Genomic DNA, 110,361 nt, shown 5'->3' on the forward strand with positions numbered 1-110,361 from the left:
CCGGCTCCTGGTTCGCCTACATCGCCTACGACCTCGATCTGTTCGAGTCTGGCTCCATCGCCAATCTCTCGGCCTCGATCATTGGCAACGTCTTCGGCTTCAAGCCGCTGAAGGCGCTGCGGCTCGAGGACATGCGGCTGCCCGTCGCCTATGTGAAGACGTTCCAGGGGCCGGCCACCGGCATCGTCGTGGAGCGCGAGCGCCTCGACAAGTTCGGACGGCCGCTGCTCGGCGCGACCGTGAAGCCCAAGCTCGGCCTCTCCGGCCGCAACTACGGGCGCGTCGTCTACGAGGCGCTGAAGGGCGGGCTCGACTTCACCAAGGATGACGAGAACATCAACTCGCAGCCCTTCATGCATTGGCGCGAGCGCTTCCTCTACTGCATGGAGGCCGTCAACAAGGCTCAGGCCGCCACCGGCGAGGTGAAAGGCACCTACCTCAACGTCACCGCCGGGACGATGGAGGACATGTACGAGCGCGCCGAGTTCGCCAAGGAACTCGGCTCCTGCATCGTCATGATCGACCTCGTGATCGGCTACACGGCCATCCAGTCCATGGCCAAGTGGGCGCGCAGGAACGACATGATCCTGCACCTGCATCGCGCCGGCCACTCCACCTACACGCGGCAGAAGACGCATGGCGTCTCTTTCCGCGTCATCGCCAAGTGGATGCGGCTCGCCGGCGTCGACCACATCCATGCCGGCACGGTGGTCGGCAAGCTGGAGGGGGATCCCGCCACGACGCGCGGCTACTACGACATCTGCCGTGAGGACAGGAATCCGATGCGCCTCGAGCACGGGATCTTCTTCGACCAGAACTGGGCCAGCCTGAACCGGATGATGCCGGTCGCCTCAGGCGGCATCCATGCCGGCCAGATGCACCAGCTGCTCGACCTGCTCGGCGAGGACGTGGTGCTGCAGTTCGGCGGCGGCACCATCGGGCACCCGATGGGGATCCAGGCCGGCGCCATCGCCAACCGCGTCGCCCTGGAAGCGATGGTGCTGGCTCGCAACGAGGGCCGCGACATCGTCGAGGAGGGCCCGGAGATCCTCGAGGACGCCGCTCGCACCTGCCTGCCGCTGCGCCAGGCGCTGGAGACGTGGAAGGACGTGACCTTCAACTACGCCTCCACGGACACGCCCGACTTCGTCCCCACCGCCACCGCGAGCTTCTGAGGAGCATCACGCCATGCGCATCGCCCAGGGCGCCTTTTCATTCCTGCCAGACCTCACCGACGACCAGATCCGCCGGCAGGTGCAGTACTGCCTCGACCATGGCTGGGCCGTGAACATCGAGCACACCGACGACCCGCATCCCCGGAACACCTACTGGGAGCTGTGGGGCCTGCCGATGTTCGACCTCCAGGACGCGCAGGGCGTCATGATGGAGCTCGAAGCCTGCCGCAAGGCCCAGCCGCACGGCTACATCCGCCTGTCTGCCTTCGACAGCTCGCATGGCTGGGAGTCGGTGAAGCTCTCCTTCATCGTCCACCGCCCGGCCGACGAGGACGGCTTCGCCCTCGAGCGGCAGGAACTGTCCGGCCGCAACCTGCGCTACACGACCCGCGCCTATGCGACGAACAAGCCGGAAGGGCAGAGGTACCGGTAGACGCGGCCTCGTCCGTTCTGAGAGGGCACGGGAACCCCTCTCCCGTATGGGAGAGGGGCAGGGGTGAGGGACTGGTCCGCGCCCACTCTCGCAGCATGGTCCCTCACCCTCCATCCCTCTCCCGAACGGGAGAGGGGGACTTCGGCGGCTCGCCTTCTTCGGCCCTGTTTCAGCCGAGCACGACCCAAGCAAACGGAGCATCCATGTCCGAAGCGCATTCCATCGCGCCTGTCGTCGACTCCGTGGATCTGCGGGCGGAGTACGAGAAGGCCGGCATCGCCGAGGTGCTCGGCAAGCTCGATGCAGAGCTGGTCGGCCTCGCGCCGGTGAAGACGCGCATCCGCGAGATCGCCTCGCTGCTGCTCATCGAGAAGGTGCGCCAGCAGCTGGGTCTGTCGACCGAGGCGCCGACGCTGCACATGTCGTTCACCGGCAACCCCGGCACGGGCAAGACCACGGTCGCGCTGCGCATGTCGGAGATCCTGCATCGGCTGGGCTTCGTCCGCCGGGGCCATCTCGTCTCGGTCACGCGCGACGACCTCGTCGGCCAGTACATCGGCCACACCGCCCCCAAGACGAAGGAGATCCTCAAGAAGGCCATGGGCGGCGTGCTCTTCATCGACGAGGCGTACTACCTCTACCGGCCCGAGAACGAGCGCGACTACGGCCAGGAGGCGATCGAGATCCTGCTGCAGGTGATGGAGACGCAGCGCGAGGACCTGGTCGTGATCCTGGCCGGCTACGCGGACCGGATGGAGACTTTCTATACGGCCAACCCGGGCTTCCGCTCGCGCATCGCCCACCACATCGACTTCCCCGACTATTCCGACGACGAGCTGCTGAAGATCGCGGGCCTGATGCTGGACCGCCAGAGCTACCGTCTCAGCCCGGAGGCGGAAGAGGCCTTCCGACGCTATATCGCGGCCCGCCGGTCGCAGCCGCTGTTTTCCAACGCCCGCTCGATCCGCAACGCGCTGGACCGGGCCCGCCTGAGGCAGGCCAACCGTCTCGTCGCAGATCTCGACCGGAAACTCACGCGGGAAGACATCATGACGATCGGCGCGGAAGACATCCTGGCCAGCCGGGTGTTCAAGACGGCTGAGGCGGGCTGACGGCGCCGCGCCGTCACGTTCTGGCCGCGACACCATGCCAGAAGATGAGCGAGGCTCGGGGGATCAGGCATCCATCGGGCCCGCCATGCATTGTCGTCGTCGAGAATCGTACCGGGACCCCACCATGCCACGCACTGACCGCCGCACCTTCGTCCTTCAGGCCGCGGCCGGCCTCGCCGCCTTGGCGGCCGGAGCCTTTCCCGCGCGCGCGCAGATGCGGCTTCACCAGCAATTCGACGACGGCTCCGATGGCCTGTACCAGGATCCGCCCGCATGGCGAGACCCGCGCATGGAGCCGGGCGACCCGAGCCTCGACCCTTATCTGGAGGGGGGCTCGCGGCCCCGGCCCCTGCCCCCGGAGGCAGTCGAGCCGAGGCTCATGTATGCCGCCATCGAAACGGAGCCCTTCCCCGTTCCCGCCGTGAAGCTGTCCTCGATCAAGGCGGAGTTCATTCGCCGGACGGTCGACTACAACGGCCCGGAAGAGGCCGGGACGGTGGTCATCGACCCGCAGGCCCACCACCTTTACTTCGTGCAGGGCGACGGCACCGCCATTCGCTACGGCGTCGGCGTCGGCCGGCAGGGCTTCGGCTGGTCGGGCGAGGCGACCGTGCACGACAAGCAGCGCTGGCCTGACTGGTATCCGCCCAAGGAGATGCTGGACCGCCAGCCGGAACTCGCCGCCAAGATGCAGCAATTGCAGAGCGGCGTCGGCATGCCCGGCGGCCCCGGAAATCCGCTCGGTGCGCGCGCCATGTATCTCTGGCAGGGCAACAAGGACACGCTCTTTCGCATGCACGGCACAACCGAGCCGTGGACCATCGGACGCAGCGTGTCTTCGGGGTGCATCCGGATGATCAACCAGGACGCGATCGACCTTTACGACCGCGTCGGTGTCGGCGCCCGCGTCATCGTGCTCGGTTCCCGCAGCCGCCAGCGCCCTGGCGTGGCCCGCATGTGAGCGGGCTCAGCATCCGCCCTGAGGGCAGATGCGGCCCGGGACGGTATAGGGAGTGTTATTGGGCGGCAGGATCGGCGTGGGCGAGAGCTGCTGCTGGATCCGGCCCTGGTTGACGTTGAACTGGCGCTGCGAGCGCTCCGGATTCCAGGCGTCGCCATAGTCGTCGTTGGCCGGGATCCGCGTCCGCGGGCGCTCGCGGACGTAGGTGTCCGGCGTCAGGCTGGGCGGACGCTTCGATGCGGGTGCGGTCTTGTAGACCTTCTTCGGCTCCTTGCCGGCCTCCTGCTTGCGGAGATCCTCCAGTTTCGCCTCGACGCAGGAGCGATAGCCGGGCTGGCCCCAGGTGCAGTCCTCGGCCCGCGCAATACCCGGCGAGGCGAGCCAAATCCCGAGAAGCAGCGCCACGCCGACGCCCGCATCCGTTGCTGCCCACCGTATCGTCCGCACCATCCTCGCCTCCCGGCGCCCACCAGTCGTCAACGCGTGCAGCGCCTTGCCGTCGCTACCCGTGCGCGAAAGTCGCACGGCCGGTCGCAACCGCCAAGCTGGCGCCGAGGCGCGGCATCGGGAGAGAGCTCGCCGCCGTGAGGCACCGGAATGCGCCTCGTGTATTCTCGAAAGCCATCATCGCAGGAGTGCCCCGTGTCCGACGCCCTCGCCTTCGACCGTGCCTTCGAATCCCCGCCGGGCGCCTGCGTTCCCGTCAGCGGACTGGTACGCCGGATCGTGGCCGACAATGGCGGCCCTTTCACGTTCACGGGCACCTGCACCTATCTCGTCGGCCATGGTGAGGTCGCGGTGATCGACCCCGGCCCGGAAGACCCCGCCCACCTCGACGCCATCCTCGGTGCGACCTCCGGCGAAACGGTGTCGTCCATCCTCGTCACCCACACCCACCGGGACCATTCGCCCGGCGCCGTGGCTCTGGCGGGGGCCACCGGGGCGCCGATCGTGGGCTGTGGTCCGCACCGGCCCTCCCGGACCCTTGCCGAGGCGGAGGCGGCACGCCTCGACGCGAGCGGCGACCGTGACTACCGGCCCGACCGGGAACTCGCGGAGGGGGACGCCGTGACCGGGCGGGGCTTCACCCTGCGGGCTCTCGCCACGCCGGGTCACACCGCAAATCACCTCGCCTTCGCGCTGGAGGAGGAGGCTGCCCTGTTCTCAGGCGACCACGTGATGGCGTGGTCCACCTCCATCGTGGCACCGCCGGACGGGGCGATGTCCGACTACATGGCCTCGCTGCAGAAGCTCGTCGGCCGGGAAGACCGCGTCTTCTGGCCTGGCCATGGGGGGCCCGTGGCGGATCCCCAGCGCTGGGTGCGCGGTCTCCTCACCCATCGCCGCCAGCGCGAGGCCGCGATCCTCCAACGTCTCGAGGTGGGTGACGAACGCATCGCCGACATCGTGCCGAAGCTCTACCCGGAGATCGTCCCGGCGCTCAGGGGCGCGGCGGCGCTGTCCGTCTACGCGCATCTCGAGGACCTCGTCGGCCGTGGCCTCGCAAGTGCCGACGGGATGCCGTCGCTCGACTCCCGCTACCGCAGGGCGTGAGGCTCACTTCGCCTCGATCAGCGCTTCCAGCGCGTCGAGATAGCCCTGCACCCGGCGGGCGTTGGTGCCGAAATCGTGGGTTCCCCAGCGCGAGGCCGAGCGGACGTCGATGCGTGTGCCGTCCGACATGGGGCGGACGCGAACCGTCACATCGTCGGGAAAGCGCATCAGGATCGTGTGGTCTACGGCATCGATCCGGCCCACGCCGACGCGCCCGCCGGGCGGCACCACCTCGACGATGGACCAGCCCCGCTGGTTCGCCGCCTTGAGCGCGAGCGCGAAGGCTTCGGCCGGCCCGTCGTCCACGGTCACAGAAGCGATGCCTGGAAAGGCGAGCTGCTGGCGAGCCCGCGCCGCGGCCGGAGGGGGCGGCGGCGTGCGCCCGGCGCGCGCGGCCAGTGCAGTCCGGGAGCGGGAAAATTCCGGCAAATCCGCCGTGTCCGTGGTGATGTCGGTGAGCCGCGGCAGCCGCAAGGCCTGCACCGCGAAGAACAGCGGCCCCGCGAGCAGCAGGACGGCGAGCACCACGCCCGTCATGGCCGCACCGAAGCCTGGCCGGCCGTCGTCCCAGATGATGGCGAACGCGAAGGTCGCGAGCACGAGCGCGGCGATGGCCAGGATCAGCCCGGCCGCGAGCACGGACAATGCGGCCGGCGGCTCCACCTGCCCGAGCCGCGACAGGGCGACGGCGATGGCGACCACCGCCAGCGCGAAGGTCGCCACGCGCCGGCTCCAGAGCGCGGCGCTGGACGGCGGCAGTTCGACCACGAGTCGGCGCATGCTGCGCTATCTACAGCTGTTCGGTCCGTCCCGCCACGGCGAGGGTTGCCGGTCAGGCGGTGGGCAACCGGTAATCCCGGAACCTGTCGCGCAGCGCCGTCTTCTGGATCTTGCCGGTCGCGGTATGAGGGATCTCGTCAATCAGCACGACGTCGTCCGGCATCCACCAGCTCGCGATCCTCCCCCGCATCCACTCCAGGATCGACTCGCGCGTCGGCACGCTGCCCTGCCTGGCGACGATGACGAGCAGCGGCCGCTCGTCCCACTTGGGATGGCGCACGCCGATGACCGCCGCCTCCGCCACGTCGGGATGGCCCAGCGCGAGGTTCTCCAGCGCAATGGACGAGATCCATTCGCCGCCGGACTTGATGACGTCCTTGGCGCGGTCGGTGATCTCCATGTAGCCGTGCGGATCGATGGTGGCGACGTCGCCGGTGTCGAAGAACCCTTCGTCGTCGAGGATGTCCCCGCCCTCGCCCTTGAAGTAGCTCCGCGCCACGGCGATGCCCTTCACCTTGAGCCGGCCGAAGGCGACGCCGTCGTGGGGCAGCCGTTTGCCCTCGTCGTCGGTGATCTTCATCTCGACACCGAACAGCGGCCAACCCTGCTTGACCTTGATTGCGATCGTCTCCTCGGGAGAGAGGTCACAGAGTTCCGGCTTGATCGCGCCCGTGGTTCCGACCGGGCTCAGCTCGGTCATGCCCCAGGCATGGATGACGCTGACGCCGTGGCGGCGCTCGAATGCCTCGATCATGGCGGCGGGACACGCCGATCCCCCGATGGCGACCCGCTTCAGCGTGTCCAGCCTTCCTCCCGTCTGATCCAGATGGGCCAGCAGGCCCAGCCAGACCGTGGGCACGCCGGCGCTGAAGGAGACGCGCTCCTCGTTCAGGATCGCATGCACGGACGCACCGTCGAGCTTCGGGCCCGGCAGGATCAGCGACGAGCCGGCAAGCGGGGCCGAGAACGCGAGCGACCACGAGTTCGCGTGGAAGAGCGGCACCACGGCGAGCACGTTGTCGCGGGCCGACAGGCCGAAATTGTCGACCGGCAGCAGTTGCAGCGCGTGCATGACGTTGGAACGATGCGAATAAACGACGCCCTTGGGATTGCCCGTCGTGCCCGAGGTGTAGCAGAGCCCGGCGGCGGTGTTCTCGTCGAAGCTGCGCCAGGCGAAGTCGTCGTCCGCCTCCGCCAGCCAGTCCTCGTAGGCGACGGCACCGCGCAGCGTCGTCTCGGGCATGTGTGCGGCGTCGGTGAGGATGACGAAGCGCTCCACCAGCGGCAGCCGGTCCGCCATTGCCTCCACCAGCTTGACGAAGGTGAGGTCGAGGAACAGCAGCCGGTCCTCGCCGTGGTTGATGATCCAGCTGATCTGGTCGGGGAAGAGGCGCGGATTGACCGTGTGGTAGATCGCGCCGATGCCCGTGATGCCGTACCAGAGCTCCAGGTGCCGCCACGTGTTCCACGCCAGCGTGCCGACACGGTCTCCCGGGCCGATCCCCTGCGCGTCCAGCCGCTTGGCGGCCTGCAGGGCGCGCCGGCGCAGCGCCGCGTAGCCGATGCGGTGCATCGGCCCCTCGACCGTGCGCGAGACAACCTCGCGCGCGCCGTGCTGGCTGGCGGCGTGATCGATCACGGTGTGGATGAGCAGCGGCCAATCCTGCATGAGCCCGAGCATGCGGTATTCCTCCCCATCCCCGCAGGACGGGGCGGATCTCCGTCTGCCCGGTCCCTGCCAGTGCTTGCCTGCTGGTGCACCGCGCGCTTAGGTTGGCAAACTTGCCCCGAAAGGCAGCCGCTTGCCTTCTCAGTCTGCGCACGTCACCTCGGACCACGCAACAAGCTCGGCCGTGTTGCGGACATGGTTCCGCTTCCTGAGGCTGCACCACAGGATCACGGCGCGCGCAGCGCGCGAGTATCGCCGGATCGGACTGTCCATCCCGCAATTCGACCTGCTCTCGACGCTGTCGGAACGCGAGGGCGTGAGTCAGCAGGATCTTGCCGCGCGGCTCTACGTGACCAAGGGCAACGTGTCAGGCCTGCTGGACCGGCTGACGGTGCTGGGGCTCGTCGAGCGCCGGGCGCTGCCGTCCGACCGCCGCTCCTATGCGCTCTACCTCACGCCCGAAGGCCGTGACCGGGCCGAAGCGGGCCTCGCCCTGCAACGCCACCTCGTCACCGCCACGCTCGGGCGGATGCCGCCCGCCGACATCGCCGAACTCGAGCGGCTCCTCGTGGCGTGGCGCGACATCGTGCGGGAGTTGCCCGAGGCGGACGAGGCGTCGGAGGAGATCTCGTCTGCGTAGACGCAGGGCTAGCTTGCGAGCGCCCTGAGGTAGCCGGGAAGGTCGGCGATGGAATCCACGATGTGGTCGGCGTCGGCCTCCAGCTCGTCGCGTCCTGCAGGACCGGACAGGACGGCGATGGCGACTGCGCCCGCCGCCCGGGCCGCCACGAGGTCGTGCGTGCTGTCGCCGACCAGCGCCACCTCGGCGGGATCGAGTTCGAACTTCTGCGCGAAGGCGAGCACCATGCCGGGCTCCGGCTTGCCGCCATGGCCGGAGTCGTACCCGGCGATGAAATCGAGATGCGGGATGAGGCCCATCGCGTCGGCCTGCGCCAGCGCCGACGCCTCCGCGTCATTGGTGGCGATGCCGAGCCGGTAGCCGTCCGCGGCGAGGGCGGCCAGCACCGCCAGCGGGTCGCCGATGGGCGACAGGCTGCGCCGGCCCCATTCGCGGAAGCGCTGGTTCATCTCGCGGTGGAGCGTGGCGTCATTGGGACGGCCCAGCACCTCGGCCCAGAGATGACCATAGCTCGCCGATGAGCCGGCGATCATCGGCGAGGTCCGGCGCATCCGCTTGGCGGGCACGTCGTAGTGGTTCACCTCGGCGAGGCGCGCCAGGACCTCCGGATCGCCTCCCGTCATCTCGACCATGACCTGATAGGCCGCGGGCCCCCAGGTCCGGTCGAAATCGACCAGCGTTCCGTCCTTGTCGAAGAGTATGGCCTTGAGGGGCATCGTCCGCCTGGCTCCGTCGCTCTCCCTCCTCGCCCTCCCCCGCCGGCGGGGGAGGGTTCCCGCGCTCGCGTCGTCTGGTTCCCGCCCGGCCCCTCCGCCAACTCTCCCCCGCCTGCGGGGGAGATGTCGGAGAAGACGATAGAGGGGGATCTTTCGGCCTATACCGAGCTAATCCCCCCACCCTGCCCTCCCCCGCAGGCGGGGGAGGGTTTACGCGCTCGCGTCGTCTGGCTCCCGCCCGGCCCCTCCGCCAACTCTCCCCCGCCTGGGGGGAGATGTCGGCGAAGACGACAGAGGGAAGACTTTTCGGCCTGTTCCGAGCCAATCCCCCCACCCTACCCTCCCTACCCTCCCCCGCAGGCGGGGGAGGGTTTACGCGCTCGCGTCGTCTGGTTCCCGCCCGGCCCCTCCGCCAACTCTCCCCCGCATGCGGGGGAGATGTCGGCGAAGACGACAGAGGGGGGACTTTTCGGCCAAAGCCAATTCCCCCCACCCTGCCCTCCCCCGCAGGCGGGGGAGGGTTTACGCGCTCGCAGGCGAAGGAGGGTTCCCGAGCCCGCTGGGTCGCCGTCTCCTACCCTCCGATGCGCGAAAAATCTGCGACGGCGCGGGTGGCTTCGCGCAGGCCGGCGAGAAGGCGCAGGCGGTTGGCCCGCAGGGCGGGGTCGTCGGCATTGACCGTGACCTTGTCGAAGAAGGCGTCGACGGCGGGCCGGAGCCGGGCGAGCTCGCCCATGGCGCCCTCGAAGTCCTCCTTCGCCACATGCTCGCGAGCCTGCGCGGCGGCGGCCTGCAGCACCTCGGCCAGCACCTTCTCCTCCGGCAAACCCGTCTCCTTCAGGAGATGCGGATCGACCGGCTCGGCATAGGAACGGCCGTCCTTCTTCTCCTCGATGCGCAGGATGTTGGCGGCGCGGCGAAAGCCCGCCAGGAGGTTGGCGCCGTCGTCGGTGTCGAGAAAGCGCCCCAGCGCCTCGACGCGGCGCACGACGGAGAGCAGGTCGTCATTGGCCACCGTGTCATCCCCGGCGGCCTGCGCAGCAGGCCGGGAAGGGGATCCAGCTCCCTCGCCGCCGGCCCCTGGATCCCCTTCCCGGCCCTTCGGGCCGCCGGGGATGACAAGCGAGGCCGAGGCGAGGACGGCGTCGATAAGGTCGTGCCGGGCGCCCTGGTCGCGGAGATAGACCTTGAGACGGTCGTGGAAGAAGGCGAGCAGGTCCGGGCCGATGGTGCCGACGGCGGCGGCCTTGCCATGCTCGTTCATGCGCATCTGGAACAGCGCCCGTCCGAACACGTCGTCCAGTCCCAGCCGCACCCCGTTCTCGATGATGATGCGGATCACGCCCAGCGCCGCTCTCCTGAGCGCGTAGGGGTCCTTGCTGCCCGTCGGCTTCTCGTCAATGGCCCAAAAGCCGACCAGCGTGTCGAGCTTGTCGGCGAGCGCCACCGCGACGCTGACGGGGTCGGAGGGTACCCGGTCGGAGGGGCCCTGGGGCTTGTAGTGCTCCTCGATGGCAGCCGCCACCGAGGGGTGCTCGCCCTGCAGCTCCGCATAGCGGCGGCCCATGAGGCCCTGCACTTCGGGGAACTCGCCGACCATCTCGGTCACGAGGTCGGCCTTGGCCAGTTCGGCGGCGCGCACGGCGAGGGCGGGGTCGGCCTTCACGGCCGGCGCGAGCTCCTGCGCGAGGGTGGCGATGCGGTCGATCCGTTCGCCCTGGGTGCCCAGCTTCTCGTGGAAGACGATGCCCAGCTTGCGCAGCTTGGCGAGGCGCTGGTCGAGCGGCTTGCCCGCGGGTTCCGGGAAATCCGGCAACGGCCGCTGGTCCGTCTCCCAGAAGTGCCGGGCGTCGGAGAGGCGTGCCCGCACCACGCGCTCATTGCCGCCGACGATGGCCTTGCCGCCGTCCTTGGCCTCGATGTTGGACACGAGCACGAACTTGTTGGAGAGCGCCTCGCTCCCGGCGCGCCGCATCACGAAGCATTTCTGGTTGGCACGGATGGTAGCACGCACGACCTCGGCCGGGATCTCCAGGAAACGCTCGTCGAAGGAGCCAACGAGCACGACGGGCCACTCCACGAGGCCGGCGACCTCCTCCAGCAGGCCCTCGTCCTCGACGAGTTCGAGGCCCTGTGCGAAGGCGAGCGCGCGGGCCTCGTGCAGGATGATGTCCTTGCGGCGGTCTGCGTCGAGGACGACCTTGTGGCGCAGCAGCGCCATCTCGTAGTCGGCGAAGCGGCGGACCCGGAAGGTTTCGCCCGCCATGAAGCGGTGGCCGCTGGTCTCGTCGCCCGCCGCCACTCCGTCGACGGAAAACGCGACGATCTCGGGCGTCTCGGTCTCCGGCCCGAAGGTGCACAGGACGGACTGCAGCGGGCGCACCCAGCGCAGCGAGCCGGGCCTGGAAGAGGCCGCGCCCCAGCGCATCGACTTTGGCCAGGGAAAGCCCTTCACCACCTCCGGCATGATCTCGGCGATGACGTCTTCCGTGGCGCGTCCGGGCTTCTCGACAACGGCGACGTAGAACTCGCCCTTCTTGGGATCGGACTCGATCTTGGCCTGCGAAATGTCCGTCAGGCCGGCGCTCTTCAGGAATCCCTGCACGGCAGCGTCGGGCGCGCCCACGCGCGGGCCCTTCTTCTCCTCGCGCAGGTCCGGCTGGCGGGCCGGCAGGCCGGCGACGTGCAGCGTGAGGCGGCGTGGGGTGGCGAAAGCCTTGGCGCCTTCGTAGAGACAGCCCCGCTCGACCAGCGCGTCCGTGACGAGCTTGCGCAGGTCCTCCGCCGCTCGCCGCTGCATGCGCGCGGGAATTTCCTCGCTGAAGAGTTCCAGGAGCAGGTCGGGCATGGGTCGATCAGCCGGTGTGCGGAGCCGGGACGGCGTACGTCCCGGCTTTTATGGCTCCCCGGCCCGTGTGTCGAGCAAGGAAGACCTCGCCCATTTCGTCCGGCGCATCCGCGCCGCGTTTCCCGGAGGCGCCTGCGCTCACGGACACTCGCAGAGGATTTCCTAGAGCGTGTTGTGACTGCCGTCGCAGAGCGGAGCCTTGGCGGTCTGCTTGCACGTGCAGAAGAACACTTTGCGGTCCCGGTCGGCGGTCCATTCCTGCGGGATGAAGGCGGTTCCGTTGTGCGAACCATCGCAGAAGGGCTGGTTCCTGGACTGGCCGCAGGAGCACCACCAGTAGGTCTCGCCGGCCTTGACGTCGACGGGAATGGGGGCGCGGCCGCCAATGGCGGGTGTGGTCATGATGATCCCTCTCGCTCCGGCAATGGCCGGCACGGTGGAGGCTAAGCCGGATTCGTGAACGATCCTAGGAGGACGCGGCGCCCTTCGTCTCCTCCAGCGCACGACGGATGGCCTTGAAGTCGCGCCAGGCCAGGCGCTTGTGCAGCGGCTGGCGCAGGAGGTAGGCGGGATGCAGCGTGGCGATGGCGCGGATGGTGCGCGTGCCGGTGGCGTACTCGGTCCACCGCCCGCGCGACTTCATGATCCCCTCGGAGGTCGCCAGCAGGGCCTGCATCGACGGACCGCCGAGGCAGACGAGGATGTCGGGGTCGGCGAGCTCGATCTGCCGCTCGATGAAAGGCCGGCACACCGCGGCTTCCTGCGGCGTGGGGGTGCGGTTGCCCGGCGGGCGCCAGGGAATGACGTTGGCGATGTACACGCTCGAGCGGTCGAGCCCGATGGCGGCCAGCATCCGGTCGAGCAGCTGGCCGGAGCGTCCGACGAAGGGCAGGCCCGTGCGGTCCTCTTCCGCCCCCGGCGCCTCGCCGACGAACATGATTCGGGCCTTCGGGTTGCCGTCGGCGAACACCAGCGACTTTGCCGTGCGCTTCAGCGGGCAGCCCTCGTAGCCCTGCAGCAGGGTCCGCAGCGTGTCGAGGTCGGGCGCGGAGCGCGCCAGCATGCGGGCTTCGGCGGCCATGTCGTCGGGCGCGGACGGCACGACGGCCGGAGCCTTCGCCTCGGCCGGAGCGAGCTGCGCGCTGGCCTCCGCCAGGCGATCGTGCGGCTCCTCGTCGAGCATGGCGTCGGCCCCGGCGTCGACGTGCCAGAGGAGCAGGTCGAGCGCGGCCCGCCGGGGATCGGCCAGGTCGGAGGTGTCGTAAGCCGCCATGTCCGGCATCCTATAGCAGCCCGGCAGCGCTGCCACAGCCCGAGGGGCGCGGCGCTGCGTCCAAAGGTCGATTGCCGGACAGCGCGGCAGCGCTTGCGGGTGCAGAAACGCTCGTCCATAGGATCGAGGCCCGGCGCGTGCCGGCACGAAGGTGAAGGAGTGGCCGGGTATGGATCTGGCGGAGGCGCAGAGCGTGCCGCGCGAGGGCATGGACTACGACGTCGTGATCGTCGGGGCCGGGCCTGCCGGGCTTGCGGCAGCGATCAGGTTGAAGCAGGTCTCGCCCGATACCAGCGTCGTCGTCGTCGAGAAGGGCTCCGAGGTCGGCGCCCATATCCTCTCCGGCGCCGTCATCGACCCGATCGGTCTCGACAGCCTGCTGCCCGGCTGGCGCGAGGACGCCGACCGCCCCCTCACGACGCAGGTCACGGACGACCGCTTCTACCTGCTCGGCCCCGCCGGCTCGGTGAGGCTGCCCAACCTGCTGATGCCGGGGCTCATCGGCAACCACGGCAACTTCATCGGCTCGCTCGGCAACGTGGCGCGCTTCCTCGCGCAGCGGGCGGAGGCGCTCGGCGTCGAGATCTATCCGGGTTTCGCCGCGTCCGAGGTGCTCTTCGGGGAAAACGGCGAGGTCACCGGCGTCGCCACCGGCGACATGGGCATCTCCAAGGAGGGCGAGGCCAAGGACGGCTTCGCCCGTGGCATGGAGCTGCGCGGCCGCTACGTGCTCTTCGGCGAGGGCGCGCGAGGCTCGCTGTCCAAGCAGCTCATCCGGCATTTCGGACTGCATGACGGCCGCGAGCCGCAAAAATACGGAATCGGCCTGAAGGAGCTCTGGCAGGTCGCTCCCGACAAGCACCATCCCGGTCTCGTCCAGCACAGCTTCGGCTGGCCCCTCGACAATTCGACCGGCGGCGGCAGCTTTCTCTACCATTTCGAGGACGGGCTGGTGGCGGTGGGCTTCGTCGTCCACCTGAACTACCAGAACCCCACCCTCTCGCCCTTCGACGAGTTCCAGCGCTTCAAGACGCATCCGCTGGTCCGTGACACCTTCGTCGGCGGCAAGCGCATCAGCTACGGCGCGCGCGCGATCACGGAGGGGGGCTGGCAGTCCGTGCCCCGCCTCTGCTTCCCCGGCGGGGCGCTGATCGGCTGCTCGGCAGGCTTCGTCAACGTGCCCCGCATCAAAGGCAGCCACAACGCCGTACTGTCCGGCATGCTGGCCGCCGAGCACGTGGCCAGGGCCCTGGCGGACGGCCGGTCCAACGACGAGCTGGTCTCCTACGAGGAAGCCTGGCGCGGTTCGGAGATCGGCAAGGACCTGAAGCGCGTGCGCAACGTCAAGCCGCTCTGGTCGCGCTTCGGTACGGCGGTCGGCGTGGCGCTGGGCGGCATCGACATGTGGACCAACCAGTTGCTCGGCGCCTCCGTGTTCGGAACGCTGAAGCACGGCAAGCCCGACCATGCGACCCTGAAGCCGCTCTCGGCCGTGAAGCCGATCCAGTATCCCAAGCCGGACGGCGTCGTGTCCTTCGACAAGCTGTCTTCGGTGTTCCTGTCGGCCACGAACCACGAGGAGGACCAGCCGGTCCACCTGAAGCTGGCCGACCCGTCGATCCCCGTCGCGCGCAACCTGCCGATGTATGGCGAGCCCGCGCGGCTTTATTGCCCGGCCGGGGTCTACGAGGTGGTCTACGCCAACCCGGAGGCGCGCACTGATCCGCGCTTCGTGATCAACGCGCAGAACTGCGTGCACTGCAAGACCTGCGACATCAAGGATCCCGCCCAGAACATCACCTGGGTGACGCCGGAAGGCGGCGGCGGGCCCAACTACCCCAATATGTGAGCGCCGAACGGCCTCCGGGCCCGATCCTGCAGGGGTGCCGCGGCGGTCGGCGCCTTGCCGACCATCCGCAAAACCGCCATGTTGCGGTGCGACTCGGGCCTTCCATCGGCCCCTTGCGCCCTGAAGGATGCGGACCAGCGTGACACTCTCGATCCCGACCTCGCGCCCGACCTCGCGCCCCGGACGCATGCGCGCCATCCTGGCGGCGCTGCTGCTGGCCTGCGGAACCTACACCGCCTCCGCCCACGCCACCGAGGCCTACACGGAGACGATCGACGCCGGCGACTCGCTGGCCGGAAACTATCTCTCGGCCTTCGTCGCCGGGCAGGCGCGCGACACCAGCGCCGCCGCCTTCTTCTACCGGGAGGCGCTGCGCGACGATCCCAAGAGTGCGGACATCCTGGAGCGTGCCTTCATCGCTCTTCTCGTCGAGGGCTCCTACGACGAAGCCACCCGCCTCGCCGAGCAGATCGCGCGCCGCGACGCCAACAATGGGCTCGTGCAGCTCGCCCTGTCCGTGAAGGACATCAAGGAGAACCGCTTCGCGAAGGCGCGGGGCCGGCTCGAGCGGAGCACGAAGAACCAGGCGGCCGACGTCACCGCGACGCTGCTCACCGCATGGTCCTATGCCGGGTCCAAGAACCTGAAGCGGGCCCTGCAGACGGTCGACACGCTGAAGGGCGAGGACGCCATCGCCACCTTCCGTGATTTCCATGCCTGGCTGATCGCCGACGCGCTTGGTGACAAGCAGGAGGCCGCCAAGCGCTTCGAGTCCGCCTACAAGGCCGAGAATCGCACCCTGCGCATGGTCGACGTCTACAGCCGCTTCCTGGCCCGCACGGGCAAGACGGAAGAGGCGAAGAAGGTGCTCGCCGACTTCGACAAGCTGCTGCCCCGCCATCCCGTCATCCGGGACACGATGGACAGGCTCGAGAAGGGCCAGCCGATCGAAAGCGCGGTGCCCGACGCCGCCGCAGGCGCGGCCGAAGTGCTGTACGGCCTCGGCTCGGCCGGCAACCGCCAGGGCGACGAGCTCGCGGCCATGCTCTATCTGCGCATGAGCCTGTGGCTGGCGCCGCAGAACGGACTCGTCGCGATCACGCTCGCCGATCTCTACGACCGGCTGAAGCAGCCCGCGCGTGCCAACGACACCTATGACCTGGTGTCCCCCAGCTCGCCGCTGCGCCGCAGCGCAGAGATCCAGATCGGCATCAACCTCGAGCAGCTCGAGCGCAAGGACGAGGCCGTCGCCCATATCGAGAAGGCGATCGCCGCGGATCCGAAGGACGTCGAGTCCCTGATGGCGCTCGGCAACGTCTACCGCTCGCGCAAGGACTTCGCCAAGGCGGCGGAGGTCTATACGAAGGCGATCGACGCCATCCAGACGCCCGACAACGGCTACTGGGCGCTCTACCATTACCGCGGCATCGCCTACGAGCGCACCAAGGAGTGGCCCAAGGCCGAGGCCGACTTCCGCAAGGCGCTGGAGCTCTCGCCCGAGCAGCCGCTGGTGCTTAACTACCTCGGCTACTCCTGGGTCGACCAGAACATCAACCTGGACGAAGCGTTCAAGATGCTGCAGCGCGCGGTCGAGCAGCGGCCGACGGACGGCTACATCGTCGACAGCCTCGGCTGGGCGCACTTCCGGCTCGGCCACTACGACGAGGCGGTCAAGCTGCTGGAACGCGCGGTCGAGCTGAAGCCGGGCGATCCCGTCATCAACGACCATCTCGGCGATGCCTACTGGCGTGTCGGCCGCAAGCTGGAAGCGAGCTTCCAGTGGAACCACGCCCGCGACATGAAGCCGGAGGCGGACGAACTGCCGAAGATTCTCGACAAGATCGCCAATGGCATGCCCGACGAGCCCAAGCCGGCCGCGGCGGAGGTCGAGAAGAAGGCGAACGGCGGCTAGGAGCCGTGGCGAGCATGCAAGCGGGCACGGTTGAAGCGGCCGTGCGCGACCGCCTCGTCGAGAAGGCGCCTGCCAAGGTCAACCTGAGCCTCCATGTACTCGGCCGTCGCGCAGACGGATGGCATGCGCTCGAGAGCCTCGTCGCCTTCGCGGGAGCGGCCGACACGCTCGAACTTCTGCCGGGAGAGGAGCCAGGCATCGACGTAGACGGTCCCCGTGCCGTCGCGGCCGGCCCGGCCGAGGCCAACCTCGTGCTGCGGGCCGCCACCGCCCTCGCCGCCCGTCGGCCGGGGCTTCGGCAGGGCCGCTTCCGGCTCACCAAGCGGCTTCCGGTGGCGGCCGGCCTCGGTGGCGGCTCGTCGGACGCGGCTGCCGCCCTGCGGCTCCTGGCGCGCCTGAACGGCATCACGCTGGAGGATCCCGACCTGCACGCTGCGGCGGCCGAGACGGGGGCCGACGTGCCGGTCTGCCTCGCCGCGCGGGCCCGCATGATGCGGGGCCGTGGCGAGGAACTCGGGCTGCTCCTTCGGTTGCCACCGCTCTTCGCCATCCTGGTCAACCCGGGCGTGCCGGTGGAGACCGTCGCGGTGTTCCGGACGCTCGGTCTGTCGGCGGGGGAGGATCTCGGCTATGCCGCGCATCCCGCCGTTGCATCCGGCACGGACCGCGAGACGCTGCTGCCCCTGCTGCGCAGGGCGCGCAACGACCTCGAGGACCCCGCCGCGGTCATGGCGCCCATCATCGGGCATGTTCTCGCCGTGATCGCGGCGGCACGCGGGTGCCGCCTTGCCCGCATGTCGGGCTCGGGTGCCACCTGCTTCGGCCTGTTCGACGATTGCCGGGCCGCCCGGAAAGCAGCGCGCGGAATCCTGGCCGCGAATCCCGAATGGTGGGTGAAGCCGACGCTGCTTCGCTGACTGCCGGCAGTTCCCGCCGAAGTCAGCCGCCGCCGATCTCCTGCAGGATCACGCCGGTTCCGTCGCACTCAGGGCAGGGCTCGCCGTCGATTCGCCCGGTGCCCTTGCAGCGCCGACATGGAGCCTCGCCAGCGCCGGGAACGCCGGCGGGCGCCTCGTCTCCCGGCTTGGGCCGTGGTGTCGCGCCTGCCGCGTTGCCGTCGTCGTCTTGGGCCATGGCCTGTTCTCCGCTGCGCCCGATAACGTGCGGCGCGCCTGCGGGTTCGGACAAATGGGTCAGTGCGAGCGCTGGATGCAGAACTCGACGACTTCCAGCAAGGCGCTCTTCATCGGCCCCTCGGGAAAGAGGGCCAGCGCGTCGCGCGCCATGGCGCCGTAGTGGCGCGCCCGCTCGATCGTGTCCTCGATGGCGCGGTGGCGGCGCATGATGGCCACGGCTTCCTCGAGCGCGGCATCGGTCGCCTCCTCGCCGCTCTTCAGCGTGCGCGTCCAGAATTCGCGCTCGGCCGGCGTCCCGCGGCGGAAGGAGAGCACCACGGGCAGCGTGATCTTGCCCTCGCGGAAATCGTCGCCGACCTTCTTGCCCAGCTTGGCGCTGGTCCCGCCATAGTCGAGCGCATCGTCGACAAGCTGGAAGGCGATACCGAGATTGGCCCCGTAGCTGCGGCAGGCGGCCTGCTCGGCCTTGCCACGGCCTGCGATGATCGGACCCACTTCGCAGGCTGCGGCGAAGAGCGCGGCCGTCTTGGCGCGGATGACGGCGAGGTACTCGTCCTCCGTCGTCTCGGTGTTCTTGGCGGCGGAGAGCTGCATCACCTCGCCTTCGGCGATGACGGCCGCGGCGGTCGACAGCACGTCCAGCGCCTGAAGCGAGCCCACTTCCACCATCATGCGGAAGGCCTGGCCGAGCAGGAAGTCGCCGACGAGCACGCTCGCCTCGTTGCCCCACAGCATGCGCGCGGCAAGGCGGCCGCGGCGCAGTTCGCTGCCATCGACCACGTCGTCATGCAGCAGGGTCGCGGTGTGCATGAACTCGACGCTGGCGGCGAGCTTCACGTCGCCCTCGCCGCCATAGCCAAACAGGCCGGCGGTCGCGAGGGTGAGCATCGGGCGCAGACGCTTGCCGCCGGAATCGATGAGGTGCCGGGCGATCTCGGGAATCAGCGCCACGTCGGAGCCGACCCGCGACAGGATCAGCTGGTTCACCCGCCCCATTCCGTCGGCGGTGAGCTTGAGGAGGGGTTCGATACTCGGAGCGTCGGACGGCTTGCCGTCCATCGGAATGACGATACCCACCTGCAAGCCTTCCTGTACCCGGCTGGTTTCGGCGCGCAACCTGCCACGGGGAACTTGGCCTTTCAACTCAGCCCCGTTGCCGCATGCATCGAGCCGTCGCACAGTGGGTCGCGGCCGGTTCGGCGCCGCGTCCGGGAGAAGACATGGTCACCGTCGTCCGCACCAATGACATCGTGCTGATCTCGGTGCTCGAATCGCTGCTCGGCCAGGCCGGACTCTCCGTCTTCGTGGCGGACGCCCATGTCAGCGCGATGGAAGGCTCCATCGGCGCGTTCCCGCGCCGCGTCATGGTTCCTGAGGACGAGGTGCCACAGGCGCGACGGCTGATCCGCGATGCCGGCCTGGAGGCCGAGCTGATGCCGTGGACGCCCGGACGGAGCCATGGCTGAGGTCACCGCCGGGGTCACCTCGGACACCCTGCTGGATGGCCGGGTCCGTCTGCTTCAGCCGGCCGCGGGGCACAGGGCGGGCACGGACGCCGTCCTGCTCGCGGCTACGACGCCGCCCGGCTGTCCCGGCCCGATCGTCGACCTCGGCGCATCCACGGGCGCCGTGGGAATCATGGCCGGTCTGCGCGCACCGGAGGCGCGGCTGGTGCTGGTCGAGATCGATCCTGCCATGGCAGAACTCGCCCGCTCCAATGCCGCGGCGAACGGCGTGGGGGGTCGCACCACGGTCGTCGCGAGTGATGTGACGGCCGCACAGCGCGAGCGTGCCGCTGTAGGCCTCGCCAAAGGTGACGCGGCACTGGTGCTTTGCAATCCGCCCTGGTTGTCGCCGGGACGCTCCCGCGCATCGCCGCAGCCACAGCGCCGTATGGCGCACATGCTCGGCCCGGGTGAACTCGATCTGTGGGTCAGGGCTGCGTCGGACCTGCTGGCGTCCAAAGGAGCCTTGGTGCTGATCCATAGGGCCGAGGCGCTTGCCGAGTGCCTCTCGGCCTTGTCCGGCCGATTCGGAATGGTCCGGGTGCTTCCCGTTCATCCCCGGGCCGATGCGCCGGCGTCTCGCATCCTCGTCGGAGCCCTGAAGGGAAGCCGCGCGCCGCTGGCGCTGCTGCCGCCCCTCGTCCTGCACGCGGAAGCTGGGCAATTCTCTGCGCTCGCCGCCGCGGTCCACCGCGGCGAGGCGGGTCTCGATCTTCAGCTCCGCGGTGCAGCGCAACGGCCGCCGGCGGGCTCGCCATAGCCGGCCGCGACGACGCGAACCCGCCTGCAGGCATCAGTGGTGTCCTGCTGCTGGGTGACAGCGGCTGCTTTAGTCGCGGCGGGCACCGCCTGCTGCGCCGAGACAATCGTCGTCTGGGCGGTCGCCTGCGACTGCGAGGCGGGCATGGCCATCATCACCACCGGTGTCAGCGCCAGCGCCAGTCCCACCAGGGTTGCAATCGGCTTGATCTTCATCTCGTCCTCCCGTCGGCGACTGGCGCCGTATGTCCCTGGAACCGGACATTAACGATCCGGCAACCATGATCGGTGTGCTGGCGCACGCGCCTGAACGGCTTGCAGGATCTCCGGCCGCGGTTCCCCCGGCGGCGGAAATGCTCTATGCCTGCGCCGCGCTTGCAGGGATGTCGCCGCGATGACCGATCCGCTCGATCCGACCCGTTCGTTCCAGGGCCTGATCCTGACACTCCACCGATTCTGGGCTGAGCAGGGCTGCGTGATCCTTCAGCCCTACGACATGGAGGTCGGCGCCGGCACGTTCCACCCGGCCACGACGCTGCGGTCCCTGGGGCCGCTTCCGTGGAAGGCGGCGTACGTGCAGCCCTCGCGGCGGCCGAAGGACGGGCGCTACGGCGAGAATCCCAACCGCCTGCAGCACTATTACCAGTACCAGGTGATCCTGAAGCCCTCGCCCCCCAATCTGCAGGACCTCTATTTGCGCTCGCTCGCCGCCATCGGCGTCGACCCTCTCCTGCATGACGTGCGCTTCGTCGAGGACGACTGGGAGAGCCCGACCCTTGGCGCCTGGGGCCTCGGCTGGGAGTGCTGGTGCGACGGAATGGAGGTGAGCCAGTTCACCTATTTCCAGCAGGTCGCCGGCTTCGAGTGCTCGCCCGTCTCGGGCGAACTCACCTACGGGCTCGAGCGCCTCGCCATGTATGTGCAGGGCGTGGAGAACGTCTACGACCTCAACTTCAACGGCCTCGAGGGGACTGAGAAGGTCACCTATGGCGACGTCTTCCTGCAGGCCGAGCAGGAGTATTCACGGCACAATTTCGAGGCCGCCGACACCGACCGGCTGTTCCGCCACTTCCGCGATGCCGAAACGGAGTGCCGGGCGCTGCTCCAGAAGGGCGACCGGGGGGAGGGCGAGCGCCATGCCATGGCCCTGCCCGCCTACGACCAGTGCATCAAGGCCAGCCATGTCTTCAACCTGCTGGACGCGCGCGGGGTGATCTCCGTCACCGAGCGCCAGAGCTACATCCTCCGCGTCCGCGAACTCGCCCGCGCCTGCGGCGCCGCGTGGCTGAAGACCGAGGCGGGCGGCTTCGGGCGGCACTCCAGCTAAGGACAGCTGCGCTGCCGTTGCCGGCGAAGCGGAAGTAGCCCACGCCTGTTCGGCTTCGCCGATCGCGTGACCTGGTTGAACTCCCGGGCAGGGCAGTATACGCCGACAACGAAAAAAGCCGCCCAAAGGCGGCTTTCGTTTCGTCTGGCGACTGATGCCGCTCAGTTCAGCTTGGCGCGGACGTCCTGGAGACCCTGCGTGATCAGGCCTTCGGCCGTCGAGCCGGCGACTTCGCGGCGCAGGATCGTCTCGGAGGCGCGGACGGCAGCCTCGGCGGCGGCGGCGCGGACCTCGGCTGTGGCCTGGGCCTCCGCCTGGGCGATCTTCTGCTCGGCCATGCGCTGGCGGCTCGCGACGAAGTCGGAGAGCTTCTGCTGCGCCTCGGCGGCGAGGCGCTCTGCCTCGGCCCGGGCGTTGCGGACGATGTCCTCCGCTTCCTTTTCGGCCTCCTGCCGGCGGCGCTGGTAGTCCGCCAACACGCGCTGGGCCTCCTCCCGCAGGATGCGTGCATCCGCCAGTTCGGCCCGGATCCGGTCGGTGCGCTTGTCCAGCGACCCGAGGATCGTGCGGAAGGCGCCGAGATACCAGAGGATGCCGACGAAGACGACGAAGGCTGCGGCGACCCAGAATTCTGCTTCGAACATGGATCGCTCCTCAGCGCTTCAGGGCGCCGTCGACGGCGGCCTCGACCTCGCCCCGTGCCGGCGCCTTCGAGATCAGGCGTTCGACGATGAGCTCGGCCGCGTCCGTGGCGATACCGCGGACATTCGACATCGCCCTGTCGCGGCTCGCCGCGATGGAGGCCTCGGCGGCTCCGATCTTCTCGGAGAGCTCGGCTTCCAGCGCCTTGCGGCGGGCGTCCGTCTGGGCGGAGAGCTCGTCGCGCGTCTGGCTTGCGATGCCTTGCGCACGCGCCCTGGCGTCGGCGAGAGCCTTCTCATAGGCCGCGATCGCGTCGTCGGTCTGGCCCTTGAGACGGGCGGCGGCGTCGAGATCGTCGTCGATCGCCTTGCGCCGCTTCTCCAGGATTTCGCCCACGCGCGGCAGCGCGATGCGCGACATCAGGAGGTAAAGGGCGCCGAAGACGATCGCCAGCCAGATGAGCTGGGCGCCGAAGGTCGACGGGTCGAAGGGCGGGAACACCGCCCCCCCGCCATGCCCTTCGGCGTGGCCGACTTCGGTTCCTTGCTGTGCAGTCTCGGCCATCTCGTGTCTCGCGCTGGACCCGCGTGAAAACCCCGAATGCACGATCCCGCCGCTCGAAGCGGCGGGTCACGCAGTGCGGAGCAGCTTCGTCAGAGGACGAAGAGCAGAAGGATCGCGACGAGGAACGCGAAGATGCCCAGGCCTTCCGCGAGGGCCGCGCCGATGAACGCGCGACCGAACTGCGCGTCGGAGGCCGACGGGTTGCGCAGGGCGCCCGAGAGGAAGTTGCCGAAGATGATGCCGACGCCGATGGCGGCAGCGCCCATGCCGATGGCGGCAAGACCGGCGCCGAGGTACTTCGCAGCTACGGGATCCATGATGAACTCCTGTGGGATCGACTGGTGGGAGGCTTGCCGGCGACCGGTCAGTGGCCGGGATGGATGGCGTCGTTGAGATAGACGCAAGTCAGGATGGCGAAGACGTAGGCCTGCAGGACCGCGACCAGCAGTTCGAGCGCGGTCAGCGCCACGGTCATCGCGAAAGGAAGCGGTGCGAGGATGGCCCAGCCGCCGGCGGCGCCGAGCATGGTCACGAAGCCGCCGAACACCTTCAGCGTGATGTGGCCGGCCAGCATGTTGGCGAAGAGACGGACGGAAAGGCTGACGGGCCGGGAGATGAAGGAGATCACCTCGATCAGGACCAGCAGCGGCAGCAGGACCGGCGAGACGCCCGACGGGACGAAGAGGCCGAGGAAGTGCACGCCGTTCTTGTAGAAGCCGTAGATGATGACGGTCAGGATCACCAGCATCGCCAGCGCGAAGGTGATGATGATGTGGCTCGTCACCGTGAAGGTGTAGGGAATGATGCCGATCAGGTTCGCGGTGAGCACGAACATGAAGAGCGAAAAGACGAGCGGGAAGAACTTCATCCCCTCGTTGCCGGCGGAGCCGCGCACCGTCGAGGCCACGAACTCGTAGGCGAGCTCTCCGACCGACTGGAGCCTTCCCGGCACCAGCGCGCGCTGCGACGTGCCGACGATCATGACGAAGCTGACCACCGCCAGGATGATCAGCATGAACAGCGCCGAGTTGGTGACGGTCAGCGGCCCGAGATGGAGTACGGGCGAGATCACGAACTGATGGATCGGATCGATCCCGGTTCCGCCTTCTGCCGCCACGTCTCGCTCCTCGTTCTGCCGTCCGGACCTCCGGACGTTCACGCTTCACTGCTTGGGCGGCTCGTCCTGACGCGTCGCAGTCGTCGTCGCCCCGATCCGCATCATGTTCCAGAAGCCGGCCGTCGTGCCGAGCCCCAGGAAGACGAGCAGAAACAGCGGGCTCGTACCGACCCACTTGTCGAGCTGCCATCCGATGACGCAGCCGACAAGCACACCTGCAGCGAGTTCGGTGACGATGCGAAAGCCCTGAGCCATCGCCCGCCCGGTCTCGCCGCCGATGACGGCGTGATCCCCCACCCCTCCACCGTCGCGGGCATCGGCACGCTTCTTCTCGATCGCACTCGACAGTTTGTCGAGCCGGTCGCGCAAGTCGCGGTCCTCACCCTGACCGTGATTACCCTCGGACATCGGACGCTCTCCCCGCCCCGCTTGCGCGAGACGACTGCCGGAACCTGCGAACGCCGCTCCGGCCGCAACCGATGCGGGGCCGGGTGGCCCCGTGAAAGTCGCGCGCACCATAGTTTCCGGTCCCGCCAGTGTCAAGAATGGGTGATCACGATACAAGTCGCTGAAACTACAGGTTTTTCAGGGGAATCGACGAAGGTCGGACCCGCGTAGCGCGATTGCGGCGCACAATGATCCACGCCGGGCTTGCCCCGTCCTCCGGAGCAGGTCCTCAGGAGGCCTCGCGGAAGCGTTCAGCCGTGCCGAGATCGACCGAGACGACCTGGCTCACGCCGCGCTCGGCCATCGTCACCCCATAGAGCCGGTCCATGCGGGCCATGGTGACGGGGTTGTGCGTGATGACGAGAAAACGCGTCTCGGTAGACCCCGCCATGTCCCGCAGGAGATCGCAGTAGCGCTCGACATTGGCGTCGTCGAGAGGAGCGTCCACCTCGTCGAGGACGCAGATCGGCGACGGATTGGTCAGGAACACGGCGAAGATCAGCGCGATGGCGGTGAGCGCCTGTTCGCCGCCCGAGAGCAGCGTCATCGTCTGCGGCTTTTTTCCCGGCGGCCGCGCCACGATCTCGAGCCCGGCCTCGAGAGGGTCATCCGATTCGATGAGTTCGAGCTGCGCCATTCCGCCGCCGAAAAGCGTGGTGAAGAGGCGCTCGAAATGGCCCTGAACGATGGTGAACGCGGCCAGGAGCCTCTCCCGGCCTTCCCGGTTCAGGCTGCCGATGGCGCCACGCAGGCGCTTCACGGCCTCGTCGAGGTCGTCGCGCTCCGCAGCCAACCCTTCGCGCTGACCCTCGACCTCCGCCAGTTCCTCGTCCGCACGCAGGTTGACGGCGCCCAGACGCTCGCGATCCTGCCGCAAACCGTCCAGGCGCCGCTCCACCTCAGCGGAATCAGGCAGCGATTCGGAGTCGGACAGGCCGGCGATGCCGGGGAGATCTTCGGGGGCGGACCCAAGCCGCTCGGCGATATTGGAGACGACGTCGGCAAGCCGGGCCCGCTGCGCTTCCAGCCTGGCCTCCGACCGGGCCTGCTCCTCGCGGGATGCGGCGAGCAGGGCGAGGGCCTCTGAGGCCGCGCGATCTCCGGAGGCTGCTTCCCGCTCGGCCTCGGCAAGCCGGTCGGCCGTGGCCCGCTTCTTTTCCTCTGCCTCGGCAATGCCGTTCAGAATGCCGCGGCGGCGCTCGCGAAAGGCCTCGGGGGCCTCGGCCAGCGCGATGCGCTCTTCCTCGACCTCGCCCCGGCGCTCGGCGATCTCGGCGAGGTGGCTGTCGGCACGCGCGATGCGCTCACGCCATGCCGTTCGCTCGCTGGCGATGGTGGCGCGGCGGCGCTCGCGCATGGCGGCCTCGCGCGCGAGGCCCTGCGCGAAGGTGCGCGCCTCGGCCACCGCCTGCCTGTCGAGCGCAACCTGCGCCCGCATCGCCGCGAGCCTGGCTTCCAGCTCGGCTGCGTCGGAGAGCTCGTCGCGCCGGCCGATCGTGTCAGCGTGGCGGATGGCGCAATCCTCCCGCTCAGCTTCGAGACGCGCCTGCGCCTCCGCCAGCGCCGAACGTCGCAGGGCGATGTCGGCGCGGCGCCGGGCACCGGCGGCATGGCGCGCGCGAACATCCTCCAGCTTGCGCCGGGTCTCCCGGGCCAGGTCGAGCGCCCTGCCCTCTTCGGCGGAGGCCTGGCGCAGCGCGGCGCTGGCCGAATCGAGCATGGCGCGGGCCGCCTCCGCCCCGGCACGGGCGCGGGCTGCCTCGATCTCGAGATCCTCCAGCCGGTTGCGTTCCGCGAGGCGGCGCGCTGCGGCACCCGGCGCCTCGGCTGCCGCCGTGAACCCGTCCCACCGCCACAGGTCGCCCTCGCGGGACACCAGCCGCTGACCGGGCTTCAGCTGAGGCCGCAACCGCGTTCCGTCGGCGCGGGAGACGATGCCGGTCTGGCGCAGGCGCCGTGTCATCGCCGCCGGCGCAGTCACGTGCGCCGCGATGCTCTCGATGCCATCCGGCAAGGCGGGATCGCCGGTACCGGGCCCCGTATCCGCCCAGTGCATCGGCGCACCGGAATCCTGTGACGCGTCGAGGTCGTCGCCCAGCGCGGCGGCGAGCGCCGTCTCCCACCCCTTGCCCGCCGCAACCGCATCGATGATGCGAGGCCAACTGTCGTCGCCGGTTCCGGCGAGGAGCTTGGTGAGGGTCGCGACCTCGGTCTCCAGGCGCTGCGCCGCGCGATCCGCCTCCTGAGCCGGGCCGCGCAGCGCCGCCTCCCGCTCCCGGGCGGAACGGTGCGCCTCGCGCGCGGCCTCGGCACGATCCTCGGCCATGCCGACGGCTTCGGCAGCCGCCTCGATCTCGGCTTCCTCGTCCGCAGCTTTCGTGTCTGCCGCACTCGCCGCATCGATGCCAGAGAGTTCCCGCGCAACGCGGTCCTCCTCGGAGGAGAGGCGGGCGAGCCGGTCGGCGAGCTCGCGCAGGGACCGCTCCACCGCGGCCCGCCGGGCGGCGAGGTCGGAGAGGGCCGCCTGCGCGTTGTCTGCCGCGGATTCGGAGATGACGAGTGCTTCCTCCAGCGCTTCGAGGCGCTCCCGCGCCTCCTCGGCGGCGGCGGCCTGCTCGTCCGTTTCGCCGGCCAGAACCTCGTCCTCGGCGTCGAGGCGCGCCATGGCTCCGGCGGCATCCTCGTTCAGCGCCCGCTCGCGCTCCTCGTCGCGCGCCAGCTCATGGGCACGCCGGTCCAGCTCGGCGGCGCGCTGTTCCGCGCGCTTCTCTTCCGCTTCGAGGCTGTCCCTCGCCAGCAGAAGCCTCTGCAGGGCAGCTCCCGCCGCCGCGTCCGCCTCCCGCAGGCCGGGCAGTGCATCGGCGGCGACGGCCTGGTCACGGGCGGCCGCGGCTTGCAGGCGCGTGCGCTCGGCGACCTGCCGCAGGTCCGCCTCAGCCTTCGACTGCGCCTCCGCGACCGCGTCACGCGCCCCGCGCCAACCCAGGTAAAGGAGAAGCGCCTCGGCCTTGCGGATCTCGGCCGCGAGGGAACGATAGCGGGACGCCTGCCTCGCCTGGCGGCGCAGCCCGTCGATCTGCGAGTCGATCTGGCGAAGGACGTCCTCGATGCGCAGCAGGTTCTCTTCCGCGCCCTTGAGGCGGATTTCCGCCTCGTGCCGGCGGGCATGCAATCCGGCGATGCCGGCAGCGTCCTCCAGGATGCGGCGGCGGGCCTGCGGCTTGGCCGCGATGATCTCGCCGATCATGCCCTGCCGCACCATCGCGTGGGAGCGCGCGCCTGTTGCCGCGTCGGCGAAGAGCAGCTGAACGTCGCGGGCCCGCACCTCGCGCCCGTTGATGCGGTAGGTGGAGCCCTCCTCCCGCGCGATGCGGCGGGAGACGTCCAGCTGGTCGGCATCGTTGAAGACGGCGGGGGCGGTGCGCGCCCCGTTGTCGACGACCAGCGAGACTTCCGCGGTATTGCGGGCCGGACGGTTCGCCGAGCCGGCAAAAATCACGTCGTCCATGCCGGAGGCGCGCAGGCTCTTGTGCGAGCTCTCGCCCATCACCCAGCGAAGCGCTTCGACGAGGTTGGATTTGCCGCAGCCATTCGGCCCGACGACACCCGTCAAGCCCGGCTCGATCAGCACGTCGGTCGGCTCGACGAAAGACTTGAAGCCGACGAGGCGCAGGCGCGTGAGCTTCATCGCGCCGCCCCGGCCGGGGTCGCTGCGAGAGCGTCAGCCCCCGACGAGGGGGGTGAGGATCTTCTCCAGCTCCTCAACGGAAAGCTCCCCGCGCCGTACCTGGTCGCCGATGAAGAAGGTCGGCGTCGAGTCCACCTTGAACTCGCGGGCGCCCCGATCCTTGACCCAGTTCACGGCGTCATAGATCTCCTGGTTTTTCAAGCAGGCCATGAACGATTCCTGTGAGAATCCGGCCTGCTTCATCAGTCCCAGGAGGGCTTCAAGCGGCTTGTCCGTGAAAGCCCAGTTCTTCTGCTGGTCGAACAGGAGATCGATGACCGCGTAGTACTTGTCGTTCCCCGCGCAGCGGGCGAGCATGAAGCCAGCCGTGGCGAGCGGATCCAGCGGGAACTCGCGCAGGATGAAGCGCACCTTGCCGGTGTCGACGTATTTCGACTTCAGCGTCGGCCAGGTGCCCTTGTGGAAGGCGGCGCAGTGCGAGCACGTCATCGAGGCGTACTCGTAGATCGTGACCTTCGCGTCCTTGGAACCGAGCTCGACATCGCCCATCGGGCCGGCCACGGCGAGGTCGGCGGCGCTCGGCGCCTGGGCCATGGCCGCGCCCTGCAGCCCCGTCAGCGCGGCGGCGGCGAGGCCCGCGGCGGCGAGGGCGTTGAGGAAAATGCGGCGGCTCGGCATGGGTATCTCCTGGAAGGCGGCACGCCCCTCGGGGCGCGGCGCGACACTCTCCATCGGCCTGACGATTGTGGCAAGAGCGGGTTCCGAGTGCCCGGCGGCGGCGCGTCGCCTCAGCGCGACCCCTGCGGGCGGGCCGAAATGATGCCGGCCCCGAGCCTGACCAGCGCCTCGCGCAGTTCGTCATCGGCAACGCCGGCCACCTTTTCGCGCGCTTCGGCCAGCGCGGCCGGATCGAGGTCTCGGGTCGTCCCCGGCTTCTTTTTTCCTGTGCCGACGGGGCCCTGGCGGAGTGCGATCCGGCCGAGGCAGCGCCAGCCGAAATAGGCATTCACGCGCTCCAGCAGCACCGGAGCCATGTGCTGCACTTCCAGCCCGAAGGCACTCTCCACCCGCAGCACCAGCGTGCCCGGCTCGGCCGGCGTGTCCGGAGAGGCGCCGCGCGGGCGCTTCGGCCACTGGATCTTCACGGGCTCGCAGCGCCCTGCGAGGCGCGGACCGACGATCTCCGGCCAGGCCACGACGATGTCGGCAGCCGCGAATCCCTGCGACTTCAGGGCCGGCGCGAGGCAGGCCTCGATCAGTTCGGCGAGGGGCTTCGGCGTGCCGCGGCCGGCCATGCGTCACCTTCGAGCTTCACGGAATGCGGCGGATTCGCTAGGTCGGCTGTGCAACCCGAGACCGCGTCCACCATGGTATCCCGCACCCGTTCCGCCGCCAAGGCTGCCGATGCTTCATCGACCGGCGCCCTGCCGGCCGCCGATCCGGCGCTGCTCCTCGCCTGGTACGATCGCCACCGCAGAACCCTGCCCTGGCGGTCACGGCCGGGCGAGACGCCGGACCCCTATCGCGTCTGGCTGTCGGAGATCATGCTGCAACAGACGACGGTCAGGGCCGTGAAGCCTTACTTCGAGCGGTTCCTGACGCTGTTCCCGACGGTCGAGGCGCTGGCCGAGGCACCGTCGGAGGAGGTGATGAAGGCGTGGGCGGGGCTCGGCTACTATTCGCGCGCCCGCAACCTGCATGCCTGCGCGAAAGCCGTGGTGGAGCGGCATGGGGGCGATTTCCCGGACGAGGAGGAGACACTGCGTGCCCTGCCCGGCATCGGCGCCTACACGGCCGCCGCCGTCGCCGCGATCGCCTTCGATCGCCGGGCGGTGGTGGTGGACGGCAATGTCGAGCGGGTGGTGACGCGGCTCTTCACGGTGGAGGACCCACTGCCGGGCGCCAAGCCGGTCATCAGGTCGCTCGCTGACAGCCTGACCCCCGCCGCTCGCCCCGGCGACTTCGCACAGGCCATGATGGACCTCGGCGCCACGATCTGCACGCCGAAGTCGCCAGCCTGCGGACTGTGCCCCTGGCGGGAGCCCTGCCTGGCGCGGCGCGAGGGGACGCAGGAGACCTATCCGCGCAAGGAAAAGAAGGTATCCGGCGCCCTGCGCCGCGGCGCTGCGTTCGTCGCCCGCCGCGCCGACGGCGCCATCCTCGTGCGCACGCGGCCACCCAAGGGCCTGCTCGGGGGCATGACCGAGGTGCCGAACACGCCTTGGACGGCGGGTCATGATCACGCCGGCGATCTCGCTTTCGCTCCCGTCCCAGGACACTGGCGGAAGCTGACCGGCCCGGTGACGCACGTCTTCACGCACTTCCCGCTCGAGCTGGCGGTCTATGTCGCGGAGGTTCCTGCGGCGACCCCGGCACCAGGCGACTCCCGCTGGCTCCCGAGGCACGATATCGCAGGCGCTGCGTTTCCGACGGTCATGCGGAAGGTGGTGGAGCGTGGGCTGGGTGCGTAGATTTGTGCACGAGCAGTGGCGCGCGGACCAGACGCCCAGCTCGATTCCAACGCGATCCGAAAGAGGATCGTGAAGCGCTGTCCGAGAACGATAGAGCATAGAGCCGAGTAGAATGTTTTCAGTCGTGCCGGCTTGGCTCGGCGCCGATACTCTGTCCGATGCCGCTGGCGACGTCCCTGGCCCGTTGACTACAGACGCACTAACGCTCGCCTGCCTCCGCGCCTTTCCGAATCAACGGTCGACCCAGAATCATGCGGCTGCTGCGGCGGCTCCCATGCCCCGGAAGACCTTGCGGAGGTCGTCGATGGGCGCCAGGCGGCCGGCGGCCTCGTGGTGCCAGAACGTCCAACCGTTGCAGGCCGGCAGTCCCTGCGCGAGAGCTCCGATCTTGTGGATCGAGCCCACGACGCTCCCCAGGGCCAGCGCACCGTCGGCTCTCACGACAGCGGCATGGCGGCGGCGCTCGTCCGTCAGCGTCGTACCAGGGGCGATGAGGCCGGCTTCCACGACGGAGGAGAACGGCACGCGCGGCTCGTTTCGCTTGGCCGGAGCGGACGCAACGCAGGACGGATCGAGCGGGACCACCGCGTCGATCCGGGCGCGCGCAGCCTCGGCGTAGTTCTGGTCGCGCTCGATGCCGACGAAGTGGCGGCCGAGGCGGCGGGCCACGGCGCCCGTCGTGCCGCTGCCGAAGAAGGGGTCGAGGACCACGTCTCCGGGATTGGACGAAGCCAGCATGATCCGCTGGAGGAGCGCTTCCGGCTTCTGGGTGGGATGCAGCTTGCGGCCCTGCGCGTCTTTCAGGCGCTCGCCCCCGGTGCACAGGGGCATGAACCAGTCGGAGCGGACCTGCAGGTCCTCGTTGCCGGCCTTCAGTGCCTCATAGTGAAAGGTGTAGGACTTGGCCTGCGGCGACTTCGATGCCCAGATCATGGTCTCATGGGCATTGGTGAAGCGACGGCCGCGGAAGTTCGGCATGGGGTTGGCCTTGAGCCACACCACGTCGTTCAGGATCCAGAAGCCGAGGTCCTGGAGGATGGCGCCCACCCGGAAGATGTTGTGATAGGAGCCGATGACCCACAGCGTGGCGTCCGGCTTCATGGCGCGGCGGCAGGCCAGCAGCCAGGCGCGGGTGAACGCGTCATAGTCGGCGAAGCTCGAGAACTTGTCCCAGTCGTCGTCCACGGCATCGACCAGCGACTGGTCGGGCCGGAGCAACGTGCTTTCGAGCTGCAGATTGTAGGGGGGATCGGCGAAAACGAGGTCGATACTCGCCTCGGGAAGCCTGGACAGCTCCGCGATGCAGTCTCCGACCACGATCTGGTCCAGGGGAGGAGCGCGAAGCTCCCTCCGATGATCCACCGCGGGGCGTCCGGTACGCGATACAGGGTTCCGGGGCCCGGCGGCGGATGCATCGGTAAGCGGGGTACGCATGAACACACCACAAACGCAACCGAACGAGACACACGTTAGGGATAACGCGGTAAAAGCTGCGTTTACTTGGTGAAAAAACTCTGTGCGAAATAGAGACAATCCCCGGCAATGTTTGCCGCGGCTTTGTTTACCTTGCGTTAGGGAATTCTGGACTGCTCAGCCCGCGGAATCGTCTTCGACGCAGGAGCCGAAGGTCATACGGTGGAAGGGGCACGGCCCCAGGCGCAGGAGCGCCGCACGATGCGCCGACGTGGCGTAACCGGCGTGGCGCTCGAAACCGTAGCCGGGATAGTGCAGCCCGAGCCGCGCCATCATGCGATCGCGGGTGACCTTCGCCACGATGGAGGCTGCCGCGATGGAGGCGACCAGCCGGTCGCCCTTCACGACGGCCCGGCCGAGGCCCGGCCATGGCGGCAGGTCGCGGCCGTCCACCAGCGCGAAACCGGGCGTCACGCACAGGCCTGCCAGCGCCCGGCGCATCGCCTCGAGGCTGGCCTTCCGGATGTCCGTCGCATCGATCCGCAGCGCAGACACGCTGGCGACGGACACCTGCGCCGTGGCGACGATGATCTCGAACAGTTCCTCGCGCCTCGCCGGAGGCAGCAGCTTCGAATCGTCCAGGCCTTCCGGAACGCGGTCGGGATCGAGAATCACGGCCGCCGCAACGACGGGGCCGGCGAGCGGCCCGCGGCCAGCCTCGTCGACGCCTGCCACCGGGCGAACGCCGCTCGCCATCAGTTCGGCCTCCCGGCTGAAATCCGGGCCGGGCTGGACGGGCGCGCTGGCCTTGGCAGCGATTCGGCTCATATGGCCATGCTGCCGATCGTGCGGCGCCGGGCAAGCTTGGCCGCAAGCCCATCCCCGGCTTCCTCAGCGCCGTTTGCGAGCGGCCCGATGCGGATGTGCGGCGCGAGGCCGCGGGTTGGGCTCGGGTTCGCTGCGCGGCATCGCAGCCTCCGCGGCGCGGCGCAACTCGGCCCTCTCCTCCTCGCCGAGCGCCGTCCACGGGATGCCTCGCAGCGCGGCATGGAGAGCATAGAGAGCGTTCAGGCTCACCCGCCCTTGCGCGAAGCGGAGCCTGACGTAAGCCGCCACGGCGCCGATCTCGCGCAGGGCATCGGCGTCGTCCACTCCGACGTCGGCGAGCCAGCGCCGTGTCACGGGCCCGAGATTGGGCAGATCCTCGATGGGAGTGGTCATCGCGCCTACTCCGGCAGGATTGCCTGGCCGTTCTCGTCCAGCGGCCAGAACGGGTTGTGGGCGACCTCCCAGAGATGCCCGTCAAGGTCGGCGAAGTAGCCGGAGTAACCGCCCCAGAACACAGGTTGCGCCGCCTTGGTGATGCGTGCGCCCGCCGCTTCGGCCGCGGCCATGGCCGCGTCCACCTCGTCGCGGCTCGCCAGGTTGATCGCGAGAGCGATGCCGCCGAAGCCGGGCGGCGTGTCCTCGACCATGGCGTCGCCGGCCAGTTCCGCGCGTGACCACACTGCCAGCACGATCCCGTCCAGCGCGAAGAAGGACACCCTCTCGTTGCCCTCACTGGACAGCCTCCAGCCGAGGCGCTGGTAAAAGGCAGTCGCGGCGGCGACGTCCCTGACGCCGAGCGTGACGAGCGTGATCCGGGGCGGGACGGACATGACTGCCTCCTCGGGCTGTCCTCAGAACAGGTTCAGCTGCTGCCCCGCGCGCGCCGGCGGGGTGAACAGGTCGGTGCGGAGTTTCAGGCGCTTGCGATTGAGCCCCAGCTTTCGGGCGGCCACCTCGAAGCGGCGGCCGAGCATCCAGGCATAGGGGCCGTCTCCCGTCATGCGCTCCCCCCATTTGGCGTCGTAGTCCTTGCCGTTGCGGGTCGACCGGATGAGCGACAGCACGTGCCGGAGCTTGTCGGGGTGATGCTCCAGCAGCCATTCGCGCACGAGATCCCTCACCTCCAGCGGCAGGCGAAGCAGCACGTAACCGGCCTCGGACGCGCCCATCCCGGCCGCCGCTTCCAGAATGCGTTCCATCTCGGGATCGTTCACGGCCGGGATGACCGGAGCCACCATCACCGTCGTCGGGATGCCGTTGGCCGTGAGCTCGCGGATCGCGTCCAGCCGCTTGCTGGGAGTACTCGCGCGCGGCTCCATCTGCTGCGACAGCTTGGGGTCGAGCGTCGTCACCGAGAGAGCCACCTTTGCGAGACCCTTCTCGGCCATCGGCCCGAGGATATCGATGTCACGCGTCACGAGATGTGATTTCGTGACGATCCCGACCGGGTGGTTGGCGCGGGCCAGCACCTCGAGGATGGCGCGCATGCTGCGCACCTGCTTCTCGATCGGCTGGTAGGGATCGGTGTTGGTGCCGATGGCGATCGTGCGAGGGCTGTAGCCCGACGCCGAAAGCTCGCGTTCCAGAAGCTCGGCCGCACCCGTCTTCACGAAGAGCTTCGACTCGAAGTCCAGCCCCGGCGAAAGACCCATGAAGGCGTGGGTCGGTCTCGCAAAGCAGTAGACGCACCCGTGCTCACAGCCGCGATAGGGATTGATCGACCGGTCGAAGGATATGTCTGGCGATTCGTTGCGCGTGATGACGCTCTTCGCCTTTTCGAGAGTCACTTCGGTCTTGAAAGGGGGCAGTTCCGCTCCGCTCTCCCAGCCATCGTCGACCGTCTCGCGGCTTTCGCGTTCGAAGCGGCCGGTTCGGTTGGTGACGGCGCCACGACCCCTGCGCCGCTCGGCCTCGACGGGGGCCTCGCGCCCCTCCCCGATCACCAGATGTGCCGGCCCGTCCTTGGGGCGGACGAAGTCGGCCTTCTTGAAGGCGATGCCCATGGTTCTCGTCCGGTCTCATGTGAACAGAACAGGAACATTTCATTCCCCCGGACAAATTTCAAGTGCCTGCTCGTCAGACGCGGCACGCTCCGTGCTAGGACGCACCCCATGCTGTCGGTGCTCGTCAACGTCACCGGGGATGATCCGGCCCTGCTCGACACCCTCGCCGCCCTCGTGCCGGGCGTCGCGGAAGGGCTCGTGCGCGACGTCGCCCTGCTCACGGCGCCGGCGAACGCCTACGCGCAGCAGGTCGCCGATGCCGCCGGCTGCGCCGTGGTGGAGGCCGGACCGGAGCGGGACGAGCGCATCGCCGCCGGCGCCGGACGCCTGAGATCCGACTGGTTTCTCGTGCTGGAAAGCGGCCTGGTGCCGGGCGGCGACTGGATCGTCGAGGCGGAAGCGTTCCTCGCCGAGGGGCCGCGCACGGCGGCGGGCTTCACGCTGGTGCGCAGGCAGGCACCGCTGTCAGCATGGCGAGCCAATGCGGCGACTTCGATCTTCGGAACGCTGAACCCGCTGCAGGGTCTGGTCGTGGAGCGCCGCGCCCTGACGGCGCGGCGTCTGCCGCGCGCCGTCAGGCTCGCCGCCCCCGTCTTCGACAGGCGGGGACGAAGCCGGCTGCGCTAAGGCCTCAGAGCTGCGCGCCCTGCTGGAAGGTGTTGCAGGCCTTGACGTTGCCTGTCTTGAGGCCGGTCATCAGCCAGCGCACACGCTGCTCGGACGAGCCGTGGGTGAAGCTGTCTGGAACCACCCGGCCCTGCGACTGGCGCTGCAGATTGTCGTCGCCGATCGCCGTCGCCGAGCGAACAGCCTGGCGGACGTCGTTCTCGTCGATGTTGCTGTGGCGCTGGTTCATCTTATTGGCCCACACGCCGGCCAGGCAGTCTGCCATCAGTTCGACGCGGACAGACAATCCGTTGGCCTCGGCCTTGTCGGTCGCGCGGCGCTGTGCCTGCTGCACCTTCGGCAGAATGCCCAGCAGGTTCTCGACGTGGTGGCCGACCTCATGAGCGATCACATAGGCGTAGGCGAAGTCGCCGCCGCCGCCGAAGCGCCGCTGCATCTCCTGGAAGAAGCTGGTGTCGAGATAGACCTTCTGGTCCAGCGGGCAGTAGAACGGCCCCATTGCCGACTGCGCCCCGCCGCAAGCGGAGTTCGTCGCGCCGGAGAAAAGCACGAGCTTCGGCGCAACGTAGTCGATGTTCGCCTGTTGCGGCAGAACCTCCGACCACACGTCCTCTGTTTCGCCGAGCACGCGGGAGACGAAGTCGCCGGCCTGGTCGGTCGGCTTGCCCGTACGCGCCGGAGTGGTCTGCTGGGGCGGATTGCCGCCGCGGCCCGCGACCATCTCGGCCCCGCCGATCAGGATGGCGGGGTTGATGCCGAGCGCCCAGCCGAGCAGGCCGAGCACCACGATCGTGCCGAGCCCGAGCCGGCCCCCGCCGATTCCGAAGCCGGTTCCCCCGCCTCCGCTGAAGCCGCCGTCGCCGCGCCGGTCCTCGACATTGTCTGATGACCTCAGGTCGTCCAAGCGCATGGCCTGATCCCCGTTGCTCGCCCTGTGCGGCATATCCCCGACCCCGTGAACCTCGGGCGGGGCATCTTGGTTGCAGGATGCCGTTAACGACTGCAGGTTGCAATGCGGCGCGGGGCCCTGATGGGAGCCCGCGCCGCTTCACTCGCCTATTCCGCTGCTTCGGGAAGCGGCTCGGGAGGCGTCCAGCGCAGCACCGGCTGGCGCGCGGCCCGCGTCTCATCCAGGCGCCTGCGCGGGGCGAGCCTCGGCGCCTCCGTGAAGCGCTCCGTTTCACCCCGCCTGACGGCCATGGCGAGATCCCGCAGGGTTGCGACGAAGAGGTCGAGCGAAGCCTTGGACTCGCTCTCCGTCGGCTCGATCAGCATGGCGCCATGCACGACGAGGGGGAAATACACCGTCATGGGGTGGTAGCCCTCGTCGATCATCGCCTTGGCGAAATCGAGCGTGGTGACCCCGGTGTCGCGCAGCCAGTGGTCGTCGAACAGCACCTCGTGCATGCAGGGCCGGTCGCCGAAGGGCAGCGACATCAGGTCGGACAGGCCGGCCTTGATGTAGTTCGCCGACAGCACCGCATCCTCAGAGGCCTGCTTCAGCCCGTCGGCCCCGTGCGAGAGCATGTAGGAGAGTGCCCGCACGAACATGCCCATCTGGCCGTGGAACGCCGTCATGCGCCCGAACGGCATTGCATCCCCAGCCTCTGCAGCGTGTTCGACGAGCGCCCAGCGATCGCCGTCCTGCCGCAGGAACGGGAGTGGGGCGAAGGGCGCGAGGCGCGCCGACAGCACCACCGGCCCGGCGCCGGGGCCTCCCCCGCCATGCGGCGTCGAGAAGGTCTTGTGCAGGTTGATGTGCATGGCGTCGACGCCGAGGTCGCCCGGCCGGGCCTTGCCCATGATGGCGTTGAAGTTGGCGCCGTCGCAGTAGAAATAGGCACCGGCCGCATGTACCGCGTCGGCGATGGCGACGATGTCGCGCTCGAACAACCCACACGTGTTGGGGTTGGTGAGCATGATCGCCGCGACCTCGGGCCCCAGTGCCGCCTGCACGTCGGCCGGGTCAACCGTGCCGTCGTCGCGGGCCGGGATGGAGCGGACCGAGAAGCCGACCAGCGCCGCCGTCGCGGGGTTCGTGCCGTGGGCACTTTCGGGCACGAGCACGACGTCGCGCACATGCCCCTCGCCGGAGGCGGCGATGGCCGCCTTGATGGCCATCATGCCGCACAGTTCGCCATGCGCGCCCGCCTTGGGGGGCAGCGCCACGGCTGCCATGCCGGTGAGTTCGGCCAGCCAGTGCGCGACGCCGGCCATGACGTCCAGCGCACCCTGAACGGTCGAGACCGGCTGCAGCGGGTGCACGTCGGCAAAGCCCGGCAGGCGAGCCATGCGCTCGTTCAGCCGCGGGTTGTGCTTCATCGTGCAGGAGCCGAGCGGAAACAAGCCGGTGTCGATGCCGTAGTTCTTCTGCGAAAGCCGGACGTAGTGGCGCATCGTCTCGGGTTCGGAGAGCCCGGGCAAGCCGATCTCGCCCTTGCGCACGAGCCCGCCCAGGCGAGGCTCGAACGCCACGGGTTCGTCGAGGTCGACGCCGGTCGTCTCCGCGCGGCCGATCTCGAAGAGCAGCGGCTCCTGCTGCTGCAGGGCGCGGTTGCCGGTGAAAGTCGCGCCGCTCGTTTCGGCGGCGATGCCCATGGTGGGGCGTCCCTGGCGGTTCAGCATCACAGCACCTCCCGAAGCCCGTCCGCCAGCGCGGCGCGGTCCTCGTCCGTGTTGATTTCAGTCGATGCGACGAGAAGCAGATCGTCGAGACCTGCCCCTGGCAGCAGCCGCGAGACGGGCACCCCCGCCAGCACGCCACGAGCGGCCAGTTGCTCCACCACCGCCGCCGCCGGCCGCGTGAGCCGGAGCGTGAACTCGTTGAAAAAGTTGCGGTTCAGGACCTCGACGCCGGGCACCTGCTCGAGGAGGCCCGCCAGCCGCACCGCGTTGGCGTGGTTGATGCGCGCCAGCCGACGCAGCCCGGCCTCGCCGAGGAGAGTCATGTGAATTGTAAAGGCAAGGCTGCACAACCCTGAATTCGTGCAGATATTGGACGTCGCCTTCTCGCGCCGGATGTGCTGCTCGCGGGTGGACAGCGTCAGCACGAAGCCGCGCTCTCCGGCTGCATCCACCGTCTCCCCGCACAGGCGGCCGGGCATCTGCCGCACATACTTCGACCGCGTCGCGAAGAGCCCAACGTAAGGTCCTCCAAAGTTGAGCGAATTGCCGATCGACTGGCCCTCGCCCACGACGATGTCGGCCCCCATGGCTCCGGGCGACTCTACCAGCCCGAGCGAGACCGCCTCGGTGAACACGGCGATGAGCAATGCGCCCTTGGCGTGACACGCCTCGGCGATCGGCCGGAGGTCGCGGAGATTGCCGAACACGTCGGGCGACTGGACGACGACGCAGGACACGTCGTCGGCGATGGTGGCCAGGAGATCCTCCGACGCGGTGACGTCCGCGGGGAGGCGGGTGACGGTTTCGCCAGCCATGCCGGAGAGGGTCTGCACGACCTCGGCGTAATGAGGGTGTAGACCTCCGGAGAGCACCGCGCGGTTGCGCCGCGTGATCCGGTGGGCCATCAGCACCGCCTCGCCGCAGCCTGTGGAGCCGTCATACATGGAGGCATTGGCGACCTCCATGCCGGTCAGCGCCGCCACCTGGGTCTGGAACTCGAACAGGTACTGCAGCGTGCCCTGCGCGATTTCCGGCTGGTACGGGGTGTAGCTCGTCAGGAACTCCGAGCGCTGGATGAGGTGGTCCACCGTCGCCGGGACGTGGTGGCGATAGGCCCCCGCGCCGACGAAGAAGGCCACGGATCCGGCAGAGACGTTGCGCCCGGCCATGCGGCCGAGCAGGCGCTCGACCTCCAGTTCTCCCTTGCGGCGCGGCAGGTCCGGCAGGCCGGCCCGCCTCTTCTCGGCAGGGATGTCGGCGAACAGGTCGTCGATCGAGGCGGCGCCGATGCGCGCCAACATCTCGGAGCGGTCGGCTTCGGAAAGGGGCAGGTATCTCATGCGCTGGGTGTCCTTGCGTGCGCCGGCTCAGAGCGTCGCGACGTAGTCGTTGTACTGATCCTCGGTCATCAGGCCCTGCAGCTCCGACGCGTCCTTGATGCGCAGCTTGAGGAACCAGCCGCGGCCGCTCGGATCCTCGTTGACCGTGGCCGGAGCCGATTCGAGGTCGGGATTCACCTCGACGACCTCGCCAGAGACCGGTGCGTAGATCTCGCTGGCAGCCTTGACGCTCTCGACGACAGCGGCCTCCGCGCCCTTGGAAAGCGCCTTGCCGAGCGCAGGGAGCTCGACGAAGACCACGTCTCCGAGCTGGCCCTGGGCATAGTCGGTGATACCGACGATGCCGGTGTCGCCGTCGACGCGGATGTATTCGTGGTCCTTGGTGTAGCGGGTCTCGGCCATGGCTTCCTTCCGGGGCTGGGTTCAGCGGGCGTAGCGGTGGGGGACGAACGGCAGGGCGACGACCTTGGCGGGAAGCGCCTTGCCGCGGACCATGAGGTTGAGGACGGTGCCCTCGGTGGCCAGGGAAGCCTCGACGTAGCCCATGGCCACCGGCCCGTTGACGCTGGGGCCGAAACCGCCCGAGGTGACGGTGCCGACGGGACGCCCGTCCGGCGCCTGGATCTCGGTGCCCTCGCGGGCCGGCTGGCGCCCTTCCGGCAGCAACCCGACACGCAGCCGCGAGGGGCCGCCGGAGAGTTCCGAACGGATGCGGTCGAAGCCGGGGAAGCCGCCCTCTTCGCGCCGGCGCTTCTGCATGGACCAGACGAGGGCCGCTTCCACGGGCGAGGTGGTCGTGTCGATGTCGTGCCCGTAAAGGCAGAGCCCCGCTTCGAGGCGCAGAGAATCGCGCGCACCGAGCCCGATCGGCTTCACCTCGGGCTCGCGGAGCAGCAATTCTGCCAGGGCCACGAGGCGGCGGGCATGGACGGAGATCTCATAGCCGTCCTCGCCCGTGTAGCCGGAGCGGGTGACGGTGCACTCGATGCCGCCGATGGTGGCGGACCGGGCGTCCATGAAGCGCATGTCGGCGAGATCGGGAGCGTGCCGGGCGATGACAGCCGCTGCCTTCGGGCCCTGCAGGGCCAAAAGTCCGCGGTGGGGGGCCCGCATCAGGCGGACGGACGGCGGCAGCTTCGCTTCCAGATGGGCGAAGTCCTCCTCCTTGCGGCCGGCATTGACAATCAGCATCAGCGCGCCGTCTTCGCCCGCGTCGGGTGAGCGCGCGACCATGAGGTCGTCGAGGATGCCGCCGTCGTCCGCAAGGAACTGCGTGTAGCGCTGCCGCCCGGGAGCGAGGCCGACGATGTCGGCAGGGCAAAGCGCCTCGAGCGCGCGCGCCGTCACCTCGTGGCTGGGACCGACGAGGAAGCCCTGCCCCATGTGCGAGACGTCGAACAGGCCGGCATTGGACCGCGTCCACTCGTGCTCGGCCAGGATTCCGGTGGGGTATTGAACCGGCATGTCGTAGCCGGCGAACGGCACCATGCGCGCGCCGAGGCTGCGATGCAGCGCGTCGAGCGGGGTCCTCAGAAGGATCTGTGTGTCAGCCGGCGCGTCGCTGGACATGATGGGTCCCGGTCAAGAGCAGCACGGCCGGACAAATGTCCGGCGCTGCCCCCTCTGTCCCGAGACCTGAGAGATTTCCCCGGGCCGCGGCCCAGGTTACCCCCGTCGGTGGGCACGTCCGCGCGAGCGGGGTGCCGCTTTCCAGAGTGTCAGCTCGACGCGGTCCTTCGGCCTGAGCGTTTCCGGGGCGGTTGCGCCTTCGGCGCCGGCGACTGGTCCCCACTCGGGTTCCCGCCGGACTCTTCCGCGTCGATCATTGACGACGCGAACCTACGTGACACCCGAGGCCCGGTCAATCGACCGGAGCCGTTCAGGGTGAAGAAGTTTTCCGCAGGCGACGCCTCTTTTTGCGCCGCCGACGCGTCAGCTGCGCTTGCGCCGGGGTGTCGCCGCCGCTCCGCCGCGCTCGTCGAAGCCGACGAGAAGGGTGAGTTCGTCGCCGTCCTTGGGCACGACGATGTCGTTCTCGATGACGACGAAGGGCGCGTTGGCCGCCGCGCCGCCGGGCACGTTGATGCTCTGGCGGACGAAGCGCGACACGATCACCTTGTCGCCGCGCTTGGCGACGATGCGGATCGGGGCCGTGTAGGTGCCCGGCTTGCCGGCAGGCCCCAGCAAGGCGAGGCCCTCGACCCCGATCTTGATGACGATCTGGTTGCCGTTCAGCGTGCACTCGCGTGCCGTGTTGGTGATCGAAAGCTGCGAGCGAACCGATTCGGCCTCGGGACCGCCCTGGCGCAGTGCCGCCGCACCGTCGAGAATGTCGACGGAGGGGCACTCGAAATCTTCCTGGACCATCGGAGCGGCCGGCTCGGGCGGCGTCGCCTGGCCGAACTTGAAGTAGTTGGCGAGCGAACTGCCCGTGGACGGCGCGGTCGATGCCGCGGGGGTCGATTCGCCGAAGGTGGAGCAGCCGGCCAGAGCGGCGGACAAGGCCACGGCGAAGGCGAGGCCGAGAGGCCGGGCGAGCGTGGCGCGGGTCGGGCTATGCGGCATCCATCCACTCCGGGAACGCGGGCGCGCGGCGGCGCTGGCGGGGCTTTTTACACGAGGCAGGCGGACTGGAGAAGGCCGGGCCCGGATCAGGGCAGCTGGTCGAAGCCGGCACCGAATCCCTGCAGGGCGATGGGGATGCCGATGCCCTCCTCCGGGGTCTGGAAGACGATGAAGGTGGCGTTCTGCCCGCTCTTGAGCTTGCCGATGAGTTCGTCGTCCATCACCACCTCGGCGATGCAACCGGTGGGCGTGCAGCGCACGAATCCCGCGCGGCCCACATCGGTCTGGTCGATCTTGAGGCCGAGCCCGGAGGGCAGCAGCACGCCGAGCGGGGCGATGACGCGCAGGAGCCGGCTCTTCTTGTCGGCCGTCTTCAGCACGACGACGATGAGCGACATGTCCGGCTTGTCCTCGGCCTGGACGCTCTGGACGAGGGCGCACTGGTCCGCCTGCGCTCCGGCCGGCGTTTCGCAGCGCATCTGCCATTCGCCGAAGGTGGTCTTCACCTGGCCCTGGGCCGATGCCCCGGCCGTGGAGAGGGCGAAACCGCTTGCCGCGAGCCCGATGCCGAACGCCGCGCCCGCGAGCGCCCTGCCGCCAAACCTGAGGCCCATCGGCCGATGCTCCTGATGCCGTCCATCCGGCCGCGCCGCAGCCGAGCGGGACACGTCGCCTTCCGCTCCGTTCCGACCATGACGCCGTTGCCCTGTCAAGGCGGTGGGGAGCGGACGATGCAACCGGCCCGATCTCGTCAATGACCGAAGTCGACCCACCGCGGCGCTTACTGCTGATCCGGCCCAGTCCCGGAGCCACACCGCCACCGCAGGCTTCGCAAGGACGCTGGCGCGGGATCGCCGAAGGGGGCGTTCGCCACACGCCGGCATGCGTTGAGCAGGCCCGAGGGCAGTTGTATCTGCCGGACAGCGGCAATCCACGCAGGCACACGTTATCGGTTTCTTTGCTTGTTCCGGCTCACTCTCCCGTCAGAATTCATTGCAGTCTCATGTATTTGGTGAACTCTATGACATTTTCTACTTCAGGTTGCATGCTGGCCCCGCTCCTGTTTTCTTGCGTAACCGCTCGTTCGTTGGACGACGGCAACCCGCGGCAGCGCGGTGTGCGGCGATCGGGGGCCGTGGCCCCTGGCCTCGCCGGTCTCGCGATGCTGTTCGCCGCAACCACCACCGCCTCCGCCCAGACGCCGCCGAAGCAGGCTGTGAAGGGCGAGCAGATGCAGTCCGCGTCGGCGGCGTCCGGCGGCGGGGACAAGGCTTCGGTCGAGGAGGTCGCGCCCCCTCCCCCGCAGCCGGTGCGCACGGAGATCCTGGCCTTCGAAAACTGGACGGTGACCTGCCGGGAGTTCGCTGCCGGCGGACCGCCGCGCACCTGCCAGGCGGTGCTTCAGGTGGTGCAGCAGCAGCAGCAGGAGGGCGGGCCGCCGCAGGTGCTGCTCGCCTGGATCCTTTCCCGCGAAGGGCAGGGTGCCGTCACGAGCACGCTGCAGACGCCGACGGGCGTGGTCATCGCGCCCGGGGTCGAGCTGGCGCTGGGCAAGGCTGCTGCGCGAAAGCTTGCCTACACCGCCTGCGAGGCGCGCTGCGCCGCCGTGTTCGCTTTTGACGACGCCTTCGCCAAGGAGGCGGCGGCAGCCGAATCGGCGCAGGCCGCCATCGCCGCCACGAACGGCAAGACGATCCGTTTCACGTTTCCCGTCACCGGTTTCGATCGCGCCTGGGCAGCGTTGCGGAAATAGCGGAACTCGCCGCGAATGCCCGCTCGCGCGGACATGACGCACGGTTTTGGCCCATCGGACACGTTGCACTCGCCGTGTCTTTGTGGTCTTTGCGCTCTGTCAAAACGGTCCGGGGGCACCGGACCGGCGTGACCCGCGCGCCAATACGGCTCCCCCGGCCGGTGCGGCGCCCGGCAGGGGACAGGCCGGGGGGTGGGGCCAGCGGTCCCGCGCGAGGCAGCAGGGAGTTCACCGGATCATGACACGTCACTGGCACCGCTCGGCGCTGGCTCTTCCCGCGCTGGCTGGGTCGGCGCTGGCAGCGCTTCTCCTCGGGGCCGCTCCCGCGGCCGCCGGTCTCGGGCAGCCCTCGCCCTGGCAGATCGGTCTTCAGATCCCAGCCTCGCCCGTGGCGAGCGACGTGGCCTGGTTCCACACCATGCTGGTCTGGATCATCTCGCTGATCTCGCTCTTCGTCCTGGCGCTGCTCGCCATCATCATCTTCAGGTTCAACGAGCGGGCCAATCCGCAGGCCTCCCGCACCACTCACAACACCGGGCTCGAGGTGGCGTGGACGATCATCCCCGTCCTGATCCTCGTCGTCATCGCCATCCCCTCCTTCCGCATTCTGAAGGAGCAGGTGGTGATCCCGGCGGCCGACCTCACCATCAAGGTCTACGGCAACCAGTGGTACTGGAGCTACGAGTACCCGGCCGACCAGGGCGGCGGCTTCAAGTTCGACTCCAACATGCTGAGCCGCGAGGACGCCGCCAAGGCGAACCAGCCGGGGCTGCTGGCCGTCGACAACGAGGTCGTCGTGCCGATCGGCAAGACGGTGGCGCTGCAGGTCGTCGGCAACGACGTCATCCACTCCTTCTCCGTCCCCTCGCTCGCCTTCCGCATGGACGCAGTTCCCGGCCGGCTGAACCAGACCTGGTTCAAGGCCGAGAAGGAGGGGATCTTCTACGGCCAGTGCTCGCGCCTGTGCGGGCAGAACCACGCCTTCATGCCCATCGCCATCCGCGTGGTGAGCGAGGACGCCTACAAGACGTGGCTCGGCGAGGCGAAGCAGAAGTTCGCCTCCACCGGCGACGGCGTGAAGGTCGCCGCCGGCGAGCAGCAGGCGGCGCAGTGACGCCCGCGACGACAAAGACGCGCGAAATCGAGACCCGGGACTGAGCACCATGGCATACGCGGCAACGGCAGACGCGCATTCCGACCACCCGACCGGCTGGCGCCGGTGGGTGCTGTCGACGAACCACAAGGACATCGGAACGATGTACCTTATCTTCGCGCTGTGCGCGGGCCTCATCGGAGGCGCGCTGTCCATCGCGATGCGGCTCGAACTGCAAGAGCCTGGGCTGCAGTTCTTCACGAACCCGCAGACCTACAATGTGTTCGTGACCGGCCACGGCCTGATCATGGTGTTCTTCGTGGTCATGCCGGCGCTGATCGGTGGCTACGGCAACTGGTTCGTGCCGATCATGGTCGGAGCGCCGGACATGGCGTTCCCGCGCATGAACAACATCTCCTTCTGGCTGCTGCCCTCCTCCTTCGCGCTGCTGCTCATCTCGATGTTCGTCGAGGGCGCACCCGGCTCAAACGGCTTCGGCGGCGGCTGGACCGTGTATCCGCCGCTGTCAACGGCCGGACATCCCGGCCCGGCGCTCGACTTCGGCATCCTGGCGCTGCATCTGGCAGGCGCCTCGTCGATCCTCGGCGCCATCAACTTCATCACCACCATCCTCAACATGCGCGCCCCCGGCATGACGCTGCACAAGATGCCGCTGTTCGCCTGGGCGATGCTGGTGACGGCCTTCCTGCTGCTGCTGTCTCTGCCCGTGCTGGCCGGCGCCATCACCATGCTGCTGACGGACCGCAACTTCGGCACCACCTTCTTCGATCCCGCCGGCGGCGGCGACCCGATCCTCTACCAGCACCTGTTCTGGTTCTTCGGTCACCCCGAAGTCTACATCATGATCCTGCCGGCCTTCGGCATCGTCTCGCACATCGTGTCGACCTTCTCGAAGAAGCCGATTTTCGGCTATCTCGGCATGGCCTACGCCATGGTCGCCATCGGTGCGGTCGGCTTCGTCGTGTGGGCCCATCACATGTACACGGCCGGCCTGTCGCTCGACACGCAGCGCTACTTCGTCTTCGCGACGATGGTGATCGCAGTGCCGACAGGCGTGAAGATCTTCTCCTGGATCGCGACGATGTGGGGCGGTTCGATCCGCTTCACTGCGGCGATGACCTGGGCGGTGGGCTTCATCTTCCTGTTCACCGTGGGCGGCGTCACGGGCGTCGTTCTCGCCAATGCCGGCGTCGACCGCCAGTTGCACAACACCTACTACGTGGTGGCGCACTTCCACTACGTGCTGTCGCTGGGCGCCGTGTTCGGCATCTTCGCCGGCTGGTACTACTGGTTCCCGAAGATGACGGGATACATCATTCCCGACTGGATCGGCCGCCTGCACTTCTGGGTGGCGTTCATCGGCGCGAACATCCTGTTCTTCCCGATGCACTTCACCGGCCTGGCGGGCATGCCGCGTCACTACGTGGATTACCCCGACGCATTTGCGGGCTGGAACCGCATCTCCTCCTTCGGCTCGTACATCTTCGCCGTCAGCCTGCTCATCTTCTTCTACGGCGTGTACACGGCCTTCTCCCGCAAGGAGCGCGCCGCTGACAATCCGTGGGGCGAGGGCGCGACGACGCTGGAGTGGACCCTTCCGTCTCCCCCGCCGTTCCACCAGTTCGAGACGCTGCCGCGCATCACCGGCTCGAACCACTGAGCCGGCGCGACCAGGATGCGGGCCCGCTGCGGCGGGCCCGTTCCCCACGCCGGACCTCCGCTCTTCCCCGCGCCGCGGGGCAGCGCCGAAGCCCGGTCCCGCCAGGAGGCGGATGCCGATCACCCGCGTTGCCGCAAGGCGGCCTACAGGACCTGCTGACCCTCGATGACACTCGCCACGGAAAGCCTCGCCCCATCCGCCCCTGACGGCATAGGAATGGCGACAGCCGGCGACTATTTCACGCTGCTGAAGCCCCGGGTGATGTACCTCGTCGTCATCACCGCGATGACCGGCATGGCGCTTGCTCCCGGCATGAACCCCGTGCTCGGCTTCGCCGCGATCCTCGCCATCGCGGTCGGCGCCGGTGCGTCGGGTTGCCTGAACATGTGGTGGGATGCCGACATCGACGCCGAGATGTCGCGCACGGCGAAGCGGCCGATCCCCGCGGGCCGCGTGGCGCCGGGCGAGGCGCTCGCATTCGGACTGACGCTTTCGGTAGGCTCCGTCGTGCTGCTCGGCCTGGTGTCGAACCTGCTGGCCGCGTCCTTTCTCGCCTTCACCATCTTCTTCTACGTCGTCGTCTACTCGATGTGGCTGAAGCGCTGGACGCCGCAGAACATCGTCATTGGCGGCGCAGCCGGGGCGTTTCCGCCCATGATCGGCTATGCGGCAGCCACCGGCACCGTGAACCTGCCCTCCTTCGTGCTCTTCGCCATTATCTTCCTGTGGACGCCGCCGCACTTCTGGGCGCTGGCCCTCCTGAAGACGGCGGACTATCGCCGCGTCGGCGTTCCCATGCTCCCCGTCGTGGCGGGAGAGGACGCGACGCGCCGTCAGATCCTGCTCTACACGCTGCTGCTGGCGCCGGCCGGCGTTGCACCCGCGCTGATGGGCTTCGGCGGGATCGTCTACGCCGCCGTGTCCGTCATCACCGGCGCGATGATGGTGCTCTATGCGTGGCGGGTGTACCGGACGCGCGAGGGAGACGCCGCACGCAAGGCCTGCGTGAAGCTCTTCACCTTCTCGATCCTGTATCTCTTCCTGCTCTTCATCGTCCTGCTCGCGGAGCATGTCGCCGGTGTCTCGCAGACCGGCGTCGGGCCTGCCCTGGCAAACCTCGTGGGAGCGGTGGGTTGATGGCCGCAGAACCGGACAAGGGCATCGTGCTGACGCCCGAGGAGGAGAAGCGCCGGCGCTCCCGGAGCGTCGCGCTCGGGCTCGTCCTGGGCGGCCTCGCGATCCTGTTCTTCGTGATCACCCTCGCCAAGCTCGGCGGGAACGTGCTCAACAGGCCGCTCTGACATGGACGACCGTCGCGAGGCTTCGATCGGGAAGGATCCGGCCACCGCAGCCCGTGAGCGGGCGACACGACGCACCGCCGTGGCCTGCGTCGCGGGCATCGCGTTCATGGGCGCGGCGGCCTACGCGGCAGTTCCCCTCTATGATCTCTTCTGCAAGGCCACCGGCTTCGGCGGCACGCCGCGCATCGCCGCCGCGGCGCCTGCTGCAAGTGGCGAGGCCGCGGGCAAGCTCTACACGGTGCGCTTCGACTCCAACGTGGCTCCGGGCCTGACCTGGCGCTTCGAGCCGGAGCAGCCGGCCGTCAAGATGCATCTCGGCCAGACCATGACGGTGTTCTACAAGATCACCAACACCGGCCCGCGCCCGTCGACGGGCATCGCGTCCTTCAACGTGGTGCCGGAGCAGACGGGCGGGTACTTCAACAAGATCCAGTGCTTCTGCTTCAACGAGATCACCCTCGATCCCGGCGAGAGCATGGAAGCCCCCGTGGTGTTCTTCCTCGACCCGAAGATGGGGACCGAGAGGGACCTGAAGGGGATCGAAACGATCACGTTGTCCTATACCTTCTTCGCGCCGAAGGGCTCGCCAAAGCCTCTCGCCGAAGCTAAGGACGTCGGACGGCCGAAACTCTAGAGCGGGGCAGCCGCGGCAGCCGGGGGGCCGCCGGGGCGAGGGACAGGAACCGGAGACGACGATGGCGAGCGCCCATACAAAGAACCACGACTACCATCTCGTCGATCCGTCGCCGTGGCCTTTCGTCGGGTCGATCTCGGCCTTCGTCATGGCGGTCGGGCTCGTCATGTGGATGAAGGGCCTCGCGATCGGCGGCATGAAGGTCGGACCGCTGCTGCTGGGCGTCGGGTTTCTCGGCATCATCTACGTGATGATCTCCTGGTGGACGGACGTCGTCCGCGAGGCGGAAAAGGATGGCTTCCACACCCGTGTGGTCCAGATCAGCCACCGCTACGGCATGATCATGTTCATCGCCTCGGAGGTGATGTTCTTCGTCGCGTGGTTCTGGGCCTATTACGACTCGTTTCTCTTCGTCAGCGAGGTCAAGAATTTCGGCCGCTTCGACGCGACCGGCGGTGTGTGGCCGCCCAAGGGCATCGACGTCTTCGACCCCTTTCACCTGCCGCTCCTGAACACGCTGATCCTCCTGACCTCCGGCACCACCGTCACCTGGGCGCACCACGCGCTGCTCGAGGGCAACCGCCAGGGCCTGAAGTGGGGCCTGATCCTCACCATCATCCTTGGCGCGCTGTTCTCGCTCGTGCAGGCCTACGAGTACAGCCACGCCGCTTTCGCCTTCAGCGGCAACATCTATGGCGCCACCTTCTTCATGGCGACGGGGTTCCACGGCTTCCACGTGCTCATCGGCACGATCTTTCTGATCGTCTGCCTGATCCGGGCGCTGGCCGGCCAGTTCACGCCCAAGCAGCACCTCGGCTTCGAATTTGCCGCCTGGTACTGGCACTTCGTCGACGTGGTGTGGCTCTTCCTCTTCGTCTCGATCTATCTCTGGGGCTCCCAGTGGGGTGCCGCCGTCGGCGGCCACGGCTGACCGGCGGACTTGACGACACGCGCGGGGCGGCCATGGCCGCCCCTTCGCATTTCTGAGCCATCCTGACCGGACCCAAGAGCCAATGGCCGACGCCGCCGTCCCCGCCCCGCCAATGCGCCGCAGGAGCCTGGTCCTGCTCGGCCTGTTCACGCTGATCGGCGTGGCTATCCTGACCGGGCTCGGCTTCTGGCAGGTGGAACGGCTCGGGGCGAAGAAGCGGCTGATCGCGCGGGTCGAGAAGCATCTCGCCGCCCCGCCCACGCAACTGCCGCCGCCGCACGAATGGCCCTACATGAAGCCCAAGGCGTACGAGTATGTCCGCGTTCGCGTGAAGGGCACCTTCGAGCACGACAAGGAGGCGCATCTCTACGGGCTGCGGAGCAGCAGCGTGGCGGGCAGGGACGCGCAGGCCGGGTACTACATCCTGACGCCCTTCCGGCTCGCGGGGGAGGACCGGACGGTCCTGGTGAACCGCGGCTTCGTTCCCGCCGAACGAAAGGACCCGGCGACGCGGACCGAGGGCCAGGTGCAGGGCGAGCAGACGGTGGTGGGCCTGCTGCGCGCGCCCGAACCGCGCGGGTGGTTCTCGCCGGCGGACGATGCGGCCCGGAACATGTGGTTCACGCGCGATCCCCAGGCGATCGGCGCCGCCCTCGGCATCCCGGCCGTGGCACCCTTCGTCATCGAGGCGGACGAAACACCGGTGCCCGGGGGATTGCCGGTCGGTGGCAACACACGCGTCACCTTCCCCAACAACCACCTGCAATACGCGATCACCTGGTTCACGCTGGCCGTGGCGCTGATCATCGTGTTCGTCTTTTTCGTGCGCAGCCAAAGGCGGGCCGTCTGAGCGAGGGCAGCGATCTGACGGCACGGCCATCGAAGCGCGCGTCTTCGGACGCATGGTGCATGACCAGGCGGGTCTGAAGACCCGCGCTCCGGATCAGGCCCGCCTTGTCAGTGAGAGGCCGCGACAATAGGCTTCGCCTCCGGCCCACGGGGCTGAAAGGAACTCCACGTGCTGCATGTCTCGACCCGGGGCGAAGCTCCTGCCCTCGGTTTCACCGATGCTCTCCTCGCCGGGCTGGCGCGTGACGGTGGGCTCTACGTGCCCCAGTCCTGGCCTGCAATGGATCGGGACGCGATCGCCGGGCTCGCCGGGCTTCCCTACGCCGAAGCGGCGAAGCGCATGCTGTCCCCTTTCGTCGACGCTGAGATCGACGCGCGGGCCTTTGGCGCGATGGTGGACGCGGCCTACGCGTCGTTCCGCCATCCCGCGGTCTGCCCGCTCGTGCAGATCGGCGACAACCTCTTCGTGCTGGAGCTCTTCCACGGCCCGACGCTCGCCTTCAAGGATGTGGCGATGCAGCTGCTGGGGCGGCTGATGGACCATGTGCTGGAGCAGCGCGGCCAGCGCGCCACCATCGTCGGCGCTACGTCCGGCGACACGGGTGGGGCAGCGATCGAGGCGTTTGGGGGCCTGAAGCGCGTCGACATGGTGATCCTGTTCCCGCACGGCCGGGTCAGCGAGGTGCAGCGCCGCCAGATGACAACCGTCGAGGCGGACAACGTCCACGCCGTCGCGATCGAGGGTGACTTCGACGACTGCCAGGCGCTGGTCAAGGCGATGTTCAACCATCATGCCTTTCGCGACGAGCTGGGTCTCAGCGGTGTCAACTCGATCAACTGGGCGCGGATCGTGGCCCAGACGGTCTACTATTTCACCGCCGCGACGAGCCTGGGCGGGCCCCACCGCCCGGTGTCGTTCTCGGTGCCGACGGGGAACTTCGGCGATGTCCTCGCCGGCTGGGTCGCCAAGCGGATGGGGCTGCCCGTCGGGCTCCTCAACGTGGCGACGAACAGCAACGACATCCTCGCCCGCACGCTCGCGACAGGGCGGTACGAGGCCACGGGCGTCGTGCCGACGTCGTCGCCTTCGATGGACATCCAGGTCTCGTCGAACTTCGAGCGGCTGCTCTTCGAAGTGCATGGGCGGGATGCCGCGGCCGTGCGGCGGATGATGGCCGGCCTCGCGCAGGCCAAGGCCTTCGACGTCGCACCTGGCCCCCTCGAGACCATCCGGAGCGAGTTCTCGGCCAGCGCCGTCGGGGAAGACGCCGTCGCGGCCGAGATGCGCCGCACATGGTCGGACGCCGCCTATCTGCTCGATCCGCATACCGCCGTGGGCGTTTCGAGTGCGCGGCCACTCCTGCAGCGCGACCCGGCCACGCCCATGGTGGTGCTGGGAACCGCACACCCTGCCAAGTTCCCGGACGCCGTCGAAGCGGCGACTGGGCTTCGCCCGCCCCTCCACGCTCACTTGGCGGATCTGTATGAGCGCCCCGAGCGTTCCAGCGTGCTGCCCAACGATCAGGCCGCAGTGGAGCGTTTCGTCCGCTCCCGGGCCAGGGCCAGCAAGGGAGAAGCCGCATGAAGGGCCTGAATCTCCCTTCCGTGACAGCCCTGCACGCCGGGCGCGCGGAAGCGGTGCGGATCACGACGTTGGACAACGGTCTCCGCGTCGTGACCGAAGCCATGCCCCACCTCGCCACTGCGTCGCTGGGCGTCTGGACTGCCGCCGGGACGCGCCACGAGCATGAGGGCGAGCAGGGCTTGGCGCACCTGCTCGAGCACATGGCCTTCAAAGGGACGCGCCGGCGCTCGGCGCTCGCCATCGCGGAGGAGATCGAGGCTGTTGGCGGCGACCTGAACGCCGAGACCAGCGCGGAGCGCACGTCCTACTACGCCCGTGTCCTCGGCGAGGATGTGCCGCTGGCACTCGATATCCTCTCGGACATCCTCACCGAGCCGGCTTTCGACCGCGACGAGATGAAGCGCGAGAAGCACGTCGTGCTGCAGGAAATCGGGGCCTGCGAGGACACGCCGGACGACGTGGTCTTCGACATGTTCATGGAGACGGCCTTCGGCGGGGCGCCGCTGGGGCGGCGCATTCTTGGAACGCCCAAGACCGTGCGGGCGCAGACGGCCGCCTCCATGCGCGGCTTTCTCGACCGGCAGTATCGTGGCCCGGAGATGGTGGTCGCCGCGGCAGGGGCCGTGGAGCACGACCAGGTTGTCGAAGAGGTGGCGCGCAGCTTTGCCTCATTCGCCCCGGGCCATGCGTCGCCACCTGTCGAGGGACGTTATGCGGGAGGCGAGGAGCGGAAGATCCGCAAGCTGGAGCAGGCCCACCTCGTGCTGGGTTTCGAGGGGCGCTCCTTCCACGATCCCGACCACTACGCCCTCCATGTCTTCTCAAACCTGGCCGGCGGGGGGATGTCGTCGCGCCTGTTCCAGGAGATCCGGGAGAGGCGTGGCCTGTGCTACGAGATCTACTCGTTCCACCAGCCCTTCTCGGACACCGGGACCTTCGCGGTCTATGGCGGCACGGGCGAGGCCTCGCTGGACGAGTTCGTCCCGGTCCTGATCGACTGCCTGCGCGCCGCGGCCGAGGCCCCGACGGAAGCCGAGGTCGCGCGCGCCAAGGCGCAGATCAAGGTCTCGCTCCTCATGGGCCTGGAATCCTCGGCGCGGCGGGCCGAGCAGATGGCCCGCCACGTGCTCGCATTCGGTCGCGTCATCCCGCGCGAGGAGATCGTCGCCGTGATAGACTCCATCGGGATCGAGGATGTCCGCCGGGTCGGTTCGGCGATGCTGGCGAGCGCGCCGACGCTCGCGGCGGTGGGTCCCGTGCGCCGCCTGCCCTCAGCCGATGCGCTGGCGCGTCGCATCGGCTCAGTCTCGTCCTGACGAGCCGCGCCTCCGCCATGGCCTTCTTCCGCCTGACAACACCGGCCGAGGAGATCGCGGTGATCCGCGGCGAGGGCGTGCTGCTTCGCGCCCCGCGCATGGAGGACTATGAGGACTGGTCGGTGCTTCGCGAGACGAGCCGCGAGTTCCTGCGCCCGTGGGAACCGATCTGGCCGGCCGACGACCTCACCCGTGCGGCCTATCGCAGGCGCATGAAGCGCTATCAGCGCGAGGTCCAAGAGGACCAGGCCTACCCTTTCTTCATCTTCCGCGAGAGCGACTCACAGTTGCTGGGCGGCCTGACGCTCGGCATGGTTCGGCGGGGCGTCTCGCAGGCCGCCACGCTCGGATACTGGATGGGCGCGACGCACGCCGGGAAGGGCTACATGACCGCGGCCGTCCGGCTTGCCATGAGCTACTCCTTCGAGACGCTGAGGCTGCGCCGCATCGAGGCCGCCTGCGTCCCCACCAACGCCGCCTCCCGAATCGTTCTGGAGCGCATCGGTTTCCGGCGCGAGGGCTATGCCCGGCAGTACCTGTGCATCAACGGATCATGGCAGGACCATATCCTCTATGCCCTGCTCAGGAACGAGTTCAGGTTCGACACACGTTCGCCGTGATCCTTGGCGAGACCACGCGCGACGATGCAGCCGGGGATGGCAAGCGTCGCCGCCTTGCCCTCCTCTTCCGGCGCGGCTACCACTTGAAACCGCCCGGTGTCCGGTCGGCTCTTCCGCCGAGGTCGTTCTTCTTTGCGTCTCGCCAAGCTTCTCCTGATCCTCGCCATGGCCGCCGTAGGGCTCATCGCCCACGTCGGAACGGCCGCTGCGCTTGATCCGGTGTCGGTTAGGCCGGAGAGCCCGGCTGTCGATCTCCTGCCCTTCGTGGAGCGTTCGCGCTCCGACAGCGATCTTATCCAGATCTCGACCGCTCCCGGGGCGGATGGCATCGTCCGCCGCATCGCCATCAAGGCGAAGGAAGCGGGCACGCGGCCGGACTGGATCGTCTTCGCGCTGAAGAACGATTCGAACGAGCAGATCACGCGCTGGCTGGTCGCGCCTCACTTCCGGCTCGTCGGATCCGGCGTCATCTCGCCCGACCTGGGTGCGACACGCATCACCGCCGTCACGGCCAGCCAGGGCGAGAGCCCCGAGCGCCAGGACAGCGAGGATTCCGACATCTTCGAGATCGTCCTCGATCCCGGCGCGACGGTCACCTACATCGCCGAGCTCCCCGGCCGGAACCTGCCGCAGCTCTATCTGTGGGACCTCGACGCCTACAAGGAGAAGGTCAACGGGCTGACCCTCTACCGCGGCATCGTCATCGGCATCGCCGGGCTCCTGGCGCTGTTCCTGACCATCGTCTTCGTGGTCAAGGGTGCCGTCATATTCCCCGCCGCGGCGGCGCTGGCATGGGCGGTGCTGGCCTATATCTGCATCGATTTCGGCTTCTGGCAGAAGATCGTGCCGACCACGCCGGAGGGCGAGCGGGTCTACCGGGCCGCCGCGGAGGCTGTGCTGGCGGCCACGCTCCTCGTGTTCCTCTTCGCCTACCTCAACCTCAACCGCTGGCACGTCCGCTACAGCCACGTCACGGCGGCGTGGCTCGTCTTCCTCGGAGCGCTGATCGGGCTCGCCGTCTTCGACCCCGTCGTGGCCTCCGGCGTGGCGCGCATCTCCATCGCCGCGGTGGCCGGCATCGGCTTCATGCTGGTGATCTACCTCTCGACGCACGGCTATGACCGCGCCGTGATGGTGACGCCGACCTGGTTCCTGCTGCTGGTCTGGGTCATTGCCAGCGCCTTCGCGGTCAGCGGCGAGATGACGAGCGACGTGGTGTCGCCCGCCCTGCTCGGCGGCCTCGTCCTGATCGTCATGCTGATCGGCTTCACCGTAATGCAGCACGCCTTCGCGGGAGGTGCCATCGGCCAGGGGCTCGTGAGCGACGCCGAGCGCAAGGCGCTCGCCCTGGCTGGCTCGGGAGATGCCGTCTTTGACTGGGACGTGCCGGCCGACCGCGTCTATATCGGACAGGACGTGGAGAGCCATCTCGGCCTCAAGCGTGGCACGCTGGAGGGCGCGGCGGCGAACTGGCTCGACGTGATGCATCCCTTCGACCGCGACCGCTTCCGCGCCACGCTGGATGCGGTTCTGGAACAGCGGCGCGGCAGGGTGCGGCTGGACTTCCGCCTGAAAACATCCGACGGGCACTACTACTGGTACATGCTGAAGGCACGCCCCGTCGTCGGCACGGACGGCGAGGTGGTGCGCGTCGTCGGCACGCTGGAGGACGTCACGGACGTTAAGACGTCGGAGGAGCGCATCCTACACGACGCCATCCACGACAATCTGACGGGCCTGCCGAACCGGCGGCTGTTCCTCGACAGGCTCGACACGGGGCTGATGCTGTCGCGTACCGATGAATCCGTGCGCCCGACCGTGGTGGTGCTCGACTTCGACCGCTTCAAGCAGATCAACGACAGCGTCGGCCTGCCCGCAGGCGACAGCATCCTGCTCGCTATGGCTCGGCGCCTCGGCCGCCTGTTGAAGCCGCAGGATACCCTGGCGCGCGTCACCGGCGACCAGTTCGCGATGCTGCTGGTGTCGGAGCGCGACCCGGACCGCATCACCATCATCGCCGATGCCGTGCGCCGGGCTATCGCGGCGCCGGTGGTCTTCGGCGACCGCGAGATCTTCATCACGGCATCGCTCGGCATCGCCCTGCCCGACCCCAGCACGCAGAGCAGGGGCGAGGACGTGCTGCGCAATGCCGAGATCGCGATGATGCACGCCAAGCGGCTCGGCGGAGACCGCATCGAGGTGTTCCGGCCTGCGATGCGCGCGCAGCGCACGGACCGGCTGGCGCTGGAGATGGATCTGCGCCGCGCGCTGGAGCGCAACGAAATCCGCATGCTTTTCCAGCCCGTGGTGAGGCTGGAGGACCGGACCGTCGCCGGCTTCGAGGCGCTGATGCGCTGGGATCATCCCAAGCACGGGCGCCTCGGCCCGGCCGAGTTCATCGGCATTGCCGAGGAGAGCGGCCTGATCGCCGAGCTCGGCGTGTTCGCGCTGGAGCGCACCGCCCAGGAACTCGCGGCCTGGCAGCGCGCGCTCGACGTGGATCCGCCGATCTTCGCCAGCGTCAACATCTCCAGCCGCCAGCTCCTGCGCCACGACCTGCTGCAGGACGTGAAGATGGTGCTCTCCCGGTGGCCGCTGCAGCGCGGCACGCTGAAGCTGGAGCTGACCGAGGGTCTCGTGATGGAGAACCCGGAATACGCGGCGCAGATCCTCACCCGGATCGTCGACCTCGGGGCAGGACTCTCCCTCGACGATTTCGGCACGGGCTACTCGTCGCTGTCCTATCTCCAGCGCTTTCCCTTCGACACGATCAAGATCGACAAGTCCTTCGTGCGGCCGGACGGCAAGGGGCAGCGCCCCGTCATCCTGCGCTCGATTGTCTCGCTCGCGCACGACCTAGGCATGGAGGTGGTTGCGGAAGGCGCGGAGAGCGAGTCGGACGCCGTCGAGCTTCTCGGCCTCAAATGCGAGTACGCGCAGGGTTACGCCTTCGGCCCGCCGATGTCGGCGCTGGAAGCCCGCAAGCTGGTCGGGGCCGCGCCAGAGGCGGCGTGAGCATCGGCGTGGGAACCTGGGCCGCCGGTGCGAGGAGCGCGGCGACGGAGCAACCCAGAGGACGGTCCCGGAACAAGCGAACAGCGCTGGGTTGCTTCGCTGCGCTCGCAAGGACGGCCGGAGATCACCCGTTCCCGCCCTGCCCGCCTCCCTCCCTCGGGTCGCTGGCGCCCGCCTCTTCCGCCTTGGCCGCCATTCCCGAAAACAGCGCCTGCAGATTCTTCCAGTGTTGCTCCTGCACCTCGCGGCCGGTCTCGAAGAGCGTGTTCACGGCGTCGTAGCCGAGGTCGCTCGAGGTCGGCGGAGGCGGCTCGGGTTCCGGGGGCGCGACGCCCATCATCCGGCTCCAGGCGTCCATCATGGCCCCGGGATCGAAGGGGTTCGGCGTCGCTGCCGGCTTCGGGGCCGGCGCTTGGGGCTGAAAGGTTTTCATCCAGGCCAGGCCCTGCTCGGCCGCCGCGCGCGCCATGCCGCCGGCGATCATGCTGGCCATGGCCGGGATCATCTCCTGCATCGTCGACTGGCTGAGACCCGAAGCGGCGGCGGCCTGTGCAGCCACCTGGCGTCCGAACTCAGGCGATCCGAACAGAGAGGCCATCATCGCTGGCGCCTGCGCCATGGCGTCCGGAGTGAAGGCTTTCCCGAAGGCGGCCGCGGCCTGGGGCTGCCCCTGCTGCATCATACGCTGGAATCCGAGCATGAAGGCGGGCAACACAGCGTCCACGGCGCCTGACGCCTGCTGCTGCGACAGCCCGAACTGCCGGGCCAGCGCTTCGACGGCCTCGCCGTTTTGGCTCTGCTGCATCAGCTCGAAGAGGTTGAGCATCGTCGCATGTCCTCCCGCTGCCGCCCGTGCGCTGCCGGTTTCCGTCAGCCTATCACGCCTTGCGCCGTCCGGGGTTCCCGCTTCAGCGGGCCGCCTCGCGCTCCAGACGCCCGACGATTCCGTAGGCAACCCAGATTGCCACGATGCCGAACAGCACTGCCCCGGCGCCCTGCCCCAGCAGGGCGCCTTCCGGCCCCGCGAAACGGGCCCCGGCCCATGCGAACGGGATGGTGCCGAGCGTCGCCTTGCCCCAGTTGAACCCCGTCGCCGCCAGCGGCGCGCCGAGATTGTTGAACGCGGCGTTGGCCACGAAGAGCGCCCCGTGGAACAGCCAGGTTCCCGCCAGGACAGTGCAGAAGAACTTGACCAGCATCGCCGTCTCGCCCTCGGCGGCGAAGATGGCGACGATGCCATTCTGCGATACGGCCAGCACCAGCCAGGCCAGCAGGATCACCGCGCCGGAGAAGATGAGACTGTCGGTAAGGGTCCGCCGTACCCGCTCGTAGAGACGGGCGCCGAGGTTCTGGCCGAAGATCGGCCCGATCGCGCCGGTCAGCGCGAAGACCGCACCGAAGGCGACCGGCGCAAGCCGGCTCATGATGGCGTTCGCGGCCACCGCCGAGTCCCCGAAGGGCGACAGGACGGAGGTCATGTAGGCGTTGGCGACGGGGGTCGCGACGTTGGTGAGGATCGCGGGCCCTGCTACCCGGGCGACCGGGCGGATGTCCTCGACAGCTGCCTGAAGCGACGGCCGGGCGACAAGCCGATGGACCAGCACGGCGCCGCGGAAGCCCACCACCGCGAAAGTCAGGCGCGAGAGCACGATCGTCATTGCCGCGCCATCGGCCCCGAGCTTCAGCCCGAAGATCAGGATGGGGTCGACGATCGCGGTGATGATGGCGCCCGCGAGCGTGACGTACATCGAGCGCCTCGCGTCTCCGACGGCCCGCAGCACGGCGGAATAGGCCATGCCGAGGGCCATCAGCACGTTCGAGGGCATGCTGATCACGAGAAACCTGTGCGCCACCTCCCGTGCCTCGCCTTTCGCTCCCAGCAGGCTGAGCAGGTGGTCCAGCGAAACGAATATCACGGCCGTGACCACCGCTGACAGCACGACGGTGTGGGTGAGTGAAGAGGCGGCAAGGCGCCTGGCCTGCTCGACATCCCGCGCGCCGAGGGCCCGGGACACTGTTGCCCCCACCGCGATGGCGACGCCGATGTTGGTGGAGGTCGAGAAGAAGAACACTGCGGTGGCGTAGCCGACGCCCGCGGTGATGTTCACATCGCCGAGCCACGAGACATAAAGCAGCGACAGCAGGTCGACGACGAAGATGGCCATCAGGCCGATCGCGCCCGTCGCCGACATCACCGCGACGTGGCGCATCGTCGAGCCGCTGGTGAAGACGGCGTGCGCGGAACCCGCTGCCTGCGTCATCCGCACGCTCCGGCCGGACGGGACGGGTGGACGGGACAGGCCGGCAACGGGCGCAGGGTCATGCGAGGGAAACGTCCGGACGGCATCTTGGGATCACGTCTAGCATGACACCGTGACGCTCTCACCTGTCGCGGCGCATTGACACGGATGGCGCGGGGAGCGGGCTTGACCTGCCGCCGTGCTGCTCCCACAAACGCGGGACGCCTCACGACGCGCGCTCCGTCTGGACTGCGCGGTTTCCGGACCGGACATGACCGAAGCCCTCCCCTCCACCTCCGGAAAGCCCAGGCTCTCCGTGCTGCTCTGTGCCCCGCGCGGTTTCTGCGCCGGCGTGGTGCGCGCCATCGACGCGGTGGAACGGGCGCTCGCTTTCTATGGGCCGCCGGTCTATGTGCGTCACGAGATCGTGCACAACAAATACGTCGTCGACGGGCTGCGCCGGAAGGGCGCGGTGTTCGTGGACGAGCTGGAGCAGGTGCCGCCCACGGGCGCCCCGGTGATCTTCTCGGCACACGGCGTGCCGCGCTCGGTGCCGGAGGAGGCCGGGCAGCGCAACCTCTTCGCCATCGATGCGACCTGCCCGCTGGTGACCAAGGTCCACCGCGAGGCGGAGGTGCACCACCGGCGCGGACGCACCGTGATCCTGGTCGGGCATGCCGGGCATCCCGAGGTCGTCGGCACCATGGGCCAGCTGCCGGACGGGGCGGTCGTGCTCGTGGAGACGGTCGAGGACGTCGAGCGGCTCGCGCCTGCGGACCCGCAGAACCTCGCCTTCGTCACGCAGACCACTCTCTCGGTGGACGACACGCGCGAGATCGTCGACGCGCTCCGCCGCCGCTTCCCCGCCATCACGGCCCCGCACAAGGAAGACATCTGCTACGCCACGACGAACCGGCAGGACGCCGTCAAGGCGGTGGCGCCCCGCGTCGACGCCATGATCGTGGTGGGCTCGCCCAACTCCTCCAACAGCCAGCGGCTGAAGGAGGTGGCGGAACGGGCGGGCTGCGGGATCTCGCGCCTGATCCTGCGGGCGGACGACATCGACTGGTCGCTCTTCGGCAACATAACCTCGCTGGGCGTCACCGCGGGTGCCTCCGCGCCGGAGGTGCTGGTCGAGGAGATCATCGACGCCTTCGCCGAGCGATACGAGGTGGAGGTCGAGACCGTTTCGACGGCCGACGAGAGCGTGTTCTTCCCCCTGCCGCGCGATCTGCGCGAGATGTCGGACCCTCCGGCCCGGCGCGGCACGGCAGCGGAGTAGAACCTTGGCCGTCTACACCGAGGTTCCCGACGAGGAGCTTGCCAGTTTCGTCGCGCTTTACGACATCGGGCCGCTGCTCGCCGCCAAGGGCATCGCCGAAGGGGTGGAGAACTCCAACTACCTCATCCACACGGGCGCGGGCTATTTCATCCTGACGCTCTACGAAAAGCGGGTGAAGGAGGAGGATCTGCCCTTCTTCATCGGGCTGATGCAGCACCTCTCGGCCAAGGGGATCACCTGCCCCCTGCCGGTGCGGCAGCGTTCCGGAGAGGCGCTGGGGCGGCTGTGCGGCCGTCCGGCGGCCATCGTCACCTTCCTCGACGGCATGGGCGTGCGGCGCCCCGGCGTGGCGCATTGTGGAGCCGTGGGGGAGGCTCTCGCCGGACTTCACCTCGCCGGCAGCGACTATGCCGGCCGGCGACCCAACGCGCTGTCGGTCGGCGGCTGGCGGCCCCTCTTCGAGGCGGCCGAGGCTCGCGCAGACACCGTCACCCCCGGGCTCGCCACGGCGACGGCGGAAGCGTTGGCCGGTCTCGAGGCGGGGTGGCCGTCGGGGCTGCCGCAGGGCGTCATCCACGCGGACCTGTTTCCGGACAACGTCTTCTTCCTGGGCCAGAAGCTGTCCGGCCTGATCGATTTCTACTTTGCCTGCACGGACGCTCTCGCCTACGACCTCGCCGTGTGCCTCAACGCCTGGTGCTTCGAGGCCGACGGGTCGTTCAACAGCACGAAGGGCCGCGCCATGATCGCGGGTTACGAGCGGCTTCGCCCCCTTTCCGCTGACGAGGTCCATTGCCTGCCCGTGCTGGCCCGCGGCGCGGCGCTGCGCTTCATGCTGACGCGGCTCGTCGACTGGCTCAACGTGCCGCCGGGCGCCCTCGTGCGGCCCAAGGACCCGCTCGAGTACTACCGGAAGCTACGCTTCCACCAGCGCGCCACGGACGCCGCTGACTACGGCCGGTCCCTGTGACGGACGGCGCCGCGAAGCCGAAGGTTGTCATCTACACGGATGGTGCCTGCTCCGGAAATCCCGGTCCCGGCGGCTGGGGCGCAATCCTCCAGCATGGCGAGAAAAGCCGGGAGATGAAGGGCGGAGAGGCGCAGACCACCAACAACCGCATGGAACTGACCGCCGCCATCATGGCGCTGGAAGCGCTCAAGCGGCCCTGCGCGGTGGAGATGTGGACGGACAGCCAGTACGTACGCCAGGGCATCACCAGCTGGCTCTACGGGTGGAAGGCGAATGGCTGGCGCACCGCCGACAAGAAGCCGGTGAAGAATGCCGAGCTCTGGCAGAGGCTGGACGAGGCCCGCCTGCGCCACGAGGTGCAGTGGCACTGGGTGAAGGGTCATGCCGGGCACGACATGAACGAGCGCGCCGACGAGCTGGCGCGCGAAGGCATGGCGCCGTTCCTCCCTCCCAAGAAGAGGGCGGGAGGCGGGCCGGACTGAGCGCCGGCCCGCTGGTCCGGTTCAGAGGTCCTTGATCAGGTTGTCGGCGCCGGAGACATCCGCCTTGGAGGGAACGTCCTCGACGTTCAGCACCTTCACCACCCCGTCCTCGACGAGCATGGAATAGCGCTGCGAGCGGGTGCCGAGCCCGAAGCCCGTGCCGTCGAGCGCTAGCCCGAGCGCCTTAGCGAAATCACCGTTGCCGTCGGCAAGGTACTCGATCTTGCCCTTGCCGCCGGTGGATTCGGCCCAGGCGTTCATGACGAAGACGTCGTTCACGCCGGTGACGGCGATGGTGTCCACGCCCTTGGCCTTGATCTCGTCGAAGCGGGTCAGGTAGCCGGGCAGGTGATTCTTGTGGCAGGTCGGCGTGAAGGCGCCGGGCACCGCGAACAGAACCACCTTCTTTCCCGAGAACACCTCGGCCGTGGTCTTTGCCGCGGGGCCGTCCGCCGCCATCACGCGGAAAGTGACATCGGGGAGGCGGTCGCCGACTGCAATGGTCATGGAGATCTCCGTCAGGTGGCGCGGACTTTGGTCCGCGCGACGTTACGCACAGCGCTCGCCGCTGCCGCTCACGTTTCTAGAGCATTCCGGCGCGAATGGGAGTCCGCACTGCTCAGCCCGGACCGCCTGCCACAACCACCTGGGCAGGAACTTCGACAGCCGACTCGCCGGCGACGAGGGTCAGCACGACCGAAAGGCCGCCGAGCTTTGCCGCCTTGTCGGGCCGGGACAGCACCGGCACGCGCCAGCGCACCGTTCCATCCGGGCCCTGGCCATCGGCGGCCGCAGCGGATGCCGGAGCGCCGAACAGCCAGCCATCCGGGCCTTCGACGAAAAGGTCCGGGGTCGAGCCCGCGGGCACTGCCGCATCGACGAGCAGTGCCTCGCCGTCTCCGGCCGAAGCGACTGCGACGATGCCCGGCGGTGATGCGATGCCGGCCTTGCCCTGCTCCGGAACGCGGTCGCGAGCCGCCGCGATGCGCTGCGCCACGGGCGTCGACAGCGCCGGCGCCTCGAGCAGCAGGCGAACCTTGCCGTCCGCCGGAATGCAGATCTTGGAGCACACGGCGTAGGTGATGGACAGATCGAGGTCCACCGGCTTCGCGGGATCCTTGGCCTGCACCGTCACGGGCACAATCAGATCGGAGTCGTAGCCGATGGAGAAAAGCCCCGCCTCCTCGAACCTGACAGGCGCGGGCCATGACACGTCGACCGAGGCCACGTTGGACGATCCCGACCAGTCCAGGAGGGGCGGTACCCCCGCCTCCCCCGGCGTCCGCCAGTAGGTCTTGAAGCCAGCGTCGAGCCGGATCTCGACGCCTGCCTCCCTGACGCCCTTGCGGAAGCCCGGGCCGCCGTCGAGCAGCCGCACAGCCGAACTGCTCCCCTTCGCCCAGTCCGATGTTCCGGGCTCGCCGGCCAGCGCGGGGAGGGCAACGAAAAGGAGTGTCGCGGCCATCGCCGCTGTCGTGCGCTTGGTCATGGGGAGCCCTCATGCCCCATCGCGAGGGCGGAATAAAGCCACGACGTCGTGACGCGGCGTGGAACAGGGTTTGCCCTGCCCGCGTTGGCATCCTACCGGAATGGGACTACCATCATGCTGCACATGCCCCTGGAAACGATGTCCGAGATGGGATCGCGCGGTTTTCTCGACGGACAATTGCTCGTCGCCATGCCGAGCATGCCCGACGCACGCTTTTCGCGCTCGGTCATCTATGTGTGTGCGCATTCGCCGGAAGGCGCGATGGGGCTGGTGATCAACCAGCCGGCGCCGAACATCGAGTTTCCGCACCTGCTCGAACAGCTGGAGATCATTTCCAGCGCCAGCGAGATCCGCCTGCCGCAGCAGGTCGAGAAGGTGCGCGTGCTGAAGGGAGGCCCGGTGGAAACTGGCCGCGGCTTCGTCCTCCACTCGTCGGACTTCTTCATCGACCGCTCGACGCTGCCGATTGACGACGGCGTCTGCCTGACGGCCACCGTGGACATTCTCAAGGCGATGGCGACGGGCTCCGGCCCGCGGCAGGCAGTGCTGGCGCTCGGCTATGCGGGCTGGGGAGCCGGGCAGCTGGAGACGGAGATCCACGAGAATGGCTGGCTGCATTGCCAGCCCGATCCCGACCTGCTGTTCGACCAGCGCTTCGACACGAAGTATGACCGGGCGCTGCGCAAGATCGGCATCGATCCCGCCATGCTGTCGAGCGAGGCAGGCCACGCCTGAGGCGTGGCCCCTCGCAGCTCAGGTCAAGCGCGGTCAGACCGAGCTTGACCTCTCCTCACATCGAAAACGACACCTAGCGCTGCGAAAGCAGGCTGGCCGCATCCCGCGCCCAATCGGCCGCCCGGCGCCGCCTTGCCGTTTCGGCCAGCAGAGAAGTGGGGTCGGAGGCGGGGCTGCGCAGGGCGTCGTGCACGTCGCCGCGCGACAGGCCGATGTCCTTGAGCATGTGATCGTCGAGCCCGAGAAGATCGCGCGCCTGCCAGCGGCGGACCTGGGTTTCCCATGCCGCGGCCACGGCGTCGACCGCTCGTCCGACGACGCGAGCACCGGCTCCGGCGGACCGGGGTGTCACGAACAGGGCAAGGCGGAACATGGGGAGACCTCCGGTCGGCGGCTCCTCAGGGGACGGAGCCTTCGCCGCAGCCTCTGTCTACGCGGGAACGTCTCATAACAAAAACGAATGTTCGTGATGGACTGGATCACGAAAGGAGATCAGTATCCGGGGCGTGTGAATGCCTGGGATGCAAGCCATGGCCACCTTGCTCGACATCGACCAGCTCCGGACCTTCGTCGCCATCGCCGATACCGGGTCCTTCACCCGGGCCGCCGACATCGTCCACAAGACCCAGTCTGCCGTGTCGATGCAGATGAAAAGGCTCGAGGAAAGGCTGGGAAAGCCTGTCTTCGAGCGCGACGGCCGGTCGTCGAAGCTGACGGAGGACGGGGAGCGTCTGCTGGACTATGCGCGCAGGATCCTCAGGCTCAACTCCGAATGCGTCGCCAGCTTCGCCGACGCTGAGCTGGCCGGCCGCGTGCGGCTGGGCGTGCCGGACGACTATGCCGATCGCTACCTTCCCGAGATCCTGGCCCGGTTTTCACGCTCCAACCCCAAGGTCGAGGTGACGGTCGTCTGCGAACCGACGCCGATGCTGGTCGACCGGGTCCAGAACAACGACCTGGACCTCGCCATCATCACCCATGTCGAGACGCGCGGCCCGGCGGAGGTGGTGAGGCAGGAGCGCCTGCTCTGGGTCGCGTCCCTGCGCCATGCCGTGCACGAGGAGGCCGTCCTGCCGCTCGCGCTGGGACGGCCGACCTGCAACTGGCGCCAGGCAGCCACCGAGCGGCTGGAGCGCATGGGGCGAGCGTACCGGATCCTCTACGCGAGCTGGAATTCCAACGCCGTGGGGGCGGCCGTGCTGGCCGGCCTCGCGGTTGGCGTCCTCCCCGAAAGCGCGGTACGGCAGGGCATGCGCCTGCTCGGCCCGTCCGAAGGATTCCCGCCGCTTCCGTCCTGCAAGATCGGCCTGTTGAGGAGCCGCCACGAGACGTCGCAGCTCATCGATGCGCTGGCCGGGCACATCGTTTCGAGCCTGGATAATCTGAAGGGGACAGCCGTCGAGGGCGAAGTTGCCGCCGAGTAGATCAGGTGCTGCCCGCGACGTTGCCGACGGCGCCCGAGACCGTGTTGAAGGTCGTGCGCAGCGCCGAACGGATCGAGCCCGAGCCGCCGATGATCACGATCGAAATGATCGACGCGATCAGCGCATACTCGATCGCCGTCGCACCACTTTCGTCGCGGCCGAACCTGCGGATGAGTGAAGGCAAGGACAGTCTGATCGTCATGCCGACACGATGGCACCTCAGGTCTTAACGTTGCGTCAGCGCAATCTGCCGAATGACCTGAAGCAAGCTGAAAGTACGATTCGCAAACACGGCAATTATCAACATCATTAACGCGATGCTTCGTCCTTTCGGCTGCCGCGTGACAGGACGAGCACATTGCCGAGGAGAACCAGCACCAGCCCTGCCAAGGCTGACGCCGTCCACACATAGCCTTCCGCAACCGTCGAGATGGCCAGCGCAACCACGGGGAAAAGAACGGTGGTGTATCCGGCGCGCGCTGCTCCGATGGAATGGAGGAGCCGGAGATAGGCGGCGAAGGCCAGCACCGAAGCGACGATCGAAAGGTAGAGCAGCGAGGCGAGGTAGACCGGCGTGAGCTGGATGGCGAAGGACTGCCCTCGGATCAGGGCGATCGCCACCAGGAATCCGGTTCCATAGATCATGCCCCAGACCGTCGCCGATGCGATGGACACCCCCGCCCCGTAGACGCGGGTCGCGGCCATGTTGCCGAGGCAAAAGCACAGGGTTCCCAGGACGCAATAGGCGAGCCCGGCAAGGGCGGCGGCATCCAGCCCGTGCGCCTGGAGTTCCGGCGCGAACATGGCCGCCACCCCGAGCACGCCCAGCGCCCCGCCGGCCGCGACACGCGGCTCGACGCGCTGGCGGAAGATCACAGCGCCCAGGATGAGGTTGAAGACGGAGGCGAGCGAAAACACGACGGCCAGCAGGCCGGACGGCACGGTCAGCCCGCCATAGTAGAACAGCAGGAAATTGCTCGAGAACAGGAGTGCGCCGAGCAGGGCGAAGCGCAAATGGTCGGCAACCCCGAAGGCGAGCCTCTCGCCCCTCAGGACGGCATAGGCCAGCATCACGAGTGACGCGAGGCCGAAACGCCAGACGACCGACACCTCGGGGGAGACAGTCCCGAGCTGCAGGTGAAGGGCGATCCAACTCGTGCCCCAGATGAAGACGACCGCCGCGTAGAGCAGGAGCGCAGTGCGGTCCAGCGCCGGCACGGCGCCCCGGGATGTTTCTGCCGTGTCGGCCATGCGGGCTCCTCTGAAGCAATGTCAGGAGAGGCCACACCGCTCATTCCAGCAAGTGATCCCCCGGCATGGTTCCCCTGCGAGAACGTGATGAGTAGTTTCAGCCGTGCCCCTTGCACGGGCATGAGCCCCGTGTCATGCGGCGGCCATTCCGCGGAGGACTGATGTCCACACTGCCCGGTTCTCAGACGCCTCGCCGGGTCCGGATCGCCGGGCACGAGATCATCGTCACCGACGACAAGCCGACCTTTTGGGACAAGGCCGAGGCTGGCGCATGGGAAAGTGAAACCCTCGCCGCGATAGCCGGACTGTGCCGTCCTGGTGTTGCTTTTCTCGACATTGGCGCGTGGGTCGGCCCGACTGTCCTCTACGCCGCCGCCTGCGGGGCCACAGTCACGGCCGTGGAGGCCGATCCAAGGGCGCTGGAACTCCTGCGTGGCAATGTCGAAGCGAACCCCGGGCTCTCGGCCCGGATCACAATTCTGCCCGGCGCCGCGTCGTCCCGGCCCGGCTCAATACGGATCGCCGCTCCCCGCAAGCCCGGCGACAGCATGACGAGCGTGCTCGTCACGGATTCGCCCCACGTCTTCGAGGTGCCTGCCCTGCTGCCGGCGGACCTTCTCGCCGCGGTCACACCGGACAGGAGTGGCCTCGTCGTGAAAATCGACATCGAGGGTGCCGAGTACGACCTGGTACCGGCGCTTGTCCGGGCCCTTCCGGAAGACACCCGCGCTTTGCTGGTCGCCTTCCATCCCGGCTTGCTGGCCAAGGCGGGACAGAGTCTGGCCGAGATCGCTGCGGCGACGGACGCCTGCTTCGAGGCCCTGGCGGGATACGCGCCGGAAATCGTCGATGGCGGCGATGATGGTCAGGTGCCTGCCGAGACAGCCCGGAAACGCAACGTCACTGTCCGCTTTTTGAAGCGTCCGGCTTGACCTTCACCGCAACCGGCCGCCGATGACCCGATTACCTGATGCGGCCTTGCACGACCGGCGAGGTGGTTCGGCGGTCTCGCCCGCGGAAAGCGGAATTCGGCTTCCGAACGAATTTGCGATGGTCTATGGATTTGGGTCATGCGGCCGTGGCGCCCCGGTCTTGCGGCCGTCAATCGAGTGTCGTTTTCAGCTTCTACCGCTTGTTCCTCCGGCGGCAGGACCGATCGAGGCGCGCGCATGGGGGTCCGTGTGTGATGTTCTACGCTAAGCCGGATCCCTCCCCGGTGCCTATCCAGGGCGGCCCCCGGTCGCCCCGTATCCTGATTTACAGCCACGACACCTTCGGACTGGGTCATCTGCGGCGCTCACGGGCGATCGCCAATGCTCTCGTGCATGCCAACCCCGATGCGTCCGTCGTCATCATCTCGGGGTCGCCGATCATCGGCAGCTTCGATTTCGGCAATGGGGTCGACTTCGTTCGCGTGCCGGGCGTGGTTAAGCTTCCCGACGGCGACTACACGAGCCTGAACCTCAATCTCGGGCTCGACGAGGCCGTCGCGCTGCGCCAGAGCATCATAGCGTCGACCGCGGCGACGCTGGATCCCGACCTCATCATCGTCGACAAGGAGCCGACAGGCTTTCGCGGCGAGATCATCCCGACGCTGCGGTCGGCGAAGGCGCGCGGGGCGCGCCTCGTTCTCGGCATCCGCGACGTGATGGACGAGCCGGCCTTGCTCGTGCCGGAGTGGGAGCGCAAGGGCGCTGCCGAGGCGCTGACCGAGTTCTACGACGACATCTGGATCTACGGCCTGCCGGAGGTGTACCGGCCGCTGGAGGCGCTGGGACTGCCCAAGGCGGTCGAGGACCGCATCGTCTACACGGGCTATCTGCGCCGGGAACTGCCCGACGCGCCGCAACTGCCGCGTTATCCGAAGATCACGCGCGGCCCTTTCGTCCTCGTCACGACCGGCGGCGGCGGCGACGGTCACGACCTGCTCGACTGGGTCATCTCGGCCTATGAGGCCGATGCGAGCATCCCGCTCCCGGCACTGGTCGTGTTCGGCCCCTTCATCCCGCAGGAGATGCGGCGTCGCTTCCTCGACCGCATCTCCCGCCTCGACAAGGTCGACGCGATCAGCTTCGACGCGAAGATCGAGCATCTGATGCAGAAGGCGACCGCAATCGTCGCGATGGGCGGCTACAACACGTTCTGCGAGATCCTGTCGCTCGACAAGCCGGCGCTCATCGTGCCCCGGCGCTCGCCGCGGCTGGAGCAGGCCATCCGGGCGCAATGCGCGGAACGCCTCGGCCTCGTGCACCAGATCGACGGGCTCGACGCGCCTGCGGAGCGGCACGACCCTCGCGAGATGGCGCGGGCCATCGCCGCGTTGCGCGACCAGCCGCCGCCCTCGCACGCCTTCGTGCCGGGACTACTCGACGGCTTGTCACGCATCGTCGAGATGACCCGGCCTTGGCTTGAGCAGGCACGCCACGCGCGGCGGCCGGCCGCGGTGGACATCGCCGCCGAATGAGCGCTCCCGCCCGCGGCGGATCCCTGCGCATGGCCGTTGTGGTGAAGGGATATCCGCGCCTGTCGGAAACCTTCATCGCCCAGGAGATGCTCGCGCTGCAGGATGCCGGCGTCCCCTTCGAGATCTGGGCGCTGCGGCGGCCGACCGACAAGGCCGTGCACGCCATGAACCGTGCCATCACGGCCCCCGTCGCCTATCTCCCCGAATATCTCTACCAGGAGCCCCTGCGCGTTCTGCGCGGCGCTGCGTCGGCCCTGGCAAGGTCGGGGCTGGGCCGGCTCCTCCGGATCTTCTGGCGCGACCTCCTGCGCGATCCGACCCCGAACCGGATGCGGCGGCTCGGGCAGGCCTTCGTCTTTGCGCGGGAGCTCGACCCGGAGATCCGGCACGTCCATGTGCACTACCTGCACACGCCGTGCTCGGTGGTCCGCTATGCCTGCCTCCTCAGCGGCCGCAGCTTCAGCTTCTCGGCCCATGCGAAGGACATCTGGACCACGCCCGACTGGGAAAAGCGCGAGAAGATCGCCGATGCGTCCTGGGGCGTCACCTGCACGAAGGCCGGGTTGGCCGAACTGCGGCGCCTTTCGCCGCAGGACGACCCGGAGAGGGTGCGGCTCGTCTATCACGGCCTCGACCTGTCGCGCTTTCCCGCTGCGCCATCCGGCCGTCCGGCCCGGACCGGAACCGACGCGTCGGATCCCGTCGTGATCCTCTCCGTTGGCCGCATGGTGGCGAAAAAGGGCTATGGCGACCTCCTCGAGGCGCTCTCACGCCTTCCCGAGAGCCTCGCCTGGCGCTTTGTCCATATCGGCTCGGGCGAACTCGGGCGGACGCTGCGGGCGCAGGCCGAGCGGCTCGGGATCGCGGATCGCATCACCTGGCGCGGCGGGCAGGCGCAGGACGCGGTGCTCGCCGCCATGCGCGAGGCAGACCTATTCGTCCTGCCGTGCCGGGAAGGCGACAAGGGCGACCGCGACGGCCTGCCGAACGTCGTGATGGAAGCCTCAACGCAGGCGCTTCCCCTCCTCTCCACGCGCTTTGCCGGCGTTCCGGAGTTCGTGCGCGACGGGGTGGAAGGCCTTCTCGTTGCGCCCGGCGACCCGCAATCGCTCTCGGAGGCGCTGGCCCGGCTCGTCTCGGACGCAGCCCTGCGCGTTCGCCTGGGGGCAGCCGCAGAACGGCGGGTCAGGGAGGCTTTCTCCTTCGACTCCGGCATGGCGGTGCTGCTGGCCCTGTTCGCCGAGGAGGGCGTGGGACCCGGCACGCCCGGAATGCGCCCCGCCTCCCTCGCCGCAGAATGACCCGGGTCCTCTTTCACGCGCCGCTGAAGCCCGCGGACTATCCGGAGCCGTCGGGCGACCGGACGATGGCCCGGCTCCTCATAAGCGCGCTGAAACGGGCCGGCTTCGAGGTGGAGGTCGCCTCCACGCTGCGCATGTATGACCGCGCCGGGGATGCCGCGCTTGCGGCCGACCTGGAGGGGCGGGCCCTCAATGAGGCGGAGGCGCTGGCCCGGGACATCGCGGGCCGCCCTGCCGCGCGCAGGCCGGCGCTGATGTTCACCTACCACGTCTACTACAAGGCGCCCGACGTGCTCGGCCCGGCCATGGCAAGGCGCCTCGGCATTCCCTACTGCATCGTCGAGGGCTCGCGCTCACCCAAGCAGGCGTCAGGGCGCTGGGCTCGCGGCCATGCGCAGGCCGAGGCGGCGCTCGATGCGGCGGATCTCGTCTTCGTCGTCAACGGGCGTGACAGGCCGGCGCTGGAGGCGGCCCGGCCTCCCCGTCAGCGCCTCGTCGACCTGCCGCCCTTCATCGACGCTGCCTCGTGGCCACCGGCACCGGCGCGTTCCCCGCTGCGGCCCGGCGACACGGTGACGCTGCTCACCGCCGCCATGATGCGACCGGGCGACAAGCTGGCCTCCTACGGGCTTCTCGCGGAGGCTCTGGCCCACGTCAGCGACCTGGAGTGGCGGCTCGTGGTGGCAGGCGACGGAGCGTCACGCGGCGACGTCGAGGCGCTGTTCGCGCCGTTCGGCAACCGCGTCAGCTATCTCGGCCTGTGCACGCACGAGGACCTGGCCCGCGCCTATGGAGCGGCGGACCTTCTCGTCTGGCCCGCGGTGAACGAAGCGTTCGGAATGGTCTTTCTCGAAGCGGCGGCCTGCGGATGCCCCTCACTTGCCGGCCGCTTCGGCGGCGTTCCCGATGTCGTTCGGGACGGGCAGACCGGACGGATCGTCGAGGCGGGCAGTGCGAGGGCCTTCGCGGCGGCCCTGCGCGACCTTTTGTCTGATCCCGAGCGACTGCGGACGCTTGGACGGCAGGCTTCGGCCTTTGTGCGGGGCGAACGCGACGTCGACGGGGCAGCGGCGATCCTGTCGCGCGAACTCGGCGCTTTGCTCCGGCCCGCGGTGGAGGTTCTCAGGTGAGCGAGGGCCGCCTCACCATTCTCCTGGCAGTCACTCACCTGCTGGGTGTCGGCCATCTCTCCCGCATGGCGGCGCTCGGCCGCGGCCTCGTGGAGGCCGGCCACCGCGTGGTTCTCGTTTCGGGAGGGCGGCCGGCGCCGACGATTCCGCTCGGAGGCCTGGAACTCGTCCAGCTGCCGCCCGTGCACTGCATCGGCGTGGATTTCCGTACGCTGCTTGACGACACGGGAGAACGGGCGTCCGAAGCGATGATGGCGTCCCGTGTCGCGCATCTGATGTCGGCCTTCCGCGGCACGCGGCCGGACGCCGTCGTCGTCGAGCTCTTTCCCTTCGGCCGCCGGCAGCTGGCGACGGAGTTCTCGGCCCTCGTCGAGGAGGTACGGGCTGCTGTTCCGCGCCCGGCCCTGCTCGTCTCGATCCGCGACATTCTCAATCCCCCCTCAACGCCCGGGCGGGCCGAAGAGGCTCTCGAAAGGCTCGGCGCGTTCGACCGGGTTATGGTGCATGGCGACCCGAAGGTGGCACCGCTCGATGCCTCCTGGCCGGTCAACCCCGTTCTCGCGACACGGCTCGCCTACACGGGCTACATTGCCGAGGGACTTGAGGCAGAGGCCGCGGACGATGGCCGTGGCGACATCCTCGTCTCCGGCGGCGGCAGCCCGGCGAGCCTGCCGCTGTTCCGGGCCGCGCTGGGGGCAGCCGCGATCGACCCCGGCGGCCGGCGCTGGCGCATCCTCGTGGGGCATGGCGTGCCGGAGAACGAGTTCGAGAAGCTGCGCGCCGCCGCGCCGCCGTCTGCCGTGGTCGAGAGGGCGCGAAGTGATTTCCGCTCGCTCCTGGCGGCAGCAGCCTGCTCGGCCAGCCAGGCGGGCTACAACACCATCGTCGACGTGCTGAGGGCCCGCGTTCCCGCGGTCATCGTCCCGTTCGAGGCCGGCGACGAAAAGGAACAGCGCTGGCGGGCCGAGCGCTTCGCGGCGCGCGGGCTGGCCGCCGTCGTAACGGAAGGCGAGCTGAGTCCTCGGTCGCTTCTCTACGCGGTGTCGGACCGCCTGGCCGCCGGCGATTCCTCTCTGGGCGAAGTACCCGCGCTCGACGGCGTCGCGCGGTCGGTGGCCGTCATCGAGAAGGAGGCGTCTGCCGCGAGGCGCCGGCACTCGCTTCGGGCGCGGATCACTGCAGCCCTCGACCGACAGGCAGCGGCGGGAACCCGCTTTCCGTTCTGGTGGCGTGACGACGATGCCGTCGAGCCGACGCCTGCCCTCGACCGGCTCCTCGCTCTTTCGGAGCGCACGCGGGTTCCGGTTGCGCTCGCCGTCATTCCGGCGGCCCTGCGCCCCGGTCTGGCAGAGGTCGTGGCGGACCGGCGCGGGGTGATCGTTCTCCAGCACGGCTGGTCCCACGCCAACCACGCGCCGCCCGGCGCGAAGAAGGCCGAGCTGGCGGGACAGGACCCGGGCGCCAGGCTGGACGAGCTGGCGCGCGGGCGGGACCTGCTGGCGGCCGTGTTCGGCGAGGCGTTCCTCCCTGTCCTCGTCCCGCCATGGAACCGCATTGCCGGCGAGCTTGTCCCTGCCCTCCCGGGCCTCGGTTTTTGTGCCCTGTCCACCTTTGCAAGGGACGACAAGGCTTCGGCCACACCGGGCCTCGTGCAGATGAACACCCATCTCGATCCCGTCGCGTGGCACGAAGGCCGAGGCCTCGCCGCCGAGGAAGAGCTTCTGGCCAACCTTGCGGAGGCGATCGAAACGCGACCTCGGGAACCATTCGGAATTCTGACGCATCATCTGGTCCATGATTTCTGGACGTGGCGGTTCATCGGCGACGTCCTCGACCTCCTGGCGGGCCACGACGGTGCACAGGCCCTCGATGCCCGGGGGGCTCTCGCGGCAGCCGCGGGCGAAGACGTATTGGCGGATTGAGACGACCGGGTTGACGAACTTGCGCTAAGTCCTTTCCGCCGAGCCTCTGGTCGGGCTATCAGTGGAGAGAGGAAACGCGGAGACCGCCTTGAAGGAGCCGCTCGTCAGCATCCGTGACCTCGCCGTCACCTTCGATGGCGACACCGGACTAGTGGAAGCGGTCAAGGGCGTGTCCTTCGACATTGCCGCAGGCCGGACGCTCGCCGTCGTCGGCGAATCCGGTTCTGGCAAGTCCGTCACGGCGAACGCCATCCTGCGGCTGCTTCCCAAGCGCGGAAAGATCGCGCGAGGGTCCATCCTGTTCCGGGATCCCCGGTCGGGCGAAAAGACCGACATCGTCGGGCTCGACCCGATGAGCTCGCAGATGCGTGCCATCCGGGGCGGCCGCATCGCGATGATCTTCCAGGAGCCGATGACTTCCCTGTCGCCACTGCACACGGTCGGTGACCAGGTGACCGAGGCGCTGCTGGTCCATTCCGAGGTCACCCGCAAGGAGGCGGACGAGGCCGCCATGGCGGTGTTCCACCGCGTCGGCTTCCGCGATCCCAAGCGGATGCTCAGCACCTACCCGTTCGAGCTCTCCGGCGGCATGCGGCAGCGCGCGATGATCGCGATGGCGCTGATCTGCAAGCCCGCCATGCTGATCGCGGACGAGCCGACAACGGCCCTGGACGTGACGACGCAGGCGCAGATCCTCGCGCTCATCAAGGACCTGCAGGCCGAGACCGGCATGGGCGTCCTCCTCATCACGCACGACCTCGGCGTGGTCGCCAACATGGCCGACGAGGTCGTGGTGATGTACCGGGGCGAGGTGATGGAGCGGGGCGATCGCGAGGAAATCTTCCGACGGCCCCGCCATGCCTACCTGACCGCGCTGATGCGGGCCGTGCCCCGCTTCGACATGCCGCGCGGGGAGCGCCTGACGCCGCTGCGCGCCATCGCGATCGATCCCGCCGGTGCCGCCCGGGCCGCCAACTGCGAGCACCCGCCGGTCCCGGCCGGTCGCACCGTGCTCGAAATCGCAAACGTGTCGAAGACGTTCACGCTGCGCGCCGGCGCCTTCACGGGCGGGCCGGAGAAGGTGCACGCCCTCTCAGACGTCAGCCTCGCCATCCCGGCGGGCACGACCGTAGGCCTCGTCGGCGAATCCGGGTCCGGAAAGACGACCCTGTCCAAGATCATCATGCGCGCCATCGCACCGGATACGGGCCATGTGCGGTTCGACGACGGCTCCGGCCCCCGCGACGTGTTCGCGCAGAAGGGCAAGGACCTGTTCGCCTACCGCCGCGCCGTGCAGTTCGTGTTCCAGGACCCGTTTTCGAGCCTCGACCCGCGGATGACGGTGTTCGACATCCTCGCCGAGCCCCTGCGCATCCACTCCATCGGGGACGAGCGGGACCGGCTGCGGCGGGTGAAGGACCTGCTGTCGCTCGTCGGGCTCGACCAGCGCTCCATGCGCCGCTACCCGCATTCCTTCTCCGGAGGCCAACGCCAGCGCATCGGCCTGGCCCGGGCGCTCGCGCTCAACCCCGCCGTCATCCTCTGCGACGAGCCGACCTCGGCACTCGATGTCTCCGTCCAGGCGCAGATCCTGAACCTGCTGAAGGACCTGCAGTCGGCGCTGGGGCTCTCCTTCTTGTTCGTCTCCCACAACCTCGCCGTGGTGGACTACATGGCGAGCAGCATCGCCGTGATGTGCCGGGGGGTCATCGTCGAGCAGGCGCCGAGAGAGGCTCTGTTCCGCAACCCGCGCCACCCCTACACGAGGGCCCTGCTGGCGGCGGTGCCGACCCCCGACCTGGACCATCCGCTCGACTTTCCCGCGGTATGCGGCGCCAATCTTTCCGATCCCGGCGAATGGCCGGCGCCGTTCACCTTCCATCCCGGCCGGAGCCGACCGGAGATGGTGGAAGTCGCGCCGGGTCACCATGTCTGCATGGCGGGGGAGCCCGACGCCCCCGCGCTGAGGGCTGCGTCATGACACGGAGAGGCGGTACCGGACCGAGCCGCCGCGAGGCGATGGGAGTGCTGGCGGGGCTGGCTGTGTTCGCGGCCGGCGGACGGGCTGCATTCGCCGCGGGCTTCCAGTTCCAGGATTCGCCGGAGCTTTCCGACAAGGTGAGCAAGGGCGAGCTGCCGCCCGTCGCGGAGCGCCTGCCGCGCACGCCGCTGGTCGCCGACCTCGCCTCGCGCGGTCGCCAGGAGGGCAAGTACGGCGGCGAGATGCGCACGCTCGCGGCCAAGGCCCGCGACCTGCGGTACATGTCGGCCAACAGCTATACCCGCCTGATCGGCTATGACGAGAAGCTGCGCCTGCAGCCCGACCTTCTCGAGGCCGTCGACATCGACGGCGACCGCATCTTCACCTTCACGCTGCGCGAGGGGCACCGCTGGTCGGACGGCTCGCCGTTCACCACCGAGGACTTCCGCTACTACTGGGAAGACATCGCCAACAACAAGGAGCTGAGCCCCTCGGGGCCGCCCGAGATCTATCGGGTGAACGGCAAGCTGGCGACCTTCGAGGTGCTGGACGACCGGCGTGTCCGCTACACGTTCGACGGACCAAATCCGCGCTTCCTCCCCGCTCTGGCCCAGCCGAGGCCGCTGCCGGCGTTCGTGCCTTCCGCCTACCTGCGCAACTTCCACAAGAAGTACCGGGACAAGGCGGAGCTGGAGCAACTCGCCGCCAAGTCGAAGATGAAGTCCTGGGCGACGCTCCACAATCGGCTGGACGACCCCTATGAGAACTCCAACCCGGACCATCCGACTCTGGGGCCGTGGCGGGTCATCACCGCTGCGCCGGCCAACCGCTTCCTGTTCGAGCGCAACCCCTATTTCCACCGGGTCGATCCCAGCGGCCGGCAGTTGCCCTACATCGACCGGGTGATGGTGGAGATCGCCGCGCCGGGGCTGTTCGCCGCCAAGGCGAATGCCGGCGAGGTCGACATCCTCGCGCGTGGCCTCACCATGAACGACGCGCCGGTGCTGAAGGAGGGCGAGAGCTCGCACGACTACCACACGATGCTGTGGCCGAACGCCCGCGGCTCCGCCTACGCGCTCTATCCCAACCTGAACACGAATGACGACGTCTGGCGCAAGCTGAACCGCGACCTGCGCTGGCGCAAGGCGCTGTCGGCGGCCATCGACCGGCGCATCCTGAACAATGCGCTCCTGTTCGGGCTCGGCACCGAGGGCAACAACACCGTCGCGCCGCAGAGCCCGCTCTACAACGACGCTTTCCGCACCACGAACGGCACCTTCGACCCCGACCTCGCCAACCGCCTGCTCGACGAGATCGGCCTCACCGGTCGTGATTCCAGCGGCTTCCGGCTGCTCCCGGACGGGCGCACGGCCGAGATCGTCGTGGAGGTCGACGGCGAGGCGGCCGACACCGTCGACGCGTTGCAGCTGATCGGAGAGATGTGGCGCGACGTCGGCATCAAGCTCTTCGTCAAACCTCAGGACCGCTCGATCCTGCGCCAGCGCAGCTTTTCCGGGCTGACGGTGATGGTGGCCTCGACCGGTCTCGACAACGCCGTCCCCACCGCGCAGATGCCGCCGACCGAGCTGGCTCCTGCCCGGCAGGAGAATTACGCCTGGCCGAAATGGGGCCAGTTCTTCGAGACGGCCGGCAAGACGGGCGAGGAACCCGACCTGCCGGAGGCCAAGCGCCTGATGGAGCTCTACCGCGGCTGGCTCGGCACGGCCGGGGAAGAGGAGCAGGCCACGATCTGGGGCGAAATGCTCCAGAACCATGCCGACAATCTCTGGACCATCGGCACTGTCTCGGGCGAGCTGCAGCCCATCGTCGTCAACAGCAGGCTGCGCAACGTGCCGAAGGAAGGCCTGTTCTCCTGGGAGCCCACCTCCCTGATGGGGATCTACCGCATCGACGAGTACTGGTTCGGGGACAAAGCCTGATGGGCATGGCGTTCTACCTCGGGCGCAGGCTCGTGACGATGGCGATGACCCTGCTCATCATCTCGGCGCTGGTGTTCATCATCATCAAGCTGCCACCGGGCGACTTCCTGACCAACCAGATCGACGAGCTGCGCGCCCAAGGCGACGCCTCGGCGACCGCAAAGGCCGAGTTCCTCCGCGCGCAATACGGCCTCGACCGCCCGGCATGGGAGCAGTATCTGACCTGGATCGGCCTGTGGCCGGGGCCCAACGGCATGTCCGGCCTGATCCAGGGCGACTGGGGCTGGTCCTTCGAGTACCAGCGTCCGGTCAACGAGGTCGTCGGCGGAGCCCTGGGCTTCACGATCCTCGTCAACATCGCGACGGTGATCTTCATCCACCTCGTCGCGATCCCGATCGCCATCTACTCGGCGACCCGGCAATACTCGATCGGCGACTACATGGCGACGCTGATCGGCTATATCGGCCTCGCGACGCCGAACTTCCTGCTTGCGCTCATTCTGCTCTTCTACCTGAACCGATGGTTCGGCGTGTCCATCGGCGGCCTGATGGATGCGTCCTACGCAAACACCGACTGGTCCATGGGGAAGGCGGGCTCCATCGCGGCGCACCTCGTCGCGCCCGTCGTCGTCATCGGCCTTGCCGGCACGGCGGCCATGATCCGCCGCATGCGGGCGAATTTGCTGGACGAGCTGAACAAGCAATACACCGTGACGGCCCGCGCCAAGGGCCTGAAACCGCTCCCGGCCCTGCTGAAGTACCCGTTCCGGATGGCCCTGAACCCGTTCGTGGCGGATATCGGCAACCTGCTGCCGCACCTCGTCTCGGGCTCGGTCCTCGTTTCGCTGGTGCTCAGCCTGCCGACGGTCGGCCCGGTGCTCCTGCAGGCCTTGAAGCAGCAGGACCAGTATCTCGCCGGCTTCATCCTGATGTTCGTCGCGGTGCTCACCGTCGTCGGCATGCTGATTTCCGACCTGCTGCTCGCGGTGATCGATCCCCGCATCCGGTTCGGCAAGCGGACCTGACGATGAGTTCTGCGCCCGCCCCCCTGACGCACGATCCGATGGCGCCTGGCCACTACGTCAACCCGGCGCCGTTCAATCCTGTCGGCGACGAGGAGATGACGAAGGCGGAGGAGAAGTTCTACTCCGCCTCGGCGATCAAGCTGATCTGGTGGAAGTTCAAGCGCCACCGGATCGCTCTCGTCGCCGCCATCTTCCTCGGCGTGCTCTACGCGAGCCTGCCCTTCGTGGAGGTGATCGCTCCTTACGGCATCTCGCAGCGCCACGGCGACCACCTCTACGCTCCGCCGCAGCGGGTGCACCTGTTCCACGAAGGCCGCTTCGTGGGGCCCTACGTCTATCCCTATACGTTCAACTTCAACCGGGAGACGTTCCAGCGCGAATACGTGGTCGATGCGGCCCAGCCGCAGCCGATCCGCTTCTTCTGCCAGGGCTCGCCCTACATGTTCTGGGGGCTGTTCCAGGCGCGCTTCCACCTGATCTGCCCGCCGGAGGGCGGGACGATGTTCCTGGTGGGAACGGACAAGCTGGGGCGCGACCTGTTCTCGCGCATCATCTATGGCGCAAGGATATCGCTGACCGTCGGCATCATCGGCATCGCCGTCTCCTTCGTCATCGGGCTGACACTGGGAGGGCTGGCCGGCTATCTCGGCGGCTGGGTGGATGCCACCGTGCAGCGCGCGATCGAAATCCTGCGGTCGCTGCCGGAACTGCCGCTCTGGCTGGCGCTCTCGGCTGCCCTGCCGGCCAACTGGAGCCCTGTGCTGGTCTTCTTCGCCATCACGCTCATCCTCGGGCTGCTGGACTGGCCGGGGCTAGCGCGTGCCGTGCGATCAAAGCTGCTCGCCCTGCGGGAGGAAGACTTCGTGCGCGCGGCCGAACTGATGGGAGCCTCGCGGGCGCGCATCATCGGCGGACACCTCGTGCCGAACTTCATGAGCCACCTGATCGCCAGCGCGACGCTGTCGATCCCGTCCATGATCCTGGGCGAGACGGCCCTGTCCTTCCTCGGCCTCGGCCTGCGGCCGCCGGTGACGAGCTGGGGCGTGCTGCTCAACGAATCGCAGAACCTCGCCGCGGTGAACCTCTATCCGTGGCTGCTGGCGCCGATGATCCCGGTGATCCTCGTCGTCCTCGCCTTCAACTTCTTCGGCGACGGGCTAAGGGACGCGGCCGACCCCTACACCTGAGGGCCGGCCTCGAAAGGGCGGCACTCGCGGCGAAGGTGTCAGCTCAGTACGCAAATTCCTCGAAGACCGGCCGCACGTCCTCGCCCCAGGCGCCGTGGTAGCGGGACAGCAGCACCTCGGCTGTCGTCCGTCCGCTCTGGACGATCTCGTGCAGGGGAGCGAGGTATCCGGTCTCGTCCTCGCCGGCCGCATTGCGGCGGGCGCGGCGGCGCAGGCCCTCTTCGGACAGGGCCAGGACCTGCCGGGCGACATCGCGCAGCGTGCCGCCGCGGAACGGGGTGGCGAGGCCGTTCGCCGCCACCTCGTCGCGCAGGGCCTGGCGCTCATGCGCCGTCCAGTCGTGGACGAGGTCCCAGGCGGCGTCCAGCACGCCCTGGTCGTAGAGCAGCCCGACCCAGAACGCCGGCAGCGCATTCAGCATCGGGACGGGGCCGCAGTCGGCGCCACGCATCTCCAGGAAACGCTTCAGCCGCACCTCGGGGAACATCGTCGACAGGTGGTTCGCCCAGTCGGAGATCGTCGCGCGCTCGCCCGGCAGGGCCGGAAGCTTGCCGTCCAGCAGGTCGCGGAAGGACTGGCCGGACGCGTCGATATACTCGTCGCCCCGCTTGACGAAGTACATCGGCACGTCGAGCGCCCATTCGGCATAGCGCTCGAAGCCCATCCCGTCCTCGAAGGCGAAGGGCAGCATGCCGGTGCGCGCCGCATCCGTATGCCGCCAGACCTCCGAACGGGTGGAGAAGTATCCGGTCGGACGGCCCTCCGCGAAGGGAGAATTGGCGAAGAGCGCGGTGGCCAGCGGCTGCAGGGCAAGCGACACCCTGAGCTTGCGCACCATGTCGGCTTCCGAGCAGAAGTCGAGGTTCACCTGCACCGTCGTGGTGCGGAACATCATGTCGAGCCCGCGCGTGCCCACCTTCGGCATGTAGGAAGACATGATGCGGTAGCGCGACTTCGGCATCACGGGGATTTCGGCGCGGGTCCAGAGCGGCTGGTGGCCGAGGCCGAAGAAGCGCATGCCGAGCTGCTCGCCCACCGCCTTCACCGCATCCATGTGGACGCGCAGTTCGTCTGCGGTTTCGTGGATCGTCTCGACCAGGCCGCCGGACAGCTCGAACTGGCCACCGGGCTCCAGGGAGATGGCGCCGGATCCGCCGGGATCGAACAACCCGATCGGCCGGCCGTCCTCCACGATCGCATCCCAGCCCGTGCGCGCCGCGACGCCATCCAGCAATGCGCGGATGCCGCGGGGGCCGTCATAGGCGACAGGCGACAGGTCGTTTTCGTAATAGGCGAACTTCTCGTGCTCGGTCCCCAGCCGTGCTTGCGATGCGGGCTTGCAGCCCGCCGCGAACCACGACACCAGCTCGTCGTGGCTCTCGATCGGGGTGGGATCGGACTGGTCTCGGGCCATCGGCGGTTCCTCGGGGCAGGAGCCGCGTCCGCGGGTCCCCAACGCTCACGACATTCCGCCGGCGGCGGAGCGGCAACATCTAGTCGCCTCCGTGCATCGTGGCAACGATGAGGCAGTCATGCAGTTGCGCAAAGTCGCTTCAATGCAAACGAGCCATGTGGGACCGGCTCAATCCCGCCAGTCGCCGAGGACCGACTGCACCAGCGCGAGCGCGGCGACCGCGGCCGTGTCGGCCCGCAGGATCCTCGGCCCGAGCGCGATCGGCATCGCAAAGGCAGCAGCGAGCAGTGCCTCGCGCTCCTGCGGCGCAAAGCCGCCCTCCGGCCCGATCAGCACGGCGAGCGGTCCCCGCCCGAGCCCGGCCAGCGCCGAGAGAGGGTCGGCCACCGGGGCCGCCTCGTCGCAGAAGACGATGCGCCGCGCGGGGTCCCACTGTTCCAGGAGCCGGTCGAAGCGGACTTCCTCCTCCACCGGCGGAACGGACAGGATGCCGCACTGCTCGGCGGCCTCGACCACGTTCGCACGCATGCGGTCGAGGTTGATGCGGCTCACCTGTGTGTAGCGCGTCAGGACGGGGCGGATGGAGGATGCCCCCATTTCGACCGCCTTCTGCACGAGATAGTCGAGCCTGGCATGCTTCAACGGCGCGAACAGCAGGTGCAGGTCGCCCGCCGGAGGCTGCGGACGGATCTGCTCCTCCGCCACCACCTTCAGCGCCTTGCGGTTTCCCCCAGCGATGCGGACCCGCCATTCGCCGTCGCGCCCATTGAACAGCAGCACGCTGCCGCCCTCCGTGAGGCGGAGCACCGTCGCGAGGTAATGAGAGGCCTCGCGGCTCAGCTCGATCGTCGCGCCTTCCGAGAGCGCGTCGGGGACATGCAGGCGGTGTGCGGCGTAATCCACGTCAGGCAAGCGCTTCTCCAGTCTGGCTGCGGCGGCCGGCATCAGGTTCGCAGAGCAGCCGGAATTCCGCCCGGATTCAAGGGCACTGACCACCGCCGAGTTGCCCTGATGGGTGACGCACGTTATTCAACGGCTCGAACCAACGCAGGATTTGCCTCGTCATGCGCGTCGCCTCGTCATCAGCTCTCGCATCGCGGACCCCCGTTCGCCTGCGCGCGATCCTGTTCGGCGCCCTTGCTGCATTTGCGGTTGCCGGCGGTGCCGCGGCTCAGGATGCGGGGGCAGCCGCCGCGCCGGGCGGAGACGCAAACAGCGACTGCCTGAAGATCGGCAAGTCGCTGCAGGTTCGTGCCGGGCTGGTGACACAGGCGCAGAAGCTGGGCAAGAAGAGCAAGCCGGACGTGTTTTGCTCGGTCTACACCCGGATCTTCGCCAACGGTACCTCGCTGATCCCCGAGCTCGAGCGCAACGCAGCGTGGTGCCATGTGCCCGACAACGTGATCAGCGCGATCAAGTCGCAGCATGCGCAGGTGACCAAGGCGAAGGGCCAAGCGTGCCAGGCCGCAGCCCAGTTCCGCAAGATGGAGCAGCAGGCGCGCCAGAACGCGCCGCGCGAGCAGGCTCCGTGGGGCGGCACCGGCGACGTTCTCGGCGGTCCGTTGCGCGTTCCCCCGGGCGCCCTGTGAGCGATGCCGCGGGTCTGGGCGGGGCACCCGTTCCGGACGCGCCTGCCGGCAACTGGGTAGACCGCCTCGCACCGCCCCGCCTGCGGCCTTTTCTCAGGCTGGCACGCGCCGACCGGCCAATCGGGTGGTGGCTCCTCCTGCTTCCCTGCTGGTGGTCCGCAGCTCTCGCCACAGAGTTCACCGGGGGCGGGCTGCCCTCTCCTGTCCTGCTGGGCCTGTTCTTCATCGGCGCGGTGGCGATGCGCGGGGCCGGCTCGACCTACAACGACATCGTCGACCGCGATCTCGACAAGCGGGTCGCCCGGACCCGCGGCAGGCCCATCGCCTCCGGACAGGTGTCTGTGACGGGTGCCTTTGTCTTCGTGGCGCTGCAGTGCCTCGCTGGGCTCTTCGTGCTGCTGACCATCCGGCCGCTGGATCCGTTCGTCATCGGGCTCGGCTTCGCCGCGATGATCCCTGTGCTTGCGTATCCCTTCATGAAGCGCATCACGTCCTGGCCACAGGCAGTGCTGGGCCTGGCCTTCTCGTGGGGTTCGCTGATGGGCTGGGCCGCGGTCACCGGCAGCCTCGCTGCGCCGGCGCTGCTGCTCTATGCCGGCACCGTGCTGTGGGTCATGGGGTACGACACGATCTACGCCGTGCAGGACGTCGAGGACGACGCACTGGCCGGCATCCGCTCCACGGCACTGCTATTCGGGCCACGGACGCGCGCGGCGGTGGGCGTGTTCTACGGGCTGGCCTGCGTGCTGATGCTGGGCGGGCTGTGGATGGCGGGAGCGGGGCCTCTGGCTCTGGCGGGACTTGCCGCCTTTACCGCTCACCTCGCAAGCCAGGTCTGGCGGCTCGATCCCAATGACGGCGTCGCCGCGCTTCGGCTTTTCCGGTCGAACCGGGACGCGGGACTGCTGCTTTTCGCGGGGCTGACCGCGTCGTCGCTCGCCGCCTGAGGCTTTCGCTCAGCTGCGGGCGATGATCTCGCGTTCGCGCCGGACGATCGGGCGGTCCGGCAAGCGGCCGGTCTTGCGGCGCATCAGAAAACGGGGCCGCCGGCTGGCCGGCACGCGGCGGATCCGCCGGTCGTGCTGGGCCCCGAGGCGCACATGCCCGATCTGGTCGAAGGGCTCGACGAGCGAGCCATCCTCGCCCTGGATCAGCAGCGGCAGGCCGAGGTCGAGGCCGGCGCGGCGCCACTGCGCGATCACGGCTGCATCGTCACAGACACGATAGAGTTCCACGGGCTCGCTGCCGTCCACGAACAGGACGGCGATTTCGAACCACGGCCGGTCGTCCCCGGGCACATTGACACGCCGCAGCAAGACGCCGCGGGCATGCCGCATGACCGTGGCCCGGCCTGCGATCGGACCCTCGGCGAGGACCACCCGGTCGCAGCCGAAGATTTCAGTGCGGCACTGACCGTCCACGTTCGTGCAGACATCCGCGCCAATGATGTTGAGCCTGTATCCCGGGGCGGCGATGTCGATCCGCTCGGGTGAACGCAGTTTCCGCATCGGTCATCGTCCCTGTCGGCAGCAGATCCGCAGTCGCGATTACTCTCGCGATTGCATCCTCCGATACCGTGTCATGGACCATTCTGACTTAAGGCTTTCGGTTAACGATCCATTCCCACCACGTTAACGACCGTTTTCCTTGACGGAACCTTGCCTGCGTGCGGCCAGTCTTTCCTTGTCGCAATGCAGCATCGGCAGTAGAAATCGCGGCGTCCACGGAAACCCCATGCCGGAAATGTCAACGATCCCCGCTGCGATTCTCGCGGCAGCCCGCGAAAGCGTCGCCGAGGCGGGGCGGATGGCGCTCGCCCATTTCCGGCCGGGCTCACAGACCTCGGCGCAGGTGCACTTCAAGGCGGGCGGCTCGCCGGTGACGGACGCGGACCTCGCCGTGGACCGCTTCCTGCACAGCGCGCTGCTGGGGCTCGCCCCGGACTTCGGGTGGCTCTCCGAGGAAACGGTGGACCATCCCTCCCGCCTGCAGCGGAGCCGGGTGTGGGTGGTGGACCCGATCGATGGAACCCGCGCCTTCGCCAGGGGCGACACGGACTGGACGGTGGCGGTGGGGATCGTCGAGGACGGAAGGCCGGTGGCAGGATTCGTTTTTGCGCCGGTCCGGGAGCAGTTCTACGAGGCACTCCCGGGCGCAGGCGCCTCGCTCAACGGGCGTCCCATCTCCGTCACTTCCCGCGACGTGGTTTCGGGTGCGACGCTGGCTGGGCCGAAGCCGGCGCTGGAGACGGTCGCCGCCCTGCACGGGGCGGTCACCATGGCGCCCAAGATCCACTCCCTCGCCTACCGCATTGTCCGGGTTGCCGAGGGCGTGCTGGACGGCGGCCTCGCCGGAGGCGCTTCCAATGACTGGGATCTCGCCGCGGCACACGCCGTGCTTGCGGGAGCAGGGGGCGAGCTCGTCGGCCAATCCGGTGAGGCGCCCCGCTACAACCGGCCGAGTACGGTGCACGAGCCGCTCGTGGCAGCCGGCCCCGGGCTGTCCGGACAGCTCGTCGCCGCGCTGCGGGCGGACCCGGGACGCCCTCCCCGGCGCAGGACTTGACCCGCAGATCCCCTCCCTCTACCGAGCCCCCGCTTTCAGGAGCCTCCAATGAGCAAGAGCAAGAGCCCGGACCGTCAACTTCCCCATCTGGTTTTCGGAGGAGAGCTCGTGTCGCTTGACGACATGGAGTTCAAGAACCTGGCGGAACTCGACATCGTCGGGATTTATCCCAACTATGCGACCGCCTATTCGGCGTGGAAAGCCAAAGCGCAGGCTACCGTGGACAATGCCCACATGCGCTATTTCATCGTACACTTGCACAGATTGCTCGATCCGGATCCCCTTCATGACCCTAATACCGCGGTGGTCTGACGGCCCCCGGTCCCCGCAGGCTCGGACATGCTGACGGGTCTCCTCGGCTCCGCGCCAGTGCAGTCCGGCCTCGGCCGGCTGCTCGCCGCCTATCTGCGGCTGGTCGGCCGGACCAACCGCTTCGTCACCGATCCTCCGGACCTCTTCGACCGGCTCGATCGCGAGAAGCCCTTCATCTGCGCGCTGTGGCACGGCCAGCACTTCATGATTCCGCTCGGCAAGCGGCCGCAGGACCGCTACGCCGTGCTGATCTCGCGCCACGGCGACGGCGGCATCAACGCAGCCGCCTGTGACGCCTTCGGCATCCGTGCGATCCGGGCCTCGGGCGGCAAGCCGCAAAAGATGCACCGGCGCGGCGGAATCACCGGCCTGCGCGAGATGCTGCGCGCGCTGGAGCAGGGCGACAGCATGACGCTGACCGCCGACATCCCGAAGAAGGCCCGCATCGCCGGGGCGGGGATCGTCACCCTCGCGCGCATGTCGGGCCGGCCGATCTTCCCGGTCGCGGTGGTCACGAGCCGGCGCATCACGCTCAACAATTGGGACCGGGCCAGCATCGGCCTGCCCTTCGGGCGCGGCGTCGTCGCCATCGGCGAGCCGATTCGCGTCGCCCGGGAGGCGGACGAGGGCGAGGTCGAGCGCGCCCGTGTCGCGGTCCAGGAGAGCCTCGACGAGGTGCATCGCCGGGCCTATGCGCTCGTCGGGGCCGCCGACCCCGGAGCCGGCCTGCGCTCCACAGCCGCCCGCAGGGTGGAGAGCGTGGCGTGACCTCCCTGCCGCTGCCGCTCAGGCTCTATCGTGCCGGGTCTTCCCTCCTCGGCCCGCTGACGCGCGTCCTGCTGGAGGAGCGTGCCCGGCGCGGCAAGGAGGAGCGCACCCGCATGGGAGAGCGGCGCGGCGATGCCAGCCGGCCGCGCCCGCCCGGGCGCCTCGCCTGGCTGCACGGGGCGAGCGTCGGCGAGACGCTGTCGCTGCTGCCGCTGGTCGACAGGCTGATCCAGCGCGGCTTCAGCGTCCTCGCCACCTCCGGCACCGTCACTTCAGCACGCCTCCTCGAGCGCCGGCTCCCGGCCGGCGCCGTCTATCAGTTCGCGCCGGTCGACGTGCCGGTCTATGCCCGCCGCTTCCTCGACCACTGGAAGCCTGACCTGGTGCTGGTCGCCGAGAGCGAGCTGTGGCCCAACCTCATCATCGAGGCCGAGCGCCGGAGCGTCCCGATGGTGCTGGTGAATGCCCGCATGTCGGAGCGCAGCTTCCGGCGCTGGCAGAAGCTGCCCTACAGCATCGCCGCCGTGCTCGGCCGCTTCCAGCTCTGCCTCGCCCAGACGCCGGCCGACGCGGACCGGCTCTCCCGCCTCGGCGCGTCGCGGGTGGGCGTCACCGGAAATTTGAAATTCGACGCCCCTGCCCCTCCCGCCGACCCGCTGCGGGTTTCGGCGCTGAAGGGCCTCGTCGCCGACCGGCCGGTCTGGATGGCGGCCTCCACCCATCCGGGAGAGGACGAGCAGGCCCTGGCGGTGCACGAGGCGCTCGCGGGCCGCTTCCCGGGCCTGCTCACCATCCTGGCGCCCCGCCATCCGCAGCGCGGCAGCGAAATCGCCGCCATGGCCACCGAACGCCGGCTCACGCCGGCCCAGCGCTCGCGCGGGCTCGACCCCGATGGCGCGACAGACGTCTACGTCGCCGACACCATCGGCGAGCTGGGGCTGTTCTACCGCCTGGCCGAAGTCGTCCTGATGGGCGGCTCGCTGGTGCCCCATGGCGGGCAGAACCCGATCGAGCCCGCCAAGCTCGGAGCGGCGATCCTGCACGGCCCGCATGTGCACAATTTCGCCGACGTGTTCGCCGCGCTCGACCAGCAGGGCGGCGCCATCGCCGTCGCCGACGTGCAGCAGCTCGCGGCAGCCGTCGGCATCCTCCTGCAGGACGGGCATCGCGTGCGCACCATGGCGCGCGCTGCCGCGGCGACCGTCGAGGGGCTCGGCGGCGCGGTCGACCGGACGATGCAGGCCATAGAACCCTTCCTCATGCAAATGCAGCTGGAAGCGCGCTGACCATGCTCCCGCGCAGCGGAGCGGCCTGATGCGCGCGCCGGAGTTCTGGTGGCGGACGCCGGGCCTCGCCGCGCTGGCGCTGTCTCCCCTGTCCGCCATCTACGGATCCATCGCAGGGTCGCGCATGCGCCGGCAGGGCGCTGCGGCTCCCGCGCCGGTGCTTTGCGTTGGCAATCTCGTCGCGGGCGGCGCCGGCAAGACACCCGCGGCGCTGGCCATCTCGATGCGGCTCGCCGAGCTGGGCCGCAGGCCCGTGTTCCTGTCCCGCGGTTATGGCGGACGTCTCGCCGGGCCCGTGCGCGTGAACCCGGACCAGCATACCCCGGCCGACGTGGGCGACGAGCCCTTGCTCCTCGCGCGGGCGGGCCCGGCGGTCGTGGCGCGTGACCGCCCGGCCGGGGCGGCACTGGCGGCGGAAATCGGCGACGTGGTGGTAATGGACGACGGCCTCCAGAACCCGTCGCTCCGGAAGGATGTGTCGTTTGCCGTGGTGGATGCTGCGACTGGCGTCGGCAACGGCTTCTGCCTTCCCGCAGGTCCGCTGCGTGCTCCGCTGGCGGCGCAATGGCCGGCCGTCGACGCCCTGATCCTGGTGGGCGAGGGCGAGGCCGGAGACGAGGTCGGCCGCCTCGCGGAGCGGCAAGGGAAGCCCGTGCTGCGGGCATGGCTCACGCCGGACGCAGCGGTGGCTGCAAGGCTGGCCGGCGTCCGCGTGTTCGCCTTCGCAGGGATCGGCCGGCCGGAGAAGTTCTTCGAGACGCTGCGCCGGTCCGGAGCGCTCGTGGAGCAGACTCGTGCCTATCCCGACCATCGGCCCTATGCGGCGGGCGAGATCGCCCGGCTGTTGGTGGAGGCCGGGGCGGCAGGGCTGCTCCCGGTCACGACGGAAAAGGACATGGTGCGCGTCCGCGCGGTGGCGCCGGACGTCGCAGAGGGGATTGCCGTGCTGCCGGTGACAATGCGATTCGCGGATGAGAAGCGCCTCGGCGACCTGCTGGCAGGCCTGAGGAAGCCGGGCTGATCAGGCCTTCGCCTTGATCCCCATGCTGGCCAGAACGGCGTCGCGCGAGACATAGGCCTCCTGCCGGTCCACGGACCAGTAGCGCAGCTCCTCGAGCGGGATGGCCTGCCGCGTCACGGCGCAGCGGACATAGGCACCAGGCTTCACGACCCGGAATTCTCCGTCGAGATATTCCAGGACGGCCTCGCCCTGTGCGACCGGTCTGCGGTCGAAACGGTTCATGGAACCCTCGGTCCTGCCGTCTGCCGGGCCTGCCGGCGTGTCGTCAGTCTCATAAACTACCAGCCGGTGCGATCCAAGCCCCGCGCGCCCGCTCCGGTGAAGCCCGGAGCGGGCGGGGCGCCTCACATGACGGCGTGGAGGCCAACACGGTTCCCTTCCGTGTCCATGATGATGACAAACGCGCCCATGCCGTCCGGCAGTTCCACCCGCGGGCCGGCGAGACGACCGCCCAGACGCCCGACGTCGGCGACCATGCGGTCGAGCATGCCGTCGGCGTTGAGGTAGACGACGGGACCGCCGTCACCGGGTCGATGGGCAGGCCCTCTGGCAATGCAGCCCGAGATCCCCACGCCGCGCTCGTAGGGGAAGACGGCCATGACGTTGGGCCCCATCGTTTCGCGCTTCAGGGTGACGCCGAAAAGGCCTTCGTAGAAGCGCACCGCGCGGTCGAAATCGGCGGCGGGAATATCGAACCAGACAGCGACGGTATTGCGGACGGCGGCGGCGGTGGCGGCGGTCATGGTGTCCTCCTCAGCGGGCCCGGCAGGTGCCGGCGAGGAGGACGATGCGGCGGGCCTGCTGACAGGTTCCGTCAGCAGCGTTCACTCCGGGACGCCCGACGGCAGTGTCGCCCGCCATTCGCGCAGCAGTGCCGCCCGGCGCCGCGGCAGCCGATCGGGCATCACCTCGAAGCGAACGATCCTGTCCGTCCGGAAGTGGCGGTAGCCCTCGCGCAGCTCGCACCACGCCGCCAGCACGCGGGCACGCTCGAAGAAGGCGATGGACACGGGCCAGACGGTGCGCTCCGTTTGCTTCGCCCCGTCGTCATAGGTGATCCTGACCTTGCGTTCGCGCCGCATCGCCTCCCGCAAAGCGGTGAGCGCGGCGCCGACCGCGGGAGGATCCTCATACGCCGGGACGATGAAGCCGGTGGTGTCCATGGCATCCGCCCGGTCCGGCGGCAGCACGGCGCGGATTCGGGCGAGCAAGGTGGCCGCGGCAGCCGCGAGGCGCGGGTCGGAATGGCCGGTGACCCATTTGGCGCCGAGCACCAGGGCCTCGGTCTCGTCCTCTCCCAGCGTCATGGGCGGCAGGAAGAACCCGGGGCGCAGCACGTATCCGAGGCCCGCCTCGCCTTCCACCGGCACGCCTTGCGCCTGGAGACTGGCCACGTCACGGTAGAGCGTCCGCAGGGACACGCCGAGTTCCTGCGCCAGCACCATGCCCGTGACGGGCCGCCGGCGCCGGCGCAGCGCGTCCATGAGGGCAAGCAGGCGTTCGGCACGGGTCATCGGCTTCTCGGCGGCTCAGCCGGTAAACAGGCTGCCCTGCCCTTCGGGCGCCGGCTTCGGCTTCCCGGACGGCTTCGGCCTCGCGCCCTCCCCCGCGACGGCCCGGACGTGGCCGTCGGAGAATTGGATATCGAGGGTCATGCCGGCCGCAACGTCCGCGGCGGCACGCAGCGGTTTGTCGTCCGGGCCGCGTACCAGCGCAAAGCCGCGCCGTAGCACGCCCTCGTAGCTGTAGGAGACGAGAAGCTGGCCCTGCGCGGACAGGCGCTCCTGCCGGAGCCGGACCAGCGCGCGCATGGCTGGCTCGATGCGCACGGCGAGGCGGGCGAGCCGGTCCCTGTTGTTCTCGATGCGCACGGCGGCCGTCCTTGCCCAGGCCAGCCGAGCCGCGTCGAAGCGGCCGGCCAGCACGGCGTGCCGGTCGCGCTGGCGTGCGAGGTGCCGATCGAGGGCGGCAGGCAGCCGCGAACCGTAACCGTCCAGCCTCTCGCGCATGACGCCGAGTTGCGCGCGGGGCGAGCGCCGGGCCAGCCGCGCCGAGAGATCGGCCAGCCGCTGGGCGTGGCGGCGCGTCGCGGTGGCGAGCGCCTGGTCGAGCCTGTTTGCCGCGAGGTCGAGCCGCTGGCGAGGCGCGGCGACCAGCATGTCGGGGCGCGGCAGCCCGCGCGCGAGCCCCTTGATCCGCTCGCGCCGGGCCTCGACGCCGCGCAGAAAGGTTCCGATGAGCCGCCGCCCGAGGTCACCCGCCGTGGCCATCAGTTCGGCGCGGACGGGCACGGCTTTCTCGGCCGCGCCCGTGGGCGTCGGCGCTCTCCAGTCGGCGGCGAAGTCGATGAGGGTCGTGTCGGTCTCGTGCCCCACCGCCGAGATCAGCGGGATCATGCTCTCGGCGGCGGCCCGGACCACGAGCTCGTCGTTGAAGCCCCAGAGGTCTTCGAGCGAACCGCCGCCGCGGGCAACGATCAGCAGGTCCGGCCTCGGAATCGGCCCGCTCTCCGGCAGGGCGTTGAACCCCCTGATGGCCGCCGAGACCTCCGCCGCGCAGGTCTCGCCCTGCACGCGGACCGGCCAGACGAGCACGTGGCGGGGAAAGCGGTCCTCCAGCCTGTGCATGATGTCGCGGATTACGGCGCCGGTCGGCGAGGTGACGACGCCGATGACGCGGGGAAGGAAGGGCAGGAGCTGCTTTCGCTCGGGAGCGAAGAGACCCTCGGCGGCGAGGCGCTTGCGCCTGTCCTCCAGCTGCGCGAGCAGCGCGCCGACGCCAGCTGGCTCCAGCGTGTCGATGACCAGCTGGTACTTGGATTGCCCGGCGAAGGTGGTGATGCGCCCCGTGGCGATCACCTCCATCCCCATCTCTGGCTTGAAGCGCAGCCGGCCGGCCGTGCCCTTCCAGATCACCCCGGCAAGGCAGGAGCGCTCGTCCTTCAGGTCGAGATAGACATGTCCGGACGAGTGGATCTTCACTCCCCCCAGCTCGGCGCGGACGCGGACATGGCCATAGGCGTCCTCCAGCGTCCGGCGCAGGGCGCCGGAGAGCTCGGAGACGGTCCATTCGGGGGCATTGCTGACGACGGGTTCGGACATGCTTCGCAGCATAAAGGATTCCCGCACGGCTTGTGGACCCCGGGCGCACGCCATTGATCCGCCGTGCCGCACCCCCTAGGACACGCGGAGGCCGCGACGGGAGACGCCGCATGAACATCCTGCTGGTCGGATCGGGCGGGCGCGAGCACGCACTCGCCACCGCGATAGGCCGCAGCCCGCGCTGCGGGACGCTCTTCGTCGCACCCGGGAATCCGGGCACGGCGGAGGTTGCCGAGAACGTCACGGTGAATGTCGCCGACCACGACGCCGTCATCGCATTCTGCCGGTTGATGGGCGTCGGGCTCGTCGTCGTCGGGCCGGAGGCGCCGCTGGTGGCCGGGCTCGCCGATGCGCTGGAGGCGGCAGGCATCCGCTGCTTCGGGCCGAGTGCCGCTGCGGCGCAGCTCGAGGGATCGAAGGCCTTCACCAAGGAGCTGTGCCGCGAGGCCGGCATCCCCACCGCCGCGTTCGCGCGCTTCACGGCGCCCGGCCCGGCCAGAGACTACGTCCGTACGCAAGGCGCGCCCATCGTGGTCAAGGCGGACGGGCTTGCCGCCGGCAAGGGTGTCGTCGTCGCGGCCACGGTCGACGAGGCCTTGGAGGCGGTCGACATGATGTTCTCCGGCGGCCTCGGCAAGGCTGGCGAGGAGGTCGTCATCGAGGAGTGCCTGTTCGGCGAGGAAGCGTCCTTCTTCGCCCTGGTCGACGGCGACACGGCCCTGCCGCTCGCCTCGGCGCAGGATCACAAGCGCGTGGGGGACGGCGACACCGGTCCCAACACGGGCGGGATGGGTGCCTATTCGCCAGCCCCCGTCGTCACGCCGGAGATCGCCGAGCGAGTGATGGCCGAAATTGTCCGTCCCACCGTGGCGGCGATGAAGGCGCGGGGCACTCCCTTTCGCGGCGTCCTCTTCGCGGGGCTGATGATCACGGCCGAGGGGCCGAAGCTCATCGAGTACAATGTCCGCTTCGGCGACCCCGAATGCGAGGTGCTGATGCCCCGGCTGCTCGACGACCTGGTCGAGCTCCTGGAAGCGACGGTGGACGGCAAGCTGGCGGGCCGCACACTCGGCTGGCGGCAGGAAGCGGCGCTCACCGTCGTGATGGCGGCCGAGGGCTATCCCGGCACGCCGCGCACGGGAACGGAGATCAAGGGGCTGGACAAAGCCGGGGCGATGGAGGGCGTCACCGTCTTCCATGCCGGAACGAAGACAGCGCCGGACGGCACGCTGCTGGCCAATGGCGGCCGGGTGCTGGCGGTCACCGCGCTGGGCTCAACCATCGCCGCCGCGCAGAAGCGGGCCTATGAGGCGGTGGACGCGATCGACTGGCCGGGCGGCTTCTGCCGCCGCGACATCGGCTGGCGGGCGGTGCAGGACGAAGCGGCGGGGTGACGTGGCGTCCGGAGCGGATAAGGTGCGCACCGGGTGATGCAGCACGGGAACGTCCATGTCCGATCTCGCCGACCTCTTTCCCGGCTTCGAGAGCCACTGGATCGACACCCAGGCCGGGCGCATTTTCGCACGCTCCGGCGGCAGCGGGCCGCCGCTGGTCCTGCTGCACGGCTTCCCGCAGACGCATGTGATGTGGCACCGGCTGGCGCCCTCGCTGGCGCAGCGCTTCACGGTCGTGGTCCCCGATCTGCGCGGCTATGGCTGGTCCTCCGTGCCGGAGAGCGAGGGCGGGCAGGCCTACAGCAAGCGCGACATGGGCGGTGACGCCGTGGAGGTCATGGAGGCCCTCGGTCATGTCCGTTTCCACTGCGTCGGGCATGATCGCGGCGCGCGGGTGGCCTACCGCCTCGCGCTGGACCATCCCGGCCGCATCGACAGGCTGGCGCTCCTCGACATCCTTCCGACCATGACGATGTGGGACGACATGAACGCCGCGCGGGCGATGCAGGTCTACCACTGGACCTTCCTCGCCCAGCCCGCGCCGGTGCCCGAGCGGCTGATCACCGCCGACCCGATCCCCTGGCTCGAGCACACGCTGGCGAGTTGGACCAAGCCGAAGTCCCTGAAGCCGTTCGACGCCCGGGCACTGGCCCACTACCGCGCGGCCTTCAACAATCCGGACCGGATCCACGCCATGTGCGAGGACTACCGGGCCGGCGCCAGCATCGACCCGCAGCGCGACCGCGAGGACGTGGTCTCAGGCAAGCGCGTCCTGTCGCCGACCCTCGTCCTGTGGGGCGACGCGGGGATCCCGGCCGCGGGAGCAAGCCCGCTGGACATCTGGCGCGCGACACTGGCGCCCAAAGCCGAGGGCAGTTCGGTTGACAGCGGGCATTTCCTGCCCGAGGAGAACCCTGACGCCACGCTCGCGGCGCTGCTGCCCTTCCTCGCCGGGTGACGCGGCGGCGCTACCTCCTCCATCCGCGACACACCTCATGCGCGCCTCCCTCGTCACCTCGGCCGTCGTGGCCGTGCTGGTCGGCTATTTCGGCACGCTGGCCATCATCCTCGCCGCCGCACAGGCGACGGGGGCGGACCATGCGCAGGCCGTGTCGTGGGTCGTGGGGCTCTGCCTCGCCATGGCCGGCACGGCCACGCTTCTCAGCGCATGGAAGAGGATCCCGATCGTCACCGCATGGTCGACGCCGGGCGCTGCCATTCTCGCCGCGTCCACCGTGCCGATGGGCATGGACGTCGCCGTCGGCGCCTTCCTGCTGGCCGGCGCGCTGCTCGTTCTGACGGCCGGCGTGAAGCCGCTCGGCGACCTCGTCGCCCGCATCCCCGGCTCGATCGCCTCCGCCATGCTGGCGGGCGTGCTGCTGCGCTTCGTGCTGGCCGTGTTCGAAAGCGCCCAGCACTCGCCATTGCTCGTGCTGCCGCTCATCGGAGTGTTCCTCGCCGTCAGGCTCTTCAGCCCGGTCGCCAGCGTCATCGCGACGCTCGTCGCTGGAGTAGCGCTGGCGTCCGGGCTCGGACTGGTCGGCCCGCTTCCGCCCTGGGAGGGGCTCCCCTCCCTCACCTTCATCGCGCCGCGGTTCGACGCGACCGCGCTGCTGGGGGTCGGAATTCCGCTCTACCTCGTGACCATGGCCTCGCAGAACCTGCCGGGCTTCGCCGTGCTGCGGGCCGCCGGCTACGAGGCGCCGGTGCGGCCGATCCTCACCGTCACCGGCATCGCCTCGATGCTGTCGGCCCTGGTCGGGGCGCACACCAGCAACCTCGCCGCCATCACCGCCGCCCTGTGCACGGGCCCCGACACGCATCCCGATCCGACAAAGCGCTGGATGGTCGGTCCGTGGTACGGGGCAACCTACCTCCTCTTCGCGGGTCTGGGAGGCTGGCTCGTCGGCCTGTTCGCCGCGCTTCCGGGCGACCTCGTGCGGGCCGTTGCGGGCGTCGCCCTGATGAGCCCGCTCACCGGCGCGCTGGCGGGCGCGCTGTCGGACGCGTCGCATCGCTTTCCCGCCATGCTGACGCTCGCTGTGACCGCGTCCGGCTTCACCATGCTGGGCGTCGGCTCGGCGTTCTGGGGCCTCGCCGCAGGGATCCTCGCCTTCGTGCTGGAGGACATCGCGCGCCGGCTGCGGCCGAGCTGACGGCGGGCCTGTCGGCGCGCCCGTTTCGCGCTTATCTTGTGACCATGCCGCACCGCCATCACGCCCTCGCTCCCGCTCATCCACCGATCGCACTCGCGCTGGGCGGTGGCGGGGCGCGCGGGCTGGCTCACATCGTTGCCCTCGAGGTCCTGGACGAGCTGGGGCTGCGGCCAGACGTGATCGTCGGCACGTCGATGGGCGCCATCATCGGTGCCGCCTATGCCGCCGGGCTGTCCGGCCATGACATCCGGTCGCATGTCACCGAGGTGCTGCGCGACAAGAACCGCGCCATGGCCCGCGTGCTGCAGGCCCGCGTCGGGCGCTTCGCGGACGTGTTCTCGCGCGGGCTCGCCGGCAACCCGGTGATGCTGGACGGCGAGAAGGTGCTCGACCTGTTCTGGCCCGAGGCAGTGCCGGACGCCTTCGAGAACCTCGCCATCCCGTTCTCGGCGGTCGCCACCGACTATCACGCCCGCGAGACGAAGATCTTCGATAAGGGACCGCTGGTGACCGGCGTTGCAGCCTCGATGGCGATCCCGGGCCTCCTTCAGCCGGTACAGGCGCATGGTCGCGTCTTCATCGACGGCGGCGTCGTCAATCCGCTGCCCTTCGACCTCGTCTGCGCTCCGGGGCGTATCGTCGTCGCCGTCGACGTCAGCGGTGGGCACAACCCGGAGCAGACCAAGATCCCCGGGGCGTTCGAGGCGATGATCGGCTCCGCGCAGATCATGCAGCACGCCATCGTCGGGGAGAAGCTGCGGGCCGCCACCCCCGACGTGCTGGTGCAGCCCGCCGTCGGCGCCTACAGCGCGCTCGACTTCTTCAAGGCGCGCGCGGTGCTGGATGCGGCGGAAGCGGCGCGCGATACGCTGAAGCGGGACCTCGGCCGCGCCATCGAAGGCGTCGAACGGCTCACCGCTTCGCAGCGAAGAAGCTCCTGAGGAGATCGGCCGATTCGCTCTCGGCGATGCCGCCGTAGACCTCCGGCGCATGATGGCAGGTGGGAGCCGAGAAGAAGCGCACGCCGTGTTCCACCGCGCCCCCCTTGGGATCTCCCGCCCCGAAGTGCAGCCTCCGGATCCGGGCGAACGATATCGCTGCCGCGCACATGGTGCAGGGCTCGAGCGTGACCGCAAGGTCGCATCCGACCAGCCGCTCGCTGCCGATGGCCGTGCAGGCGGCGCGGATGGCCAGAATCTCCGCATGGGCGGTGGGATCGCCGAGTTCCAGCGTGCGGTTTCCGGCCGCGGCCAGCACCTCGCCGTCACGCGTGACGGCGGCACCGACAGGCACCTCCCCACGCAAGGCAGCGGCCCTGGCCTCGGCCAGGGCGAGGCCCATCGCGTCCAGGCGGCCCGGCGCCATCGCTCCTCGCAACTCTCCTCGCAACACGGCGCGCACTCTGCTATCAGCGCGCCATGACAGACAAGACGAAAGGCGGCGGCGGCTCAAAGGGCCGGCCTCCCTCACGCGGCCCCCGCTCCGGCGACGCAGGCGGCGGACGCCCCCCGCGTTCCGGCGGAGATCGCCCGTTCCGCGCCCGCACCGAGGACGGCGACCGGCCCCGCCCCGCGCGCGCCGGCGGCGGCGCAGGTGACCGTCCATTCCGCAAGCGCACCGAGGGCGAAGCCGGCGAGCGGCCCTACCGCGCACGAAGCGAGGGCGCAGCGCGCCCGCAGCGTCCCCGCCCCGAAGGCGGCGACAGGCCCTATCGAGGCCGTACCGAAAATGACGCCGGCGAACGTCCGGCGCGCAAGCGCCCAGGCGGCGAACGGCCGGCGCGCGCCCGCACCAGCGAGGGTGGCGAGCGCAAGGAGCGATCCTGGAGCCCCGAAGGCGACCGTCCGCGGCCGCGCCGCAGCGAAGGCACCGGCGAGCGCACGTTCCGCCCGCGCGAGGATGGCGACCGTCCACGGCCGCGCAGGACCGAAGGCGCCGGCGAGCGTACCTTCCGCCCGCGTGAAGACGGAGATCGTCCACGGCCGCGCCGGAGCGAGGGCACCGGCGAGCGCACCTTCCGGCCGCGCGAGGATGGTGACCGGCCGCGGCCGCGGCGGGACGATGGGGACCGTCCTTTCCGGCCGCGTCGTGACGACGGCGAGCGCTCCGGCCGTGGCCGCGAGGATCGCGGTCGCTCTGCGCCGCGCGTCGCCTCCGGAGGCGCCCGGAAGGAGTTCGCCGAGCGTGTCGCGAAGGTGATCGCCCGCGCGGGCCTTTGCTCGCGCCGGGATGCGGAAGCCTGGATCGAGGCAGGGCGCGTCGCGGTCAACGGCACGGTGCTGACCAGCCCGGCGCTGGACGTCTCGAAGTCCGACGTCGTGACGGTGGACGGGACGCCGCTGCCCACCCGCGAGCGCACCCGCCTGTTCCTCTACCACAAGCCGCGCGGCATCGTGACGACGGCGCGCGACCCCGAGGGCCGCGCCACCGTCTTCGAAAGCCTGCCGCCCGGGCTGCCGCGCGTCGTGACCGTCGGGCGCCTCGACATCAACACCGAGGGCCTGCTGCTGCTCACCAATGATGGCGGGCTTTCGCGGGTGCTGGAGCTGCCTGAGACCGGCTGGCTCAGGCGCTACCGCGTGCGCGCCTTCGGCGCAGTGGACCAGGCCGTGCTCGACACGCTGAAGGACGGCGTCACCATCGAGGGCATGCACTACGGCCCGGTGGAAGCGGAGATCGACCGCGAGAAGGGCGACAATGTCTGGCTGATCATCGGGCTGCGCGAGGGCAAGAACCGCGAGGTCAAGAAGATCCTCGAGCATCTCGGCCTGCAGGTGAACCGCCTGATCCGCGTCTCCTTCGGTCCCTTCCAGCTCGGCGACCTGCCGGAGGGCGCCGCCGAGGAGGTGACGACACGCATTCTCGTCGACCAGCTCGGGCCGGAGCTCGCCGCGCGGGCGGAGGCGGACTTCGAGTCGCCGGTCTTCGTCTATGACGAGGACGATTTCCGCCCGAAGAAGCGCGAGCCGCGCGAGCGCGAGCGCGACATCGAGCACCGCCGCGAGCGTTTTGGCCGGGACGACCGGGGCGATCGAGGCGAACGCCCGGCGCGTGGCCGCTTCGGCGAGGATCGTGAAAGCCGCGGGCGCCGTGGCGAGGACGAGGCCGAGGAGCGTCCCCGCCCCGCACGCCGGCATCCGACCGAGATCGTGCGCAGCACGTGGCGGGCCGAGGACGTCGAGCCGCTGCCCGCCGCCAAGCGCGTGCCCCGCCGGGGCGCCGACCCCAAGGCCGCCCGCGTCGAGAGTGCCGGGCGCGAGCACATCCGTGCCGGCAGGGTGAAGAGCCGCGCGGGCCGCGAGGTCCTCGTGGAGAAGGTCGCCCGCGATCCCGCCGCCGCCCCGCCTCGCGAGGACAGGCAGGAGCGCTGGCCCGAGCGCGGCGAACGCGCGCCCCGCAGCCGGAATACGTGGTCCGATGGCGGGGACCGCGGCGAACGCCCCGCGCGTGCGCCCCGGCGCAGGGAGGAAGGCAGCGAAGGCCGTCCGGCACGCTCCTTCGGCGACAAGCCGAGAACCCCTCGCCGTGAAGGCGAAGGGCCGCGCCCGGCCGGGCGCACCTTTCGTCCCCGTGAAGACCGCGATGCCGCCGGCGAACGTCCGCGCGGCCCGCGCCGGGAGGGTGGGCCCGGCGGTGGCAAGCGCCCCTTCGGCAAGTCCGCGCCCCGCCCAGAGGGTCGCAGCGAAGGTGCGGGCGACCGCCCCTTCCGTCCCAAGAGCGGTCCCAGGCCCGGCGGATCGCGCCCGGGCGGCGGCGGTGGCAGGCCCGGTGGCCCCTCGCGCGGGCCCGGCGGTCCCCGGCGGCCGCGCCGGGACGACTGAGGCTGAGCCGTGCGCGTCATCGGCGGGCGGTTCAGGGGGCGGGCGCTGACCGGGCCGAAGAGCTGGTCCGTGCGGCCGACGTCCGACCGGCTGCGCGAGACGCTCTTCAACATTCTCGCGCACGCCTATGAGGACCCGATCACCGGCGCGCGCGTGCTCGATCTCTTCGCCGGCACCGGCGCGCTGGGGCTGGAGGCTCTGTCACGCGGCGCCTCCTACGCGCTGTTCGTGGACGATTCGTCCGAGGGACGGGGCCTCGTGCGCGCCAACATCGACGCGCTCGGCGTCGCCGGCATCACCAAGGTCTTCCGGCGCGACGCGACGCGGCTCGGTGGTGCCCACCCCAACGCGCCCTTTTCACTGGTCTTCTGCGACCCGCCCTACGGCCGCGATCTGGCGACGAAGGCCCTTGCCTCCGCCCTCGCGGGCGGCTGGCTGGCGCCGGGCGCGCTGATCCTCGTCGAGGAAGCCGCCGAAGCCGAGCTCGCCCTTCCCGCCGGCATCACCCTGCAGGAAGAGCGCGGCTTCGGGGAGACGAAGGTGCTCTTCTGCCGTGTCTCGGACCGCACGTCTTCCGACGCGCAGCTTTGACTGCAAAAAAGTGCGGGTCTGAGGACCCGCGGTCCGGTTTTACCTTCGGCCGAACAGCCTTTCGATGTCGGAGAGCTTGAGCTCGACATAGGTAGGGCGGCCGTGGTTGCACTGGCCTGAGAGGGGGGTCGCCTCCATGGCGCGCAGGAGCGCGTCCATCTCTTCAGGGCGAAGGCGGCGGCCGGCGCGCACCGAATGGTGGCAGGCGAAGGTGGCGAGCACCTTGTCGAGGCGCTGCTCCAGGGCGAGCGTGCCGCCCCACTCTTCCAGGCTGTCGGCGAGATCGCGTACGAGAGCACCGGCATCCGCCCCCGCCAGAGCAGCGGGGACTTCCGCGACAGCCACGGCGCCGGGCCCGAACGGCTCGACCACGAGCCCCAGCCCGGCCAGCAGGTCCGCCTTCTCGACGAGGCGCTCGGCCGAGACCGGATCCATCTCGACGACGGCTGGGATCAGCAGCAACTGGCGCGCGACGCCGCCCTTGGCCCTCTCCTCCTTCAGCCGCTCATAGACCAGCCGCTCATGCGCGGCGTGCTGGTCGACGATGACGATTCCGTCCGGGGTCTGGGCGACGATGTAGGTGTCGTGCAGCTGGGCCCGAGCGGCGCCGAGCGGGTGGTCCGCGAAGGCCGGCACGGCATCGGAAAAGGCAGCGTCCGCGTGCGGCTCAAAGGCCGGCCTGACGTCGGCCGCCGGAGACCCGATCCCTTCGAAGGCCGCCTGCGGCGGCTCCGCGAACCCGCTCCAGCCCGCTCGGTGGTCATCCGGTGCCGATGGTGAACTGCGCCAGTCCCAGTTGGCGTTGCGCGGCCCCTCGCTCCATCCTCCATGGCGCGGGCCCTCTCCCGAATGGATCCGGAGCGCATCCAGCGTCCGGCCAGAGACGGTGTTGGACGCACGGTGGCCGGCGCGGGACAGTGCCTCCTTGAGCGCGCCGACGACCAACCCGCGGACGAGTCCGGGGTCGCGGAACCGCACCTCGCTTTTTCCCGGATGCACGTTCACGTCAACGCCGCGCGGCGGACAGGAGACGAAGAGCGCCAGCGACGGATGGCGGCCCGAGGGCACCACGTCGGCATAGGCGGCCTTGACGGCGCCCAGCAGCAGCCGGTCGCGCACCGGGCGGCCGTTGACGAAGAGGTGGATCCCTGCCGCGGTCGGCCGGTGCATCGTCGGCAGGCCGGCGAGCCCGGCCAGTCCGGTCTCCTCGCGCAGCGCGTCGATAACGATGCTGTTGTCCACCATCTCTGTGCCGAGCACCTGCGAGAGGCGGCGCGCCATGGCTGTCGCGTCGTCTCCCTGCACGGCCGGATAGTCGAGCGTGGGGGCGCCCTCCCCCTCCAGGGTGAAGCGGATGCGCGGATGCGCCATGGCGAGGCGGCGCACGACATCTGCGACGGCTTGCGCCTCGCTGCGGTCCGTCTTCAGGAATTTGAGGCGCGCCGGCGTGGCGAAGAACAGGTCGGCGACCTCGACGCGCGTGCCGCGGTCCAGCGCGGCCGGGCGGACCTCGTGCTTCAGGCCGGCGTCGACGAGGATGGAAGCAGCCTGGGGCGAGCCCTGCCGCCGGGTCACGATCGAGAGGCGGGCCACGGCGCCGATGGAGGGCAGAGCCTCTCCACGGAAGCCCAGCGTGCCGATGGCGAAGAGGTCGCCGTCCGGCAGCTTGGAGGTGGCGTGGCGCTCCACCGCGAGATGGAGGTCGGCACCATCCATGCCGGCACCGTCGTCGACGACGCGGATCAGGTGACGCCCGCCGCCGTCGACCCGCACGTCGATGCGGCTCGCGCCAGCATCGATGGCGTTCTCGACGAGCTCCTTCACCGCGGAGGCCGGCCGCTCGACGACCTCGCCAGCCGCTATCCTGTCAACGAGGACGGGATCGAGCCGGCGCACCGCACCGGGGGCGCGGGCGGCTTCGTCGGCTCCGGTCCGGACGGGCAGCGCCATGCGAATCTCCTGCCGCGCAGGATAGGCGGTGCAACCGCCGGCAGCGACCCCCGGTGGAACGTCGTCCACCGGGCAAGGCGTCGCGCGAGGCTCAGAGCCCGTCGGGCTTGCCCACCACCGCGACGGCGAGCCTGCCCTCGCCATAGAGGCGTTTAGCGGTGCGGCGGACATCGTCCATCGTCACGGCTTCCACCAGCCCATTGCGACGCTCGAGGTAATCGATGCCGAGGTCGTCGAGCTGGATGCGCACGAGCTGGCCGGCGATCTTGGTCGACGTGTCGAAGCCCAGCGCGTAGGAGCCGGTGAGGTATTTGCGTGCCTTGACGAGCTCGTCCTCGCTTGGTCCCTCGGACGCCAGGGAATGGATCTGCTCCTCGATGATCGACAGCGACTCCGCCGCTCTCTCGTTCTTGGTCGAGGTGCCGCCATAGTGCAGCGGTCCGTGCTCCAGCGGCACGAGCTGCGAATAAACGGAGTAGGCCAGGCCGCGCTTCTCGCGCACCTCGCGGAAGAGGCGCGAGGAGAACACGCCGCCGCCCAGCACGTGGTTGACGACGATCGCCGAAACCCAGTCCGGATCGTTGCGGGCGAGGCCCGGCCCGCCGAAGCGCAGCGAGGATTGCGGAATGTCGAGCGGCACGACGCGCCGTTCCCCGACGCCGGCCGGAGCCAGCGTCGGCACGCTCGTGCGCTCGCCGGTCGCGGGCAGGCGCCCGAACATGCGGTCGAGTTCCGGGCCGAGCGCTGCCGCGTCGATGGACCCGACGACGGCGATCTTCAGCGTGTCCCGGGTGACCACCCGGGCCCTGTAGTCGAGCAGGTCGTCGCGGCCGATGCGCGGCAGGCTTTCCAGGGCGCCCTGCACCGGGCGGCCATAGGGATGTCCGGGGAAGGCGAGTTCAAAGAACGCCTTGCCGACCATGGTGTCGGGATCGTTCATGCCGTGGCGGATTCCGGCCTCGACCTGCGCCCGCACGCGCTCGAGCGGCTCGGCGTCCAGCCGCGGCTCGGCCAGCGACAGGGCCAGCATCTCGAAGGCCTGGTCACGGTGCCTGACGAGCGTGCGCAGATGGCCGGTGAACCCGTCGCGGTCGGCATTGAAGCGCAGCTCGACGGCAAATTCGTCGAGCCTCTCGTGGAAGCTCTGCGAGTCCCAGGGACCGGCGCCCTCGTCGAGCATGCCCGACAGGAAGTTCGCCACGCCCGGCTTGTCGGCCGGGTCCTGTGCCGCGCCGCCGCGCACGGCGAACTCCAGGGCGATCAGCGGGACCGTGTAGTCCTCGACCAGCCAGGCCTCGATTCCGCCGGGCGAGACGACGCGCTGGATCCGCGCGGAGTGTTTCGTCTTCTCGGTCGCGTGAGCGTTCATCGTTTTGTCTTTCGGTCGGCGTGGGCCGCAATGCAGGGACGAACCCTCAGGCGGCCTCGTCCTTGAGGAGATAGCCGGTGACGGAGCGGCGGCGATCCAGCCGCTTGGCGGCCAGTCGTACATCCTCGGGCGTCACCTTCTCGATGTCGTCTGGCCAGCTCGCGACCGAGGCCACCGTTCCGCCGGTCGCAAGCGCGGACCCGTAGATGCGGGCGAGCGAGGCCTGGCTGTCCTGCGCGTAGACCGTGTCGGCGATCAGCCGCGTCTTCGCGCGGGCGAGTTCGTGCGCGTCGACGCCCCCGTCGACGATCTCGCCGATCACCGCATCGACCTCCGCCTCGAGCGTCTCGAGCGAGACGCCGGGGTGTGGCATGGCCCACACCATGAAGCGCGTCTCGTCCAGCGCCGAGCCCTGGTACCACGCGCCGGCCGCGACCGCGACGCGGCGGTCCATGACGAGGCGGCGGTGCAGCCGGCCCGTCGACTGGGCCCCGAGGATCTGCGACAAGAGGTCGAAAGCCTCGGCCTCGCCGGGCTGGCCCGTGGTGTAGGACGGCGTCAGGTAGGCGCGCTGCAGCGAGGGCTGCTCGACCTTCGGGTCTGCGAGCACGACCCGCCGGGCAGCCCTGGGCTCCGGCTCGCGCGGGCGGCGGCGCTGGGGGGCGTCGGCGGCCGGGATAGCGCCATAGGTCTTTTCCGCGAGCGCCTTCACCTCCTCGGCAGTCACGTCGCCGGCGACGATGAGGATGGCGTTCGCCGGCGTGTAGAAACGCCGGTAGTAGCTGAGCGCGTCCTCGCGCCCGAGATCCTCGATCTCGTGCATCCAGCCGATGATCGGCTTGCCGTAGGGGTGGTGGGTGTAGAGGGTCGCGGCCAGGGCTTCGCCGAGCTGGGCAGCGGGGTCCGTCTCGGTCCGCATGCGGCGCTCCTCGAGGACCACGTCGCGCTCTGGCGCAACGACGGCGTCGTCGAGGACGAGGCCCGTCATCCGGTCGGCCTCGAACGCCATCACGGTTTCCAGATGGTCGCGGGCGACGCGCTGGAAATAGGCCGTGAAGTCGTTGGACGTGAAGGCATTCTCCTGCCCGCCGATCTCGGCGACGACGTTGGAGAACTCGCCCTGCGGATGCTTCTCCGTGCCCTTGAACATCAGGTGCTCGAGGAAATGCGCGATGCCCGACTTGCCGACCGGATCGTCCGCGGAGCCGTTGCGATACCAGATCATGTGGGTCGCCACCGGCGTGCGGTGGTCCGGGATCACCACCACCTCGAGTCCGTTGGCGAGGTGGAAATGCGACACCGCCGGCCCGCCGCCTGCGCTTTGTCCCGGGTCTGCTCCGGCCCTGGCTGCGCTGGACTGTGTCGCGGTGTCGGTCACGGTCATGAAAGCGATCCCTTTCCGGAAGGCGGCGGCGCGGTGAGCGCCAAGCCTCTCACATAAGCAGAAAGGGCCCGTCTTGCGACAGGCCCATCCGCAAATGCGACATTACGCTTGGTGTCCGTCACTGGATGTCCGTGATCGGCTCGCCGTTGAACTTGCTCTTGCGCTTCACCGGCTCGGGCGGGAGATCCACGGGCGCCTTGGCCGACGGTGCGCGGTAGCCGCTCGGCGGGTCGGTGAGATAGCGGCGCTCGGGCTCCTGGCCCGCCACGAGCTTCGTCTCACCGAGATTGGAGTCGGCATTCTGCTTCTGCAACTCGGTGATCATCGCCGGGTCGTTCCAGTAATGATCGGCGTTCAGGCGCCAGTCGCGGCCATCATTGCCGCGGCTGTTGTCGAGGGTCGCGCCGGGCCTGTAGCCCGCGTTGCGCTCTTCCCTCGTGATCGGCCGGTTGGACGCGTGCTCTGCCTCGACGCTGCTCATGCGCGGGCGGCGGCGCTCTTCCTCTTTCTGCTTCCGGCGCAGCACGTCGGGATCCTGCGGCCAGGCCGGATTGGCGGCCGAGGCGGACTGCTGCGGAGGAGGAAGCTCCTGGATCTTCGGCGGCACCACCAGCGGAGCGCGCTCGCGGTAGGTGATCTCGGGCTTGTCTTCTCCGCCCAGCCCGAACATGCCGAGGGCGAAGTCGAAGACGCCGCCTTCCTCAGCGCGGGCCGGTGCCCCCGCACCGACTACGCCTGCGAGGAGTGCCAGCGCGATCAGGGGCCGTCTTGCTGCGTGGAATGCCATGGCAACCAATCCATCCGGTCCGGGGAGCCGCCCCGCATGCCGCGCCAAGGCGGCCGATTTGAGGCGGCTCACTCGGAAGTGGAACCGCTCGCACCAACGGCGGCCTCGCCGCGGCGCCGATGCTCCAGGAAGAAGGAGTCATACAGAAGCAGGGCCACTCCCGCAACGATCGCCGAATCCGCCACGTTGAAGACGTAGGGGAAGAACGGCAGCCAATAGAGCAGCACGAAATCCGCTACCGCCCCGTAAAGAGCCCGGTCGAGCGCATTGCCCAGCGCGCCGCCGACGAGAAGGCCGAGCGCCACCCCATTGAGCCACACCCTGGTGCGTCCCAGCCACAGCGCCAGGCCGATGCAGGCGGCGATCGAGAGGGCCACCAGCGCCCAGCGGCCCCAATCCTCATGCTGCTGGAAGAGGCCATACGAGATGCCGCGGTTCCACACCATCACTAGGTCGAAGAACGGGCCGACGCGGATCGGCGGACGGTCGGGGAGGCGCACGACATGGAGGATCCAGGCCTTCACGGCCTGGTCCACGGCAAGTACGACGACGGCGAGGATCGCGCCGAGGCGGCCAGGTGTCATGCGGCGCTGCTTACGGCTTCGCCGCGTCCGGGGCAATGGGCGGGACGGAAGGAGCCGCAGCTGTGGGCGGTGTACTCCCTCCACTGGCGGGGAGCATGATCACGATGGGCTGCGGGGCCGGGGCGGCGGCAGCCTGGCGCTGCTCGGGGGCAGCCTGCTTGGCGGCGTAATCGGCGATGTTGAAGGTGAGGGCGGCCACACCGAGCGCGGCAGCGAAGCACGCGATCAGTGATCCGATGAGGAACTCGCGCGTCGGAAGCCTGGCCACGTCACGGGTGAGCGCCGACAGCTTGTCGTCGATGGAATCCATCCGCACGTTCATGCGGTCGAACTGTTTCGCGAACAGCTCGGTGCGCTCTTCCAGCCTGATGACCCGCGCGTCCATGCCGTCCAATGTGCTCCCGCCCCCGCCGGATTTCAAATTTCCCGGTTGGGACGCCGCCGATTGTACGGGAGGGTCCTTCAACGGACCTTCGCGACGGGCCGACATGCCAGCCTCCCCTGCTGCCCGTGCGGGGAGGTCATCACGATCTTGCAGGCCCCGCCGCACATTTCCGGTCCCGCTCCATCCACGGAGCAAGAGTAGGATCGCGGCGGAGCCGGTCCACTAACCCGCGGTTGAAGCCGCGTGGGACGCATCCCACTCCCTCAACGCCGCCGCGTCGCGCGGCGTCACGTCCGGATAGTCCGGATCCGTCCCGATTTCGGTCGAGAAGCGCCACGAGCGGGCGCATTTGATGCCGGGTGCCCGCCGGGGAACAACGGCCACCCCCGCCACGTCGTCGAGGCGGAAGGCTTCGGCCGGCCCCTCGCCATCGGCTAACGTCACGCCGGAGGTGATGCAAACATCCGCGAAGTCGACGGTGGCGAGCAGCGCGCGGAGAGCGTCGTCGACGACGAAGACCTCCGGCGCAGCCTCCAGCGAGGCGCCGATACGCTTGCTGGCCCGCTCGATCTCCAGCGCGCCGGTGACGACGCGCCGCACCCGGCGAACCTTCTCCCACTTCGCCGCCAGTGCGTCGTCGCGCCAGGAGGCGGGCGTCTGCGGGAACGTCTCAAGGTGCACGGACGCCTCGTCGCCGCCATAGCGCGACAGCCAGGCTTCGTCGGCTGTGAAGACGAGGATGGGCGCGAGCCACACGGCGAGACGCCGGAACGTCGCGTCGATAACCTGCAGTGCCGCGCGGCGGCGCACGCTCGACGCCGGATCGCAGTAGAGCGCGTCCTTTCGCACGTCGAAGTAGAACGCGGACAGATCGCCGGTCATGAACGCGGTGAGAAGCGCCACGACCTTCTTGTAGTCGAACTCCGCATAGGCCTCGCGCACGGCCACGTCGAGTTCCGCCAGCCGGTGCAGGATCAGCCGCTCCAACTCGGGGATGTCGGCATAGGCGACCTCGTGGCCCTGTTCGAAATGGGCGAGGGTGCCGAGCATCCACCGCAACGTGTTGCGCAGCTTGCGGTAGGTCTCGACGAAGGTTTTCAGGATCTCGGGGCCGATGCGCAGATCGTCGGCGGAGTCTGACGCCGCGACCCACAGGCGCAGGATGTCGGCGCCGCTCTCGCGGATGACGTCCTGGGGGGCGGTCACGTTGCCCTTCGACTTCGACATCTTCTCACCCTTCTCGTCGAGGACGAAGCCGTGGGTGAGAACGACGTCGTAGGGCGCCCGCCCGCGGGTCCCGCAACTCTCAAGCAGCGAGGAGTGGAACCAGCCGCGATGCTGGTCGGATCCCTCCAGGTACATGACAACGTCGCGACCGCCGTCGACCTTGCGGAGGACACCGGAGAGGCCGGGGAACTGCTCGGGATCCTCCAGCGTGAAGGCATGCGTCGAGCCGGAGTCGAACCACACGTCCAGCACGTCGGTGACGGGCTTCCACTCGGACGGGTCGTCGACCAGCCCTTCCAGGAAACGCCTCGCGTCGCCGCTGAACCATGCATCCGCGCCCTGCTCGGAAAAAGCCGCGCCGATGCGCCGCGACAGCTCCTCGCTCCCGGCGAAGCCGGGGCCGGGCGCGAGGTCGACGACGTTGCCCGCCGCGTCCTCGCAGATGAAGACCGTGATCGGCACGCCCCAGGCGCGCTGGCGCGAGATGACCCAGTCGGGCCGGTTCTCGATCATGCCGTTGATACGGTTCTCGCCGACGCCCGGCACCCAGCGCGTGTGGCTGATCGCGCGCAGCGCCACATGGCGCAGCGTTTCGCCGCCGAGGCTGTCCACCGGCCGGTCCATGGCGATGAACCATTGCGGCGTGTTGCGAAACAGCAGCGGCGCCTTGGAGCGCCATGAATGCGGATAGCTGTGCTGCAGACGGCCGCGGGCGATCAGGGCCCGGGTCTGCACCAGGGCTTCGATCACCCGCCTGTTGGCGTCGCCCTCCTTGCCCTTGTTGTCGAAGACGCGGGCGCCGGCGAAGAGCGGCACGTGCGGGTAGTAGGCGCCGTCGGCACCCACCGTGTGCGGCACCTCGCTCGTGCCGGCGGCCGCAAAGGCCGCCCGGTTGGCGACGAAGGAGTTGTAGTCGTCGGCGCCGTGACCCGGCGCCGTGTGCACGAAGCCCGTGCCGGCATCGTCGGTCACATAGTCGGCCGCGACCATCGGCACGCCGAAATCATAGTAGCCGCCACTGTCCGGCAGGCCCCTGAACGGGTGCCTGCAGGCGCGGATCGTGGCGGGATCGACGTCGCGAACGCGCTCGAAGGTTTCGGCCTTGGCCGCCGCCATCACCGGCGCGGCGAGCTTGTCGGCGAGGATGTAGAGGTCGCCGGGCTTGGCCCAGTTGCCTTCCGGCGCCGCCGTGACGCGGTACAGCCCATAGGAGATCGCATGCGAATATGCGATGGCGCGGTTGGCCGGGATCGTCCAGGGCGTCGTCGTCCAGATCACGACCGAGGCAGACTGCAGGTCCTCGACGGCATCGGACTGGCCGGCGGCGCGAAGCTGCACCTCGGCAGCCGTGTCGAGCAGGTCGACCGGGAACTTGACCCAGATCGTGGTGGACTGGTGGTCGTGGTACTCGACCTCCGCTTCGGCGAGCGCCGTGCGCTCGACGACCGACCACATGACAGGCTTGGACCCGCGGTAGAGTTGCCCCGTCGCGGCGAACTTCATGAGTTCGCGCGCGATCTGCGCCTCGGCCGGGAAGGCCATGGTCGAATAGGGGTGAGCCCAGTCGCCGACCACGCCGAGCCGCTTGAACTCCTCGCGCTGGACGGAAAGCCAGTGCTCCGCGAAGGCGCGGCACTCGCGCCGGAACTCGACGACGTCGACCTCATCCTTGTTGAGGCCCTTGCGGCGATACTCCTCCTCGATCTTCCACTCGATCGGCAGACCGTGGCAGTCCCAGCCCGGGACGTAGTTGGAATCGTGCCCGAGCATCTGCTGCGAGCGCGTCACGAGGTCCTTGAGGATCTTGTTGAGCGCATGCCCGATGTGGACGTTGCCATTGGCATAGGGCGGGCCGTCATGCAGCAGGAACTTCGGCCGTCCGGCCGAGGTCTCGCGCAGGCGGTTGTAGAGGCCGAGCCTGTTCCATCGCGCCAGCAGTTCGGGCTCGCGCTGGGGGAGCCCGGCACGCATCGGGAAACCGGTCTGGGGCAGGAACAGCGTCTTCGAATAGTCGCGGCCGGAGGCGGCGTCCGTCGCGGGGGCAGTCGGGTGGTCGTTCATCGGTAGAACCGGGTGGGCCGGCCGCAGGGCGGCGGGCGGGCGGGCAATCGGGCGGAAGAGGCGCAGGCGCCAGTGTCCCGGGACCCCGCGAGGGCAGGCCTCACGCGGGGACCGGGCCGGTAATTCGCAGCGTCGCCAAGCTCCGGGCCGTCGTCATGGCCCCGCTTCTAACAGCGGGCGCGGCCGGAATAAAGCCCGGCTCTTCATCCCAGTTGCCGGAGCAGCTCGCCGAGTTGCCCGAGGTGGTCGAGCTTGTGGAAGCGCGGCTCGTTTGCCGGCTCCTTGGCATGCTCCAGGGCCCAGGTGAGATGGTGCGGCACGTGCACGCCCACCGCGCCGCTCGCAATGGCGGGCAGGACGTCGGACTTCAGCGAGTTGCCCACCATCATGCTGCGTTCCGGACCGTCCCCGTGGCGCGCGAAGACCCGCGCATACGTCGCCTGAGTCTTGTCGCTGACGATCTCGATCGCGTCGAAGAGTCCGCCCAGCCCGGACTGCGCCAGCTTGCGCTCCTGGTCGAAAAGATCCCCCTTCGTGATCATCATCAGGCGGTAGTCGGCGGCGACCGCCTCCAGCGTTTCCCTCACATGCGGAAGCGTCTCGACGGGATGCGCGAGCATCTCGCGCCCGGCCTCCAGGATGTCGGCGATGACGGGAGCCGGCACACGACCGCCCGTCACCTCGATCGCCGTCTCGATCATCGAGAGCGTGAAGCCCTTGATGCCGAAGCCGTAGAGCCTGAGGTTGCGCTTTTCCGCTTCCAGCAAGCGGGCCGGCATGTCGGCTCCCTCGGCATGGGGTGCCAGCAGCGCGGCGAAGCGCTCCTCGGTGATGCGAAAGAACTGCTCGTTCTGCCAGAGCGTGTCGTCGGCGTCGAAGCCGATGGCCGTGATGCGGCGGGCGCCCGTCATGGCAAGCTCACACGGACGCCGCCCGTGGCGGCAGTTCGACCTCGGGCAAGGGCAGCAGGCTCGGCGCCGGCACGACGTCACCCCGCGACAGCGCGGCCCGCGCCT

107 protein-coding genes and 2 riboswitches (2 of these 109 only partly in view) are annotated in these 110,361 nt (G+C 69.1%); of the genes, 53 read left to right on the forward strand and 54 right to left on the reverse strand.

Features of this window, described 5'->3' with window-relative positions; genetic code table 11:
* The 4 genes from AC5JCN_RS12535 to AC5JCN_RS12550 form a co-directional block, all read left to right on the forward strand.
* Window positions 1-1,175, forward strand: the 3' portion of a protein-coding gene (locus tag AC5JCN_RS12535; protein WP_495755397.1) for a form I ribulose bisphosphate carboxylase large subunit. 283 nt of this gene lie to the left of the window's left edge; only the last 1,175 of its 1,458 coding nucleotides appear in the window; its start codon lies beyond the left edge, outside the window; it ends in the stop codon at window positions 1,173-1,175.
* A gap of 13 nt (window positions 1,176-1,188) precedes the next feature.
* On the forward strand, window positions 1,189-1,608 hold the full coding sequence (locus tag AC5JCN_RS12540) for a ribulose bisphosphate carboxylase small subunit (protein WP_495755398.1): 420 nt from the start codon (window positions 1,189-1,191) through the stop codon (window positions 1,606-1,608).
* Between the two features lie 203 nt (window positions 1,609-1,811).
* Window positions 1,812-2,720, forward strand: coding sequence for a CbbX protein (cbbX, locus tag AC5JCN_RS12545; protein WP_495755399.1), 909 nt, complete (start codon window positions 1,812-1,814; stop codon window positions 2,718-2,720).
* A 124-nt stretch (window positions 2,721-2,844) separates the two neighbouring features.
* On the forward strand, window positions 2,845-3,681 hold the full coding sequence (locus AC5JCN_RS12550; RefSeq protein WP_495755400.1) for a L,D-transpeptidase: 837 nt from the start codon (window positions 2,845-2,847) through the stop codon (window positions 3,679-3,681).
* 6 nt (window positions 3,682-3,687) lie between these two features.
* On the opposite strand, the gene AC5JCN_RS12555 is transcribed toward AC5JCN_RS12550, so the two are convergent.
* A complete protein-coding gene (locus tag AC5JCN_RS12555; protein ID WP_495755401.1) occupies window positions 3,688-4,131 on the reverse strand; it encodes a hypothetical protein in 444 nt (147 codons plus the stop codon).
* A gap of 147 nt (window positions 4,132-4,278) precedes the next feature.
* On the opposite strand from AC5JCN_RS12555, the gene AC5JCN_RS12560 reads away from it, so the two are divergent.
* A complete protein-coding gene (locus AC5JCN_RS12560) occupies window positions 4,279-5,235 on the forward strand; it encodes an MBL fold metallo-hydrolase (RefSeq protein WP_495755402.1) in 957 nt (318 codons plus the stop codon).
* A gap of 3 nt (window positions 5,236-5,238) precedes the next feature.
* Here the strand turns inward: AC5JCN_RS12560 and AC5JCN_RS12565 are convergent, their stop codons facing one another.
* Both AC5JCN_RS12565 and AC5JCN_RS12570 read right to left on the reverse strand, forming a co-directional pair.
* Window positions 5,239-6,015 (reverse strand): DUF1499 domain-containing protein, encoded by a 777-nt coding sequence (locus AC5JCN_RS12565; protein WP_495755403.1) that lies wholly within the window; start codon window positions 6,013-6,015, stop codon window positions 5,239-5,241.
* A gap of 52 nt (window positions 6,016-6,067) precedes the next feature.
* Window positions 6,068-7,696, reverse strand: coding sequence for a long-chain-fatty-acid--CoA ligase (locus tag AC5JCN_RS12570; protein WP_495755404.1), 1,629 nt, complete (start codon window positions 7,694-7,696; stop codon window positions 6,068-6,070).
* Window positions 7,697-7,871: 175 nt separating this feature from the next.
* Between AC5JCN_RS12570 and AC5JCN_RS12575 the strand changes: the two genes are divergently transcribed.
* Window positions 7,872-8,324 carry a MarR family winged helix-turn-helix transcriptional regulator gene (locus AC5JCN_RS12575; RefSeq protein WP_495755509.1) on the forward strand — a complete coding sequence of 151 codons (453 nt, stop codon included), beginning with the start codon at window positions 7,872-7,874 and terminating at the stop codon, window positions 8,322-8,324.
* 8 nt (window positions 8,325-8,332) lie between these two features.
* Here AC5JCN_RS12575 and AC5JCN_RS12580 read toward each other — a convergent pair whose 3' ends face one another.
* From AC5JCN_RS12580 to AC5JCN_RS12595, 4 genes are all read right to left on the reverse strand, one after another.
* On the reverse strand, window positions 8,333-9,040 hold the full coding sequence (locus AC5JCN_RS12580) for an HAD family hydrolase (RefSeq protein ID WP_495755405.1): 708 nt from the start codon (window positions 9,038-9,040) through the stop codon (window positions 8,333-8,335).
* A gap of 574 nt (window positions 9,041-9,614) precedes the next feature.
* Window positions 9,615-11,888: a glycine--tRNA ligase subunit beta gene (gene glyS, locus AC5JCN_RS12585; protein ID WP_495755406.1), complete on the reverse strand. Its 2,274-nt coding sequence runs from the start codon at window positions 11,886-11,888 to the stop codon at window positions 9,615-9,617.
* A 162-nt stretch (window positions 11,889-12,050) separates the two neighbouring features.
* Entirely contained in the window at window positions 12,051-12,290 is a 240-nt protein-coding gene (locus tag AC5JCN_RS12590) for a CDGSH iron-sulfur domain-containing protein (RefSeq protein WP_495755407.1), read from the reverse strand.
* A gap of 64 nt (window positions 12,291-12,354) precedes the next feature.
* A complete protein-coding gene (locus AC5JCN_RS12595; protein ID WP_495755408.1) occupies window positions 12,355-13,161 on the reverse strand; it encodes a uracil-DNA glycosylase in 807 nt (268 codons plus the stop codon).
* A gap of 169 nt (window positions 13,162-13,330) precedes the next feature.
* Here AC5JCN_RS12595 and AC5JCN_RS12600 point away from each other — a divergent pair, with 169 nt between their 5' ends.
* The 3 genes from AC5JCN_RS12600 (at window position 13,331) to AC5JCN_RS12610 (ending at window position 17,839) form a co-directional block, all read left to right on the forward strand.
* On the forward strand, window positions 13,331-15,010 hold the full coding sequence (locus tag AC5JCN_RS12600) for an electron transfer flavoprotein-ubiquinone oxidoreductase (RefSeq protein WP_495755409.1): 1,680 nt from the start codon (window positions 13,331-13,333) through the stop codon (window positions 15,008-15,010).
* A 139-nt stretch (window positions 15,011-15,149) separates the two neighbouring features.
* Window positions 15,150-16,922: a tetratricopeptide repeat protein gene (locus tag AC5JCN_RS12605; RefSeq protein ID WP_495755410.1), complete on the forward strand. Its 1,773-nt coding sequence runs from the start codon at window positions 15,150-15,152 to the stop codon at window positions 16,920-16,922.
* A gap of 14 nt (window positions 16,923-16,936) precedes the next feature.
* Window positions 16,937-17,839 (forward strand): 4-(cytidine 5'-diphospho)-2-C-methyl-D-erythritol kinase, encoded by a 903-nt coding sequence (locus AC5JCN_RS12610; protein ID WP_495755411.1) that lies wholly within the window; start codon window positions 16,937-16,939, stop codon window positions 17,837-17,839.
* Between the two features lie 22 nt (window positions 17,840-17,861).
* On the opposite strand, the gene AC5JCN_RS12615 is transcribed toward AC5JCN_RS12610, so the two are convergent.
* Together AC5JCN_RS12615 and AC5JCN_RS12620 are read right to left on the reverse strand one after the other, a co-directional pair.
* Window positions 17,862-18,056, reverse strand: a complete 195-nt coding sequence (locus tag AC5JCN_RS12615) for a hypothetical protein (RefSeq protein WP_495755412.1) — start codon at window positions 18,054-18,056, stop codon at window positions 17,862-17,864.
* Window positions 18,057-18,115: 59 nt separating this feature from the next.
* The gene (locus tag AC5JCN_RS12620; RefSeq protein WP_495755510.1) at window positions 18,116-19,117 is read right to left on the reverse strand and encodes a polyprenyl synthetase family protein; all 1,002 of its coding nucleotides are present in this window, start codon (window positions 19,115-19,117) and stop codon (window positions 18,116-18,118) included.
* 161 nt (window positions 19,118-19,278) lie between these two features.
* Between AC5JCN_RS12620 and AC5JCN_RS12625 the strand changes: the two genes are divergently transcribed.
* Together AC5JCN_RS12625 and AC5JCN_RS12630 are read left to right on the forward strand one after the other, a co-directional pair.
* The gene (locus AC5JCN_RS12625; protein ID WP_495755413.1) at window positions 19,279-19,524 is read left to right on the forward strand and encodes a putative signal transducing protein; all 246 of its coding nucleotides are present in this window, start codon (window positions 19,279-19,281) and stop codon (window positions 19,522-19,524) included.
* The gene (locus AC5JCN_RS12630; RefSeq protein WP_495755414.1) at window positions 19,517-20,323 is read left to right on the forward strand and encodes a tRNA1(Val) (adenine(37)-N6)-methyltransferase; all 807 of its coding nucleotides are present in this window, start codon (window positions 19,517-19,519) and stop codon (window positions 20,321-20,323) included. Before AC5JCN_RS12625 ends, AC5JCN_RS12630 begins: the two co-directional genes overlap by 8 nt.
* On the opposite strand, the gene AC5JCN_RS12635 is transcribed toward AC5JCN_RS12630, so the two are convergent.
* Window positions 20,278-20,538 carry a hypothetical protein gene (locus AC5JCN_RS12635; protein ID WP_495755415.1) on the reverse strand — a complete coding sequence of 87 codons (261 nt, stop codon included), beginning with the start codon at window positions 20,536-20,538 and terminating at the stop codon, window positions 20,278-20,280. The genes AC5JCN_RS12630 and AC5JCN_RS12635 overlap by 46 nt on opposite strands.
* 178 nt (window positions 20,539-20,716) lie before the next feature.
* On the opposite strand from AC5JCN_RS12635, the gene AC5JCN_RS12640 reads away from it, so the two are divergent.
* Window positions 20,717-21,649, forward strand: coding sequence for a glycine--tRNA ligase subunit alpha (locus AC5JCN_RS12640; protein ID WP_495755416.1), 933 nt, complete (start codon window positions 20,717-20,719; stop codon window positions 21,647-21,649).
* 161 nt (window positions 21,650-21,810) lie between these two features.
* Here the strand turns inward: AC5JCN_RS12640 and AC5JCN_RS12645 are convergent, their stop codons facing one another.
* From AC5JCN_RS12645 to AC5JCN_RS12680, 8 genes are all read right to left on the reverse strand, one after another.
* Entirely contained in the window at window positions 21,811-22,293 is a 483-nt protein-coding gene (locus AC5JCN_RS12645) for a F0F1 ATP synthase subunit B family protein (protein WP_495755417.1), read from the reverse strand.
* A 10-nt stretch (window positions 22,294-22,303) separates the two neighbouring features.
* On the reverse strand, window positions 22,304-22,897 hold the full coding sequence (locus AC5JCN_RS12650; protein WP_495755418.1) for a F0F1 ATP synthase subunit B: 594 nt from the start codon (window positions 22,895-22,897) through the stop codon (window positions 22,304-22,306).
* A 47-nt stretch (window positions 22,898-22,944) separates the two neighbouring features.
* On the reverse strand, window positions 22,945-23,172 hold the full coding sequence (locus AC5JCN_RS12655; protein ID WP_495755419.1) for a F0F1 ATP synthase subunit C: 228 nt from the start codon (window positions 23,170-23,172) through the stop codon (window positions 22,945-22,947).
* Window positions 23,173-23,219: 47 nt separating this feature from the next.
* Entirely contained in the window at window positions 23,220-23,972 is a 753-nt protein-coding gene (locus AC5JCN_RS12660) for a F0F1 ATP synthase subunit A (protein WP_495755420.1), read from the reverse strand.
* A gap of 45 nt (window positions 23,973-24,017) precedes the next feature.
* Window positions 24,018-24,380: an AtpZ/AtpI family protein gene (locus AC5JCN_RS12665; protein ID WP_495755421.1), complete on the reverse strand. Its 363-nt coding sequence runs from the start codon at window positions 24,378-24,380 to the stop codon at window positions 24,018-24,020.
* A gap of 268 nt (window positions 24,381-24,648) precedes the next feature.
* Window positions 24,649-28,107 carry a chromosome segregation SMC family protein gene (locus AC5JCN_RS12670; protein ID WP_495755422.1) on the reverse strand — a complete coding sequence of 1,153 codons (3,459 nt, stop codon included), beginning with the start codon at window positions 28,105-28,107 and terminating at the stop codon, window positions 24,649-24,651.
* Window positions 28,108-28,140: 33 nt separating this feature from the next.
* The gene (locus AC5JCN_RS12675; protein WP_495755423.1) at window positions 28,141-28,785 is read right to left on the reverse strand and encodes a DsbA family protein; all 645 of its coding nucleotides are present in this window, start codon (window positions 28,783-28,785) and stop codon (window positions 28,141-28,143) included.
* Between the two features lie 110 nt (window positions 28,786-28,895).
* Entirely contained in the window at window positions 28,896-29,402 is a 507-nt protein-coding gene (locus AC5JCN_RS12680) for a DUF721 domain-containing protein (RefSeq protein ID WP_495755424.1), read from the reverse strand.
* 72 nt (window positions 29,403-29,474) lie between these two features.
* Between AC5JCN_RS12680 and mutY the strand changes: the two genes are divergently transcribed.
* Window positions 29,475-30,578, forward strand: a complete 1,104-nt coding sequence (mutY, locus tag AC5JCN_RS12685) for an A/G-specific adenine glycosylase (protein WP_495755425.1) — start codon at window positions 29,475-29,477, stop codon at window positions 30,576-30,578.
* A 249-nt stretch (window positions 30,579-30,827) separates the two neighbouring features.
* On the opposite strand, the gene AC5JCN_RS12690 is transcribed toward mutY, so the two are convergent.
* The 5 genes from AC5JCN_RS12690 to AC5JCN_RS12710 form a co-directional block, all read right to left on the reverse strand.
* Entirely contained in the window at window positions 30,828-32,012 is a 1,185-nt protein-coding gene (locus AC5JCN_RS12690; protein ID WP_495755426.1) for a site-specific DNA-methyltransferase, read from the reverse strand.
* Between the two features lie 156 nt (window positions 32,013-32,168).
* A complete protein-coding gene (rnhB, locus tag AC5JCN_RS12695; RefSeq protein WP_495755427.1) occupies window positions 32,169-32,819 on the reverse strand; it encodes a ribonuclease HII in 651 nt (216 codons plus the stop codon).
* Window positions 32,820-32,882: 63 nt separating this feature from the next.
* Window positions 32,883-33,212 carry a TfoX/Sxy family protein gene (locus tag AC5JCN_RS12700; RefSeq protein WP_495755428.1) on the reverse strand — a complete coding sequence of 110 codons (330 nt, stop codon included), beginning with the start codon at window positions 33,210-33,212 and terminating at the stop codon, window positions 32,883-32,885.
* A gap of 5 nt (window positions 33,213-33,217) precedes the next feature.
* Entirely contained in the window at window positions 33,218-33,649 is a 432-nt protein-coding gene (locus tag AC5JCN_RS12705) for a VOC family protein (protein ID WP_495755429.1), read from the reverse strand.
* 21 nt (window positions 33,650-33,670) lie between these two features.
* Window positions 33,671-34,822, reverse strand: a complete 1,152-nt coding sequence (locus AC5JCN_RS12710; protein ID WP_495755430.1) for a PA0069 family radical SAM protein — start codon at window positions 34,820-34,822, stop codon at window positions 33,671-33,673.
* Between the two features lie 108 nt (window positions 34,823-34,930).
* On the opposite strand from AC5JCN_RS12710, the gene AC5JCN_RS12715 reads away from it, so the two are divergent.
* Entirely contained in the window at window positions 34,931-35,449 is a 519-nt protein-coding gene (locus AC5JCN_RS12715; protein WP_495755431.1) for a glycosyltransferase family protein, read from the forward strand.
* A gap of 4 nt (window positions 35,450-35,453) precedes the next feature.
* Here AC5JCN_RS12715 and ypfJ read toward each other — a convergent pair whose 3' ends face one another.
* From ypfJ to AC5JCN_RS12750, 7 genes are all read right to left on the reverse strand, one after another.
* The gene (gene ypfJ, locus AC5JCN_RS12720; protein WP_495755432.1) at window positions 35,454-36,359 is read right to left on the reverse strand and encodes a KPN_02809 family neutral zinc metallopeptidase; all 906 of its coding nucleotides are present in this window, start codon (window positions 36,357-36,359) and stop codon (window positions 35,454-35,456) included.
* Window positions 36,360-36,505: 146 nt separating this feature from the next.
* Window positions 36,506-38,074 (reverse strand): aminomethyl-transferring glycine dehydrogenase subunit GcvPB, encoded by a 1,569-nt coding sequence (gene gcvPB / locus AC5JCN_RS12725; RefSeq protein ID WP_495755433.1) that lies wholly within the window; start codon window positions 38,072-38,074, stop codon window positions 36,506-36,508.
* On the reverse strand, window positions 38,074-39,414 hold the full coding sequence (gene gcvPA / locus AC5JCN_RS12730) for an aminomethyl-transferring glycine dehydrogenase subunit GcvPA (protein ID WP_495755434.1): 1,341 nt from the start codon (window positions 39,412-39,414) through the stop codon (window positions 38,074-38,076). The genes gcvPB and gcvPA overlap by 1 nt, the downstream gene beginning before the upstream one ends.
* A 27-nt stretch (window positions 39,415-39,441) precedes the next feature.
* On the reverse strand, window positions 39,442-39,816 hold the full coding sequence (gene gcvH, locus AC5JCN_RS12735) for a glycine cleavage system protein GcvH (RefSeq protein ID WP_495755435.1): 375 nt from the start codon (window positions 39,814-39,816) through the stop codon (window positions 39,442-39,444).
* A gap of 21 nt (window positions 39,817-39,837) precedes the next feature.
* Window positions 39,838-40,983, reverse strand: coding sequence for a glycine cleavage system aminomethyltransferase GcvT (gcvT, locus tag AC5JCN_RS12740; protein WP_495755436.1), 1,146 nt, complete (start codon window positions 40,981-40,983; stop codon window positions 39,838-39,840).
* Between the two features lie 50 nt (window positions 40,984-41,033).
* Window positions 41,034-41,132, reverse strand: a riboswitch (glycine riboswitch).
* Window position 41,133: 1 nt separating this feature from the next.
* Window positions 41,134-41,240, reverse strand: a riboswitch (glycine riboswitch).
* A gap of 106 nt (window positions 41,241-41,346) precedes the next feature.
* Window positions 41,347-41,979, reverse strand: a complete 633-nt coding sequence (locus tag AC5JCN_RS12745) for a hypothetical protein (protein WP_495755437.1) — start codon at window positions 41,977-41,979, stop codon at window positions 41,347-41,349.
* 86 nt (window positions 41,980-42,065) lie between these two features.
* Window positions 42,066-42,593 (reverse strand): invasion associated locus B family protein, encoded by a 528-nt coding sequence (locus tag AC5JCN_RS12750; protein WP_495755438.1) that lies wholly within the window; start codon window positions 42,591-42,593, stop codon window positions 42,066-42,068.
* 521 nt (window positions 42,594-43,114) lie between these two features.
* Between AC5JCN_RS12750 and AC5JCN_RS12755 the strand changes: the two genes are divergently transcribed.
* The 12 genes from AC5JCN_RS12755 to AC5JCN_RS12810 all read left to right on the forward strand — a co-directional run bounded on the left by AC5JCN_RS12755 (window position 43,115) and on the right by AC5JCN_RS12810 (window position 56,757).
* Window positions 43,115-43,732, forward strand: a complete 618-nt coding sequence (locus AC5JCN_RS12755; protein ID WP_495755439.1) for an invasion associated locus B family protein — start codon at window positions 43,115-43,117, stop codon at window positions 43,730-43,732.
* 238 nt (window positions 43,733-43,970) lie between these two features.
* Window positions 43,971-44,846 (forward strand): cytochrome c oxidase subunit II, encoded by an 876-nt coding sequence (gene coxB, locus AC5JCN_RS12760; RefSeq protein WP_495755440.1) that lies wholly within the window; start codon window positions 43,971-43,973, stop codon window positions 44,844-44,846.
* A 49-nt stretch (window positions 44,847-44,895) separates the two neighbouring features.
* A complete protein-coding gene (gene ctaD, locus AC5JCN_RS12765; RefSeq protein WP_495755441.1) occupies window positions 44,896-46,506 on the forward strand; it encodes a cytochrome c oxidase subunit I in 1,611 nt (536 codons plus the stop codon).
* 165 nt (window positions 46,507-46,671) lie between these two features.
* Window positions 46,672-47,643: a heme o synthase gene (locus AC5JCN_RS12770; RefSeq protein WP_495755442.1), complete on the forward strand. Its 972-nt coding sequence runs from the start codon at window positions 46,672-46,674 to the stop codon at window positions 47,641-47,643.
* Window positions 47,643-47,807 carry a cytochrome c oxidase system small membrane protein gene (locus AC5JCN_RS12775; protein ID WP_495755443.1) on the forward strand — a complete coding sequence of 55 codons (165 nt, stop codon included), beginning with the start codon at window positions 47,643-47,645 and terminating at the stop codon, window positions 47,805-47,807. The genes AC5JCN_RS12770 and AC5JCN_RS12775 overlap by 1 nt, the downstream gene beginning before the upstream one ends.
* A gap of 1 nt (window position 47,808) precedes the next feature.
* Window positions 47,809-48,441, forward strand: a complete 633-nt coding sequence (locus tag AC5JCN_RS12780; protein ID WP_495755444.1) for a cytochrome c oxidase assembly protein — start codon at window positions 47,809-47,811, stop codon at window positions 48,439-48,441.
* 61 nt (window positions 48,442-48,502) lie between these two features.
* Window positions 48,503-49,372, forward strand: coding sequence for a cytochrome c oxidase subunit 3 (locus AC5JCN_RS12785; protein WP_495755445.1), 870 nt, complete (start codon window positions 48,503-48,505; stop codon window positions 49,370-49,372).
* 82 nt (window positions 49,373-49,454) lie between these two features.
* Window positions 49,455-50,222, forward strand: a complete 768-nt coding sequence (locus AC5JCN_RS12790) for an SURF1 family protein (protein WP_495755446.1) — start codon at window positions 49,455-49,457, stop codon at window positions 50,220-50,222.
* 168 nt (window positions 50,223-50,390) lie between these two features.
* Window positions 50,391-51,806, forward strand: a complete 1,416-nt coding sequence (gene thrC / locus AC5JCN_RS12795; protein ID WP_495755447.1) for a threonine synthase — start codon at window positions 50,391-50,393, stop codon at window positions 51,804-51,806.
* A complete protein-coding gene (locus tag AC5JCN_RS12800; RefSeq protein WP_495755448.1) occupies window positions 51,803-53,122 on the forward strand; it encodes a M16 family metallopeptidase in 1,320 nt (439 codons plus the stop codon). The genes thrC and AC5JCN_RS12800 overlap by 4 nt, the downstream gene beginning before the upstream one ends.
* Window positions 53,123-53,139: 17 nt before the next feature.
* Window positions 53,140-53,742, forward strand: a complete 603-nt coding sequence (locus AC5JCN_RS12805) for a GNAT family N-acetyltransferase (RefSeq protein WP_495755449.1) — start codon at window positions 53,140-53,142, stop codon at window positions 53,740-53,742.
* A gap of 165 nt (window positions 53,743-53,907) precedes the next feature.
* Window positions 53,908-56,757 carry an EAL domain-containing protein gene (locus AC5JCN_RS12810; protein WP_495755511.1) on the forward strand — a complete coding sequence of 950 codons (2,850 nt, stop codon included), beginning with the start codon at window positions 53,908-53,910 and terminating at the stop codon, window positions 56,755-56,757.
* Between the two features lie 124 nt (window positions 56,758-56,881).
* Here AC5JCN_RS12810 and AC5JCN_RS12815 read toward each other — a convergent pair whose 3' ends face one another.
* Together AC5JCN_RS12815 and AC5JCN_RS12820 are read right to left on the reverse strand one after the other, a co-directional pair.
* Entirely contained in the window at window positions 56,882-57,583 is a 702-nt protein-coding gene (locus tag AC5JCN_RS12815; protein ID WP_495755450.1) for a DUF937 domain-containing protein, read from the reverse strand.
* An 82-nt stretch (window positions 57,584-57,665) separates the two neighbouring features.
* Window positions 57,666-59,018 carry an MATE family efflux transporter gene (locus AC5JCN_RS12820; protein ID WP_495755451.1) on the reverse strand — a complete coding sequence of 451 codons (1,353 nt, stop codon included), beginning with the start codon at window positions 59,016-59,018 and terminating at the stop codon, window positions 57,666-57,668.
* A gap of 250 nt (window positions 59,019-59,268) precedes the next feature.
* On the opposite strand from AC5JCN_RS12820, the gene ispH reads away from it, so the two are divergent.
* From ispH to rnhA, 3 genes are read left to right on the forward strand one after another with little or no spacing between them, the layout of a single operon-like run.
* Window positions 59,269-60,279, forward strand: coding sequence for a 4-hydroxy-3-methylbut-2-enyl diphosphate reductase (gene ispH / locus AC5JCN_RS12825; RefSeq protein ID WP_495755452.1), 1,011 nt, complete (start codon window positions 59,269-59,271; stop codon window positions 60,277-60,279).
* A 4-nt stretch (window positions 60,280-60,283) separates the two neighbouring features.
* The gene (locus AC5JCN_RS12830) at window positions 60,284-61,249 is read left to right on the forward strand and encodes a homoserine kinase (protein WP_495755453.1); all 966 of its coding nucleotides are present in this window, start codon (window positions 60,284-60,286) and stop codon (window positions 61,247-61,249) included.
* Complete coding sequence (gene rnhA / locus AC5JCN_RS12835) at window positions 61,246-61,731, forward strand: ribonuclease HI (protein ID WP_495755454.1); 486 nt, start codon at window positions 61,246-61,248, stop codon at window positions 61,729-61,731. Before AC5JCN_RS12830 ends, rnhA begins: the two co-directional genes overlap by 4 nt.
* A 21-nt stretch (window positions 61,732-61,752) precedes the next feature.
* On the opposite strand, the gene AC5JCN_RS12840 is transcribed toward rnhA, so the two are convergent.
* Both AC5JCN_RS12840 and AC5JCN_RS12845 read right to left on the reverse strand, forming a co-directional pair.
* Entirely contained in the window at window positions 61,753-62,238 is a 486-nt protein-coding gene (locus tag AC5JCN_RS12840; RefSeq protein ID WP_495755455.1) for a peroxiredoxin, read from the reverse strand.
* Between the two features lie 112 nt (window positions 62,239-62,350).
* On the reverse strand, window positions 62,351-63,220 hold the full coding sequence (locus AC5JCN_RS12845; RefSeq protein WP_495755456.1) for a protein-disulfide reductase DsbD domain-containing protein: 870 nt from the start codon (window positions 63,218-63,220) through the stop codon (window positions 62,351-62,353).
* Between the two features lie 114 nt (window positions 63,221-63,334).
* On the opposite strand from AC5JCN_RS12845, the gene AC5JCN_RS12850 reads away from it, so the two are divergent.
* A complete protein-coding gene (locus AC5JCN_RS12850) occupies window positions 63,335-63,955 on the forward strand; it encodes a YqgE/AlgH family protein (RefSeq protein ID WP_495755457.1) in 621 nt (206 codons plus the stop codon).
* 73 nt (window positions 63,956-64,028) lie between these two features.
* On the opposite strand, the gene AC5JCN_RS12855 is transcribed toward AC5JCN_RS12850, so the two are convergent.
* Complete coding sequence (locus tag AC5JCN_RS12855) at window positions 64,029-64,328, reverse strand: DUF1127 domain-containing protein (protein ID WP_495755458.1); 300 nt, start codon at window positions 64,326-64,328, stop codon at window positions 64,029-64,031.
* A 157-nt stretch (window positions 64,329-64,485) separates the two neighbouring features.
* Here AC5JCN_RS12855 and AC5JCN_RS12860 point away from each other — a divergent pair, with 157 nt between their 5' ends.
* Window positions 64,486-65,379, forward strand: coding sequence for a LysR substrate-binding domain-containing protein (locus AC5JCN_RS12860; RefSeq protein ID WP_495755459.1), 894 nt, complete (start codon window positions 64,486-64,488; stop codon window positions 65,377-65,379).
* Window position 65,380: 1 nt separating this feature from the next.
* Here AC5JCN_RS12860 and AC5JCN_RS12865 read toward each other — a convergent pair whose 3' ends face one another.
* Together AC5JCN_RS12865 and AC5JCN_RS12870 are read right to left on the reverse strand one after the other, a co-directional pair.
* Entirely contained in the window at window positions 65,381-65,581 is a 201-nt protein-coding gene (locus tag AC5JCN_RS12865) for a Flp family type IVb pilin (protein WP_495755460.1), read from the reverse strand.
* A 107-nt stretch (window positions 65,582-65,688) separates the two neighbouring features.
* The gene (locus tag AC5JCN_RS12870; protein WP_495755461.1) at window positions 65,689-66,630 is read right to left on the reverse strand and encodes a DMT family transporter; all 942 of its coding nucleotides are present in this window, start codon (window positions 66,628-66,630) and stop codon (window positions 65,689-65,691) included.
* Window positions 66,631-66,791: 161 nt separating this feature from the next.
* On the opposite strand from AC5JCN_RS12870, the gene AC5JCN_RS12875 reads away from it, so the two are divergent.
* From AC5JCN_RS12875 to AC5JCN_RS12915, 9 genes are all read left to right on the forward strand, one after another.
* Window positions 66,792-67,562 (forward strand): FkbM family methyltransferase, encoded by a 771-nt coding sequence (locus AC5JCN_RS12875; protein WP_495755462.1) that lies wholly within the window; start codon window positions 66,792-66,794, stop codon window positions 67,560-67,562.
* 254 nt (window positions 67,563-67,816) lie between these two features.
* A complete protein-coding gene (locus AC5JCN_RS12880) occupies window positions 67,817-69,094 on the forward strand; it encodes a glycosyltransferase family protein (protein WP_495755463.1) in 1,278 nt (425 codons plus the stop codon).
* Entirely contained in the window at window positions 69,091-70,395 is a 1,305-nt protein-coding gene (locus tag AC5JCN_RS12885; RefSeq protein WP_495755464.1) for a glycosyltransferase family 4 protein, read from the forward strand. The genes AC5JCN_RS12880 and AC5JCN_RS12885 overlap by 4 nt, the downstream gene beginning before the upstream one ends.
* Window positions 70,392-71,525 (forward strand): glycosyltransferase family 4 protein, encoded by a 1,134-nt coding sequence (locus AC5JCN_RS12890; RefSeq protein WP_495755465.1) that lies wholly within the window; start codon window positions 70,392-70,394, stop codon window positions 71,523-71,525. The genes AC5JCN_RS12885 and AC5JCN_RS12890 overlap by 4 nt, the downstream gene beginning before the upstream one ends.
* Window positions 71,522-73,447: a glycosyltransferase gene (locus AC5JCN_RS12895; RefSeq protein ID WP_495755466.1), complete on the forward strand. Its 1,926-nt coding sequence runs from the start codon at window positions 71,522-71,524 to the stop codon at window positions 73,445-73,447. The genes AC5JCN_RS12890 and AC5JCN_RS12895 overlap by 4 nt, the downstream gene beginning before the upstream one ends.
* Before the next feature lie 88 nt (window positions 73,448-73,535).
* Window positions 73,536-75,428, forward strand: a complete 1,893-nt coding sequence (locus AC5JCN_RS12900; protein ID WP_495755467.1) for an ABC transporter ATP-binding protein — start codon at window positions 73,536-73,538, stop codon at window positions 75,426-75,428.
* Window positions 75,425-77,368: an ABC transporter substrate-binding protein gene (locus AC5JCN_RS12905; RefSeq protein WP_495755468.1), complete on the forward strand. Its 1,944-nt coding sequence runs from the start codon at window positions 75,425-75,427 to the stop codon at window positions 77,366-77,368. The genes AC5JCN_RS12900 and AC5JCN_RS12905 overlap by 4 nt, the downstream gene beginning before the upstream one ends.
* Window positions 77,369-77,373: 5 nt before the next feature.
* Window positions 77,374-78,393, forward strand: coding sequence for an ABC transporter permease (locus AC5JCN_RS12910; protein ID WP_495755512.1), 1,020 nt, complete (start codon window positions 77,374-77,376; stop codon window positions 78,391-78,393).
* A gap of 2 nt (window positions 78,394-78,395) precedes the next feature.
* Window positions 78,396-79,580, forward strand: coding sequence for an ABC transporter permease (locus AC5JCN_RS12915; protein ID WP_495755469.1), 1,185 nt, complete (start codon window positions 78,396-78,398; stop codon window positions 79,578-79,580).
* A gap of 43 nt (window positions 79,581-79,623) precedes the next feature.
* On the opposite strand, the gene AC5JCN_RS12920 is transcribed toward AC5JCN_RS12915, so the two are convergent.
* Window positions 79,624-80,994 (reverse strand): glutamate--cysteine ligase, encoded by a 1,371-nt coding sequence (locus AC5JCN_RS12920; RefSeq protein ID WP_495755470.1) that lies wholly within the window; start codon window positions 80,992-80,994, stop codon window positions 79,624-79,626.
* A 168-nt stretch (window positions 80,995-81,162) separates the two neighbouring features.
* Window positions 81,163-81,906 carry a 16S rRNA (uracil(1498)-N(3))-methyltransferase gene (locus tag AC5JCN_RS12925; RefSeq protein WP_495755471.1) on the reverse strand — a complete coding sequence of 248 codons (744 nt, stop codon included), beginning with the start codon at window positions 81,904-81,906 and terminating at the stop codon, window positions 81,163-81,165.
* Between the two features lie 152 nt (window positions 81,907-82,058).
* Between AC5JCN_RS12925 and AC5JCN_RS12930 the strand changes: the two genes are divergently transcribed.
* Together AC5JCN_RS12930 and ubiA are read left to right on the forward strand one after the other, a co-directional pair.
* Complete coding sequence (locus AC5JCN_RS12930; RefSeq protein WP_495755472.1) at window positions 82,059-82,583, forward strand: hypothetical protein; 525 nt, start codon at window positions 82,059-82,061, stop codon at window positions 82,581-82,583.
* Complete coding sequence (gene ubiA / locus AC5JCN_RS12935) at window positions 82,580-83,530, forward strand: 4-hydroxybenzoate octaprenyltransferase (protein ID WP_495755473.1); 951 nt, start codon at window positions 82,580-82,582, stop codon at window positions 83,528-83,530. Before AC5JCN_RS12930 ends, ubiA begins: the two co-directional genes overlap by 4 nt.
* 9 nt (window positions 83,531-83,539) lie before the next feature.
* Here ubiA and AC5JCN_RS12940 read toward each other — a convergent pair whose 3' ends face one another.
* A complete protein-coding gene (locus tag AC5JCN_RS12940; RefSeq protein WP_495755474.1) occupies window positions 83,540-84,091 on the reverse strand; it encodes a DUF6101 family protein in 552 nt (183 codons plus the stop codon).
* 226 nt (window positions 84,092-84,317) lie between these two features.
* Here AC5JCN_RS12940 and AC5JCN_RS12945 point away from each other — a divergent pair, with 226 nt between their 5' ends.
* Genes AC5JCN_RS12945 through lpxK form a run of 5 tightly spaced genes read left to right on the forward strand, consistent with a single transcriptional unit; the run spans window position 84,318 to window position 88,535 of the window.
* A complete protein-coding gene (locus tag AC5JCN_RS12945) occupies window positions 84,318-85,148 on the forward strand; it encodes a 3'(2'),5'-bisphosphate nucleotidase CysQ (RefSeq protein ID WP_495755475.1) in 831 nt (276 codons plus the stop codon).
* Between the two features lie 48 nt (window positions 85,149-85,196).
* The gene (locus AC5JCN_RS12950) at window positions 85,197-85,460 is read left to right on the forward strand and encodes a DUF4170 domain-containing protein (protein ID WP_495755476.1); all 264 of its coding nucleotides are present in this window, start codon (window positions 85,197-85,199) and stop codon (window positions 85,458-85,460) included.
* Between the two features lie 27 nt (window positions 85,461-85,487).
* On the forward strand, window positions 85,488-86,228 hold the full coding sequence (locus tag AC5JCN_RS12955) for a lysophospholipid acyltransferase family protein (protein ID WP_495755477.1): 741 nt from the start codon (window positions 85,488-85,490) through the stop codon (window positions 86,226-86,228).
* A complete protein-coding gene (locus AC5JCN_RS12960; protein ID WP_495755478.1) occupies window positions 86,225-87,514 on the forward strand; it encodes a 3-deoxy-D-manno-octulosonic acid transferase in 1,290 nt (429 codons plus the stop codon). Before AC5JCN_RS12955 ends, AC5JCN_RS12960 begins: the two co-directional genes overlap by 4 nt.
* Before the next feature lie 28 nt (window positions 87,515-87,542).
* Window positions 87,543-88,535: a tetraacyldisaccharide 4'-kinase gene (lpxK, locus tag AC5JCN_RS12965; protein ID WP_495755479.1), complete on the forward strand. Its 993-nt coding sequence runs from the start codon at window positions 87,543-87,545 to the stop codon at window positions 88,533-88,535.
* Here lpxK and AC5JCN_RS12970 read toward each other — a convergent pair whose 3' ends face one another.
* The 4 genes from AC5JCN_RS12970 to xseA form a co-directional block, all read right to left on the reverse strand.
* Window positions 88,536-88,757 (reverse strand): DUF2093 domain-containing protein, encoded by a 222-nt coding sequence (locus AC5JCN_RS12970; protein ID WP_495755480.1) that lies wholly within the window; start codon window positions 88,755-88,757, stop codon window positions 88,536-88,538. It lies immediately after the preceding gene.
* Window positions 88,758-88,879: 122 nt separating this feature from the next.
* A complete protein-coding gene (locus AC5JCN_RS12975; protein WP_495755481.1) occupies window positions 88,880-89,278 on the reverse strand; it encodes a VOC family protein in 399 nt (132 codons plus the stop codon).
* An 81-nt stretch (window positions 89,279-89,359) separates the two neighbouring features.
* Window positions 89,360-90,049, reverse strand: a complete 690-nt coding sequence (locus tag AC5JCN_RS12980) for a helix-turn-helix transcriptional regulator (RefSeq protein WP_495755482.1) — start codon at window positions 90,047-90,049, stop codon at window positions 89,360-89,362.
* A 15-nt stretch (window positions 90,050-90,064) separates the two neighbouring features.
* Entirely contained in the window at window positions 90,065-91,636 is a 1,572-nt protein-coding gene (gene xseA, locus AC5JCN_RS12985) for an exodeoxyribonuclease VII large subunit (protein WP_495755483.1), read from the reverse strand.
* A 110-nt stretch (window positions 91,637-91,746) separates the two neighbouring features.
* Here xseA and purD point away from each other — a divergent pair, with 110 nt between their 5' ends.
* From purD to AC5JCN_RS13005, 4 genes are read left to right on the forward strand one after another with little or no spacing between them, the layout of a single operon-like run.
* On the forward strand, window positions 91,747-93,030 hold the full coding sequence (gene purD, locus AC5JCN_RS12990) for a phosphoribosylamine--glycine ligase (protein WP_495755484.1): 1,284 nt from the start codon (window positions 91,747-91,749) through the stop codon (window positions 93,028-93,030).
* A 55-nt stretch (window positions 93,031-93,085) separates the two neighbouring features.
* On the forward strand, window positions 93,086-93,988 hold the full coding sequence (locus AC5JCN_RS12995; RefSeq protein WP_495755485.1) for an alpha/beta fold hydrolase: 903 nt from the start codon (window positions 93,086-93,088) through the stop codon (window positions 93,986-93,988).
* 37 nt (window positions 93,989-94,025) lie between these two features.
* On the forward strand, window positions 94,026-95,186 hold the full coding sequence (locus AC5JCN_RS13000; protein ID WP_495755486.1) for a benzoate/H(+) symporter BenE family transporter: 1,161 nt from the start codon (window positions 94,026-94,028) through the stop codon (window positions 95,184-95,186).
* A gap of 44 nt (window positions 95,187-95,230) precedes the next feature.
* Window positions 95,231-96,127, forward strand: a complete 897-nt coding sequence (locus AC5JCN_RS13005) for a patatin-like phospholipase family protein (protein ID WP_495755487.1) — start codon at window positions 95,231-95,233, stop codon at window positions 96,125-96,127.
* On the opposite strand, the gene AC5JCN_RS13010 is transcribed toward AC5JCN_RS13005, so the two are convergent.
* A complete protein-coding gene (locus AC5JCN_RS13010) occupies window positions 96,099-96,551 on the reverse strand; it encodes a nucleoside deaminase (protein ID WP_495755488.1) in 453 nt (150 codons plus the stop codon). The two genes, AC5JCN_RS13005 and AC5JCN_RS13010, sit on opposite strands and share 29 nt — an antisense overlap.
* A gap of 53 nt (window positions 96,552-96,604) precedes the next feature.
* Between AC5JCN_RS13010 and AC5JCN_RS13015 the strand changes: the two genes are divergently transcribed.
* Together AC5JCN_RS13015 and rsmD are read left to right on the forward strand one after the other, a co-directional pair.
* Complete coding sequence (locus AC5JCN_RS13015) at window positions 96,605-99,007, forward strand: pseudouridine synthase (protein WP_495755489.1); 2,403 nt, start codon at window positions 96,605-96,607, stop codon at window positions 99,005-99,007.
* A gap of 9 nt (window positions 99,008-99,016) precedes the next feature.
* The gene (gene rsmD, locus AC5JCN_RS13020) at window positions 99,017-99,598 is read left to right on the forward strand and encodes a 16S rRNA (guanine(966)-N(2))-methyltransferase RsmD (RefSeq protein WP_495755490.1); all 582 of its coding nucleotides are present in this window, start codon (window positions 99,017-99,019) and stop codon (window positions 99,596-99,598) included.
* 39 nt (window positions 99,599-99,637) lie between these two features.
* Here rsmD and mutL read toward each other — a convergent pair whose 3' ends face one another.
* From mutL to AC5JCN_RS13065, 9 genes are all read right to left on the reverse strand, one after another.
* The gene (gene mutL, locus AC5JCN_RS13025) at window positions 99,638-101,548 is read right to left on the reverse strand and encodes a DNA mismatch repair endonuclease MutL (protein ID WP_495755491.1); all 1,911 of its coding nucleotides are present in this window, start codon (window positions 101,546-101,548) and stop codon (window positions 99,638-99,640) included.
* Window positions 101,549-101,639: 91 nt separating this feature from the next.
* Complete coding sequence (locus AC5JCN_RS13030; protein WP_495755492.1) at window positions 101,640-102,917, reverse strand: M16 family metallopeptidase; 1,278 nt, start codon at window positions 102,915-102,917, stop codon at window positions 101,640-101,642.
* A gap of 46 nt (window positions 102,918-102,963) precedes the next feature.
* Complete coding sequence (locus tag AC5JCN_RS13035) at window positions 102,964-104,301, reverse strand: M16 family metallopeptidase (protein WP_495755493.1); 1,338 nt, start codon at window positions 104,299-104,301, stop codon at window positions 102,964-102,966.
* Window positions 104,302-104,419: 118 nt separating this feature from the next.
* On the reverse strand, window positions 104,420-105,088 hold the full coding sequence (locus tag AC5JCN_RS13040) for a hypothetical protein (protein WP_495755494.1): 669 nt from the start codon (window positions 105,086-105,088) through the stop codon (window positions 104,420-104,422).
* A 68-nt stretch (window positions 105,089-105,156) separates the two neighbouring features.
* A complete protein-coding gene (gene lspA, locus AC5JCN_RS13045) occupies window positions 105,157-105,672 on the reverse strand; it encodes a signal peptidase II (RefSeq protein WP_495755495.1) in 516 nt (171 codons plus the stop codon).
* A gap of 10 nt (window positions 105,673-105,682) precedes the next feature.
* Window positions 105,683-106,057, reverse strand: a complete 375-nt coding sequence (locus AC5JCN_RS13050) for a hypothetical protein (protein WP_495755496.1) — start codon at window positions 106,055-106,057, stop codon at window positions 105,683-105,685.
* Between the two features lie 222 nt (window positions 106,058-106,279).
* Window positions 106,280-109,345 carry an isoleucine--tRNA ligase gene (gene ileS / locus AC5JCN_RS13055; protein WP_495755497.1) on the reverse strand — a complete coding sequence of 1,022 codons (3,066 nt, stop codon included), beginning with the start codon at window positions 109,343-109,345 and terminating at the stop codon, window positions 106,280-106,282.
* A gap of 203 nt (window positions 109,346-109,548) precedes the next feature.
* A complete protein-coding gene (locus AC5JCN_RS13060; RefSeq protein ID WP_495755498.1) occupies window positions 109,549-110,256 on the reverse strand; it encodes an HAD family hydrolase in 708 nt (235 codons plus the stop codon).
* Window positions 110,257-110,263: 7 nt separating this feature from the next.
* Window positions 110,264-110,361, reverse strand: partial view of a bifunctional riboflavin kinase/FAD synthetase gene (locus tag AC5JCN_RS13065; protein ID WP_495755499.1) — the final stretch only. 937 nt of this gene lie beyond the right edge of the window; the window shows 98 of its 1,035 coding nt (coding positions 938-1,035); the start codon falls outside the window, past its right edge; the stop codon is at window positions 110,264-110,266.

Source organism: Alsobacter sp. (assembly GCF_059501845.1).

Bases quoted from the DNA above. Each gene is read 5' to 3' on its own strand.
- lspA (WP_495755495.1), bottom strand. From the start codon at position 105,672: ATGACACCTGGCCGCCTCGGCGCGATCCTCGCCGTCGTCGTACTTGCC.
- AC5JCN_RS12665 (WP_495755421.1), bottom strand. From the start codon at position 24,380: ATGTCCGAGGGTAATCACGGTCAGGGTGAGGACCGCGACTTGCGCGAC.
- AC5JCN_RS12785 (WP_495755445.1), top strand. From the start codon at position 48,503: ATGGCGAGCGCCCATACAAAGAACCACGACTACCATCTCGTCGATCCG.
- AC5JCN_RS12775 (WP_495755443.1), top strand. From the start codon at position 47,643: ATGGCCGCAGAACCGGACAAGGGCATCGTGCTGACGCCCGAGGAGGAG.
- AC5JCN_RS12540 (WP_495755398.1), top strand. From the start codon at position 1,189: ATGCGCATCGCCCAGGGCGCCTTTTCATTCCTGCCAGACCTCACCGAC.
- AC5JCN_RS13015 (WP_495755489.1), top strand. From the start codon at position 96,605: ATGACAGACAAGACGAAAGGCGGCGGCGGCTCAAAGGGCCGGCCTCCC.
- AC5JCN_RS12670 (WP_495755422.1), bottom strand. From the start codon at position 28,107: ATGAAGCTCACGCGCCTGCGCCTCGTCGGCTTCAAGTCTTTCGTCGAG.
- AC5JCN_RS12680 (WP_495755424.1), bottom strand. From the start codon at position 29,402: ATGGCCGGCCGCGGCACGCCGAAGCCCCTCGCCGAACTGATCGAGGCC.
- AC5JCN_RS12945 (WP_495755475.1), top strand. From the start codon at position 84,318: ATGCCGGAAATGTCAACGATCCCCGCTGCGATTCTCGCGGCAGCCCGC.
- AC5JCN_RS12675 (WP_495755423.1), bottom strand. From the start codon at position 28,785: ATGCCGAGCCGCCGCATTTTCCTCAACGCCCTCGCCGCCGCGGGCCTC.
- AC5JCN_RS12580 (WP_495755405.1), bottom strand. From the start codon at position 9,040: ATGCCCCTCAAGGCCATACTCTTCGACAAGGACGGAACGCTGGTCGAT.
- glyS (WP_495755406.1), bottom strand. From the start codon at position 11,888: ATGCCCGACCTGCTCCTGGAACTCTTCAGCGAGGAAATTCCCGCGCGC.
- AC5JCN_RS12770 (WP_495755442.1), top strand. From the start codon at position 46,672: ATGACACTCGCCACGGAAAGCCTCGCCCCATCCGCCCCTGACGGCATA.
- AC5JCN_RS12710 (WP_495755430.1), bottom strand. From the start codon at position 34,822: ATGGGCATCGCCTTCAAGAAGGCCGACTTCGTCCGCCCCAAGGACGGG.
- gcvH (WP_495755435.1), bottom strand. From the start codon at position 39,816: ATGGCCGAGACCCGCTACACCAAGGACCACGAATACATCCGCGTCGAC.
- AC5JCN_RS13035 (WP_495755493.1), bottom strand. From the start codon at position 104,301: ATGACCGTGACCGACACCGCGACACAGTCCAGCGCAGCCAGGGCCGGA.
- AC5JCN_RS12855 (WP_495755458.1), bottom strand. From the start codon at position 64,328: ATGTTCCGCCTTGCCCTGTTCGTGACACCCCGGTCCGCCGGAGCCGGT.
- AC5JCN_RS12845 (WP_495755456.1), bottom strand. From the start codon at position 63,220: ATGACCAAGCGCACGACAGCGGCGATGGCCGCGACACTCCTTTTCGTT.
- ispH (WP_495755452.1), top strand. From the start codon at position 59,269: ATGACCGAAGCCCTCCCCTCCACCTCCGGAAAGCCCAGGCTCTCCGTG.
- AC5JCN_RS12810 (WP_495755511.1), top strand. From the start codon at position 53,908: ATGGCCGCCGTAGGGCTCATCGCCCACGTCGGAACGGCCGCTGCGCTT.
- AC5JCN_RS12890 (WP_495755465.1), top strand. From the start codon at position 70,392: ATGACCCGGGTCCTCTTTCACGCGCCGCTGAAGCCCGCGGACTATCCG.
- AC5JCN_RS12800 (WP_495755448.1), top strand. From the start codon at position 51,803: ATGAAGGGCCTGAATCTCCCTTCCGTGACAGCCCTGCACGCCGGGCGC.
- AC5JCN_RS12870 (WP_495755461.1), bottom strand. From the start codon at position 66,630: ATGGCCGACACGGCAGAAACATCCCGGGGCGCCGTGCCGGCGCTGGAC.
- AC5JCN_RS12715 (WP_495755431.1), top strand. From the start codon at position 34,931: ATGCTGTCGGTGCTCGTCAACGTCACCGGGGATGATCCGGCCCTGCTC.
- AC5JCN_RS12705 (WP_495755429.1), bottom strand. From the start codon at position 33,649: ATGTCCGTCCCGCCCCGGATCACGCTCGTCACGCTCGGCGTCAGGGAC.
- AC5JCN_RS13030 (WP_495755492.1), bottom strand. From the start codon at position 102,917: ATGAACGCTCACGCGACCGAGAAGACGAAACACTCCGCGCGGATCCAG.
- AC5JCN_RS12820 (WP_495755451.1), bottom strand. From the start codon at position 59,018: ATGACGCAGGCAGCGGGTTCCGCGCACGCCGTCTTCACCAGCGGCTCG.
- AC5JCN_RS12550 (WP_495755400.1), top strand. From the start codon at position 2,845: ATGCCACGCACTGACCGCCGCACCTTCGTCCTTCAGGCCGCGGCCGGC.
- gcvPB (WP_495755433.1), bottom strand. From the start codon at position 38,074: ATGCTGAACCGCCAGGGACGCCCCACCATGGGCATCGCCGCCGAAACG.
- AC5JCN_RS12640 (WP_495755416.1), top strand. From the start codon at position 20,717: ATGACCGATCCGCTCGATCCGACCCGTTCGTTCCAGGGCCTGATCCTG.
- cbbX (WP_495755399.1), top strand. From the start codon at position 1,812: ATGTCCGAAGCGCATTCCATCGCGCCTGTCGTCGACTCCGTGGATCTG.
- AC5JCN_RS12955 (WP_495755477.1), top strand. From the start codon at position 85,488: ATGCTGACGGGTCTCCTCGGCTCCGCGCCAGTGCAGTCCGGCCTCGGC.
- AC5JCN_RS12905 (WP_495755468.1), top strand. From the start codon at position 75,425: ATGACACGGAGAGGCGGTACCGGACCGAGCCGCCGCGAGGCGATGGGA.
- AC5JCN_RS12645 (WP_495755417.1), bottom strand. From the start codon at position 22,293: ATGTTCGAAGCAGAATTCTGGGTCGCCGCAGCCTTCGTCGTCTTCGTC.
- AC5JCN_RS12700 (WP_495755428.1), bottom strand. From the start codon at position 33,212: ATGACCACTCCCATCGAGGATCTGCCCAATCTCGGGCCCGTGACACGG.
- ypfJ (WP_495755432.1), bottom strand. From the start codon at position 36,359: ATGCGCTTGGACGACCTGAGGTCATCAGACAATGTCGAGGACCGGCGC.
- AC5JCN_RS12570 (WP_495755404.1), bottom strand. From the start codon at position 7,696: ATGCTCGGGCTCATGCAGGATTGGCCGCTGCTCATCCACACCGTGATC.
- AC5JCN_RS12600 (WP_495755409.1), top strand. From the start codon at position 13,331: ATGGATCTGGCGGAGGCGCAGAGCGTGCCGCGCGAGGGCATGGACTAC.
- AC5JCN_RS12690 (WP_495755426.1), bottom strand. From the start codon at position 32,012: ATGCGTACCCCGCTTACCGATGCATCCGCCGCCGGGCCCCGGAACCCT.
- AC5JCN_RS12635 (WP_495755415.1), bottom strand. From the start codon at position 20,538: ATGAAGATCAAGCCGATTGCAACCCTGGTGGGACTGGCGCTGGCGCTG.
- xseA (WP_495755483.1), bottom strand. From the start codon at position 91,636: ATGTCCGAACCCGTCGTCAGCAATGCCCCCGAATGGACCGTCTCCGAG.
- AC5JCN_RS12980 (WP_495755482.1), bottom strand. From the start codon at position 90,049: ATGACCCGTGCCGAACGCCTGCTTGCCCTCATGGACGCGCTGCGCCGG.
- purD (WP_495755484.1), top strand. From the start codon at position 91,747: ATGAACATCCTGCTGGTCGGATCGGGCGGGCGCGAGCACGCACTCGCC.
- AC5JCN_RS12625 (WP_495755413.1), top strand. From the start codon at position 19,279: ATGGTCACCGTCGTCCGCACCAATGACATCGTGCTGATCTCGGTGCTC.
- AC5JCN_RS12565 (WP_495755403.1), bottom strand. From the start codon at position 6,015: ATGCGCCGACTCGTGGTCGAACTGCCGCCGTCCAGCGCCGCGCTCTGG.
- rnhB (WP_495755427.1), bottom strand. From the start codon at position 32,819: ATGAGCCGAATCGCTGCCAAGGCCAGCGCGCCCGTCCAGCCCGGCCCG.
- AC5JCN_RS12875 (WP_495755462.1), top strand. From the start codon at position 66,792: ATGTCCACACTGCCCGGTTCTCAGACGCCTCGCCGGGTCCGGATCGCC.
- AC5JCN_RS12790 (WP_495755446.1), top strand. From the start codon at position 49,455: ATGGCCGACGCCGCCGTCCCCGCCCCGCCAATGCGCCGCAGGAGCCTG.
- AC5JCN_RS12620 (WP_495755510.1), bottom strand. From the start codon at position 19,117: ATGGACGGCAAGCCGTCCGACGCTCCGAGTATCGAACCCCTCCTCAAG.
- AC5JCN_RS12850 (WP_495755457.1), top strand. From the start codon at position 63,335: ATGCTGCACATGCCCCTGGAAACGATGTCCGAGATGGGATCGCGCGGT.
- gcvPA (WP_495755434.1), bottom strand. From the start codon at position 39,414: ATGAGATACCTGCCCCTTTCCGAAGCCGACCGCTCCGAGATGTTGGCG.
- AC5JCN_RS13000 (WP_495755486.1), top strand. From the start codon at position 94,026: ATGCGCGCCTCCCTCGTCACCTCGGCCGTCGTGGCCGTGCTGGTCGGC.
- AC5JCN_RS12745 (WP_495755437.1), bottom strand. From the start codon at position 41,979: ATGCCGCATAGCCCGACCCGCGCCACGCTCGCCCGGCCTCTCGGCCTC.
- AC5JCN_RS12630 (WP_495755414.1), top strand. From the start codon at position 19,517: ATGGCTGAGGTCACCGCCGGGGTCACCTCGGACACCCTGCTGGATGGC.
- lpxK (WP_495755479.1), top strand. From the start codon at position 87,543: ATGCGCGCGCCGGAGTTCTGGTGGCGGACGCCGGGCCTCGCCGCGCTG.
- AC5JCN_RS12780 (WP_495755444.1), top strand. From the start codon at position 47,809: ATGGACGACCGTCGCGAGGCTTCGATCGGGAAGGATCCGGCCACCGCA.
- gcvT (WP_495755436.1), bottom strand. From the start codon at position 40,983: ATGTCCAGCGACGCGCCGGCTGACACACAGATCCTTCTGAGGACCCCG.
- AC5JCN_RS12910 (WP_495755512.1), top strand. From the start codon at position 77,374: ATGGCGTTCTACCTCGGGCGCAGGCTCGTGACGATGGCGATGACCCTG.
- AC5JCN_RS12840 (WP_495755455.1), bottom strand. From the start codon at position 62,238: ATGACCATTGCAGTCGGCGACCGCCTCCCCGATGTCACTTTCCGCGTG.
- AC5JCN_RS13010 (WP_495755488.1), bottom strand. From the start codon at position 96,551: ATGGCGCCGGGCCGCCTGGACGCGATGGGCCTCGCCCTGGCCGAGGCC.
- AC5JCN_RS12590 (WP_495755407.1), bottom strand. From the start codon at position 12,290: ATGACCACACCCGCCATTGGCGGCCGCGCCCCCATTCCCGTCGACGTC.
- AC5JCN_RS12940 (WP_495755474.1), bottom strand. From the start codon at position 84,091: ATGCGGAAACTGCGTTCACCCGAGCGGATCGACATCGCCGCCCCGGGA.
- AC5JCN_RS12930 (WP_495755472.1), top strand. From the start codon at position 82,059: ATGCGCGTCGCCTCGTCATCAGCTCTCGCATCGCGGACCCCCGTTCGC.
- AC5JCN_RS12560 (WP_495755402.1), top strand. From the start codon at position 4,279: ATGCGCCTCGTGTATTCTCGAAAGCCATCATCGCAGGAGTGCCCCGTG.
- AC5JCN_RS12995 (WP_495755485.1), top strand. From the start codon at position 93,086: ATGTCCGATCTCGCCGACCTCTTTCCCGGCTTCGAGAGCCACTGGATC.
- AC5JCN_RS12970 (WP_495755480.1), bottom strand. From the start codon at position 88,757: ATGAACCGTTTCGACCGCAGACCGGTCGCACAGGGCGAGGCCGTCCTG.
- AC5JCN_RS12555 (WP_495755401.1), bottom strand. From the start codon at position 4,131: ATGGTGCGGACGATACGGTGGGCAGCAACGGATGCGGGCGTCGGCGTG.
- AC5JCN_RS12805 (WP_495755449.1), top strand. From the start codon at position 53,140: ATGGCCTTCTTCCGCCTGACAACACCGGCCGAGGAGATCGCGGTGATC.
- AC5JCN_RS12865 (WP_495755460.1), bottom strand. From the start codon at position 65,581: ATGACGATCAGACTGTCCTTGCCTTCACTCATCCGCAGGTTCGGCCGC.
- AC5JCN_RS13050 (WP_495755496.1), bottom strand. From the start codon at position 106,057: ATGGACGCGCGGGTCATCAGGCTGGAAGAGCGCACCGAGCTGTTCGCG.
- AC5JCN_RS12950 (WP_495755476.1), top strand. From the start codon at position 85,197: ATGAGCAAGAGCAAGAGCCCGGACCGTCAACTTCCCCATCTGGTTTTC.
- AC5JCN_RS12815 (WP_495755450.1), bottom strand. From the start codon at position 57,583: ATGCTCAACCTCTTCGAGCTGATGCAGCAGAGCCAAAACGGCGAGGCC.
- ileS (WP_495755497.1), bottom strand. From the start codon at position 109,345: ATGAACGACCACCCGACTGCCCCCGCGACGGACGCCGCCTCCGGCCGC.
- AC5JCN_RS12750 (WP_495755438.1), bottom strand. From the start codon at position 42,593: ATGGGCCTCAGGTTTGGCGGCAGGGCGCTCGCGGGCGCGGCGTTCGGC.
- mutY (WP_495755425.1), top strand. From the start codon at position 29,475: ATGGTATCCCGCACCCGTTCCGCCGCCAAGGCTGCCGATGCTTCATCG.
- AC5JCN_RS13060 (WP_495755498.1), bottom strand. From the start codon at position 110,256: ATGACGGGCGCCCGCCGCATCACGGCCATCGGCTTCGACGCCGACGAC.
- AC5JCN_RS12610 (WP_495755411.1), top strand. From the start codon at position 16,937: ATGCAAGCGGGCACGGTTGAAGCGGCCGTGCGCGACCGCCTCGTCGAG.
- AC5JCN_RS13040 (WP_495755494.1), bottom strand. From the start codon at position 105,088: ATGGCATTCCACGCAGCAAGACGGCCCCTGATCGCGCTGGCACTCCTC.
- AC5JCN_RS12595 (WP_495755408.1), bottom strand. From the start codon at position 13,161: ATGGCGGCTTACGACACCTCCGACCTGGCCGATCCCCGGCGGGCCGCG.
- AC5JCN_RS12860 (WP_495755459.1), top strand. From the start codon at position 64,486: ATGGCCACCTTGCTCGACATCGACCAGCTCCGGACCTTCGTCGCCATC.
- AC5JCN_RS12615 (WP_495755412.1), bottom strand. From the start codon at position 18,056: ATGGCCCAAGACGACGACGGCAACGCGGCAGGCGCGACACCACGGCCC.
- AC5JCN_RS12915 (WP_495755469.1), top strand. From the start codon at position 78,396: ATGAGTTCTGCGCCCGCCCCCCTGACGCACGATCCGATGGCGCCTGGC.
- AC5JCN_RS12920 (WP_495755470.1), bottom strand. From the start codon at position 80,994: ATGGCCCGAGACCAGTCCGATCCCACCCCGATCGAGAGCCACGACGAG.
- AC5JCN_RS12885 (WP_495755464.1), top strand. From the start codon at position 69,091: ATGAGCGCTCCCGCCCGCGGCGGATCCCTGCGCATGGCCGTTGTGGTG.
- mutL (WP_495755491.1), bottom strand. From the start codon at position 101,548: ATGGCGCTGCCCGTCCGGACCGGAGCCGACGAAGCCGCCCGCGCCCCC.
- AC5JCN_RS12655 (WP_495755419.1), bottom strand. From the start codon at position 23,172: ATGGATCCCGTAGCTGCGAAGTACCTCGGCGCCGGTCTTGCCGCCATC.
- ctaD (WP_495755441.1), top strand. From the start codon at position 44,896: ATGGCATACGCGGCAACGGCAGACGCGCATTCCGACCACCCGACCGGC.
- AC5JCN_RS12975 (WP_495755481.1), bottom strand. From the start codon at position 89,278: ATGACCGCCGCCACCGCCGCCGCCGTCCGCAATACCGTCGCTGTCTGG.
- AC5JCN_RS12880 (WP_495755463.1), top strand. From the start codon at position 67,817: ATGTTCTACGCTAAGCCGGATCCCTCCCCGGTGCCTATCCAGGGCGGC.
- coxB (WP_495755440.1), top strand. From the start codon at position 43,971: ATGACACGTCACTGGCACCGCTCGGCGCTGGCTCTTCCCGCGCTGGCT.
- AC5JCN_RS13005 (WP_495755487.1), top strand. From the start codon at position 95,231: ATGCCGCACCGCCATCACGCCCTCGCTCCCGCTCATCCACCGATCGCA.